This window comes from Arthrobacter sp. SPG23 (assembly GCF_000876655.1).
Lineage (GTDB): Bacteria > Actinomycetota > Actinomycetes > Actinomycetales > Micrococcaceae > Arthrobacter.
Map to the genome: position 1 here is coordinate 115,070 of NZ_JYCN01000009.1, position 113,057 is coordinate 228,126.

106 protein-coding genes and 1 pseudogene (2 of these 107 running past the window's edge) are annotated in these 113,057 nt (G+C 65.9%); 65 read left to right on the forward strand and 42 right to left on the reverse strand.

Annotated features, from left to right (window positions below; all coding sequences use genetic code 11):
* On the forward strand, positions 1–211 hold the 3' portion of the coding sequence (locus tag TV39_RS03865) for a Gfo/Idh/MocA family oxidoreductase (protein WP_043478608.1). It extends 824 nt beyond the left edge of the window; only the last 211 of its 1,035 coding nucleotides appear in the window; the start codon falls outside the window, past its left edge; its stop codon occupies positions 209–211.
* 98 nt (positions 212–309) lie between these two features.
* On the opposite strand, the gene iolB is transcribed toward TV39_RS03865, so the two are convergent.
* From iolB to TV39_RS03880, 3 genes are all read right to left on the reverse strand, one after another.
* Positions 310–1,212, reverse strand: coding sequence for a 5-deoxy-glucuronate isomerase (gene iolB, locus TV39_RS03870; protein WP_043478611.1), 903 nt, complete (start codon positions 1,210–1,212; stop codon positions 310–312).
* 39 nt (positions 1,213–1,251) lie between these two features.
* Entirely contained in the window at positions 1,252–1,992 is a 741-nt protein-coding gene (locus TV39_RS03875; protein ID WP_043478614.1) for a GntR family transcriptional regulator, read from the reverse strand.
* Between the two features lie 160 nt (positions 1,993–2,152).
* Positions 2,153–2,983: a gamma-glutamyl-gamma-aminobutyrate hydrolase family protein gene (locus tag TV39_RS03880; protein WP_043478616.1), complete on the reverse strand. Its 831-nt coding sequence runs from the start codon at positions 2,981–2,983 to the stop codon at positions 2,153–2,155.
* Positions 2,984–3,023: 40 nt separating this feature from the next.
* Here TV39_RS03880 and TV39_RS03885 point away from each other — a divergent pair, with 40 nt between their 5' ends.
* The 5 genes from TV39_RS03885 (at position 3,024) to TV39_RS03905 (ending at position 7,843) form a co-directional block, all read left to right on the forward strand.
* Positions 3,024–3,512: a polyketide cyclase / dehydrase and lipid transport gene (locus TV39_RS03885; protein ID WP_043478619.1), complete on the forward strand. Its 489-nt coding sequence runs from the start codon at positions 3,024–3,026 to the stop codon at positions 3,510–3,512.
* Between the two features lie 48 nt (positions 3,513–3,560).
* Positions 3,561–4,268 carry a FadR/GntR family transcriptional regulator gene (locus TV39_RS03890; RefSeq protein ID WP_043478622.1) on the forward strand — a complete coding sequence of 236 codons (708 nt, stop codon included), beginning with the start codon at positions 3,561–3,563 and terminating at the stop codon, positions 4,266–4,268.
* Positions 4,269–4,498: 230 nt separating this feature from the next.
* Positions 4,499–5,881: an MFS transporter gene (locus TV39_RS03895; RefSeq protein WP_442853479.1), complete on the forward strand. Its 1,383-nt coding sequence runs from the start codon at positions 4,499–4,501 to the stop codon at positions 5,879–5,881.
* A 38-nt stretch (positions 5,882–5,919) separates the two neighbouring features.
* Complete coding sequence (locus TV39_RS03900) at positions 5,920–6,693, forward strand: SDR family NAD(P)-dependent oxidoreductase (RefSeq protein WP_043478625.1); 774 nt, start codon at positions 5,920–5,922, stop codon at positions 6,691–6,693.
* 16 nt (positions 6,694–6,709) lie between these two features.
* On the forward strand, positions 6,710–7,843 hold the full coding sequence (locus TV39_RS03905; RefSeq protein ID WP_043478628.1) for an LOG family protein: 1,134 nt from the start codon (positions 6,710–6,712) through the stop codon (positions 7,841–7,843).
* 10 nt (positions 7,844–7,853) lie between these two features.
* Here the strand turns inward: TV39_RS03905 and TV39_RS03910 are convergent, their stop codons facing one another.
* A complete protein-coding gene (locus tag TV39_RS03910; protein WP_082049472.1) occupies positions 7,854–8,762 on the reverse strand; it encodes a matrixin family metalloprotease in 909 nt (302 codons plus the stop codon).
* Positions 8,762–9,937, reverse strand: coding sequence for a VIT1/CCC1 transporter family protein (locus TV39_RS03915; protein ID WP_043478630.1), 1,176 nt, complete (start codon positions 9,935–9,937; stop codon positions 8,762–8,764). The genes TV39_RS03910 and TV39_RS03915 overlap by 1 nt, the downstream gene beginning before the upstream one ends.
* Positions 9,938–10,241: 304 nt before the next feature.
* Here TV39_RS03915 and TV39_RS03920 point away from each other — a divergent pair, with 304 nt between their 5' ends.
* Positions 10,242–10,478 carry a hypothetical protein gene (locus TV39_RS03920; RefSeq protein WP_043478633.1) on the forward strand — a complete coding sequence of 79 codons (237 nt, stop codon included), beginning with the start codon at positions 10,242–10,244 and terminating at the stop codon, positions 10,476–10,478.
* A gap of 67 nt (positions 10,479–10,545) precedes the next feature.
* Here TV39_RS03920 and TV39_RS03925 read toward each other — a convergent pair whose 3' ends face one another.
* A complete protein-coding gene (locus TV39_RS03925; RefSeq protein WP_043478635.1) occupies positions 10,546–12,069 on the reverse strand; it encodes a sodium:solute symporter in 1,524 nt (507 codons plus the stop codon).
* 287 nt (positions 12,070–12,356) lie between these two features.
* Here TV39_RS03925 and TV39_RS03930 point away from each other — a divergent pair, with 287 nt between their 5' ends.
* Complete coding sequence (locus TV39_RS03930; protein ID WP_043478638.1) at positions 12,357–12,932, forward strand: helix-turn-helix domain-containing protein; 576 nt, start codon at positions 12,357–12,359, stop codon at positions 12,930–12,932.
* 48 nt (positions 12,933–12,980) lie between these two features.
* On the opposite strand, the gene TV39_RS03935 is transcribed toward TV39_RS03930, so the two are convergent.
* On the reverse strand, positions 12,981–14,957 hold the full coding sequence (locus TV39_RS03935; protein WP_043478640.1) for an APC family permease: 1,977 nt from the start codon (positions 14,955–14,957) through the stop codon (positions 12,981–12,983).
* Positions 14,958–15,342: 385 nt separating this feature from the next.
* Between TV39_RS03935 and TV39_RS03940 the strand changes: the two genes are divergently transcribed.
* The 6 genes from TV39_RS03940 to TV39_RS03965 all read left to right on the forward strand — a co-directional run bounded on the left by TV39_RS03940 (position 15,343) and on the right by TV39_RS03965 (position 22,763).
* On the forward strand, positions 15,343–16,761 hold the full coding sequence (locus tag TV39_RS03940; protein WP_043478643.1) for an ammonium transporter: 1,419 nt from the start codon (positions 15,343–15,345) through the stop codon (positions 16,759–16,761).
* Entirely contained in the window at positions 16,758–17,099 is a 342-nt protein-coding gene (locus TV39_RS03945) for a P-II family nitrogen regulator (protein WP_043478646.1), read from the forward strand. The genes TV39_RS03940 and TV39_RS03945 overlap by 4 nt, the downstream gene beginning before the upstream one ends.
* A 98-nt stretch (positions 17,100–17,197) precedes the next feature.
* Positions 17,198–18,286: an agmatinase gene (gene speB / locus TV39_RS03950; protein ID WP_043478649.1), complete on the forward strand. Its 1,089-nt coding sequence runs from the start codon at positions 17,198–17,200 to the stop codon at positions 18,284–18,286.
* Positions 18,283–19,941, forward strand: a complete 1,659-nt coding sequence (locus tag TV39_RS03955) for a thiamine pyrophosphate-binding protein (protein WP_043478653.1) — start codon at positions 18,283–18,285, stop codon at positions 19,939–19,941. Before speB ends, TV39_RS03955 begins: the two co-directional genes overlap by 4 nt.
* Positions 19,942–20,135: 194 nt before the next feature.
* A complete protein-coding gene (locus TV39_RS03960) occupies positions 20,136–20,615 on the forward strand; it encodes a MarR family winged helix-turn-helix transcriptional regulator (RefSeq protein WP_043478656.1) in 480 nt (159 codons plus the stop codon).
* 108 nt (positions 20,616–20,723) lie between these two features.
* Complete coding sequence (locus TV39_RS03965) at positions 20,724–22,763, forward strand: MFS transporter (protein ID WP_043478659.1); 2,040 nt, start codon at positions 20,724–20,726, stop codon at positions 22,761–22,763.
* 72 nt (positions 22,764–22,835) lie between these two features.
* Here the strand turns inward: TV39_RS03965 and TV39_RS03970 are convergent, their stop codons facing one another.
* Positions 22,836–23,726 (reverse strand): class F sortase, encoded by an 891-nt coding sequence (locus TV39_RS03970; RefSeq protein ID WP_082049477.1) that lies wholly within the window; start codon positions 23,724–23,726, stop codon positions 22,836–22,838.
* Positions 23,727–23,805: 79 nt separating this feature from the next.
* Positions 23,806–24,618 carry a hypothetical protein gene (locus TV39_RS22205; RefSeq protein ID WP_052500477.1) on the reverse strand — a complete coding sequence of 271 codons (813 nt, stop codon included), beginning with the start codon at positions 24,616–24,618 and terminating at the stop codon, positions 23,806–23,808.
* A 425-nt stretch (positions 24,619–25,043) separates the two neighbouring features.
* On the opposite strand from TV39_RS22205, the gene TV39_RS03980 reads away from it, so the two are divergent.
* The 4 genes from TV39_RS03980 to TV39_RS03995 all read left to right on the forward strand — a co-directional run bounded on the left by TV39_RS03980 (position 25,044) and on the right by TV39_RS03995 (position 29,660).
* The gene (locus tag TV39_RS03980; protein WP_043478661.1) at positions 25,044–26,777 is read left to right on the forward strand and encodes an ABC transporter ATP-binding protein; all 1,734 of its coding nucleotides are present in this window, start codon (positions 25,044–25,046) and stop codon (positions 26,775–26,777) included.
* Positions 26,774–28,816 carry an ABC transporter ATP-binding protein gene (locus TV39_RS03985; protein ID WP_043478664.1) on the forward strand — a complete coding sequence of 681 codons (2,043 nt, stop codon included), beginning with the start codon at positions 26,774–26,776 and terminating at the stop codon, positions 28,814–28,816. The genes TV39_RS03980 and TV39_RS03985 overlap by 4 nt, the downstream gene beginning before the upstream one ends.
* Positions 28,817–28,869: 53 nt before the next feature.
* Positions 28,870–29,286, forward strand: coding sequence for an acyl-CoA thioesterase (locus tag TV39_RS03990; RefSeq protein WP_043478667.1), 417 nt, complete (start codon positions 28,870–28,872; stop codon positions 29,284–29,286).
* A gap of 131 nt (positions 29,287–29,417) precedes the next feature.
* A complete protein-coding gene (locus TV39_RS03995; RefSeq protein ID WP_043478670.1) occupies positions 29,418–29,660 on the forward strand; it encodes a membrane protein in 243 nt (80 codons plus the stop codon).
* Positions 29,661–29,687: 27 nt separating this feature from the next.
* Here the strand turns inward: TV39_RS03995 and TV39_RS04000 are convergent, their stop codons facing one another.
* Positions 29,688–29,963: a PspC domain-containing protein gene (locus TV39_RS04000; RefSeq protein ID WP_043478673.1), complete on the reverse strand. Its 276-nt coding sequence runs from the start codon at positions 29,961–29,963 to the stop codon at positions 29,688–29,690.
* A gap of 133 nt (positions 29,964–30,096) precedes the next feature.
* Between TV39_RS04000 and TV39_RS04005 the strand changes: the two genes are divergently transcribed.
* Both TV39_RS04005 and TV39_RS04010 read left to right on the forward strand, forming a co-directional pair.
* The gene (locus TV39_RS04005) at positions 30,097–32,328 is read left to right on the forward strand and encodes an McrB family protein (protein WP_043478676.1); all 2,232 of its coding nucleotides are present in this window, start codon (positions 30,097–30,099) and stop codon (positions 32,326–32,328) included.
* A gap of 37 nt (positions 32,329–32,365) precedes the next feature.
* Positions 32,366–33,622 (forward strand): McrC family protein, encoded by a 1,257-nt coding sequence (locus TV39_RS04010; protein WP_235347275.1) that lies wholly within the window; start codon positions 32,366–32,368, stop codon positions 33,620–33,622.
* Here the strand turns inward: TV39_RS04010 and TV39_RS04015 are convergent.
* Positions 33,612–33,905: a hypothetical protein gene (locus tag TV39_RS04015; protein ID WP_043478678.1), complete on the reverse strand. Its 294-nt coding sequence runs from the start codon at positions 33,903–33,905 to the stop codon at positions 33,612–33,614. The genes TV39_RS04010 and TV39_RS04015 overlap by 11 nt on opposite strands.
* A 122-nt stretch (positions 33,906–34,027) precedes the next feature.
* Here TV39_RS04015 and TV39_RS04020 point away from each other — a divergent pair, with 122 nt between their 5' ends.
* Positions 34,028–34,663 carry a TetR/AcrR family transcriptional regulator gene (locus tag TV39_RS04020; protein ID WP_082049479.1) on the forward strand — a complete coding sequence of 212 codons (636 nt, stop codon included), beginning with the start codon at positions 34,028–34,030 and terminating at the stop codon, positions 34,661–34,663.
* On the opposite strand, the gene TV39_RS04025 is transcribed toward TV39_RS04020, so the two are convergent.
* Positions 34,660–36,327: a PAS domain-containing sensor histidine kinase gene (locus TV39_RS04025; protein WP_043478680.1), complete on the reverse strand. Its 1,668-nt coding sequence runs from the start codon at positions 36,325–36,327 to the stop codon at positions 34,660–34,662. The genes TV39_RS04020 and TV39_RS04025 overlap by 4 nt on opposite strands.
* A 101-nt stretch (positions 36,328–36,428) precedes the next feature.
* Between TV39_RS04025 and TV39_RS04030 the strand changes: the two genes are divergently transcribed.
* Entirely contained in the window at positions 36,429–37,184 is a 756-nt protein-coding gene (locus tag TV39_RS04030; protein WP_200890943.1) for a response regulator transcription factor, read from the forward strand.
* A 54-nt stretch (positions 37,185–37,238) separates the two neighbouring features.
* Here TV39_RS04030 and TV39_RS04035 read toward each other — a convergent pair whose 3' ends face one another.
* Positions 37,239–37,640, reverse strand: a complete 402-nt coding sequence (locus tag TV39_RS04035) for an Hpt domain-containing protein (RefSeq protein WP_043478682.1) — start codon at positions 37,638–37,640, stop codon at positions 37,239–37,241.
* Between the two features lie 278 nt (positions 37,641–37,918).
* Between TV39_RS04035 and TV39_RS04040 the strand changes: the two genes are divergently transcribed.
* The gene (locus TV39_RS04040; protein ID WP_043479121.1) at positions 37,919–39,103 is read left to right on the forward strand and encodes a glycoside hydrolase family 26 protein; all 1,185 of its coding nucleotides are present in this window, start codon (positions 37,919–37,921) and stop codon (positions 39,101–39,103) included.
* Between the two features lie 12 nt (positions 39,104–39,115).
* Here the strand turns inward: TV39_RS04040 and TV39_RS04045 are convergent, their stop codons facing one another.
* From TV39_RS04045 to bioB, 4 genes are all read right to left on the reverse strand, one after another.
* Positions 39,116–39,535: a very short patch repair endonuclease gene (locus tag TV39_RS04045; RefSeq protein WP_043478684.1), complete on the reverse strand. Its 420-nt coding sequence runs from the start codon at positions 39,533–39,535 to the stop codon at positions 39,116–39,118.
* A gap of 76 nt (positions 39,536–39,611) precedes the next feature.
* Entirely contained in the window at positions 39,612–40,046 is a 435-nt protein-coding gene (locus TV39_RS04050) for a pyridoxamine 5'-phosphate oxidase family protein (RefSeq protein ID WP_043478686.1), read from the reverse strand.
* A 40-nt stretch (positions 40,047–40,086) separates the two neighbouring features.
* Positions 40,087–40,326 carry a biotin synthase auxiliary protein BsaP gene (bsaP, locus tag TV39_RS22815; protein WP_082049481.1) on the reverse strand — a complete coding sequence of 80 codons (240 nt, stop codon included), beginning with the start codon at positions 40,324–40,326 and terminating at the stop codon, positions 40,087–40,089.
* Positions 40,323–41,369 carry a biotin synthase BioB gene (gene bioB, locus TV39_RS04055; protein ID WP_043478689.1) on the reverse strand — a complete coding sequence of 349 codons (1,047 nt, stop codon included), beginning with the start codon at positions 41,367–41,369 and terminating at the stop codon, positions 40,323–40,325. The genes bsaP and bioB overlap by 4 nt, the downstream gene beginning before the upstream one ends.
* Positions 41,370–41,658: 289 nt before the next feature.
* On the opposite strand from bioB, the gene TV39_RS21940 reads away from it, so the two are divergent.
* Entirely contained in the window at positions 41,659–42,315 is a 657-nt protein-coding gene (locus tag TV39_RS21940) for a DUF6318 family protein (protein WP_144406304.1), read from the forward strand.
* A gap of 162 nt (positions 42,316–42,477) precedes the next feature.
* Positions 42,478–43,233: a PKD domain-containing protein gene (locus TV39_RS04065; protein ID WP_235347264.1), complete on the forward strand. Its 756-nt coding sequence runs from the start codon at positions 42,478–42,480 to the stop codon at positions 43,231–43,233.
* A gap of 58 nt (positions 43,234–43,291) precedes the next feature.
* Here TV39_RS04065 and TV39_RS04070 read toward each other — a convergent pair whose 3' ends face one another.
* A complete protein-coding gene (locus TV39_RS04070) occupies positions 43,292–44,590 on the reverse strand; it encodes a helix-turn-helix domain-containing protein (RefSeq protein WP_043478692.1) in 1,299 nt (432 codons plus the stop codon).
* Between the two features lie 193 nt (positions 44,591–44,783).
* On the opposite strand from TV39_RS04070, the gene TV39_RS04075 reads away from it, so the two are divergent.
* The 12 genes and pseudogenes from TV39_RS04075 to TV39_RS04125 all read left to right on the forward strand — a co-directional run bounded on the left by TV39_RS04075 (position 44,784) and on the right by TV39_RS04125 (position 57,575).
* A complete protein-coding gene (locus TV39_RS04075; protein ID WP_043478695.1) occupies positions 44,784–46,574 on the forward strand; it encodes an NAD(P)/FAD-dependent oxidoreductase in 1,791 nt (596 codons plus the stop codon).
* 134 nt (positions 46,575–46,708) lie between these two features.
* Positions 46,709–47,764, forward strand: coding sequence for a 2,3-butanediol dehydrogenase (locus tag TV39_RS04080; RefSeq protein WP_043479126.1), 1,056 nt, complete (start codon positions 46,709–46,711; stop codon positions 47,762–47,764).
* A gap of 82 nt (positions 47,765–47,846) precedes the next feature.
* Positions 47,847–48,927 (forward strand): annotated as a pseudogene (locus tag TV39_RS04085) (alkene reductase).
* Between the two features lie 142 nt (positions 48,928–49,069).
* Complete coding sequence (locus TV39_RS04090; RefSeq protein WP_043478698.1) at positions 49,070–49,777, forward strand: GntR family transcriptional regulator; 708 nt, start codon at positions 49,070–49,072, stop codon at positions 49,775–49,777.
* A gap of 163 nt (positions 49,778–49,940) precedes the next feature.
* Positions 49,941–50,945: a sugar phosphate isomerase/epimerase family protein gene (locus TV39_RS04095; protein ID WP_043478701.1), complete on the forward strand. Its 1,005-nt coding sequence runs from the start codon at positions 49,941–49,943 to the stop codon at positions 50,943–50,945.
* A 77-nt stretch (positions 50,946–51,022) separates the two neighbouring features.
* Positions 51,023–52,801, forward strand: coding sequence for a dihydroxyacetone kinase subunit DhaL (dhaL, locus tag TV39_RS04100; protein WP_043478704.1), 1,779 nt, complete (start codon positions 51,023–51,025; stop codon positions 52,799–52,801).
* Positions 52,798–53,292, forward strand: a complete 495-nt coding sequence (locus tag TV39_RS04105; protein ID WP_043478707.1) for a ribose-5-phosphate isomerase — start codon at positions 52,798–52,800, stop codon at positions 53,290–53,292. The genes dhaL and TV39_RS04105 overlap by 4 nt, the downstream gene beginning before the upstream one ends.
* Positions 53,293–53,294: 2 nt before the next feature.
* Entirely contained in the window at positions 53,295–54,287 is a 993-nt protein-coding gene (locus tag TV39_RS04110; RefSeq protein WP_043478710.1) for a 3-hydroxyacyl-CoA dehydrogenase family protein, read from the forward strand.
* Positions 54,288–54,321: 34 nt separating this feature from the next.
* On the forward strand, positions 54,322–55,089 hold the full coding sequence (locus TV39_RS04115; RefSeq protein WP_043478713.1) for an SDR family NAD(P)-dependent oxidoreductase: 768 nt from the start codon (positions 54,322–54,324) through the stop codon (positions 55,087–55,089).
* A gap of 12 nt (positions 55,090–55,101) precedes the next feature.
* On the forward strand, positions 55,102–55,233 hold the full coding sequence (locus TV39_RS22690; RefSeq protein ID WP_268747721.1) for a hypothetical protein: 132 nt from the start codon (positions 55,102–55,104) through the stop codon (positions 55,231–55,233).
* 53 nt (positions 55,234–55,286) lie between these two features.
* Positions 55,287–56,636: an MFS transporter gene (locus tag TV39_RS04120; protein WP_043478716.1), complete on the forward strand. Its 1,350-nt coding sequence runs from the start codon at positions 55,287–55,289 to the stop codon at positions 56,634–56,636.
* A gap of 48 nt (positions 56,637–56,684) precedes the next feature.
* Positions 56,685–57,575 (forward strand): triose-phosphate isomerase family protein, encoded by an 891-nt coding sequence (locus TV39_RS04125; RefSeq protein WP_082049483.1) that lies wholly within the window; start codon positions 56,685–56,687, stop codon positions 57,573–57,575.
* On the opposite strand, the gene TV39_RS04130 is transcribed toward TV39_RS04125, so the two are convergent.
* Positions 57,541–61,269 carry a TM0106 family RecB-like putative nuclease gene (locus TV39_RS04130; protein ID WP_043478720.1) on the reverse strand — a complete coding sequence of 1,243 codons (3,729 nt, stop codon included), beginning with the start codon at positions 61,267–61,269 and terminating at the stop codon, positions 57,541–57,543. The genes TV39_RS04125 and TV39_RS04130 overlap by 35 nt on opposite strands.
* A 185-nt stretch (positions 61,270–61,454) precedes the next feature.
* Here TV39_RS04130 and TV39_RS04135 point away from each other — a divergent pair, with 185 nt between their 5' ends.
* The 6 genes from TV39_RS04135 to TV39_RS04160 all read left to right on the forward strand — a co-directional run bounded on the left by TV39_RS04135 (position 61,455) and on the right by TV39_RS04160 (position 66,489).
* Complete coding sequence (locus TV39_RS04135; protein WP_043478722.1) at positions 61,455–62,069, forward strand: SOUL family heme-binding protein; 615 nt, start codon at positions 61,455–61,457, stop codon at positions 62,067–62,069.
* Positions 62,050–62,544 carry a nucleoside deaminase gene (locus tag TV39_RS04140; RefSeq protein WP_043478725.1) on the forward strand — a complete coding sequence of 165 codons (495 nt, stop codon included), beginning with the start codon at positions 62,050–62,052 and terminating at the stop codon, positions 62,542–62,544. Before TV39_RS04135 ends, TV39_RS04140 begins: the two co-directional genes overlap by 20 nt.
* 197 nt (positions 62,545–62,741) lie before the next feature.
* On the forward strand, positions 62,742–64,061 hold the full coding sequence (gene hisD / locus TV39_RS04145; RefSeq protein ID WP_043478728.1) for a histidinol dehydrogenase: 1,320 nt from the start codon (positions 62,742–62,744) through the stop codon (positions 64,059–64,061).
* A 29-nt stretch (positions 64,062–64,090) separates the two neighbouring features.
* Positions 64,091–64,903 (forward strand): ABC transporter substrate-binding protein, encoded by an 813-nt coding sequence (locus tag TV39_RS04150; RefSeq protein WP_043478730.1) that lies wholly within the window; start codon positions 64,091–64,093, stop codon positions 64,901–64,903.
* An 88-nt stretch (positions 64,904–64,991) separates the two neighbouring features.
* A complete protein-coding gene (locus TV39_RS04155; RefSeq protein ID WP_043478732.1) occupies positions 64,992–65,645 on the forward strand; it encodes an amino acid ABC transporter permease in 654 nt (217 codons plus the stop codon).
* A complete protein-coding gene (locus TV39_RS04160) occupies positions 65,638–66,489 on the forward strand; it encodes an ATP-binding cassette domain-containing protein (protein WP_144406305.1) in 852 nt (283 codons plus the stop codon). Before TV39_RS04155 ends, TV39_RS04160 begins: the two co-directional genes overlap by 8 nt.
* Before the next feature lie 21 nt (positions 66,490–66,510).
* On the opposite strand, the gene TV39_RS04165 is transcribed toward TV39_RS04160, so the two are convergent.
* A complete protein-coding gene (locus TV39_RS04165) occupies positions 66,511–66,807 on the reverse strand; it encodes a hypothetical protein (protein ID WP_043478734.1) in 297 nt (98 codons plus the stop codon).
* Positions 66,808–66,949: 142 nt separating this feature from the next.
* Between TV39_RS04165 and TV39_RS04170 the strand changes: the two genes are divergently transcribed.
* Positions 66,950–69,475 carry a Tex family protein gene (locus TV39_RS04170; protein ID WP_043478736.1) on the forward strand — a complete coding sequence of 842 codons (2,526 nt, stop codon included), beginning with the start codon at positions 66,950–66,952 and terminating at the stop codon, positions 69,473–69,475.
* Between the two features lie 61 nt (positions 69,476–69,536).
* Entirely contained in the window at positions 69,537–71,372 is a 1,836-nt protein-coding gene (locus tag TV39_RS04175; RefSeq protein ID WP_043479132.1) for a gamma-glutamyltransferase family protein, read from the forward strand.
* A gap of 38 nt (positions 71,373–71,410) precedes the next feature.
* On the opposite strand, the gene TV39_RS04180 is transcribed toward TV39_RS04175, so the two are convergent.
* Entirely contained in the window at positions 71,411–71,755 is a 345-nt protein-coding gene (locus tag TV39_RS04180; RefSeq protein ID WP_043478738.1) for a cupin domain-containing protein, read from the reverse strand.
* Between the two features lie 421 nt (positions 71,756–72,176).
* Between TV39_RS04180 and TV39_RS04185 the strand changes: the two genes are divergently transcribed.
* A complete protein-coding gene (locus tag TV39_RS04185) occupies positions 72,177–72,791 on the forward strand; it encodes a hypothetical protein (protein WP_144406306.1) in 615 nt (204 codons plus the stop codon).
* Between the two features lie 121 nt (positions 72,792–72,912).
* Here TV39_RS04185 and TV39_RS04190 read toward each other — a convergent pair whose 3' ends face one another.
* The 5 genes from TV39_RS04190 to TV39_RS04210 all read right to left on the reverse strand — a co-directional run bounded on the left by TV39_RS04190 (position 72,913) and on the right by TV39_RS04210 (position 76,833).
* On the reverse strand, positions 72,913–73,590 hold the full coding sequence (locus TV39_RS04190; protein WP_043479135.1) for a YqjF family protein: 678 nt from the start codon (positions 73,588–73,590) through the stop codon (positions 72,913–72,915).
* A gap of 77 nt (positions 73,591–73,667) precedes the next feature.
* Entirely contained in the window at positions 73,668–74,447 is a 780-nt protein-coding gene (locus TV39_RS04195) for an isocitrate lyase/PEP mutase family protein (protein WP_043478743.1), read from the reverse strand.
* Between the two features lie 41 nt (positions 74,448–74,488).
* Complete coding sequence (locus TV39_RS04200; protein WP_043478746.1) at positions 74,489–74,896, reverse strand: DUF1622 domain-containing protein; 408 nt, start codon at positions 74,894–74,896, stop codon at positions 74,489–74,491.
* Positions 74,897–74,939: 43 nt separating this feature from the next.
* Entirely contained in the window at positions 74,940–75,872 is a 933-nt protein-coding gene (locus tag TV39_RS04205; protein WP_043478749.1) for an SDR family oxidoreductase, read from the reverse strand.
* A 55-nt stretch (positions 75,873–75,927) separates the two neighbouring features.
* Positions 75,928–76,833, reverse strand: a complete 906-nt coding sequence (locus TV39_RS04210) for an MSMEG_6728 family protein (RefSeq protein WP_043478752.1) — start codon at positions 76,831–76,833, stop codon at positions 75,928–75,930.
* Positions 76,834–77,061: 228 nt separating this feature from the next.
* Between TV39_RS04210 and TV39_RS04215 the strand changes: the two genes are divergently transcribed.
* On the forward strand, positions 77,062–77,649 hold the full coding sequence (locus tag TV39_RS04215; RefSeq protein ID WP_043478755.1) for a hypothetical protein: 588 nt from the start codon (positions 77,062–77,064) through the stop codon (positions 77,647–77,649).
* Positions 77,650–77,736: 87 nt separating this feature from the next.
* Here the strand turns inward: TV39_RS04215 and TV39_RS04220 are convergent, their stop codons facing one another.
* On the reverse strand, positions 77,737–78,432 hold the full coding sequence (locus tag TV39_RS04220) for a LysM peptidoglycan-binding domain-containing protein (RefSeq protein WP_144406307.1): 696 nt from the start codon (positions 78,430–78,432) through the stop codon (positions 77,737–77,739).
* 260 nt (positions 78,433–78,692) lie between these two features.
* Positions 78,693–81,308 (reverse strand): excinuclease ABC subunit UvrA, encoded by a 2,616-nt coding sequence (locus TV39_RS04225; protein ID WP_043478760.1) that lies wholly within the window; start codon positions 81,306–81,308, stop codon positions 78,693–78,695.
* 48 nt (positions 81,309–81,356) lie between these two features.
* Between TV39_RS04225 and TV39_RS04230 the strand changes: the two genes are divergently transcribed.
* Positions 81,357–82,493: an adenosine deaminase gene (locus TV39_RS04230; protein ID WP_235347265.1), complete on the forward strand. Its 1,137-nt coding sequence runs from the start codon at positions 81,357–81,359 to the stop codon at positions 82,491–82,493.
* A gap of 211 nt (positions 82,494–82,704) precedes the next feature.
* Here TV39_RS04230 and TV39_RS04235 read toward each other — a convergent pair whose 3' ends face one another.
* Entirely contained in the window at positions 82,705–83,679 is a 975-nt protein-coding gene (locus TV39_RS04235) for an aldo/keto reductase (protein ID WP_043478763.1), read from the reverse strand.
* Between the two features lie 314 nt (positions 83,680–83,993).
* Between TV39_RS04235 and TV39_RS04240 the strand changes: the two genes are divergently transcribed.
* Together TV39_RS04240 and TV39_RS04245 are read left to right on the forward strand one after the other, a co-directional pair.
* Positions 83,994–84,863 (forward strand): pullulanase X25 domain-containing protein, encoded by an 870-nt coding sequence (locus TV39_RS04240; protein ID WP_043478766.1) that lies wholly within the window; start codon positions 83,994–83,996, stop codon positions 84,861–84,863.
* Between the two features lie 150 nt (positions 84,864–85,013).
* Positions 85,014–85,808 carry an alpha/beta fold hydrolase gene (locus TV39_RS04245; RefSeq protein WP_043478768.1) on the forward strand — a complete coding sequence of 265 codons (795 nt, stop codon included), beginning with the start codon at positions 85,014–85,016 and terminating at the stop codon, positions 85,806–85,808.
* Positions 85,809–86,133: 325 nt separating this feature from the next.
* On the opposite strand, the gene TV39_RS04250 is transcribed toward TV39_RS04245, so the two are convergent.
* A complete protein-coding gene (locus tag TV39_RS04250) occupies positions 86,134–88,023 on the reverse strand; it encodes an alpha-glucosidase (RefSeq protein WP_082049485.1) in 1,890 nt (629 codons plus the stop codon).
* An 87-nt stretch (positions 88,024–88,110) separates the two neighbouring features.
* Positions 88,111–89,343 (reverse strand): mechanosensitive ion channel family protein, encoded by a 1,233-nt coding sequence (locus tag TV39_RS04255; RefSeq protein ID WP_235347266.1) that lies wholly within the window; start codon positions 89,341–89,343, stop codon positions 88,111–88,113.
* 160 nt (positions 89,344–89,503) lie between these two features.
* On the opposite strand from TV39_RS04255, the gene TV39_RS22210 reads away from it, so the two are divergent.
* Positions 89,504–90,244, forward strand: a complete 741-nt coding sequence (locus TV39_RS22210; protein ID WP_043478771.1) for a hypothetical protein — start codon at positions 89,504–89,506, stop codon at positions 90,242–90,244.
* A gap of 1,291 nt (positions 90,245–91,535) precedes the next feature.
* Here the strand turns inward: TV39_RS22210 and TV39_RS04270 are convergent.
* The gene (locus tag TV39_RS04270) at positions 91,536–92,804 is read right to left on the reverse strand and encodes an IS110 family transposase (protein ID WP_043478776.1); all 1,269 of its coding nucleotides are present in this window, start codon (positions 92,802–92,804) and stop codon (positions 91,536–91,538) included.
* Positions 92,805–93,361: 557 nt separating this feature from the next.
* Here TV39_RS04270 and TV39_RS04275 point away from each other — a divergent pair.
* The 3 genes from TV39_RS04275 (at position 93,362) to TV39_RS04285 (ending at position 95,383) form a co-directional block, all read left to right on the forward strand.
* Entirely contained in the window at positions 93,362–94,009 is a 648-nt protein-coding gene (locus TV39_RS04275; protein ID WP_235347267.1) for a hypothetical protein, read from the forward strand.
* Between the two features lie 120 nt (positions 94,010–94,129).
* A complete protein-coding gene (locus tag TV39_RS04280) occupies positions 94,130–95,014 on the forward strand; it encodes a hypothetical protein (RefSeq protein ID WP_144406308.1) in 885 nt (294 codons plus the stop codon).
* A 63-nt stretch (positions 95,015–95,077) separates the two neighbouring features.
* Positions 95,078–95,383 carry an acylphosphatase gene (locus TV39_RS04285; protein ID WP_043478783.1) on the forward strand — a complete coding sequence of 102 codons (306 nt, stop codon included), beginning with the start codon at positions 95,078–95,080 and terminating at the stop codon, positions 95,381–95,383.
* A 33-nt stretch (positions 95,384–95,416) separates the two neighbouring features.
* Here TV39_RS04285 and TV39_RS04290 read toward each other — a convergent pair whose 3' ends face one another.
* Together TV39_RS04290 and TV39_RS04295 are read right to left on the reverse strand one after the other, a co-directional pair.
* The gene (locus tag TV39_RS04290; RefSeq protein ID WP_043478786.1) at positions 95,417–96,613 is read right to left on the reverse strand and encodes a TerC family protein; all 1,197 of its coding nucleotides are present in this window, start codon (positions 96,611–96,613) and stop codon (positions 95,417–95,419) included.
* A gap of 102 nt (positions 96,614–96,715) precedes the next feature.
* The gene (locus tag TV39_RS04295; protein WP_043478789.1) at positions 96,716–97,075 is read right to left on the reverse strand and encodes a DUF6457 domain-containing protein; all 360 of its coding nucleotides are present in this window, start codon (positions 97,073–97,075) and stop codon (positions 96,716–96,718) included.
* A gap of 77 nt (positions 97,076–97,152) precedes the next feature.
* Here TV39_RS04295 and TV39_RS04300 point away from each other — a divergent pair, with 77 nt between their 5' ends.
* Positions 97,153–97,506, forward strand: coding sequence for a GNAT family N-acetyltransferase (locus TV39_RS04300; protein ID WP_043478792.1), 354 nt, complete (start codon positions 97,153–97,155; stop codon positions 97,504–97,506).
* Here TV39_RS04300 and TV39_RS04305 read toward each other — a convergent pair.
* On the reverse strand, positions 97,472–99,049 hold the full coding sequence (locus tag TV39_RS04305) for an HNH endonuclease signature motif containing protein (RefSeq protein WP_082049487.1): 1,578 nt from the start codon (positions 99,047–99,049) through the stop codon (positions 97,472–97,474). The two genes, TV39_RS04300 and TV39_RS04305, sit on opposite strands and share 35 nt — an antisense overlap.
* Before the next feature lie 178 nt (positions 99,050–99,227).
* Between TV39_RS04305 and TV39_RS04310 the strand changes: the two genes are divergently transcribed.
* The 6 genes from TV39_RS04310 (at position 99,228) to TV39_RS04335 (ending at position 104,057) form a co-directional block, all read left to right on the forward strand.
* Positions 99,228–99,746, forward strand: a complete 519-nt coding sequence (locus TV39_RS04310; protein ID WP_043478795.1) for a DUF3592 domain-containing protein — start codon at positions 99,228–99,230, stop codon at positions 99,744–99,746.
* A 9-nt stretch (positions 99,747–99,755) separates the two neighbouring features.
* Positions 99,756–100,256 (forward strand): GNAT family N-acetyltransferase, encoded by a 501-nt coding sequence (locus TV39_RS04315; RefSeq protein WP_043479146.1) that lies wholly within the window; start codon positions 99,756–99,758, stop codon positions 100,254–100,256.
* Positions 100,257–100,355: 99 nt separating this feature from the next.
* On the forward strand, positions 100,356–101,384 hold the full coding sequence (locus TV39_RS04320) for a hypothetical protein (RefSeq protein WP_043478798.1): 1,029 nt from the start codon (positions 100,356–100,358) through the stop codon (positions 101,382–101,384).
* Between the two features lie 105 nt (positions 101,385–101,489).
* Positions 101,490–101,849: a cupin domain-containing protein gene (locus tag TV39_RS04325; protein WP_043478802.1), complete on the forward strand. Its 360-nt coding sequence runs from the start codon at positions 101,490–101,492 to the stop codon at positions 101,847–101,849.
* A 167-nt stretch (positions 101,850–102,016) separates the two neighbouring features.
* Positions 102,017–103,375 carry an MFS transporter gene (locus TV39_RS04330; protein WP_043478805.1) on the forward strand — a complete coding sequence of 453 codons (1,359 nt, stop codon included), beginning with the start codon at positions 102,017–102,019 and terminating at the stop codon, positions 103,373–103,375.
* A 268-nt stretch (positions 103,376–103,643) separates the two neighbouring features.
* Positions 103,644–104,057: an ester cyclase gene (locus tag TV39_RS04335; RefSeq protein ID WP_043478808.1), complete on the forward strand. Its 414-nt coding sequence runs from the start codon at positions 103,644–103,646 to the stop codon at positions 104,055–104,057.
* A 94-nt stretch (positions 104,058–104,151) separates the two neighbouring features.
* Here the strand turns inward: TV39_RS04335 and TV39_RS04340 are convergent, their stop codons facing one another.
* Both TV39_RS04340 and TV39_RS04345 read right to left on the reverse strand, forming a co-directional pair.
* Positions 104,152–105,402 carry an MFS transporter gene (locus tag TV39_RS04340; RefSeq protein ID WP_442853480.1) on the reverse strand — a complete coding sequence of 417 codons (1,251 nt, stop codon included), beginning with the start codon at positions 105,400–105,402 and terminating at the stop codon, positions 104,152–104,154.
* A gap of 160 nt (positions 105,403–105,562) precedes the next feature.
* Positions 105,563–106,369 carry a helix-turn-helix transcriptional regulator gene (locus tag TV39_RS04345; RefSeq protein ID WP_043478811.1) on the reverse strand — a complete coding sequence of 269 codons (807 nt, stop codon included), beginning with the start codon at positions 106,367–106,369 and terminating at the stop codon, positions 105,563–105,565.
* Between the two features lie 69 nt (positions 106,370–106,438).
* Between TV39_RS04345 and TV39_RS04350 the strand changes: the two genes are divergently transcribed.
* Both TV39_RS04350 and TV39_RS04355 read left to right on the forward strand, forming a co-directional pair.
* Complete coding sequence (locus TV39_RS04350; RefSeq protein ID WP_043478814.1) at positions 106,439–106,951, forward strand: VOC family protein; 513 nt, start codon at positions 106,439–106,441, stop codon at positions 106,949–106,951.
* Positions 106,952–107,106: 155 nt separating this feature from the next.
* Positions 107,107–107,427, forward strand: a complete 321-nt coding sequence (locus tag TV39_RS04355; RefSeq protein ID WP_043478817.1) for a GYD domain-containing protein — start codon at positions 107,107–107,109, stop codon at positions 107,425–107,427.
* A 73-nt stretch (positions 107,428–107,500) separates the two neighbouring features.
* Here the strand turns inward: TV39_RS04355 and TV39_RS04360 are convergent, their stop codons facing one another.
* The 3 genes from TV39_RS04360 to TV39_RS04370 all read right to left on the reverse strand — a co-directional run bounded on the left by TV39_RS04360 (position 107,501) and on the right by TV39_RS04370 (position 109,376).
* The gene (locus TV39_RS04360; RefSeq protein ID WP_043478820.1) at positions 107,501–108,253 is read right to left on the reverse strand and encodes an ArsR/SmtB family transcription factor; all 753 of its coding nucleotides are present in this window, start codon (positions 108,251–108,253) and stop codon (positions 107,501–107,503) included.
* 160 nt (positions 108,254–108,413) lie between these two features.
* On the reverse strand, positions 108,414–108,926 hold the full coding sequence (locus TV39_RS04365) for a DinB family protein (protein ID WP_043478823.1): 513 nt from the start codon (positions 108,924–108,926) through the stop codon (positions 108,414–108,416).
* Between the two features lie 126 nt (positions 108,927–109,052).
* The gene (locus TV39_RS04370; RefSeq protein ID WP_043478826.1) at positions 109,053–109,376 is read right to left on the reverse strand and encodes a hypothetical protein; all 324 of its coding nucleotides are present in this window, start codon (positions 109,374–109,376) and stop codon (positions 109,053–109,055) included.
* A gap of 89 nt (positions 109,377–109,465) precedes the next feature.
* Here TV39_RS04370 and TV39_RS04375 point away from each other — a divergent pair, with 89 nt between their 5' ends.
* Together TV39_RS04375 and TV39_RS04380 are read left to right on the forward strand one after the other, a co-directional pair.
* Positions 109,466–109,966: a mycothiol transferase gene (locus tag TV39_RS04375; protein ID WP_043478829.1), complete on the forward strand. Its 501-nt coding sequence runs from the start codon at positions 109,466–109,468 to the stop codon at positions 109,964–109,966.
* A gap of 20 nt (positions 109,967–109,986) precedes the next feature.
* Positions 109,987–110,856 carry a class II glutamine amidotransferase gene (locus tag TV39_RS04380; protein ID WP_043478832.1) on the forward strand — a complete coding sequence of 290 codons (870 nt, stop codon included), beginning with the start codon at positions 109,987–109,989 and terminating at the stop codon, positions 110,854–110,856.
* Between the two features lie 33 nt (positions 110,857–110,889).
* On the opposite strand, the gene TV39_RS04385 is transcribed toward TV39_RS04380, so the two are convergent.
* Both TV39_RS04385 and TV39_RS04390 read right to left on the reverse strand, forming a co-directional pair.
* Positions 110,890–111,342 carry an SRPBCC family protein gene (locus tag TV39_RS04385; RefSeq protein WP_043478835.1) on the reverse strand — a complete coding sequence of 151 codons (453 nt, stop codon included), beginning with the start codon at positions 111,340–111,342 and terminating at the stop codon, positions 110,890–110,892.
* Positions 111,343–111,418: 76 nt separating this feature from the next.
* Positions 111,419–113,057, reverse strand: partial view of a PucR family transcriptional regulator gene (locus TV39_RS04390; protein ID WP_082049491.1) — the 3' portion only. 11 nt of this gene lie beyond the right edge of the window; the window shows 1,639 of its 1,650 coding nt (coding positions 12–1,650); the start codon falls outside the window, past its right edge — the gene reads right to left on this strand; the stop codon is at positions 111,419–111,421.

Sequence of the window (113,057 nt, forward strand, 5' to 3'; positions counted from 1 at the left end):
CCCGGCGGGCGAGCCGCACAAGACCTTCGCGGAACGCTTCGACCAGGCGTACCGCTCCGAGATGGCAGCCTTCGTGGAGCTGATCCTGGGCCGCCGGGAGAACCCGTGCACCCCGGAGGACGCCGTGGCCGCATCCCGGGTGGCGGACGCCGCCCAGGAATCGCTGGCAACGGGCGTCCCGGTCCGCGTGGCCCAGAAAGTGCCCCGCTGACCCCGGCGGCGCTGGTCCCGGCGGCGCTGGCCCATAGCGCCCAGCGGCAACGAAGAAGCCCCTGACCGGCTGAACCGGTCGGGGGCTTCTTTTCGTCTCTAGGCGGTGAAGGGCAGCCGCGGGTCCACGTCCTTGCCCTCCCAGGTCTGGCGGATCCAGCCGTGGTGCGGGTCATCGCTGATGAGCCACTCACGGACGGGACCGGGGCCGGCCATCACGTTCAGGTAGTACAGGTCGTATCCCGGGGCGGCCATTGCCGGGCCATGCCAGCCGTAAGGCACCAGGACGACGTCGCCGGTGCGGACCTCAGCCGAGACGTCGATGGGCCGCTCGTCGGAGGCGTATACGCGCTGGTAGCCGATGGCATCGCCTTGCACGCCTGAGCCGGCGGCCGGACCGTCCGGCGCTACGCGGGTCTCGAAGTAGTAGATTTCCTCGAGGTTGGTTTCGCCGTCCTTTTCCTCGTCATGCTTGTGCGGGGGATACGAGGACCAGTTGCCGGCCGGAGTGATGACTTCGCAGACGATGAAGCGGTCGGCCTCCAGCGCGGCCGGGGTACCGAAGTTGTGGACCTGCCGCGAGCAGTTGCCGGCACCCCGCAGTTCCACGGGAGTCTCGGCGGCGGTCACGAGCCGGGTCGGGTAGGACGTCTTCGCGGGAGCCGTTGCAACCGCCACCCTGCCGCCGTCCGCAGAACTGATGGTGACAGCCTTCTCCGTCCCGGAGTACAGCACATCACTGGGGCCGTGGAAAACGCTGGCCCGGCCGGCCAGCCGGAAGTCTTCGCCGTCCACCGTGGCGGTGAAGGAACCGCTGAGCGGAACCACGATCCGTTCCTCGCCGGCGGCGGGGAGTTCGACGGCGGCGCCCGCCGGCAGCGTCGCGACTTTGAGCCCGGTGTGGGCCCAGCCGTCCACGTCAAGGGCGGAATCGGACGTTCCCAGCGAGATGTCCCAGCTGCCGTCGGCGGCGGAACCCAGCGGATATACCCAGTTGGCCATAGATTTATTCTTTCGTTTAAGTGCTTGCTGCCGCAGCGCCTAGCGCTGGACGAGGGTCATTTCAAAGCTGTAGGAGTCGGCGCGGTAGACGTGGTGGCCGGTCTCCACCATGCGTCCCGTGTCGTCCACAGCGGTGCGTTCCATGGTCACCAGTGCCAGGCCAGGCTCGGTCTCCAGGAGCGGCGCCTGGTAGTCATTGGCCACCATGGCTCCGATGCGCTGCGAGGCCAGCCGGAAGTTCACGCCGCCGTTGCGCAGGATTGCGTACAGGCCCTGGGCGGCCAGTTGGGCCTCGTCGATGGGGGTGATGTCGTCGCGGACCCAGTTTTCCATCAGGGCCAGCGGCTTGCCGCCCACCTTGCGCAACCGGGTGAAGTGGTAGACCTTGGCGCCGGCGGGAAGCTGGAGGGCTTCACGCGTGGGGGCATCGGCTTCGATATGGGAGAAGCTGAGCACCTCGGTGGTGGGCTTGCTCCCGTTATTGGTGAGGTCGTCGTAGAGGCTCGAAAGTTCCAACGGCCTCCGGACCTGGCTGGACACAACCTGCGTGCCCACCCCGCGCTTGCGCACCAGGAGCCCGGAACGCACCAGCTCGTCCATGGCCTTGCGCATGGTGGGCCGGGACAGGTTGAGCTGGGCCGCAAGGTCGATCTCGTTGTCCAGCCGGCTGCCCGGGGGAAGCAGCCCGGTGTGGATGGCCGACTCGATGCCCTGGACCACCTGGTGGTAGAGGGGCACCGGTGAAGAGCGGTCGATGCTGAGATTTAGTTGATTCGCCACTGAGCGCTCCCTTGTGCTCCGCGACCTCCGAGGGTACCGGATGGCCCGCGTATGTCAGCGTATGTTCTCTTGATAGGACATACTGCCTTTTTGACGATAATAGCAGGCTGCTTTCCGGTGGCCAAGGTCCGGCAACCGGATGCCGCAAGGGGCTCAGTCGCTACGCGCTCGCCGCGGCTGCCGCTGTAGGCCGCCCGCTGCGGCACACCTCCACGAACTCCCGGAAGGGTGCGACGCGTTCCCCGGCCGGGAGCTCCAGGACTTCGGGATGCCACTGAACGGATGCCACCCAGCGTGAAGGATCCTCCAGCGCTTCCACGGTGCCGTCGCCGGCGACGGCCGTTACGATCAGCCCGTCCGCAACGCGCGCCACCGCCTGGTGGTGTCCGGAGGCGATCTTCACCGTCAGGCCGTCCGCCCCGCCCTGCCGGTTGTAAAGACGTCCCACCTTGGAAGCGGGGAGGATGTCCACGTCGTGCCAGGCCCAGGGTCCCGGCGCCGCTTCATCGGCACCGTTCATCGCGGCATCGCCCGGCGCGGGCTCGTGGTGCGTCACCGGCCCGGCAGCCATGTCCTGCACCAGGGTTCCGCCGTAGAGGACGTTGAGGAGCTGGTGTCCTCGGCAGATACCCAGCAGCGGCAGGCCCTCGTCCAGGCTTCCGCGCGCGACGGCCAGGTCCAGTTCGTCCTGTGCCGGGTTGACGTCGTAGCATGCGGCGCCCTGCTTTTCGCCGTAAAGTCCCGGGTCCAGGTCCCCGCCGCCGGGGAGTACGACGCCGTCAAGCCCCTTGAGCGTTTCGGCCAGCCCGCCGTCGTCGGAATCTGCCGTCAGCAGTACCGGCTCCCCGCCGCCGCCGCGGACCAGCTCCACGATGTACCCGAACAGTTCATTGGCTTCCCCGACCCGGGGGTCGGTACCCCGGGAGCTGCTGAGCCGGACCGGGATTCCGATCCGGGGGCGGCCGGCCGGGTGCAGGGGAGGAATGCGCATGACTTATTCTGCAACAGCCCGAAACGGTTAGGCTTGCCGGATGAACAACAGATACCTTGTGTCCCGCCAGCGCTTCATCGAGGCCGGCCCCGAGGTTATTTTCGAGGTCCTGGCCACGCCTGCACTGCACAGCGTGATTGACGGGTCGGAGACTGTGAAGGCCGCCCAGCCTCGCGGTCCGGAGCGGCTGTCTGCCGGCGCCAGGTTCGGCATGGAAATGAACATGCTGGTTGACTACAAGATCCTCAATACGGTCTGTGAGTTCGAAGAAGGCCGGCGCATCGCCTGGCGGCATTTCTTTGGCCACGTGTGGCGCTATGTGCTGGAACCGTCCACCGACGCCCGCGGCGTCCCGGGCACGCTGGTCACCGAGCAATGGGATGCCCGGCGGGTCCGCGGAAAGTCCTTCCTTCGGCTGGCCGGCTACCTGCGCCGCCACCCCGCCAATCTGGAGGCCACCCTGGCGAAGCTGGACCAGTATGTCGCCGGCTCGGGCCAGGATGCTGATCCGGGTCGCGTTCGACAGTAATGTTGAAGGCACCCGCAGCGGCGGGTAAGACTGAAGGCAGGAGCCGGGATGGGCCGCAGGACACTCGTTGACGACCTCGTCGACGGCCTGCTCGACGACATCCTTGACGGCAAGCTGAAGCCGCACGATGCCATTCCCCCCGAAGCGGATATTGCCAAGGCCTACGATGTCAGCAGGCTCACCGTACGCGAGGCGCTCAAGGCGCTGCGGGCGCAGAACATCCTCTACGTCAAGGCCGGCCGCGGAACGTTCGTCAATCCCTCGGACAACTGGACCGGGCTGGACGCGATCTTCAAGGCCGCCTCGCACGGAAACGCGGCAGACCAGGTCTCCGTGGGGCTGATCGAGATGCGCCGCATGGTGGAAACGGGTGCGGCCTCCCTGGCTGCCAAGCGGCACACCCCCGAGCACGCCGAGCAGATGCGGGAGTGCATCACGGCAATGAAGCGTTTCCATGAGTCCGGTGACCTGGACCGCTTTGTCGAGGCGGACATCGCATTCCATGACGCAGTGCTGAAGGCCTCGGGCAACCCGTTTGTCCGGGCCCTGTTCGCGCAGCTGGGCCAGCTGCTCTACATGACCAGGCGGGAGACCTCGGCCGTGCCCGAAATCCAGGTCCACGCCATCGAGTACCACCAGAAGGTCATGGACAGCATCCTCAGCGGGGACGCCGAACTGTCCCGGCGAACCATGGACGAACACATGGAGCAGACGTACCGCGACTACGAACGGTACGTGCACCGCTCCGAACCCTGACAACCGCGCAGCCCGCGCCGGTATCCGGCCCGACATGTGCAATCGCACCCCGCGGCGGCTGCGCGGCGCGGGGCTTGACGTAACCCAGATCACGCTCCTATGATTTTCCTCATGTTCTTCCGTCAGATGTCAGACATCAGACTCAGCTGGTAGTCCGACGGAATCACCCCCCAACATCTCCTAAGGATCGCGTCGCCGTCCAGGTGCCGCCTCCGTCAGACAGAAGGTCGATGATGACTTCACTCTCCATGCAGTCCACCGGACTCGGCGAGCTCGGCGAACGCACGCTCCGCAAGGTCCGCCGCCGCGTGATGCCGCTGATCGTCCTGCTCTACTTCGTTGCCTACCTTGACCGCAATAACGTGGGCTTCGCCAAACTCACCATGAGCGAGGACATCGGCCTCAGCGCTGCTGCCTACGGCCTCGGTGCCGGCATCTTCTTCCTCGGCTACGCCCTGCTCGAAGTGCCGAGCAACGCCGGAATGTACCGCTTCGGTGCACGCAAGTGGCTTGCCCGGATCCTTATCACCTGGGGCATCTTCGCCACCGCCATGGCGCTGGTCAACGGGGAAAGCACCTACTACATCATCCGCTTCCTGCTGGGTGCAGCCGAGGCAGGGTTCTTCCCCGCCATCCTCTTCTACCTGACGCTGTGGTTCCCGGCCGCGCAGCGCGTCACCGTCCTGGGCATCTTCATCCTGGCCCAGCCGGTATCCAACGCGCTCGGCGCCCCGGTGTCCGGGCTGCTGCTGCAGATGGACGGCATCCTGGGCCTGCAGGGCTGGCAGTGGCTCTACATCATCGAAGGCATCCCGGCCATCCTCCTGGGCCTGCTGACCCCGATCCTGATGACCGACCGCCCCCGGGACGCGAAGTGGCTCAACACCGACGAACGCGAATGGCTCGCCACCACCATGGACGCCGAACTGGCCGCCAAGTCCAAGGGCGGAAAGCACAACTTCCTGGCCGGCCTGAAGGACAAGCGCACGCTGGTCTATTCGGCGCTGTACTTCGGCCTGGTCTGCGGCATCTACGGACTTGGCCTGTGGATGCCCACCATCGTTGCAGCCCTGGGCAAGTTCTCCACCGCCGAAGTGGGATTCATCGTCTTCATTCCCTACGCCGTCGCCGCCGTCTTCGTGTACTTCTGGAGCAAGCGGGCGGACCGGACCGGAAAGCGCGCCTGGCACACCGCCGTCAGCATGGTTCTCGCCGGCATGGGCCTTCTGGCAGCCGGGTACCTGCTCCCGGTCAACCCCGTCCTGGCCCTGATTGCCCTCACGGTCTCCGCCATGGGGATCTACGGAGCCATCGCCCCGTTCCTGTCCATGCCGTCCGCGGCCCTCACCGGTGCAGCCGCTGCGTCCGGGCTGGCCCTGGTCAACTCCCTTGGAAACCTTGGCGGGTTCGTGGCACCGTACGCCGTCGGCATGCTCAAGGACGCCACAGGTAACAACCAGAGCGGCCTGCTCTTCCTGTCCTTCTGCCTGTGCGTCACTGCAGTGGCCACCTACCTCTACGCCCGCAAGCGGCCCGAAGGCGATGCCGCCCTGGATCCTGCAGTTGCCGCCGCAGCAGCCGTGAACGTGAACCCGGCCAAAGCCCGCTCCTGATCAACCGAACACCATCGAATCCTGACGAAAGACACACCATGACAATCACCTCATTCCCCGCCGAACGTACCGTTGTCCTGACCGGGGCAGCTTCCGCCCGCGGCATCGGCCGCGCCGCTGCGGACCGGATGGCCAGCGAGGGCTGGTCGATCGCCATCCTGGACATCAACGCCGAGGACGCCAAGGCCGCGGCCGCCGAGATCGGGTCCAACCGCGCCGTGAAGGCCCTGGGAGTAGGCGCCGATGTTTCAGATGCCGCTTCGGTGGACCGTGCGATCAGTGAAATCGAAGAATCGCTGCCGCCCATCGTCGCGCTCGCAAACCTGGCTGGCATCAGCTCGCCGACCCCCTTCATGGAGACAACCGTCGCGGAATGGGACAAGGTCTTCGCCATCAACATGCGCGGCACCTTCATCGTCTCGCAGCGCGTGCTCAAGGGCATGATCGAACGCAAGCTCGGGCGGATTGTGAGCATCTCCTCGATTTCCGCCCAGCGTGGCGGCGGCACCTATTCCAAAGTTGCCTACAGCGCTTCCAAGGCCGGAATCATCGGCTTCACCCGTGCTCTGGCCCGCGAAGTGGGCGAGTTCGGCGTCACTGTCAACGCGATCGCACCGGGCCCCATCGACACCGACATCATGGGCGGCACCCTGACCGAGGAGCGCAAGGCCCAGATGTCAGAGGGCATCATGATGGGACGGGTGGGAACCCGCGAGGAAGTCGCCGCCCTGATCTCCTTCCTGCTCGGGCAGGATTCCGGCTACATCACCGCCGCTACCTATGACATCAACGGAGGACTGCAGGTCAGCTGACAACTAGGCTGGCTCCATGAACGCCGCGCACAGCCTGAGTCCCAGCCCCAGAACCCTTGAGGTTGAAAGCCTGGACAGCTTTGACCGGCTGGTAAACACTGGCGTCCGCAGCATGCAGGGCTGGCACGCGCAGTCCCTGGACCTCCGCGGCCGCACCGCTCCGCTCGAAGCCATGGACCCGCAGGGGGCCATCTTCCTGGGCTGCACGTTCGATGACGGTGTGGAGGACTCGCTGCGGAGCCGGGGGGCGTTGATCTTCCCCAAGCTGGACACTGTGCCCTTCAATCCCTACCGGGGCCAGCTGTATTCACCGCAGGAGCTCTACTTCGGTCCGCCGGGCGGCCGGTACGAATCAACGCTGGACGCCCGGATCTACCAGTGGAGCATCCGGCCGGGCCAGCGGCACCGGCTGGACGCCACACTCGCAGCGGCCCTGCATGACCACTCGATCGGTGACGCCCTTGATGAGCTGACACGCTCCGAAGTGTGCCGGGGCCGTCCGATGGTGGGCGTGATGGGCGGCCACACGGCGCGGCGCGGAACGCCGGCCTTCGAGGAGGCGGCCCTCGCCGGGCGGCTTCTCGCCAGGAGCGGACGGGTGGTGGCCACCGGCGGCGGTCCGGGCGCCATGGAAGCCGCCAACATGGGCGCCTACCTCAGCGAACTGCCGGACCCGGACTTCCACGCGGCGTTGGCGCAGCTGGAAGCCGTGCCGGGGTTCCGGCCCTCGGTGTCCGCCTGGGCGCGGGCGGCGGCGGCCGTCGTCGAACGCTATCCGGACGGGACGCCGTCGCTGGGGGTTCCCACGTGGTTCTACGGCCACGAGCCGCCCAACTATTTCGCGACCCACATCGCAAAGTACTTCGCCAACGCCATCAGGGAAGCGATCCTGCTGGAGCTGTGCGACGGCGGTGTGATCTTCCTGCCGGGATCGGCGGGCACCCTGCAGGAAATTTTCCAGGACGCCTGTGAGAACTACTACGGCGCTTCCGAAACCATCACGCCCATGGTCCTCGTGGGCAGCGAACACTGGCAGCGACGCTATCCTGCCTGGCCGTTGCTGCAGAGCCTGGCCTCGGGCAACGCGATGGCGGACAGGATCTTTCTGGTGGACACCGTGGACGAAGCCCTCGACATCGTGGCGGGCTAGCCGAGGCGGGCTAAAGGTCCTTGCGGCAGCCGGTCCTGCCCAGCTGGTAGAGACCGTTGAGGTCTCCGGCGGCGAGGCCGTCCGGAGCGCCGATTTCCGGGTACATGAGCTGCCGCGGGTCATCGACGTGTTCCAGCCCCATCACGTGGGACAGCTCGTGGAGGATCACGGCCGTGGCGTAGGCGGAGCCCTGCGGCCGTTCGAGTTCGCCGGCTATCTGCGGGGCATCGAGGTCCAGGCTGCCGGTCACGAAGGTCTTCGGGCCGCCGTCGAAACTGTAATGGGTGCTGCCCCCGGTGCCGATGACCTGCCCCTTCAGCTTCGGGGCGGCCTCCGGTGTGGTCCAGGCGATGAGGAGCGGCGCCCAGCGTTCGCCGTACGTTTCGGGCTGGTAGGGGTCGCGTTCCTCGGCCGGCGCTTCGGCGGTGGGCCCATCGTTGATGAACCGGATACCTGTGGCGCGCGAGATGGTGCCTATGGCGTCTTCTACCAGGTTCTCCGCACCCGCGGGCGCCAGCCCGGCGTTGACGACGTAGTGCAGCGGACGGCAGGGCGAATAGCCCACGGGCGTCCCGTCGTCGTTCGTGGCCAGGAACTTGAAGGAATCACTGGCTGCGGGCGGTTCCTCCGCTGTTCCCAGCGGCGAGTCCGCTTCCTCGAGCCCCGGGGGAGGCGCGTCCGCGCTGACATCCTTCGCGACGACCCCCGGCTGCTGCTCCGCGGCCTGTCCGTCGGGGACAGTGCTGTTGCGGAACTGGAAGAGCCCCACAAAGCGGGGATCCCCGTAAAACAGGCCGGCGGCCGTGAAAGCTGCCGCTGCGATCACAGCGGTGAGTGCCGCTGTGCGGAGAATCCGGACCGGCGTGCTCAGCCGGCCCGCGTGCCGCGGGCGGCGTTGCCGCGGTTGCGGACCCTCCACTAGCCCACCACCGCGCCGAATGCCATCCCGAGGAGGTAGGTGACGGCGGCTGCGCCCATGCCGATGGCCAGCTGCCGGAAACCGCGGCTGGTGGGGGAGGTCCCGGACAACAGGCCGACGACGCCGCCCGTCAGCAGGAGCGCCATGCCCACCAGCACGGCGGAAACCGCAAGCGCCGCCACGCCCGTCATGCCGAGGACGAACGGGATGATCGGGATGATGGCGCCGGAGGCGAAGAAACAGAAGCTCGATGCCGCAGCGCTCCAGGCGGTACCCACGGCTTCGTGCTGGTCCTCTGCGTCGGGCAGTTCGGGCTGCAGTGACAGGCTGGGATCGCAGTCGCAGTCCAGCAGGCCCGTCCGTTCCGCCACGCGGTGTTCGGCGGCTTCCCGGGACATGCCGCGGGCCAGGTACACAAGCAGCAGCTCGTTGTGCTCAAGGTCCAGCCGCGGGGCGGCGGTCAGGGTGATCTGGGTGGGCCGCGTTGCCGCCAGCAGTTCCCGCTGTGAGCGGACGGAGATGAACTCGCCGGCACCCATGGACAGAGCGCCCGCTAGGAGTCCGGCCACGCCGCTCAGGAGCACCACCTGGCTGCCGACGCCGGACGCGGCCATGCCCATCACCAGGGAAAGATTGCTGACTAGTCCGTCATTCGCGCCGAACACGGCTGCCCGGAAGGATCCTGCCAGCCGGTTCCGGCCGCGGGTGGCGAGGCCGCGGACCACTTCCTCGTGGATTTGTTCGTCGGCAACCATCGCGGGCGTGGACGGGTCTGAAGCATAGGGGGAGCGGCCCTCGGCGCGCTGCGCCAGGGCCAGGACGAACACGGAACCGAAATGCCGGGCCAGGAATCCCAGCAGCTGGCTCCGGAGGGACGCCTGCCGGGGCTTCCCGGCGTGATCGCCGAGGAGCTGGAGCCAGTGGGCTTCGTGGCGGCCCTCGGCCTCGGCCAGGGCCAGAAGGATGTCCCGCTCCTCGCCGCTGCGGTTCTGGGCCAGCTCTCGGTAGACGCGGGCCTCGGCCCGTTCATCCGCGAGGTACTGGCGCCACCGCTTGATGTCGGCCGGGCTGGGGGTGGTCTCCGCGGCGGTACCTTCGGGTTCTACGGGGGCGCCTGCTGCCGGGTTGTCGGCGGGAAGGGCATGGTGATGGTCAGATTTAGCGTGCTGAGACACGGACACTCCTGGGCTAGATGGGGCATGGTTTCGGCCCCATTGCAGCTCCAGCGTACCGCGGATTTACGCGGATTTTCGGCCGGTATTCCTCACCCGGAAGTTTAGGCAGCCCTCAAATGGAGCCCCAAAACGGTGGTACCGGACGGGGTTTTTGCGGCTCGGCGGCGGGGTTGGGCGGCGTTGGATTGCTGCGGCTATTGGGCGGCTATTGACCGCGACGTATGCCGGTGCTGTGATGATTGCCAGGGCAGGTGCTTCCGTAGCCCCACCCCTGGCCGCATAACCAGACACGGAGGTTTGCACCATGGACACCAACGGATCACACCCCACCCACCCGGAGCGGGACACCATCGAATCCGATCCCGCCTACGACTTTGCGGAGGACGCGCCCATCGACGACGCAGCAGAGACCGAGGAAGAGGAACTGTTCGAAGAGGCCGGAAGGCTTGTGCCCCTGGGCGAGGAGGATTTCCTCGGCGACGAGAAACCGGTGGTGCCCCTGGGCGGGGAAGAATTCCTTGAGCCGGAGGAAGACGAGTAGTTAAACGCCCGACGGCGGTGCCTCCCGCGCAGGGGAGGCACCGCCGTCGGGCGCTCTGTTGCCGGTGCTAGTTGGCCAGGGCCGGGACCGGCTCTTCCTCGGGGACGTTGCCCGCCACCCGCTCCTGCCAGTGCTGCATGACCCGGGGGTCGGTGGGCGTGGTGGCCAGGGACACCACGATGTATACGAGCCCCGACGCCAGCAGGCCGTAATAGATCGGCTCATTGGCGTAGATGCCGTCCAGCGGCGCCGCGGCATTGATCTCCAGGTAGATCATGGTGCCCAGCGTGACCACCGTGCCCACCGCCATGGACGCTGCCGCGGCCGCCCCGGTGCCGCGCTTCCAGACGAGCCCGCCAAGGATCGCGACCAGGAGTCCGCCCACCAGGATGTCGTAGGCGATGGTCAGTGCAGCCACGACGTCCTTGGTGACGATGGCGATGAGGATGGCCACGATGCCCAGGCCAAGGACCCACATGCGGTTTGCCCTGACGTCGTGCTCCGGGTTGTCGGTGTCATTGGTGTTGATGTCCTTGCCGAACCAGCTGGCCACGAACGGCAGGACGTCGGCGCGGGCTACTGTTGCGGCTGCGATCAGTGCACCGGACGCGGTGGACATCATGGCCGCAACTGCTGCTGCGAGCACCAGGCCGCCGATGCCGACGGGCAACAGGTTCTGGGCCACCTCGGCGTAGACAACGTCCTTGCCCTCGGTGGCGACGTCGATCTCCGGAAGGGCCACCCTCGCGCCCAGGCCGATCAGTGCGCCTGCTGCGCCGTAGAGGATGCAGTACACGCCGGCCGTTGCGCCGCCCCAGCGCGCTACGGTGGGGGTCTTGGCGGTGAACACCCGCTGCCAGATGTCCTGGCCGATCAGCAGGCCAAGGGTATAGACCACGAAGTAGGTGATGATGGTCTGGACGCCGATGCCGTCGATCTGGAAGAAGCTGTCCTCCACGCGGCTCCGGATTCCGTCCAGGCCGCCCGCTGCGTTGAGCGTGAAGGGCAGCATGAGCAGGAAGATTCCCACCGTCTTGATCACGAACTGGACCTGGTCAGCGAGGGTGATGGACCACATGCCGCCGATGGTGGAGTACACCAGGACGATTGCGCCGCCGATGGCGATGGCCAGTGACCGGTCCCAGCCGAACAGCACCACGAAGATCGTGGCGTAGGCGCTGGTGGAGGTGGCGCACAGCATGAGGGTGTAGGCCAGCATCACGATGCCGGAGGTCTGGGTGGCGCGGCTGCCGTAGCGGAGCGTGAGCATCTGGGACACGGTGTAGATCTTCAGCTTTTGGATGGTGCCGGCAAAGAGCAGGCTCAGCAGCAGAACTCCGGCGCCGATGGCCACCACCAGCCACATGCCGGAGATACCGAACTTGTAGCCAAGGCCCACGCCGCCCACCGTCGAGGCGCCGCCGAGGACCACGGCCGCCATGGTCCCGGTATAGAGGAAGGGGCCAAGCCTCCGGCCGGCCACCAGGAAGTCGCTGTTGTTCTTGGTGCGGGATTTGCCCCACCAGCCGAAGGCCAGCATGGCGATCAGGTACACCACCACAATGGCGATGTTGACGAAGTTTGCGTCCATGTTGATGGGCTCCTTGGAGCGTAGTGGCAGCAGGGCCGGACGTCGCAGGAGGCCGCATAGGCCCCGCCGGAATTCACCTGCCAAAGAGCGGGGATGCAGGGGTGGATCCCTGATGATGACGAGCTGATTGTCTAATAGACAACACTTGTTGCCAAAAGGGTATGTTGTGATCCGCGTAACAGTCAAGGTGCATTGACACCAAGGCCTGTTCCGGCGTCACAAGGTAGGTATCCCGCTAGTATGGCTCCAGCGATGGGGCCGTGCGGCCGGCTGCGAAAGGTTCGTAAATGAAGGCTCTACCAGTTGAACCGAGCAACATTCCGGTTGCCATCGGTTCGCGCATCCGCGCTGCCCGCCAGTCACAGCGGCTCACCATCGAGCAGGTCGCCGACGCCACGGGCCTCACCAAGGGGTTCCTCAGCCGGGTGGAACGTGACCTGACGTCGCCGTCCGTGGCTTCGCTCGTGACCCTCTGCCAGGTGCTGTCGATCTCCATCGGCGACCTTTTTGCCGCCCCTGAAACGCACCTCACCAAGAAGGACGAGGGGCCCCGGATTTCGCTGGGCGGCGAAGGCATCATCGAACGGCTGCTCACCGCCCGCTCCGAGCGCCGCGTCCAGATCATCCAGGCCGTGATCGAACCGCGCGGCCGCGGCGAATCCGAACTCTACGCCGTGGACTGCGATGTCGACGTCCTGCATGTGATCAAGGGCAGCATCCGGCTGATCCTGACCAACGAGGAATACGAGCTGGGCACCGGGGACACTGTGACGTTCCCCGGCCGGGAGCCCCACACCTGGATCAACCCCACGGACGACGCCGTCGAGGTCCTCTGGGTGCTGGTCCCCGCCGCCAGCCGCTGACTCCGCGGGCCGGCTGACTCCGCGGGGGGGCGGCTACCTCGGCGGGGCCTAGCCTACGTGCACCCAGGGCCGGCGGGTGATGTCCGGTTCGGCTTCGCGCAGCACCTCACGGGTCACGGGGGCGATCTCACCCTCGCCGAACAACAGGAACCGTGTCAGGTTGGTGAGCGGGTTTCCCTCGGTCCAGCGGAAGTAGATGTGCGGCATCAGGCCCGTGACATCGCGGAGGTGGAGCAGGACGGCCGCCAGCGTGTTGGGCACGTTGTTGCTGTGGATCTCCAAGATGCGGAAGCCGTGCCGGACCTTTCCGGTGACCATGAGCTCCTGTTCGAAGTCTGAACTGTCGTCCACCAGGATCTCGATGAAGATCGCGTCGCTGTCCGCGGGCAGGTGGTTGGCCAGCTGGGCATGCTCCAGCTTGGCCCGGTACCGCGCCGCGCTGAGGTGCTTCGGTTCGTGGGCAATGAGCCGGATGGGTCCCTCTTCGCTGGCGGCCATGAATTCCAGGGCCCGTTCGTCCAGCCGGATGTGGGTGGCGCGAAGTTCGAACGACCGCCGGACGCGGGAAGCGAAGCTGACCGCCACGATCCCGAGGATGAACAGCGCCGCGATCTTCAGCCCGTCGGGGCGCTCCACCACGTTCGCCACTGTGGTGTAGAGGAAGACGACGGCGATCGCACCGAAGGCGACCGTCCAGCCGCGTTGGTGCCGGCGCCGGGCAGACAATGTGACGGCGATGGACGCGGAGGTCATCAGCACCAGCACGCCGGTGGCGTACGCGCCGCCCTGTGCTTCGACGTTGGCGTCGAAAACCACCGTGATGAGGAAGGCGACTGCGGTGAACACCAGAACCAGCGGCCTGACGGCCCGGGTCCAGGCGGGCGCCATGCCAAAGCGCGGAAGGTAGCGCGGCACCAGGTTGAGGAGGCCGGCCATCGCGGACGCCCCGGCGAACCAGAGGATGGCGATGGTGCTGAGGTCGTACACGGTGCCGAAGCCGTCGCCCAGGTACTGGTGTGCCAGGAAGGCCAGCGCGCGGCCGTTGGCCTTGCCTCCCGGCTGGAACTCGGCTGCCGGGATCAGGAACGTGGTGATGAAGCTGGACGCGATGAGGAACGCGCTCATGATCACGGCGGCAGTGGTCAGAAGCTTGTGCGCGCCGCGGATCCGGCCCTCGGGCTTTGCCTCAGTGTCGTCCGGGCTGCCCTGGATCTGGGGCATGACGGCGACTCCCGTTTCGAAACCGGAAAGGCCCAGGGCGAGCTTGGGGAAGACCAGCAAGGCGATACCGATCATCACCAGCGGGTTGCCGTGCTGCTGGTTGAGGGCGGCCCACCAGTCAGTAACCACGTGGGCTTCGCTGAACACATGCGCGATGCCCACCAGCACCACCACCGCATTGAGCAGCAGGAACACCGCCACCAGGACAACGGCCATGTTGATGGCTTCCTTGAAGCCGCGGAGGAACACGATGCCCAGGCCCGCAATCAATGCCAGCGTAATGGCCACCTCCTGGCCGTGCAGGAACTCCGGAGCGAACGGGTTTTCGATGGCGTGCGCGCTGGCATCCGCGGCCGAGAGGGTGATGGTGATCATGAAGTCCGTGGCGGCGAATCCCAGGAGCGCCAGGACGAACAGCTTGCCGCCCCACCGTGGCAGGAGCCGTTCCAGCATGGCGATGGAGCCTTCGCCGCGGGGGCTCTCCGAGGCCACCCTGCGGTACACCGGAAGGGCGCCGAGGAGCGTCACTGCCACCAGGACCACGGTGGCCAGCGGGGAGACCATCCCGGCGGCGAGGGCGGCAATGGCCGGCTGGTAGCCAAGCGTGGAGAAGTAGTCGACGCCGGTCAGGCACATGACCTTCCACCACGGCTGGGGCGTATGGTCCGCCTGCGGCTGGCCGTGCGGCCCCTGGCGTTTGCCGGATCCTTCGGGCATGCCCTCCAGCAGCCAGCTTCGCAGCCGGTGGGGCTTGCGGTTGAACCGGTCCGAGGGGTCGGCCGGCGGCCTGGTGAGCGTGGTCACGATATCCTTTCACGCAGCGCGCCTTCGGCCGTTGGCGGTCCGGGGTACTGCTCCTGATTGGAGCGTAGGCCCGGGAAAGCCCGTGGGACGTCCGCCTTAACGAAACCTTTACGGCCGCTGTGACGGTCGTCACGGCATGGTGAGATGTACGTCACATTGTGGAAACCTGCCGGAAACCTGGAATTCATGCCCGGACCCGCCGTTTAACCTCCCCGAAAAACATTGCGGCAACGGCGGAAACACCCCGGTTGTAGCGTCGGATTCGGGGAACGACCAGCTGGCGAGTTCCAGCAGGCCGTCGATTTTTAACAGCTGTCCCGTCGTTTTGAATGGTCTCGCCGTAGCCGGCGCCCAGGAGCGCCACTTCTCGAGGAAGGCTCCCGAAATGAACATCTCTGTACTCAATGTGGGAATGGCGGTGGATCCCACAGCGCTCGATCCCGGCGCCACGGCCTGGATGCTGGCGGCTTCCGCCCTGGTCCTGCTGATGACCCCCGGCCTGGCCTTCTTCTACGGGGGCCTGGTGCGGATGAAATCCGTCCTGAACATCATGATGATGAGCTTCGGCGCCATGGGTGTTGTTGCCGTGGTCTGGGCGCTGTGGGGCTACGGGCTGGCCTTCGGGCCCGACACCATGGCCGGGCTCGTCGGGGATCCGTTTGCCAACCCCGGGCTGAGCGGACTGGCCAGCAGCATCGGTGGCAAAGCGCCGGGGCTCCCGGATATGGTGTTCATCGGGTTCCAGGCCACCTTCGCCATTATCACCGTCGCGCTGATCAGCGGGGCCGTGGCCGAGCGGGTCAGGTTCGGGCCGTGGCTGCTTTTCGCCGCCCTGTGGGTCACCCTGGTCTACGCCCCGATCGCCCACTGGGTCTGGGGCGGCGGACTCTTCGGTGCCACGGGCATCGTGGGCAGCAAAATCTCCGCGCTCGACTTCGCCGGCGGAACGGTGGTCCACATGAACGCCGGCATCGCCGGACTGATGCTCGCCGTCGTGCTCGGAAAACGCCTTGGATTCATGAAGGATCCCAACATCCGCCCGCACAACCTCCCGTTCGTGATGCTCGGTGCAGGGCTTCTCTGGTTCGGCTGGTTCGGCTTCAACGCCGGCTCTGAGCTCGCCGCCGATGCCATCGCCGGGCTGGCCTGGACCAACACCCTGCTGGCCACCAGCGCGGCACTCCTCGGCTGGCTGCTCGTCGAGCGGCTCCGCGACGGCCACGCCACCTCCCTCGGTGCCGCGTCGGGGGCCGTGGCGGGCCTGGTTGCCGTCACCCCTGCCTGCGGCTTCGTTGACCCCGTTGGGGCAATCCTGATCGGGGCCGTGGCCGGCGCGGTGTGTGCGCTCGCGGTGGGCCTCAAGTTCCGGATCGGCCTCGACGACTCCCTTGACGTGGTGGCCGTGCACTTTGTCGGCGGACTCTGGGGAACGCTCTCGCTGGGATTCTTCGCCGTTCCCTCCGCCAAGACCGAGGGCGGGCTCTTCTACGGCGGGGGCCTGACGCAATTCTGGCCCCAGATCCTCACCGCGCTCATCGTCACGGCCTGGAGCGCCATCATGACCACGCTGATCGGGTACGCCATCCACAAGACGATGGGCATGCGGGTGTCCGAAGCCAACGAGCGGTCCGGCATCGACGTCACCGAGCATGCCGAAACCGCATACGAACTACTGATGGTGGGCGGAACCTTCCACCCCGGCGAACACCACGGCAAGCCAGGGCCGGCAGACGCTCCTGCAGCGGAAATCCCCGCGGACGCAACGGAGCAGAACCAGGCTGAGCGGGGCAGGGTGCGGACGTGAAACTCATTACGGCCATCGTCCGGCCGGAAAAGATCGAGACGGTCCGGGCCGCCCTGGAGGGGTTCGGGGTCAACGGCATGACCGTGAGCCAGGCAAGCGGCTACGGCCAGCAGCGCGGCCATGTGGAGGTCTATCGCGGAACCGAATACAACTCGGACCTCCTGCCGAAGGTGCGCGTGGAGGTGCTGGTTACTGAAGAGGCCATGGACGGCGTGATGGCGGCCATCGAAGCCGGTGCCAACACCGGGCGCTTCGGTGACGGCAAGATCTGGACAATCTCCGTTTCCGACGCTGTTCGGGTGCGCACAGGGGAGAGGGGGCCGTCCGCCATCGACTGAGCAGCGGCTGGATTGGTAAACACTTGATGCACATCAGGAAACTGAAGTGTATGATAGGTGTCACACTACCGATCCATCCTCGAAGGAGAGGCGTTCCTTTGGAAGAGCTGCGCATCGAGGCCAACGGCAACCTTGGCCCTATCGATTCATCCCGTATTCCCCGCTATGCAGGGGCCGCGACCTATGCCCGCCTGCCGCGGCTGGACCAGGTGGCCAAGGCGGACATCACGGTGGTGGGAGTGCCCTTCGATTCCGGCGTTTCCTACCGCCCTGGTGCCCGTTTCGGCGCCAACCATGTTCGCGAGGCGAGCCGGCTGCTCCGCCCCTACAACCCCGCGTGGGATGTCAGTCCGTTCGAAAACGTCCAGGTCGCGGACGCCGGGGACATGGCCGTCAACCCGTTCAACATCAATGAGGCCATCGAAACCATCCAGCAGAATGCCCTCGACCTCACCGCCGGCGGCAGCAAGCTGGTGACCCTCGGCGGCGACCACACCATTGCGCTGCCGCTGCTGCGGGCCGCTGCAGAGCGCGCCGGTGAGCCGGTGGCCATGCTGCACTTCGATGCCCACCTGGACACCTGGGACACCTACTTCGGCGCCGAATACACCCACGGAACCCCGTTCCGGCGCGCCGTCGAGGAAGGCATCCTGGACACTGAAGCCATCAGCCACATCGGCACGCGCGGCCCCCTCTACGGCAAGAAGGACCTCGACGACGACCACCGCTTCGGCTTCGGCATCGTCACCTCCGCGGACGTTTACTACCAGGGCGTCCTGGAAACGGTGGCCAAGGTCCGCGACCGCATCGGCAACCGCCCGCTGTACATCTCCGTCGACATCGACGTCCTGGATCCCGCGCACGCGCCGGGCACCGGCACGCCGGAAGCCGGCGGCATCACCAGCCGGGAGCTGCTGGAGATCATCCGCGGCTTCCGCGGCATGAACCTCGTGGGCGCGGACATCGTGGAAGTCGCTCCGGCCTACGACCACGCTGAAATCACCGGCGTCGCGGCCAGCCATGTAGCGTACGAACTTGTCACCCTCATGGCGGACTCCGCTGTCGAGGGCAGCAGGTTCGGTGCCCCGAACGGCTACGCCGCGCAGGCCCTGGGGCAGGAAGCCCGGCGCCAGGCAGGATTCGCCGCGAGCACTCCCCAGCGCGTCGAAACCGGCGTCTCCCCGTGACTGGCGTCCGCAACGGCGGGGACCTCGTCGTCGAGACCCTCGAAGCGCTGGGCGCGAAAACGGTCTTCGGCATTCCGGGCCAGCACGCCCTCGGCCTGTTTGACGCGATGGGCCGCGGAAACCTGCACTTCGTGTCCTCCCGGGTGGAAAACAACTCGGCATTTGCCGCCGACGGATATTCGCGCGCCACGGGTGAGGTTGGCGTGTTGTTCCTGTCCACCGGTCCGGGCGCTCTGACGTCACTGGCCGGGTTGCAGGAAGCATATGCCACGGGTGTGCCCATGGTGGTAGTGGCCAGCCAGATTCCGCTGGACGGCCTCGGTGCCCGCCGCAAGGGCATGCTGCACCAGCTTGATGACCAGAAGGCCTCGGCCGCGAACGTCACCAAGAGCCAGCGCCTGATCCAGCACGCCTCCGGGATCCCGTCGGCCATCCAGGATGCCTGGACCGAGGCGATTTCCTCGCCGCAGGGGCCCGTCTGGCTGGAGATCCCGCAGAACGTGCTGCTGGATCCCATCATGGTCCCGCCGGTGGAGGACGCCCTCGCCGAAGCGGCGGACAACCCGCCGCGGGTGGAGCTTGTTCGCGAGGCCGTGAAATGGCTGTCGACGGCGGAACGTCCCGCCATTATTGCCGGCGGCGGCACGCGCCGCGGCCGGGCCGAAAAGTCGCTGCTGTCCATCGCGGAAAAGCTTCGGGCGCCGGTGATCTGCACGCCCGGCGGTAACGGCGCGTTCCCGTGGAACCATGAGCTCTCGCTGCAGTCCTGGATCGAGGACAGGTACATGACGGACCTGCTCGAGGACGCGGACGTGCTGATCGTCATCGGGTCCTCGCTGGGCGAAGTCACGTCCAACTACTTCACGTTCGAACCGCGCGGCCGGATCATCCAGATCGACGCCGAACCCCGGGTCCTGGAGTCCAACCGGCCCGGCCTGGGCATCCGCGCCGACGCCGGCCAGGCCCTCGCCGCGCTGGACGCTGCCCTGACGGTTGAGATTGTCGAAACCAGGGCCGACTGGCACGGCAGCACCCCGGAAGCGCTGGTCAAGGAGTCCCTGGCCAAGGTCGCGGCGAGGCTGGAGTCCCAGGACCTCGGCAAGGAACTGAGGTTCATGGCGGACATCCGCGACGCCGTACCCGCGGACATGCAGACCTTCTGGGACATGACCATTTCCGCGTACTGGGCCTGGAGCTGCTGGGATGCCCGCGAAGGGCAATTCCACTCCGCCCAGGGTGCCGGCGGCCTTGGTTTCGGCTTCCCCGCAGCCATCGGCGGGGCGGTGGGGCTGGGGACCGCAGGCAAACACGGACGTGTCCTGGCGGTTTCCGGTGACGGTTCCGCCATGTATTCCATCTCCGAACTGGCCACCGCAAAGCAGCACAATGTGCCGGTCACCTGGCTGATCGTGGACGACGGCGGGTACGGCATCCTGCGCGAGTACATGGTGGGCGCGTTCGGCAAGGCCACTGCCACCGAACTGGGCCGCCCCGACTTCGTCAAACTCGCCGAAGCCTTCGGCGTCCCGGCCGTCCGGGTGGCACCGGAGGACGTGGGGGACGCCCTGAAGGCGGGCTTCGCCGCAGACGGACCGAACGTCGTCGTCGTCGAAACCCTGCTGAAGATGTTCGGCCCCACCCACCTGGACGTCTAACGGCCCCGTCAGCACACCCCGCCACATAGCGCGAACGGACACTTGAGGCCCCATTTCCACTCGGATTTGGGGCCTCAAGTGTCCGTTCGCGCTTGGCGTTTAAGGGTCTGAGTGCCCGGCCGCTTGTTCCTTAGTTTCCCAAAGCAACCATTTCATTATATAGTTGCCTTGGGCAAGCAAAGGGGTTATCAAGCATGGCAGTTGCACCAGAAACCGCGGCCGATCTGGTCTACCAGATCTTCGACCTCCAGCGGGCGGTCCGCTGCGTCGCCGTCGCAAGCATGCGGGGGCAGGAAACCGGCGTGGCGCTGCAAGGCGTCCTGCGGTTCGTGGGGGAGGGGGAGTCCAGGGCCACGCACCTCGCCGCGAGGCTGGGTGTCAGTGCTCCCGTCCTGAGCCGGCATATTGCGGACCTTGAAGAGCACGGGCTTGTGGTCCGGCGCCCTGATCCGGAGGACGGGCGGGCGCAGTTGGTGGCGCTGTCCGAGGCCGGGGCGGCCAAGCTGCGCGCGATAGAACAGCAGCGCACGGCAACGCTGCAGGGCTACCTGCAGGACTGGAGCCAGGTCGACGCCGAAGAGACCGCGATCATCCTCAAAAAACTTGCTGGATCCCTCAGGGACTCAGCCCGGGCAAAGACGGCCGGATCCACCGAAATCATTCCTCACGCTTAGGAGCTGCACATGGCAAGCCACGCCACAGCCACCGGTCCGTCCCGGGCCCCGTCACCGTCGTCACAACCGTCATCCAGGCAGCCGCATTCACCGGCGCCGCAAGCTGCGATGAGCCACCGCCAGATCATGGAGGCCCTCACCGGCCTGCTGGCCGCGTTCTTCACCGCGATCATCAGCAGCACCATCGTGGCCAACGCACTGCCCACCATCATGTCCGAGCTCAAGGGCACGCAGACAGACTTTGCCTGGGTGATCACCGCAGCACTCCTGGCCAACGCCGCCACCACGCCGATCTGGGGCAAGCTCGCCGACCTCTTCGACAAGAAGCTCCTGGTCCAGCTGAGCATTGTGATTTTCGTTGCCGGCTCCGTCATGGCGGGCCTGTCCGAAACGATCCCGCTGCTGCTGACCGCCCGCGTTATCCAGGGTGTCGCCATGGGCGGACTCACGGCGCTGGCGCAGGCCATCATCGGCTCCATCATTCCGCCCCGCGACCGCGGCAAGTACTCCGGTTACATGGGCGGCGTGATGGCCGTGGGCACCGCCGGGGGACCGCTCCTCGGTGGATTCATCGTGGACAGCCCGCTCGGCTGGCGCTGGACCTTCTTCGTCTGCGTCCCGTTGGCCGTCATTGCACTCATCCTGCTGCAGATCACGCTGAAGCTTCCCCACGTCAAGCGCCACGCGAAGATCGACTGGCTGGGCTCCATCCTCCTCACCGCGGGCGTCAGCCTGCTGCTGATCTGGGTGTCCTTTGCCGGCAACCCGGAGTACTACGACTGGTGGTCCTGGCAGACGGCCGCGATGGTGGGCGGCGGCGTGCTGCTCCTGGCCCTCCTCGTGGTGGTGGAGTCCAAGGTGGAGCAGCCCATCATCCCGCTCAAGATCGTCAGCGAACGCACCACGGCCCTTGCCATCCTGGCTTCCGTTGCGGTGGGCGTCGGCATGTTCGGGTCCTCAGCATTCCTGGGCCAGTACTTCCAGGTTGCCCGCGGCGCCACCCCCACCGAAGCCGGCCTCCTGACGCTGCCCATGATCGCCGGCAACCTCCTCGGGTCGGTCCTGTCGGGCCAGTTGATCAGCCGCACCGGCAAGTGGAAGCGCTACCTGATCGCGGGCTCCATCCTGTTGATCGGCGGCCTGGGTCTGGCCGGAACCATCGACCACACCACCGAGCTCTGGCTGACCGGCCTCTACACCGCGGTCCTGGGCCTCGGGCTCGGGCTGCTGATGCAGAACCTCGTGCTGGCAGTGCAGAACACCGTCCGGGCCTCCGACATCGGGACCGCCAGTGCCTCCGTGGCGTTCTTCCGTTCAGTGGGCGGCGCGATCGGCGTATCCGTACTTGGCGCCGTGCTGGCCAACCGCGTCAAGGAACTTGCCACCGAAGGGCTCGCCGCGGCCGGGATTCCGGTCACCGGCGGATCCGCGGGAGCCAGCATGGACCTCCAGGACATGCCCGCCCCGATCCGGGACATCATGCGGGCGGCCTACGGCGACGCGACAGCCGAGATCTTCCTGATCTCCGCAGTCATCGGCATCATCGCCCTTGTGGCCATCCTTTTCATCAAGGAACAGCCGCTGCGCCGCACAGTTGATATCGTGCCCGCCGCATCCGGGAACGGCGCCGAGCCCACGAACGGCGCCGAACCCACGAACGGCGCCGAGCCCACGAGCGACGCCACTGTCACCGCCGGCGGCTCCGGCAGTGTGGACCTTGACCGGGAGTTCATTGAGGTCCTGAGCAGGCAGCGCGCCCACGAGTCACGCTTCCCGGACGCGGCACGGCAGGACCGGGACATCCCCGGCGACCACGACGGCAGCCGCGGCGGCGACGCCGAAGCAAATGCGCGGGAGGGTTACCGGGTTCGTGCCCGGACCATGGTGGCTGACCCGCGGCCCGAAGCGGCCGACGTCGTGCCCGTCCTGCTGCGGACCCAGCAATTGCTGGCGGAGCAGCAGCTCCAGCTGGCAGAGGCGTTGCGTGCCGTCCACGAGCAGTCGGCGGAACAGCGGGAAATCGCTGCCGAACAGGCACGCATCAGCGAGCAGCTCACCACCCTGCGGCGCCAGCTCGCCAAGGAGCGGAAGCTGCAGCGCGCGGCGGCCGACTACATCGCAACGCATGGACGGCACCGGAGCGAGTAACCACGGGAAACGTTTAAACACAAAACGTACGACGGCGAGGGCGGCTGAGTGCCGCCCTCGCCCTCGCCGTCGTCAGGGCTCCGGGACCGGAGAGGCCACCACCACCACGTTCTTCCCCCAGGGATCTTCGGTGTAGCAGCTGATGAGGACCAGGCGGTTGGGAACGCCGGTCCAGATCGGGCTGTCCTTCAGGCTCGATTTCACGTAGGTGTCCACGGAATCCACCCGGTAACGCATGGTTCCGGTGGCTGTGGTGGCTTCGAAAACATCCCCCGGGACGCTCGCGGCGCTGAGCCGGTTGAACGGAGCATCGCGCCCCTCCCAGCTGTGGCCGAGGATATAGGTGGTGTTGGTGGACCCGGCGCCGGGAACGCCGAAGCTCGTAACCCAGTAGCCGTCCACGGTGATCGGCGGCACGATTGCCTGTGATTCCAGTTCCTCCGGCGTGGGCGTGAGCGGATGGATGGTGACGTCCAGCCCGGCGGCCGGATAAACGATCCTGGTGGGGGCGGCGGCGGCCGGGTAGTTCGGAATTTTCTGTGGCGCTTGCTGTGCGGCGGGCGCAACAGCCTTGGAACCGTAGCCGCCCTCCGCCGCCGAGCCCTTGCCGCTCCAGGCGAAGGTATCGGGCGGGATGGCAGAGCCAGGGGAAGCGGGGGTGGCCGCCCGTGAATACGGGGCAGCTTCCAGGTGGAGTCCGGTCCCTCCGGAGGGGTGCCCGGAAGATACGATTCCCGGCAGGAACGTCAAAGCGAAGAAGGCGACGACGCCGGCGAGCAGCAACAGCCGATCACCGCGGTTGAGAGACAGGCGCTGCAAGAACGGCAATTTCCGCGCAAGGCGCTGGAGCCAGGGCTGGTCGGAGGCGCCGTCCTGGCGGGGGCGGGGCTCGCCCGCTTCCGGTGCTGCGCTCCGGCTGCCGAGGGGCGGCACGGCCGCGGGCTTGTGGCCGGGGAAGGTCATCGGAACTCCTCCGTAGGATGTGGTGTGGACGGGCACCGCACCGTGATGGCGGATGCCCGTCCTCGCCGCGGGACGGACCTTACTTGGATCCGGGTGCATCCTGCAGGCGTCCCCGCTGCCTCAGGGCAATCAGCCCCGTTGCCCCCAGGAGCGCCGCCAGGCCGCCGAACCAGGCCGGCATTCCGGTCCCTGGCTGGCTTCCGGCCGCCGTCTGGGCGTTGAAGCCCCGGTTGACCACAGGTACTACTGCGGCCGCCGCGCCGACTGGTGCCGCTGCGGCTCCTGCTCCCGCTCCCGCAGGAGTCTGTGCCGGCGGAGTAACGGCCGGTGGAGTCACCGCAGGCGGTACCACTGCCGGGGGAGTTACCTCCGGCGGAGTGACGACCGGCGGGACGACCACCGGGGGTTTTTCTTCCTCTTCTTTCTCTTCTTCTGCGACGCAACCACCGGCCGGGACCGGGTAGATGTCGGCGCGGCCGTTGTGTCCGTCCTTGTGGCCGTTCCACCAGGCCTTTTCCGGAATGGTGATCACAACGTACGGGTTCTTTTCAGATCCCGTGGCGTGGCAGATGGTGATCTTGTCCGGGCCGTGGCCCCAATCGTCATCATCATCCTTGCCGCCACCGCCTCCGCCGTGTCCTTCTCCACTGGGACAGCCGGACGCCGGTGCCGGAATCATGTCGCCCTCATGCGAGGCATGGCCGCCATTGCCGTTCACCGCATTTTCGCTGACCGTGATGTGAACGTACGGGTTCGATTCCGAGCCCGTGGCGTGGCAAATGCTGACTTTCTTGTCGCCGTGATCGCCCTTGTCGCCGCCGGCATTAGCCGGAGCTGTGACGCCTACTAATGCAATGCCTGCGATTCCGGCAGTTGCGAGGATTCTCTTCATGGGATTCTCCATCTGGATCATTGGGGACTGACCAGACTGCGGGAACGGGAGGCACACGGAGGAGCCGTCCGTTGTTCGTAGATGCCCAGATCACCTGCGACTCTCCTGCAGAGTTGTCAACTAACTGACCTCTTCACGCTAGGCCCCGGACACTGGAGTAGTCGCGAGTAGCCGGTACTTGACTGGGTACCCGTTTTTCACAGCCGGGCCCCTTGGAACCGAGGGGCAACACCCGTTTCACCCGTAACAAGGGACACGTGGGGAGCTTTTTTTCCCCAAGGGCGCTACGCCGTTCGGATGATATTTGCGGGGCGTTGTTTCGCACAGGCAACGGATTTCGTAGAGTGGGAAGGCTGAGAGTGTCAGCCCCTGCTGGTATTACTTTCCTGCACTCACTTCGCGCTCTTCCCAAAGGACTCCCGGGCATGCTTGTCACCCTCATACGGCGCTACTCCAAGCCGTATTTGCCGTATATCGCGGCAGTCATTCTTTTCCAGCTGGCATCAACCATCGCGGCCCTCTACCTTCCCAGCCTGAACGCACAAATCATCGACGAGGGAGTCTCCCGCGGAGACACCGACTACATCTGGAGAACGGGCGGGCTCATGCTTGGGGTCGCGCTGGTCCAGGTAGCCACCGCCGTCGCCGGCGTGTACTTCGGTTCCAAGGCTGCCATGGCGTTTGGCCGGGACCTGCGGCGCGGCGTCTTCCGCAAGGTGACAAGCTTTTCCGCCAAGGACGTCAATGTGTTCGGCGCACCCACGCTGATCACGCGTGGCACCAACGATGTCCAGCAGGTGCAAATGCTCGTGCTGATGGGGCTGAACTTCATGGTGGCCACGCCCATCATGTGCATCGGCGGCATCGTCATGGCGTTGCGCGAGGACCTGAGCCTGTCCTGGCTGGTGTGGGTTTCCGTTCCGGTGCTGATTGCGGTGGTGGGATACCTCGTGGTCCGGCTCATGCCGCTTTTCCGCTCGATGCAGACAAAAATCGACCGCATCAACGGCATCCTCCGCGAGCAGATCATCGGCATCCGCGTGGTCCGCGCCTTCGTCCGCGAACCGCACGAGTCCCAGCGTTTTGGCGACGCGAACCGCGAACTCACCGACGTCTCCCTGAAGATTGGCGCACTGTTCGTCCTGATGTTCCCCGCCATCGGCATGATCCTCCACGTCTCCACGGCCGCCGTGCTGTGGTTCGGCGGCCAGCGCGTGGATGCCGGGGAGATGCAGGTGGGCTCCCTCACCGCCTTCCTGCAGTACCTGCTGCAGATCCTCATGGCGGTCATGATGGGGACGTTCATGGCCATGATGATTCCGCGGGCCTCAGTCTGTGCGGACCGCATTGGTGAGGTGCTCGACGTCGAGCCCTCCATCCACGAACCGGCGGCGCCGGTGGCGCCCGCCCAGCGGACCGGACGCGTGGAGTACCGCAACGTCTCATTCGCCTACCCGGGGGCCGAAGAACCTGTCCTGAGCAACATCAGCTTCACCGCCGAGCCCGGCCAGACCGTGGCCATCGTCGGGTCAACCGGCGCCGGCAAGACCAGCCTGCTGTCACTGCTGCCGCGGCTTTACGACGTCGCGTCCGGTGAGGTCCTGCTCGACGGCGTTTCCATCACCGACCTCGAACGCTCCGAAATCACCGGCCGGGTGGCCATGGTGCCGCAGCGGCCCTACCTCTTCTCCGGGACCATCGAGCACAACCTGCGCTTCGGCAAGACGGAGGCCACGGACCAGGAACTGTGGGATGCCCTCACGGTGGCCCAGGCGGCTGACTTCGTCCGGGAAAAGAAGAACGGTCTCGGTTCCCGGATCGCCCAGGGCGGCACCAACGTGTCGGGCGGCCAGCGCCAGCGCCTGTGCATCGCCAGGGCCCTGGTAACCCGGCCCAAGGTGTACCTGTTCGATGACTCCTTCTCGGCGTTGGACGTCGCAACGGATGCCAGGCTGCGCCGTGCGCTCAAGGCAAAGACCGCGGATGCCACGGTCATCATCGTGGGTCAGCGGGTGTCCACGATTGCCGACGCCGACCAGATCCTGGTGCTGGACAACGGCAGGATCGTGGACCGGGGAACACACGAGGAACTGCTGCTGAGTTCCACCACCTACCAGGAAATCGTCGAGTCGCAGCTGACCGCGGAGGAAGTGGCATGAGCACCAACGAAAGACTCGCCGCCGGCCAGGAACCGGTTCCCGCGGAAGACGACGACTTCTACGAAGAGGAGTACAAGCCCACGGAGGCCGACGGCGACATGTTCGGCGGGGCGCCCGCGAAGAAGGCGGAGCATTTCTGGCCGTCCGCCAAGCGCCTGATGGGTTTGCTGAAGCCCGAGTCAGCCGGTATTGCCGTTGTGCTGGCCATGGTGACAGTCGCCGTCGTCCTCAACGTCATCGCCCCCAAGATCCTGGGGCAGGCCATGGACGTCATCTTCGGGGGAGTGGTGGGAAAGCAGCTGCCCGCCGGCGTCAGCAAGGACCAGTTCGTTGCCGGGCTGCGGGCCCAGGGTGAGAACAACTTCGCGGACATGATCGCCAAGATGGAACTCGTTCCGGGTGTCGGAATCGACTTCCAGAAGTTGTCGTTCCTCATCAGCGTGGTGCTGGTGATGTACTTCGTGGCGAACATTTTCACCTGGCTGCAGGGCTACGTCCTGAACGTGCTGGTGATGCGCGTTGTCCGGAAATTGCGTGACGATACCGAGAAAAAGCTCAACCGGCTGCCGTTGAACTACTTCGACACCCGCCAGCGCGGCGACACGCTCTCCCGTGTCACCAACGACGTCGACAACATCCAGCAGGCGCTGCAGCAGGCCTTCGCGCAGCTGCTCAGTTCCGCGCTGACAGTGATCGGCATCGTGATCATGATGTTCATCGTGTCGTGGCAGCTGGCCCTGATCGCCCTGGTAGCCCTCCCGCTGTCCGGCGTGGCCGCCGGCATCATCGGCTCGCGAAGCCAGAAGCTGTTTGCCGCGCAATGGAAAAATACCGGCCAGCTCAACGGCCAGATCGAGGAATCATTCTCCGGCCACGACCTCGTGCGCGTCTTCGGCCGTGACGCGGACATGCTGGAACGCTTCGACGAACGGAACGAAGCCCTCTACAAGGCCAGCTTCGGAGCCCAGTTCGTCTCCGGCATGATCATGCCGGTCATGCAGTTCCTCTCCTACCTCAGCTACGTGGGCATCGCAGTGGTGGGCGGGTTGCGGGTGGCTTCCGGCGGCATGAGCCTGGGCGATGCCACCGCCTTCATCCAGTACTCCCGCGAATTCACGCAGCCGCTGGGACAGATGGCGGGCATGGCCAACATGCTGCAGTCCGGCGTTGCCTCGGCGGAGCGTGTCTTCGAATTCCTGGACGCGGAGGAACAGGATGCCGAAACTGCCACCGAGCACCTGCCCGCCAAGACCGACGGCCACGTGGAGTTCAAGCATGTGACCTTCAGCTATTCGGCGGACAAGCCCCTGATCGAGGACCTTTCCTTCACCGCCGAGCCGGGGCATACCGTGGCGATCGTCGGCCCCACCGGCGCAGGCAAGACCACGCTGGTCAACCTGGTGATGCGGTTCTACGAACTCACGTCGGGAAGCATCACGCTGGACGGCGTGGACATCACGCACCTGAGCCGTTCCGAACTGCGGGCCAAGGTGGGCATGGTCCTGCAGGACGCCTGGCTGTTCGGCGGCAGCATCTACGACAACATCAAATATGGAAACCTCAACGCCACCGAGGACCAGGTCATGGAGGCGGCCCGGGCCACGTTCGTGGACCGCTTCGTCCGGGCACTGCCGGAGGGCTACAACACGGTCATCGATGAGGAAGGCAATAACGTCAGCGCTGGCGAGAAGCAGCTCATCACCATCGCACGGGCTTTTGTGGCCAACCCCTCCCTGCTCATCCTGGACGAGGCCACCAGTTCGGTGGACACGCGCACGGAAGTCCTGGTCCAGAAGGCCATGGCGGCCCTGCGGACGGACCGCACCAGCTTTGTGATTGCGCACCGGCTCTCCACCATCCGCGACGCCGACACCATCCTGGTGATGGAAGCCGGACGGATCGTGGAACAGGGCAACCACCACGACCTGCTGGAAAACAAGGGCGCCTACTACCGGCTGTACATGTCCCAGTTTGCGGGCGAGGACGCGGAGGCGGCCCTGGCTGATGCGGCGGACGACTCGACGGCGGTGCGAAGCTGAGCGCCGCCGGCCGGACCGTGCCAAGCGGGCGGCGCATCGAGGTCCTGGTACCCATGCGCTGGGGAGACATGGACGCCTACGGCCACATCAACAACGTGCAGATCGTGCGGATCCTGGAGGAAGCGCGCATCGCGGCCTTCGGACCGCCCCGCGGGGCCGGCCTTCCCGGGGTCGAGCCGCAGGTGTCCCTCTTCAACGACGTTGAAGAAGGCACCATGGCCTTGGTGGTGGAGCACAAGATCCGCTACGTCAGGACGCTCGAATACCGGAACGTCCCGGCCGTGGTGCAGTTGTGGATCGGCGCCGTCAAAGGCGCCAGCTTCGACATCCACTACTTGTTGCAGGACCCCGTCACCCGGGAAGACTGCGTGAAGGCCACCACCCACCTGGCGTTCGTGGACGAGGCCACCGGCCGGGTACTTCGCCTGACCCCGGAACAGAAGGAGCGGCTGGCCCCGTTCACGGCCTGAGCCCAAAGCCCCTACCCCGGGCACGGCTGCGTCCCTAGTATCGTCACTACATGATCGCCCGTATGTAGCACCAAACGGCAGTCATCAACCGAACCACTCCAGCGCACCAACGGAATCAGGGAGCATCAGCCATGGCCACTAAGAAAAAGAAGAAGTCCTGGAAGGAAATGCCGCCGCTCGCACGGTTTGGGACGGTGGTGGCAGCTGCCGTGCAGCTTTCCCTCCTGATCGCAGCCCAGCGCGACATTTCCCGACGGCCCGCCGAGCAGATCCGCGGCAGCAAGGCGATGTGGCGCGCTGTCACGCTGATCAACTTCGTCGGCCCGGGAAGCTACTTCGCATTCGGGCGCAAGAACCTGCCCGCCGCCCGCTAGCCGCCGGCTGAAACGGCGCCGCCGCCGCTAGCCATCGTTGGATTCGTTGCTCAGCCAGGATTCGAGGTAGATGCGGTTGGTGGTGCTGTCCGGCAGCAGGATCCAGGCCCAGATGTAGAACGTGAGGGCCGGGCCGGGCACCAGGGCCAGGACCAGGAAGACGATCCTGGCCGCATTGGGGTCCACGCCCAGCTTCGCGGCTATTCCGCCGCACACACCGCCGAGCAACCTGTCCGGTCCGCGGCTGAGCCCCGTTCCCCGGATGGCCGTGAACATCTTCCGGGTCAGGTCTTGAAAAGTCATGGCACGCTCCTTTGTGCCGCCAGCCTATGGCCGTTCCTTCCCCGTTGATAGGGCCAAAAGCCATCTGGCAGGACAGGGCGGAGTGCCGTTCGCGTGGTGCTGCCGTTCAGGTTAAGCCTGTAAATTTGAAGGCATGACCCCCACCGCGAAGCCTGCCATGACCCGCGCCCCCGGAATCTCCAAGGAGATCGAGGATGCGGCGTGGTTTGTCCTGGGGGCCGGCCTGCAGGGCAAGCCGTCAGCGCTGGACGGACGGACCCAGACGTGGACCACCTCAGCTGCCGCGGAGCTGCTGGAACGGCTGGAGCGGGGCGTCGCGGACTCCAAAGCGCCGATGATGACCAACCTCCGGCAGAACCTTTCGGACGCCTCCCGCGCAGCGAAGCAACTGGCTGTTGAACTGTTGTTCCTCCAGTCCCTGCCGCTGGCCCACGAAGTCAAGTCGCTGAAGGTCAAGCGTGCCCGGGTGGCCGAGGCGGCCTCGTGGCTGGAACCGCCGCTGGAACTGCCGGACGAGCTGTACAAAGGCATGACGGACCACGGCGTCATCCGCGACCGCACCGCCGAATTCAACTGGACCATCTGGGACCACCTGAGGTGGCTGTGCCGTTTCGTGCAGCACGTTGACCAGCAGTCCACGAATGCGGTGACCAAGGCGTTGAAGGATCCCCTCGCGTTCCACCAGCTCGCCTCGGCTACACCCGATGACCAGCCGGCGATTCGCCGCAGCATCGAATACCTGGCCTGGCCGAGCTACTTCGAACCGGTGGTGGCTGACGTGGAGCGGCAGGAAATCAGGGACGCGTTCGCTTCCCTCGTGGGCGGCGCGAAGGGCGACAGCGAAGCGGAAATCACCGCCGATATCCACCGCATCCGCCTCTACCTCGACAAGCAGGCCGGCCAGCGCATCGACTGGTATGCCCGCCAGCTGGTGAGCCAGTGGCGCAAGGTGGGGGACCCGGGCCGCCGCGCCTGGCTCCTGCGCACCCACCACGACGTCAAGGACCTCCTGGCCGCGTGGCTCGGGGAGGAGAAGGTGACGCTCGATGTCGAGCATCTGCGCCTCCTGGACGCCGGAGTCACCGCGGGCGTCGTGCAGCACGCAGTGGACGAAGACTACAAGCACCTGGGCTACGTGGAGCGCGAGGACAACAAGACGGCCGTTTTTGCCTTCCTCACGGTGATGAAGCCGGGAGACCTGGTCCTGTACCAGCACGCGGGCGCCGTCCGCCTGGGCGGGGTCCTGGGGGAGCCGGAGCACAACGAGGACAACCGCCGGATGCGCCGCAAGGTCCGCTGGTTCGATGACGCGCACAGCATGGCGGACCTGCCGCGCCACGTCCAGCGCCAGCTCACCACGCCGGGGGTCATCGTGGATGTCACCCGGGTGGTGCAGGCGCTGCAGGCGCTGCTGCCCGCCGAAGCGGAAGCGGAGGCCGACGACGCCGCCGAGCCGGCCGCCGTCGTCGAACCGGTTCCGGAGGGGTTCCGTCCGCTGACGGAGGAGTTCGCGGCGTCCCTGCACATGGACCTGGAACCGCTGCAGGAAATCGCCGAACTCCTGGAGGAGAACCGGCAGCTGGTGCTCTACGGCCCGCCCGGAACGGGCAAAACCTACCTCGCCAAGCATCTGGCGGCCCACCTTGCCGGGGACAGCACCGACGAACGCGTCAAGCTGGTGCAGTTCCACCCGTCGTACGCCTACGAGGACTTCTTCGAGGGCTTCCGGCCGGACAAGACCGACGAGGGGCAGGTGTCCTTCAAACTGGTGGCCGGCCCGCTGCGCCGCCTTGCGGAAGAAGCGGCCAAGCCCGGCAACGAAAACAAGCCCTACTTCCTGATCATCGATGAGATGAACCGCGCCAACCTGGCCAAGGTGTTCGGTGAGCTGTACTTCCTGCTGGAGTACCGGGACGATCGCATTTACCTCCAGTACAGCCCCAACGAGCCGTTCACGCTCCCGGACAACCTGTACATCATCGGCACCATGAACACCGCGGACCGCTCGATCGCCATGATGGACGCCGCCATCCGCCGCCGTTTCTCCTTCATCGAGCTGCACCCCAAGACCGAGCCGGTGAAGGGTTCCCTGCTCCGCTTCCTGCAGGCCCGGAACCTGGACACCACCCCTGCCCTCCTCCTGGACGCCCTGAATGACGCGATCGACGAATGGGACCGCGACCTGATGATCGGGCCGTCCTACTTCATGAAGAAGGCAGCCCAGACTCCCTCGGGCCTCCGCCGGATCTGGAAATACGAGCTCATGCCGCTCCTGGAAGAGCATTATCACGGCCAGCTGAACCGGGCCCAGCTGCAGGAGCGCTTCGGGCTGGAGCAGCTGCTGGGCCGCCTTGCGTCCCGCTAACGGATTGCTGCCCGCTGACAGACGGGCGCCCGTGGCCGTGCCGCCGCGGCCGGCGCGGCCGCCCTCCAGCGCCCGCACGGCCGCACGCCACATCGTCCTGGACGAGCTGTCCGGCGGCGTGGTGGACAAGCTCGACGCAGCGAGTGCAGCGTTCGTGAACGCCAGCGGGCTGGCCAAAGCCTCGCCCATGGGCATGGGCCTGTTCAGGATTGAGCCGGTGGGCATGGTGGGTTCGGTGCGGACGCCCACGGTGCAGCTGGAAGTGCGGCCCAAGGACCGCCTGGGCCTCAGCCGGCTGCTGTTCCTCCTCAGCTATGCCGGAAACCAGGGCTTCCGCGACGACCCGGTGGCTGCCGTCGAGGACTCGGATTTGTGGAGTGCACTGGCCGAATCCCTGGCCCAGCTGGCGGACCGGGCGCTAAGCCGCGGAGTCCTGCAGGGATACCTCACCGTAGATGAGTCACTGCGGACGGTGAAAGGCCGCATCCGGATCTCGGACCAGATCTCGCGCCGGCCCGGAATGCTTGTGCCGCTGGAAGTCTCCTATGACGAATTCACCGAAGACATCGCCGAGAACCGCATCCTGCGGGCCGCCCTGGAGCGCATGGCCCGGGTTCCGCGCGTTCGGCCGGACGTGCAGAGCCGCCTGCGGCTGCTGTTGGGAAAGCTCGACGCCGTCACCCGCCTTCAGCCCGGGGCGCCGCTGCCGCCGTGGCAGGCCACCAGGATGAACACCCGGTACCACGCGGTGCTCCGCCTCTCCGAAGTGATCCTGCGCAACGCCTCAGCCGAAGCGGGTGACGGAAAGCAGCAGACGGCGTCGTTCGTGGTGGACATGGGGCAGGTCTTCGAGGATTTTGTGGGCACTGCCCTCCGCGAAGCCATGGCTGCCCATCCCGGGGAAATGCGGCTGCAGTACAACGCGCTGCTGAACGAAGCCGTCCGCGATTCCGACCGGCTCACGGTGAATCCGGACGCAGTGCACCTGCTCGGCGGCCGTCCCGTGGTGGTCTACGACACGAAGTACCGGGCGGCGACGGACCAGGGCGCGTCCCTGTCCGCGGACCACTTTCAGATGCTGGCCTACTGCACGGCCCTACGCGTCCCCACCGCCTGGCTGGTGTACGCAGGCGCGGGGGAAATGAAGCTCCGCCGCATCCTCAACACGGACATCGACGTGGTGGAGTACCCGCTTGATCTGTCCCTGCCGCCGTCGGACATCCTGGCAGCTGTTGCTGACCTGGCACAGCAGTCCTGGGGCGAAGTGGTGCGGCAGGCAGCGCTCAATCAATGACTGCGGGCGCGGAGCGGCCCGGCAATGACATGAGGTGCATAAGCAAAGCCCTCTCAGGGTTGCCTCGGTTCTTGTTGAGGCAACGGCGCAGCTGATTGCGGATTTCCGACCCGTCCGGATTGGTGTCCGTCAGGATCGCATCGATGATTTCCCACGCCTGGTGGCGAATCGGCTCAAGATTCACGCGCCCGCGTACGGGCCCCCCAACGGCATGGATCCCGGACCTCGCCTGCCGCGAGCCGCCCTGGCGGGCCCCCACGGCTGACAACGTTTTCTTCGGCATCTCCTACCCTCCTGTGGCACAAGCGCTCTGGCTCAAACGCCTGGGATTGCGACCGACCGGAATGAAGAGAATTTTATCCCAGACAGACAAGTCTGTCTTCCCCTTGCGCTAGACTATTTGCAATGAACCCCACGCCAAACCACGCAGTGATTCAGCCTGCACCGGTCCAGCCTGCCCTGGATTGCGAGGTTGCAATCACTGGCGCGGACGCGAGGCAGCGGATCGTTGATACGGCCTACGGACTTTTCGCCCGCCGCGGGATCCGCGACGTGGGCGTCAACGAACTGATCAGCCGCGCCGGCGTGGCCAAGGCGACGTTCTACCGGCACTTCGCCTCGAAGGATGAGCTGGTGCTTGCCTTCCTCGAGCAACGCGACCGCCAGTGGACCGTGGACATGATCGTTGCCGACGCGCGCCGCCGCGGCGGAACACCTGCCGAGCAGTTGCTGGCCATCTTCGACGTGTTTGGCGACTGGTTCCGCCGCGACGACTTTGAGGCGTGCTCCTTCATCAACATCCTCCTGGAAATGGGCGCGACCCATCCGCTGGGGCGGGCAAGCATCGACTACCTCGCCCGGATCCGCGGCCACATCCAGCAGCTGGCCGAGGAAGCGGGGCTGCGGGACGCCGAGGATTTCTCCCGTTCATGGCACATCCTCATGAAGGGATCCATCATTTCCGCTGCCGAGGGTGATGCCGACGCCGCCAAGCGCGCGCAGGCGATGGCCCGGACATTGATTGAGCAGTACGAACCCTAGACGGGCACCCTGATGGTGAAGGTGGTTCCCTCTCCCGGCGCACTGCGAAGCTGAATGCTTCCGCCGTGGGCTTCAACAATGGCCTTGCTGATGGACAGGCCCAGCCCTACGCCCGGGATGGACGTGTTCCGCACGTTGCCGGTCCGGAAAAACTTCGTAAACACCTCCGCTTGATCCTTGTCGCTCATGCCCATTCCCGTATCGCTCACCCGGCAGACCAGGTCGGACCCCTCAGAGTCCAGCGACACTACAACGTCGCCCCCATCGGGCGAGTATTTGATGGCGTTGGACACGAGATTATCCAGCACCTGCGACATGCGCCCCGAATCCACGTGGGCCTCCAAGCATGCGGGAGCGTCCGCACGGAGCCTTACTTTTGCGGCGGCGGCACGGGGCAGCGCGGCGCTGATGCTGGCCCGGACAAGTTCGGCCACGTTCACAGCCTGCGGGCTGACAATAAGCTGCCCGCTCCGGCTGGCCAGCAGGTCAGACACCAGCCCGAGCAGCCGCTCGGAGTTACGACGGATGATCAGGAGCGCTTCGCGGCGGGGGTCGCTCAAGCCGTCATAGTCGTCCAGGAGCAGCTCCACGTAGCCGAGGATCGACGTCAGCGGTGTGCGGAACTCGTGCGAAACGTTAGCCAGGAAATCGTCTTTTGCCGCCAAGGCATTCACCAGGTCCGTGACGTCGCTAAAGACGATCACCGAGCCGGCGAAGGAGCCATCCTGGTCCCGCATCGCACGTGCGCTGGTGGTGATGGCGCGCTGTTCGCTGCCGCTGCCAAGCCAGACCAAATTGTCCGTGAAGCTTTCGCCCCTCACGGCGCGGCGGACCGGCCGCTGTTCGACCGGTACTGTGGTGGTCCGGTCGGCTTGGAATACCAGGAGCTGGGATTCGTTGGGGTCGGCGTTGCCCGCAGGGCTGGCCAGCCGGTGGTTTTCCCGCTGTTTCCGGTTCATGAGGATGTCGTGCCCGTCCGCGTCCACTGCCAGGACGCCCAAGTGCACCGTTTCCAGCACGGAATTCAGCAGTTCCTCCTGCCGCTTGCTCTCTTTGAGGGTTACCCGCAGTTGAGCGTCCTTTTCTTCCAGGTCCCGTTGTTGCCGGACCATGCTGAGCGTCAGCACGCTGACTGAGACGCCGATCCCCAGCATCATCACCGGCAGCAGGAGTGAGCGCGCCAGGTCCGGGCCCGTGACGTTCCCGTGAAGGAACAACGGCACCCAGATGATGGCCAGGGGAGCCACGAAGGACGCCACCAGGGAAGCGCGGGGGTACAGCCCCGAGGCGCACAGCCAGATGACGGGAAAGACGGCCAGCAGGCTGATGCCGGTCAGGCCCTCCTGCCCGCCCTCCCTGCCCAGTGCGATCGAGACGAAGTCAAGGACGGGAACCACCAGGAAGCTGGCGAACGGCAGCCGGTGCCATGGAATGAGGTAGCACAGCGCCAGGATCAGGACCTGCGTGGCCAGGAAAGCGATGAACAGGGGATTCCCCAGCGTCCCCGGGAAAAACATGAGCATCAGCACGGCGGTGAGCGCTGCGGTGATGGATAGCGGCATCTGGCTCAAGGTGACGCGTCCCCGCAGGGAATACTCGTGGAACGGCCGGCGGAAGAAGAGTATCCGACCGGACTTGATGTCCCAGGTGACGTTGCCACTCATGGCCGGGTGACGATCGACGTGCGGTTTACTGGACGCATACCCCCACGATATCGGGCGAGCGCTATACTTCTGACGGTATCGAGCGGACTGAGGGGGCTGCGATGAGTGAATCACGTGTGGGTCTGGTTATCGAGGACGATCACGACATCCGTGAACTGGTTCGGGTGGTGCTGGTCCAGGCCGGGTTCGACGTCCAGGTCGCGAGCAGCGGGGCCGCCGGCGTCGTCGCGGCCAAGGAACTCAATCCGGCAGTCATCACCCTGGACTTGGGCCTCCCGGACATCGACGGCTTTGAAGTGGCGCGCCAGATCAGGGAGTTCTCCGACGCGTACATCGTTATGCTGACGGCCCGCGCCGAAGAACTGGATACCCTCATCGGACTGGAATCCGGTGCGGACGACTACCTGACCAAGCCCTTCCGTCCCCGGGAACTGCGTGCGCGCGTCGCCGCCATGATGCGGCGTCCGCGTTCGACGTCGGACTCCGCCGCCGGTGGCAAGGCACCTGCCGTGGCAGCCGCCGCCGGAAGGACGCTGACCCACAACGGGCTCGAGTTCAGCTACGACGCGCGGACCGTGAGTGTGGACGGACGCGAACTGCACCTGACCCGCACCGAATTCGATCTGCTGCACGCGCTCCTGGAGGCGGGGAGGATGGTGCGGACCAAATCCGAACTGGTGAGGCGGCTGCGCGACGAACCGTACGACGTCGGGGGCTACATCTCAGAAGCGGACGAGCGGTCCGTTGAAGTGCACATGGGAAACCTCCGCAAGAAGCTGGGCGACAGCCCGCAGAACCCGCGCTGGCTGCAGACTGTGCGCGGGGTGGGTTACCGGTTGGCGCCTGCCGAGCGCTAATTCCGGGCTCGGGGCATTGCTTCCGGGTGCGGGTCCGGCGTTCTGGCGCCGGATTCAGGCCGCTGCCGCCGCCGAGAGGCCGGCCACGGTCTGATCGGTGCACGCATCCATGCTTTCCAGGAGCGCGAGCTGAAGGCGGGGCGGTTGCTCGGCCACGGTTTCCGGGTGGGACTCCAAGTGCTTCAGGATGGTTTCGAGCTCATCCGCGAGCCTGCTTAGGTACGCCGCGCCCACCATCATGCTGGAGGTCTTCACGCTGAGGACGGCATCCATGGCCGCATCCAGGTCCATTGCTTCCACCGCGTGGCGGAGCCGGTCCAGCCGCCGCGGAAGTTGCTGGATGTAGCTGTTCACAAATACGGTGCAGTACTCGGCGTCGGGCTCAAGTTCACAGCGGAGTGTTTGGAGCACGGAGGGGTCAACGTACGGCTGGCTGACGCCATCCTGTCCATCCATTGGACACCCCTTCCCTTGGCGCTGCACAACCGGGATAACGGGTGCGGCCACAACCTTGCCTCTTTTACAGTAGGGCTCCGGCGGACACGGAATGCGGTTTCCCGGAAAATTTGCGCCAATCTTGATCGGACTGGCCCGCCTGGGCTTTAGGGTCGGGACAAGTGTCTGCCGGCACCGAACTGACCCGTGGCGTTTCGAGCCACCAGCCGATTGCGGGGACCGCTGTGTTCAGGATCGTGGGTAACCTTGTTACTGGCCTGCTTGTGGGACTGGGTGTGATGTTAGCTGCCGTCCAGCCTGTGCAGGCTGCGCCCGCCGCGGCTGTCGCGGCGGCCCAGGTCTACCTCAACCCGACTGCGGGGCCGGTAGGTTCGGCGGTGACAGTCAGCGGAACAGGGTTCAAGGTTTCCACGACGGGAACCGTGATTGTGGGCTCCTCCACCTTCTCCTTCAAGACGGCGGCAAGCGGAGCGTTCAGTACCTCGATCACCATTCCGGCTGCAGCCACCGGACCGCTGACCATCACGGCCAAAACGTCCTCGGTCAAAGCGTCATCCGTTTTCACGGTGACTACTTCCGCTCCCGCCCTCCCTCCCGTCAGCACGTCGGCGCTCCGCTTCGGGGTGGCCACGGCGGGAGGTCCCCTGGCCAGTGCCGAACTGGATGAGGTCTCACAGCTTGCCGGTGAAAGCCCGTCAAGTGTGCTCTTCTACAAGGACTTCCGGCAGGCGCCGCCCATCACCGAGATGAACGCCGTGCGAGCCCGCGGCGCCGTCCCGCTGGTCACCTGGGAGCCGTGGGCATGGGGCGGCGGGCTTACGCAGCCTGCCTACGCCCTGGACCGGATCACCGCCGGCGACTTTGATGCCTACATCACGCAGTGGGGCCAGGCGCTGGCGTCCTGGGGCCAGCCCGTCCAGCTGAGGTTCGCGCATGAGATGAACGGCAACTGGTATCCGTGGGCGGAGGGCGTGAACGGCAACCAGTCCGGCGATTACGTGCAGGCTTGGCGGCACGTGCACGACGTCGTGACAGCCACCGGTGCCAGCAACGTGACCTGGGTATGGAGCCCGAATGTTCCGTACTTTGGTTCCACCGAGCTTGCCGGGCTGTTCCCGGGCGCCAGCTACGTGGACGTTGTGGCCCTCGACGGATACAACTGGGGCACCTCGGCGTCGTGGAGCAGCTGGATGTCGCCGCAGGACCTTTTCGCGCCCGGGATAGCCCAGCTGCGGGCACTCGCGCCCGGGGTTCCCATCCTGATCGCCGAGACCGCTTCCGCCGAGGCGGGCGGTTCCAAGGCGCAATGGAATACCGACCTGGTGAGCTACCTGGCAGCCCAGCCGGACGTGGTGGGCTTCGTCTGGTTCCATCTGCAGAAGGAAACCGACTGGCGCATCAACAGCAGTGAAGCGTCCGCTACGGCGTTCAACGCCGCGTTGGCCGCCCGCCGGGCGTCGTAGTCCGGCACGCCTTCAGGCGAGGAACTGCTCCAGCTGCTCCTCCAAGGCGGAGACGTCCTTGAGCTCGCACTCCCAGACGGTGAGCACCTTCCACCCTGAAGCTTCCAGGCGCCGGCGCTGTTCGGCGTCGCGGTTTCTGGTCCGCGTCCGCTTTGCATCCCAGAACTCTGCGTTCGCTTTGGGGGCGTGCTGGCCCGCCTTGCAGTCGTGGAAATGCCAGAAGCAGCCGTTGACGAAGATGACCTTGTGCCGTCCGGCGAACACCAGATCAGGGTTACCGGGGAGTTTGCCGCCTCGCGCGCTGCCGTGCAGACGGTAGCGGTAGCCCTTCGCGTGCAAGAGGCTCCGTACCAGCAGTTCCGGCTTCGTGTTCTTGCCCCGGATCCTGGACATGTTCCAGCTGCGCCGTTCGGGAGTCAGCTGGTCAGCCATGGCTTAAGTCTAGGCGGCCACCATTGCACGCGGCCGGCCGCGGCGGGTGTCCGCAGCGGCCGGCCCGGCTGCAATCCTAGATTTCCCGCTCCGGATGTTCCCCAAACTGGAAGTGCCGTCCGCTGACCGAAACCGGCTCGATCTCAACGTAGAAGTCCTTCAGCGTGGGAACCCAGGGCTTCAGGCCGAGCGACTCCGCTGCGGCGATGTCCGCAGACTGGTCGAGGACCCGCGCTGTTCCGCGAAGCACTACGGACCAGGCCTCGTCGGACATGATGCCGTCCGTCTCAAAGAGGACTTTCGCGTTGATCGTCAGCTCAGCAAGCTTGTTGCCCGGAGCTGTCCGGAGATAGAGCTTCCGGCCGCTCACGGCGTAGTTGACCGGGAAGATGTCCGGTTCGCCGGCCACGGTCACTACCAGCCGGCCGTGTTTGGTGCCCTCTATGAGCTTCCACGACTGGTCATCGTCAAGGTTGAGAATGGGATTGCCGTCTGCGTGTGTGAACATCATGTGCCTATTGTTCAGCCGGCGGCAGGCATTGGCCAGTGACTTAAGGACGTATTCTCGTGTCGGTGGTGCCGTGACGTGAGCATTCCGCGGTCCAACCCAGTGGCGTGACCTGCACTTTCATGCGGCGCCGGCAGGCGGCGCAGTACCGCGGTGGCTCCATCGCGAGCCGCTCGCCGCAGCGGCGGTGAGCGGACGACGTCGGGCCGGCGCCGCCGTCGGACGGCTCGCCGCAGTGGCCGCAAAACGCGGCGGTGGTTGAGTCTGTTGAAACCCCGGTCATAGTGTTTTCTGGAGTTCCTTGATGGGCATGTTCAGCTCGACAAGGAGGTTGAGGTCGGCGGTGGCGGGGCGGCCCAGGGTGGTGAGGTAGTTGCCGACGATGACGGCGTTGATGCCTCCGAGGAGTCCTTCGCGGGTGCCGAGGTCGCCGAGGGTGAGTTCGCGGCCGCCGGCGTAGCGGAGCACGGTGCGGGGCATGGCGAGGCGGAAGGCGGCGATGGCGCGGAGGGCGTCTTTGCCGTCCATGATGCCTTGGTTTTCGAGCGGTGTGCCGGGGCGGGGGTTGAGGAAGTTCAGCGGGACTTCGTGGGGTTCCAGGGCGGCGAGCTGGGCGGCGAGTTCGGCGCGCTGTTCCAGGGTCTCGCCCATGCCGATCAGGGCGCCGCAGCACAGTTCCATGCCCGCGGCCTTGACCATGTTGCAGGTGTCCAGGCGTTCTTCGTAGCTGTGGGTGGTGACCACTTCGGGGAAGTAGCTGCGGGCGGTTTCGAGGTTGTGGTTGTAGCGGTGCACGCCCCAGTCTTTGAGCTGGTCCACCTGGCGCTGGGTGAGCATGCCCAGGGAGCAGGCGATGTTGATGTCCACGGCCTCGTTGATGCGGTCGATCGCGAACTTGATCTGGTTCATGAGTTTGATGTCGGGGCCGCGGACGGCGGCGACGATGCAGAATTCGGTGGCTCCGGTGGCGGCGGTTTCCTTGGCGGCTTTGACGAGTTCGGGGATGTCGAGCCAGACGCCTCTTACCGGGCTGTCAAAGAGGCCGGACTGGCTGCAGAAGTGGCAGTCTTCGGGGCAGCCGCCGGTCTTGATGGAGATGATGCCTTCGACTTCGACGTCCTCGCCGCAGTGCTTGAGGCGGACTTCGTGGGCCAGTTGGAGGGCTGCGGGAAGGGCGTTGTCCGGGAGGCGGAGGATCTCCTCGAGCTGGGACTGCGTCAGGCCGATGCCGTCCTCGAGGACCTGCTGGCGGGCGGTTTCAAGGATCGCGTGGCTGGACTCATTTGTTGTTTCGTCGCTTGCGGGGACATTTGCCTGAATCGTCATCGATGGGTCCTTATCGCGGGAACGTCTGGTCTCCACCGACGCTAGTTTGGCTTTTGGCTGGCGTTTTTGTGGGTTGTCGACAAAGAGCAGGCGTTGAGTTTGGGAAGCCAAAGTAATTCGCAATGGTGCCCGCATGACTTTCCTGTCCGATGCCCTGGGTGATAAACCGGAGAGAGTACCTGTGGATAACTTTGAGCACCAAAGTGTGACCTCAGTTACCCTTTAACCATCGTCCGGAGTTATTGCGGGCGGCTCGGACGTCTTGAAACTATCGGGGGAATAGCTGCCCATGACATCTCGTACTTTGTTTTTCGCGCGGTTGCGCTATTCGGCCGCTGCTGTTTTCGCCGCCTCTGCTCTGACGCTCACTGCGTGCAACGGGGGCGCCACCCCGCCGGGAAATGACAGCACGTCGGCGCCGGCATCAGCGTCGGTTACGGCCACGCCGAGCCCCACGCCGACGCCAACCGCCGCCTACAAGCCAGCCGACTCCAAGGGCAAAGCGGAGAATGTTCCCGTTCCGGTGTTGCCTGAGGCTGCCAAAGCGGAGACGAAGGAGGGGCTGGAGGCCTTCGCTAAGTATTGGTATTCCTTACTGAATTACGCATTCGAAACTGGCGACTTGGAACCCGTCAAAGCAGTCACGGGAACGCCGTGCGCGATGTGCGACAAGATTTTTCCGGGGATCGTCAAATGGAACGCTGAAGGAAGGTGGGTCTCGGGTGCGAGCATCACCGTTCACGCGGTTCAGACAAACTTCGTGAAAACAGGACCGGGAGAATATCAGGTAGCCGTTCAATCTCAGCAGAGAGCAGGCACTCTCCATAATGCCGACGGCAGCATTGGCCAAACGGTGACCGAGTCCCAAATGCTGGGTGACATTATGGTGGCAAAGTACGACGGGGGATTCTGGCGGGCACTCAACGTTGACAGATTAGGTGGGTAATTCGTGGCCGCTTGGGGGAGGCTTTCGATCTTGGGTGTCTTCTGCGTATGCGTTCTGTCGGTCTCGGCCGGAGTAGTACAGGCGGCCGAGGGCGATTCCGATCTTTCGTGGTCTGGTCCCGGTATTGGCGTGTGGCGGTACGACCCCGGTATCGGGGGGTGGGTGGACAGCCCTCAGTCGCCTCCCGAAGACCCGAATACTTACAAGGTTGAGTATCTTTGCCTGGACGAAGATCAGAACAATTTCGATGTCGCCTGCCTCGCAGGTGCCGTGAAGTGTACAGCAGGCGAGGACGGCCGGCCTGTTCGTTGGTTTTCCTCCTTGAAGGCGTTCCAACCCCCGATCTGGACTCAGATACGGCCTGATCGTTGCGTCTATTCTGAGAAACCAGTGGACGTGATGGAGCAAATCGCTCAGCAAATCCAGAGTAAGTTCGAGCAGTTGCCAGTGTTGGCCGGCGACTCGGTGGCGCAACCAAGCCCCCATACGCTTCGAGGTGCGGAGACTAATTTCTACGCTGTTGCCGTGGAACAATCTTTCACCGTTGACATGCTCGGCCAGAGCGTCTCCATTGTGGCGAAACCCGTGCAATATCGTTGGGCTTACGGAGACGGAAGCTCCTTCGGGCCGACGACTGTGATGGGTGGTCCGCTGCCGCAGGACCGGTGGGGTGAAAAGACCCGCACCAGCCACGTCTACACCCAGACCGGCGATTTCCAGGTGGTGCTCACCACCCACTTCCAAGGAACGTACTCCGTCAACAACGGGCCGCCGCTGCCCATTCCGGGCCAAGGCCAGTTCAGTTCACCACCCCAGACCATCAGTGTCTGGCGCTCGATCACCCGCAACTACGCTGACGACTGCATCAAGAACCCGCAAGGCCAAGGCTGCCCGGGAGCCGCGCCGCCAGCCCCATAACGCGGGGCGGCACCGCAGGCCTCACTGCCCAGCCCAGTCCCGCCACCGCCGGCCGCGGTCAGGACTTCAGTTCGCGGTCGACCCGTTCCATCCGCGCACGGACCAGTTGAAAGCGCGGATCGCCCGGTCCGATGAGGCTGGCTATTGCTGCGGCTGCTTCGACGTCCGATGCGCCCATGTCGCTCGCACACCACCGCATGATGAGCTGGGCGTCCGCGCTGGAGCGGACCGAGGCCCCCACAGCTTCATTGAGCTCGTCCCGCATCAGCTCGACGGTCAGGTTAACAGAACGGTTGAGCAGCTTGGCGGGGTAGGCGGCCAGTGCTTCCCGCGTCCTTCCGGCCCGCAAATGGCCGGCGACCACGGATGCGTCGGTGGTTACGCGGATGGCCGGTGAGAAGCGGTAAGGGTTGGGCTCCACCACGTTGCCCAGGATGCCGCGGATCCGGTGCATCTCGGTCCGGATGGCCGTGGCGGCGCCGTCTTCGCCGTGAATCCGATACGCGAGTTCATCGGCGCTCCACCCCTGGGTCCGGGACGCCAGCAGCGCCAAAATCTCAGCTCGGCGCAGGGTCAGCGGAAGGCGGGAACCGCCGTCGAGCTCGGCGCTCGGCTTGTCACCCAGCAAGCTCAGCGTCAGCGACGTACGCACGCCGCCGGTCTGCTGCGTCGAGACTGCAGGCGCGTCAGCAGACTTCAACAGTTCCTCCGCCAGCCGCACCCCGCAGCGCACCATGCGCAGGCTGTCCGGTGTCACCGATTCGAAGGGGCCGGAAACATCGAGCACTCCCACCACTTCGCCTGAGTACGGATCGCGGATGGGCGCCGCCGTGCAGGCCCAGTCGTGATGCGTGCGCACCAGGTGTTCGGCGGAGAACAACTGTGCGGGTGCTCCGGTCATGAGGGCCTCGCTGATGGCATTGGTCCCGACGCCGGATTCGGACCAGTCGGCGCCTTCCACAAACTCCAAGGAATCGGCCAGCCTCAGCGCCTGCCGGCTGCCCACCCGCCACAGCACCTCGCCCTGTTGGTCGGTGACAATCAATAGGTGGCGGCCCGAGGCGGACTCGTCCGCGAGCAACTGGGACAAGGCCGGAATCACGGTGGCCAGGCGGTGCCCCGCGCTGAGCGAGCGTGCCTCGGATACCTCGTGCCGGTGAACAGGCCTGTGCTGATCAGGGTTAATGCCCAGTGCCAGCGAACGCTGCCAGGACTTGATCAGCTCCGGCGAAATGGAAGGATCCGGGCTGCCCGCAATCGTGGCTTCGTGGGCTTTGCGCAGTGTGCGCGCATACTCTGCCGGTGCCGTGAACCTGAGGTCGCGAAGTTGGGTGATCGCGCCGGTGCCGGTCCGCATCAGCAATCTCCCAACTCGTCATCGAATCGTTCACGGGCCGCTCGCTGACGGCTGATCGCCGGGAGCTTCTCCCCGGAAGGGCGCCGTGTCACTCGATTGTAACCCCCGGCGTCTTTTACTTGTGATGCGGGTCACGGACGGTCATCGCGAGGCAGCCGGAAGCAGCCCACCGTAAGCAACGAAAAGAGGAATCATGCCTGAGACACCAAACGGCGTCGTGGAGGCCTGGCTGGCGCAGTTCGAAGAGGCGCTGCGCAGTAGGGACACCGACGCCGCATTGCAGCTGTTCGACGATGAACCGTACTGGCGGGACTTCGTATCCTTCACCTGGAACCTCAAGACGCTCGAGGGCAAAGAAGCCATCAAGCGCATGCTGGACGCCACGCTCGCGGATGTGCAACCCGGCAACTGGGCGCTCGCCGAGGATGCCACCGGAGACGCCGCGAACACCGAAGCCTGGGTGGACTTCGAAACCGCCCAGGCGCGGGGCTATGCCCACCTGCGCCTCCGCAACGGCAAATGCTGGACCCTGCTCACCACCATGCAGGAGCTCAAGGGATTCGAGGAGAAAAAGGGCCCCAATCGTGAGACGGGCGTGGCGCACCGCATCGAGAAAGGCCGCAAATCGTGGCTGGAACTCAAGGAGGAGCAGGAAGCCCGGCTGGGATACGAAGACCAGCCTTACACCGTGATCATCGGCGGCGGCCAGGGCGGTATCGGGCTGGGCGCGCGGCTGCGCCGGCTCGGGGTCCCCACGATCATCATTGAGAAGAACGAAAAGCCCGGAGACTCGTGGCGGAACCGCTACAAGTCACTCCACCTGCACGATCCCGTCTGGTACGACCACCTGCCGTACATGAAATTCCCCGACGACTGGCCCGTCTTCGCCGCCAAGGACAAGATCGGCGACTGGCTGGAGCACTACACCCGGATCATGGAGCTCAATTACTGGTCCAAGACCGAGTGCACCAACGCCCGCTTCGACGAGGCGTCCCAGGAATGGATCGTGCAGGTAATGCGCGACGGCGAACCGGTCACCCTCCGGCCCAAACAGCTCGTCTTCGCGCTCGGCGTCTCCGGTTACCCGAATGTTCCAACGTTCGACGGCGCCGAGTCCTTCTTGGGGCAGCAGTACCACTCGTCCAAGCACCCGGGCGGCGGAGACTGGACAGGGAAGAAGGCAGTGGTGATCGGGTCCAACAACTCGGCCCACGATATCTGTGCCGACCTTTGGGAACACGGGGCGGACGTCACCATGGTCCAGCGGTCTTCCACGCACATTGCCCGGAGCGAGTCGCTTATGGACCTTGCGCTCGGGGACCTGTACTCGGAGAAGGCCCTGGCCAACGGTGTCACCACCGAGAAAGCCGACCTCCTGTTCGCCTCCCTGCCATACCGGATCCTGCCGGAAGCCCAGATCCCCGTCTACGAAGAGATGGCCAGGCGCGATGCCGGGTTCTACTCCCAGCTTGAGGCCGCAGGCTTTGACCTGGACTTCGGGGTGGACGGCTCAGGCCTGTTCCTCAAGTACCTGAGGCGCGGCTCCGGCTACTACATCGACGTCGGCGCGTCCCAGCTGATCATTGACGGACGGGTCAAGCTCGCGAACGGGCAGGTCACCAAGATCACCGGCAACGCGGTGGTCATGGACAGCGGAGCCGAGCTCGAGGCCGATGTCATCATCTATGCCACCGGCTACGGGTCCATGAACGGCTGGCTGGCCGACCTGGTCTCGCCCGAGGTGGCGGACGCCGTCGGCAAATGCTGGGGCTTCGGCTCGGACACGCCCAAGGACCCTGGGCCGTGGGAGGGGGAGCTGCGCAACATGTGGAAGCCCACGAACGTGGAGAATCTCTGGATTCATGGCGGCAACCTGCACCAGAGCCGCCACTACTCCAACTATCTGGCGCTGCAGCTCAAAGCACGGATGGAGGGGCTGCCCACGCCCGTCTACGAGCTCCAACCCACCCACCACAAGCGCTGACCCAGCAAGGCCGTGACAATCACACTCCCGGGCACCACACTGAGGGTGACGGCCACCTGCTGTGACACTCCAACGACATGCCGTGGATGCGCCTGACCGGTGCATCCACGGCCCGTAATGCGAAGGAAAACACCATGAAAGCAGCACGTTTCCACGCCCGAGAGGATCTCCGGATCGAAGACGTTCCGGAGCCGGAGCTGCGCCCCGGAGCCGTGAAGATCGCGGTTGCCTGGTGCGGGATCTGCGGCACGGACCTCCACGAGTTCCTGGAGGGGCCCATCTTCACCCCGCCGCCCGGACATCCCCACGTGCTGTCGCACGAGGAGGCCCCGGTCACCCTGGGACATGAGTTCTCCGGGACTGTTGAGGAACTGGGTGAGGGGGTCACGGGGCTCTCCGTCGGAGACAGTGTGGTGGTGGAGCCCTACTTCGTCTGTGACGAATGCGGTCCGTGCCGGGCGGGCAACTACAACCTGTGCACCAAGTTGGGCTTCATCGGGCTGGCCGGCGGCGGCGGGGGACTGAGCGAAAAGATCGTGGTCGACACTCGCTGGGTCCACCCCGTCGGCGACATTCCGCTCGACGAAGCCGCGCTCATCGAACCGCTCGCGGTGGCCTATCACGCCGTCGGCCGGAGCGACGTCAAAGCCGGGGACGTCGCCGTCGTCGGCGGTGCAGGTCCCATCGGGCTGCTTACGGCGGCTGTTTTGAAAGGGCTGGGCGTCACCACCGTGGTGACCGAACTGTCCGCCGCGCGCAAGGAGAAAGCCACGTCGTCCGGCGTCGCCGACCATGTCCTCGACCCCAGCGCAGTCGACGTCAAAGCGCGGGTGCTGGAACTGACCGGGGGAGCGGGCGCGGACGCGGCGTTCGAATGCGCCGGCGTGAACGCCGTCCTGGACACCATGCTCGACGTCGTCAAGCCCGCCGGGGTGGTGGTCAACGTGTCTATCTGGGGCCGGCCGGCCACCGTGGACATGCAGAAGATCGTCCTCAAGGAAATCGACCTTCGCGGAACGATTGCCTACCGGGGCGACCATGCGGCCGCCATCAAACTCGTCCAGGACGGGAAGGTCGACCTCAAGCCCTTCATCACCGGACGGATCGCCTTGGACGACCTGGTGGACAAAGGCTTCGACACCCTGATTCACCACAACGACACGGCGGTGAAGATCATCGTCCACCCGTAGTGATCCGAGTCTCAGCAGGAATAGTTGCATGCGCCTCGCAGTTGGCACCTCTGGACCCAATCCGCTGTGAAAGGAACTGCACATGCTGTTTTCCCCGTTGACCCTCGGAGGGCTTGAACTGCCCAACCGCCTGGTCATGGCCCCGCTGACCCGTCTCCGCTCGGGCGAGGAGGGCGTACCTGCCCCGATCGTTGCGGAGCACTACCGCCAGCGCGCTTCGCTTGGCCTGATCGTCAGCGAGGGCACGTACCCGAGCCCGGCCGGGCGCTCGTACCCCGGGCCAGCCCGGCATCGTCACCCCGGAACAGATTGCCGGCTGGAAGAAGGTCACGGACGCTGTGCATGCCGAAGGCGGCCGGATCTTTGCGCAAATCATGCACGGGGGCCGGGTTTCGCACGAGGACATCAACGGCGGCCGCCAGGTGGTCGCGCCGAGCGCCATCGCCGTCGAGGCTGAGACCCGCACGTACAAGGGCAAGCAGGCCCACCCCGTCCCGCACGCCCTGACCACCGACGAACTGCCCGGCATCCGCCAGGAAATCGTGCAGGGATCGCTAAACGCGATCGCCGCAGGGTTCGACGGCGTGGAGCTGCACTCCGCCAACGGTTACCTGCTGCACGAATTCCTTGCGCCGTCGTCGAACCAGCGTGATGACATCTACGGCGGCTCACCGGAGAACCGGGCGCGTTTCGTCATCGAGACAGTGAAGGCTGTGGTGGAGGCCGTCGGCGCGGACCGCGTGGGCATCCGGATCTCGCCCGCGCACAACGTCCAGGGAGCCCTCGAAACGGATGCCGCAGACGTCCGCGAGACCTATGGCCTGCTGGTGGATGCGATCGCGCCGCTTAACCTCGCCTACCTGAGCATCCTGCACAAGGAACCCACCAGCGAGCTGGTCCAGGACCTCCGTGCGCGGTTCAACGGCACCTTCCTCGTCAACACGGGGTTCGGCGTCATCACCACCCGCGAGGAAGCCATTTCACTGGTGGCCGACGGCCACGCAGACGCCGTGGTGGTGGGCCGTCCGGCCATCGCCAACCCCGACCTCGTCCGCCGCTGGCGCGAAGGCCTCCCGGTCAATGAGCCGGACCAGGCCACGTTCTATGCCGACGGCGCAGAAGGCTACACGGACTACCCGTTCTACGAGGAGTCCGCGAACTAGCCACTTCCGGGTACTGGACCCGGGGCTCCATAGGCCACGCAAACAGGCGGGCGCAACTCGATTGCGCCCGCCTGTTCTGTGTTCCCACTTGATTGTGACCGGCGAAATCCGCCCCTGCCTGCCAGCCCTATAGGATCTGAACATGCAGCGTCCGTCCCAGATCAACAGTCCCGGCAGCCGCAAAGGCAAGCCCGTGAGCCGCCAAGTGCTGGCCGACCACGTCTATGAGGAACTGCTGGAATCGCTGATGGACGGCCGGCTCGAACCTGGCGCCACCGTCAGTATCGACGGAACAGCGCGGGATCTCGACGTTTCGCCCACCCCGGTCCGCGAAGCCCTCGCCCGGCTGGAACACACAGGCATGGTCCGCCGGGTTGCGCTCAAGGGCTACCGAGTGGCCCCGGTCTTCACCCGTGAGGACTTCGCCGAACTCATGGAGGCCCGGCTCGCCATTGAGCCGGTAAATGCCCGCCTCGCCTGCGGCCGGCTGACCCCGGAGCGGCTTGCCCAGCTGGAGCAGGCCGTGACCGACTTGAGGACCGCGCCGCGGGGACCGTCATTCGCTGAATACCGCGACTACCTCGAAGCCGACGAACGGTTCCACCGGCTCATCGCAGAACAAACCGGAAACCAGTTCATGGTGGCAGCGTATGCCGCACTCGGTGGCCAGGTTCAGCGCTTCCGGCTGTTCGGCGGCGTGGGCATCACGGATGCCGAGAACGCCATCGCCGAACACCAGGCCGTCCTGGATGCGATGGCTTCCGGGGACCCCGAGACGGCTGCCGCGGCCATGGCTGACCACGTCCGGAAAGTCCGCGGCCGCGCTATCGCCGACGCCCCGGAGGGCTAAGCCCAACCCACTGAAGTGACTGGCAGTTAATGTCGTGACAGCGCCTTTTCACGACATCTACTGCTAGCTAGTTGGGCTGACACTACCCAAAGTGTGACCTTGACAACTCCTTGTCGATAGTAAATCCTATAGGAAACAGGATTCGCACCAAGGAGTGAACACCATGGCCTACACAGCCGAGAACTGGCCCATTACTGCGGCCCTGCTTCAGTTCCCGGGCACCGACGCCCAGGGAACCCACATCAACGACGCCGACGCTTCGGCCTGGGCTGAGGTCTTCACCGAGGTGAAGGAAGCCGGGTTCGCGCACGCGGACCTCACCGACAGCTGGGTCCGCCCCGGCGATCTCAGCAAAGAGCGCCTCGCCGAGTTCAAGCAGACAGCGGACACTGTGGGCATCGGCGTCCCAGTCATCTCCGCCATCCGCCGCAGCGTCATCGAAGAAGGCAACTGGGAAGCCAATCTGGCCTACAGCCACCGCACCATCGACGCCGCCGCCGAACTGGGCTGCGAAGTGGTCTCCTTCGGCCTCCACCAAGCCATCACCCCGGAACAGCAGAAACAGCTCTGGTTCTGGACGGTCGAGGGGTACAAGGACCCGGCCGGCAACAAGGAAGCCTGGGGCAACGCCGTCAGCCGCCTCCGCGAACTGGGCCGGCACGCAGCCGAAGTAGGCGTGCTGCTCTCCCTGGAAATGTATGAGGACACCTACCTCGGCACCGCGGATTCCTCCGTGCAGCTGGTCCAGGACATCGGCCTCGCGAACGTTGGCCTCAACCCGGACCTCGGCAACCTGATCCGGCTCCACCGCCCCATCGAGGACTGGCGCGAGATGGTGGCCAAGACAATGCCGTACTCCAACTACTGGCACATGAAGAACTACATCCGGGACGAGGACACGGCCCGCGGCATGTACGTCACCATGCCTGCTCCGATGGAAAGCGGCCTCATCAACTACCGCGAGGCCTTCAAGCTGGCACTGTCCGTTGGTTTCCAGGGCATCCTCTGCACCGAGCACTACGGCGGCGACGGCCTGAGCGTGACGGCCAGCAACCAGGACTACCTGCGCCGCCACGTCCTGCCCAAGACGGACGGCTACGCCCTCGGGCAGAGCCAGGTGGCGCAGGGACGCCAGCAGCCCGCCGCCGTCGAACTCGCCGGTGTGTAACGAAGCCGGCGCCGGCTGACACAAGCCGGCCACCAACCCAACACCGCATTTCCCAACACGGATTCAATGAGGAAACCATGACCCAGATCTTCGACAACCCCGCTGATTTCGCGGATGAGGCACTGGACGGCTTTGTGGCAGCCAACCGCGGGTACGTTGCCCGGGTGGACGGCGGCGTGGTCCGCTCCACCGAGGTGCCAGCCGGCCAGGTGGCCCTGGTGGTGGGCGGCGGCTCCGGCCACTACCCGGCCTTCGCCGGCCTGGTGGGACCGGGCCTCGCCGCCGGATCCGCCTGCGGCAACATGTTCGCATCCCCGGCGGCCGGCCAGGTCTACCGGGTGGCCAAGGCCGCCAACGCCGGGGGAGGCGTGCTGCTGAGCTACGGCAACTACGCCGGCGACGTGCTGCACTTCGGCCAGGCCCAGCTGCGGCTCAACGCCGAAGGCATCGAAACCCGCACCGTCCTGGTCACGGACGACATCGCCAGCGCGCCGCTGGACGAGATCGAGAAGCGCCGCGGCATCGCCGGGGACCTCACGGTCTTCAAAGTCGCCGGCGCCGCAGCCGAGGCGGGGCTGGACCTCGACGCCGTCGAGCGCCTGGCCATCCGCACTAACTACCGCACCCGTTCCCTGGGCGTGGCCTTTGACGGCTGCACGCTCCCGGGAGCGGACGCGCCGCTGTTCCACGTTCCCGCCGGGCAGATGTCACTCGGCCTTGGCATCCATGGTGAACCGGGCATCTCCGAACACCCCATGCCCACCGCCTCCGAACTCGCCGAACTGCTGGTCTCCAGGCTCCTGGCGGACAAGCCCGACGACGCCGGGAACCGCGTGGTGGCCATCGTCAACGGCCTGGGCACGGTCAAATACGACGAGCTGTTCCTGCTCTTCGGCAAGATCGAAAAGCTCCTCACCGCGGCCGGCCTGACCGTGGTGGAACCGGAATGCGGCGAGCTGGTCACCAGCCTGGACATGTCCGGGCTCTCCCTCACCCTGCTGTGGCTGGACGACGAACTGGAACAGTTCTGGGCAGCCCCGGCAGACACCCCCGCTTTCCGCAAGGGAAACCTGGCCCCGCGGGCCAGCCGGGAGCTGGCCGGACCGGAGGACGCCGTGGCCGGTGAAGCGGAAAACACGACGCCGGCAGCAGCTGGGCTGGGCCGGCTGGCAGCCGCCGTGCTCGCCCAGGTGCAGGGTGTCGTCGTCGAGCATGAAGAGGAACTGGGCAACCTGGACGCCATCGCGGGCGACGGTGACCACGGCATCGGCATGCGCCGCGGCGTGGACGCGGCATCCGCGGCAGCACAGGAAACCTCGGCAGCCGGGGCGTCGGTGGAACGCGTCCTTACTGCGGCAGGGGAGGCGTGGAGCGAACGCGCCGGCGGAACGTCCGGGGCGTTGTGGGGATCCGCGGTGATCGCAGCAGGCCTGGCCCTCGGCAACAAGGACTCCTACCGCGGCGAGGACGCGGCCGCCGCCGTCACCGCCTTCGTCGACGCCATCACCGAACTCGGCAAGGCCGAACCGGGGGACAAGACCATGGTGGACGCGCTGCTTCCCTTCCGGGACGCCTTCCTCACCGCGTTCGACGGCGGCACGCCGGTACGCGGGGCACTCGCCTCAGCATCGGCTGCTGCACAGGAGGCCGCTGAGACCACCGCTTCGCTCCGGCCGCTCAAGGGCAGGGCGCGTCCGCTCGCCGAAAAGAGCCTGGGCCATCCCGATCCCGGCGCGGTGTCCTTCGGGCTGATAGCCGCCCGGATTTCTAACTATCTCGATTCTGAACTGATCGATTCCGACCTGACGGATTCACCACTGGCCGCCTCCGCGGCCGGAAATGGAGCACACGCATGAGCGCAAACCAAGGTGCTGCAGCAGCCTGGCGCATTGTCATCGGCAACGATGAAGCGGGCGTCGAATATAAGGAGGCGCTGAAGGCGCTGCTCGAAGCGGACAGCCGCGTCGCGTCCGTCGTGGACGTGGGCGTCGGGGCGAACGACTCGACCGCGTACCCGCACGTCGCCGTCGACGCCGCCCGCAAAGTGGCCGCCGGCGAGGCCGACCGCGCCCTGCTGATCTGCGGCACCGGGCTGGGCGTGGCCATCGCGGCCAACAAGGTTCCCGGGATCCGCGCAGTCACGGCCCACGACGGCTACTCCGTGGAACGCTCCGTCCTGAGCAACAACGCCCAGGTCCTCACCATGGGCCAGCGCGTGATCGGCCTGGAACTGGCCAAGAAACTGGTGGGCGAATGGCTCGACTACCGTTTCGACGACACTTCATCCTCCGCCGCCAAGGTGGACGCCATCTGCTCCTACGAGCCCGAATACACGAAGGCAGTCTGATCATGACCGAAACAGCTAGCACCCCCACCGCGGCGGCACTGAACAGCGCCCGGAAGATCGCCGTCGTCGGCTCCGGCTACATGGGCGGCGGAATTGCGCAGGTCCTGGCGCTCGGCGGCGCCCGCGTGGCACTCGCCGACGTGTCCGCCGAAGTGGCGCAGAGCAACTACGACCGCCTCCTCGCGGAATCAGACCAGTTCGTGGCCGACGGCCTGTTCCCCGCCGGGTCCACAGAGATCCTGAAGCAGAACCTCTGGGCCGCCAAGGACATCGAGGAAGCCGTGGCTGACGCGGACTTCATCGAGGAAGCCGTCCCCGAGGTCATCGCCATCAAGCACCAGACCCTGGCCCGCATCAGCGCCGCCGCCCGGCCCGGCGCTATCATCGGCTCCAACACCTCCACCATCTCCATCGCGGAACTGTCCGAGCCGGTCACCAACCCGGAGCGGTTCCTGGGCGTGCACTTCTCCAACCCCTCGCCCTTCATCCCCGGTGTCGAGATCATTCCCCACGCCGGGACCTCGGCGGCCACGGTGGGTGCGGTCCGCGACCTGGTCCACGCCGCCGGCAAGCAGACCGCCGTCGTCAAGGACGTCACCGGCTTTGTGCTCAACCGCCTCCAGTACGCCCTCTTCCACGAGGCAGCGCAGCTGGTGGAGCAGGGCATCGCGACGGCGGACGACGTGGACACCCTGGTCCGCACCACGTTCGGCTTCCGGCTGCCGTTCTTCGGCCCGTTTGCCATTGCGGACATGGCCGGGCTGGATGTCTACAACTTCTGCTACAAGTCCCTGCAGACCGACTTCCCGGAGCGGTTCGCCACCCCGAAGATCCTCAGTGACCTGGTGGAGGCCGGAAAGCTGGGCACCAAGACCGGCGCCGGCTTCCTCAACGTTCCGGCCGAGCGCACCCCCGAGCTGATCGCCTACCGCAACAAGGCCTACGTCGCCATGCAGCAGCTGCTCGAGGACCTCGGCCCCGCACCGATCAGCTGATCTCCCGTCACTCTTCACCTTTCCAGGAGCAACCATGAGCATTTTCCCCGCAGAACGCACGGCAATAGTCACCGGCGCCGTCTCCGAGCGCGGCATCGGCCGGGCCACCGCCAACTACCTGGCCGCGCAGGGCTGGAACATCGGCATCATCGACCTCGACGACGCCTTGTGCAAGGCCACAGCCAAGGAACTGGCCGCCCAGTACGGTGTCCAGGCCTTCGGCGTCGGCGCCAACGTGGCCGATGAAGCCTCCGTCCGCGCCGCGATCGACGAGATCGAAGCGGAGCTGCCGCAGATCGTGGCACTGGCCAACGTGGCCGGCGTCAGTTCACCCGTTCCGTACCTGGAACTGGACGCGGCCGAATGGGACCGCGTGCTGAACATCAACCTCAACGGCGTCCACTACGCCACCCGCCGCGTAGCCGAATCCATGGTCAAGAACCGGATCGGGCGCATCGTCAACATCTCCTCCGTGTCCGCCCAGCGCGGCGGCGGCACGTTCTCCAAGACGCCGTACTCGGTGGCGAAGGCCGGCGTCATCGGCCTGACCCGCGCCACCGCCCGTGAACTGGGGGAATACGACATCACCGTCAACGCCATCTCCCCGGGGCCCATCGACACCGACATCATGGGCGGCACGCTCAGCGAGGAGCGCAAAGACGAACTCACCAAGGACCTGGTGGTCAACCGGGTCGGATCCACGCGCGACATCGCAGCAGCCATCGCCTTCCTCATCAGCGAGGACGCCGGATACATCTCCGGCCAGACGCTGAATGTGGATGGCGGACTCTACATGCACTAGGGAAGGCCAGCCATGGCACAGCACAAACCAGTACCATCCCAGGCCACGGGGCTCAGGTCCTGGAGCCGCGAACGCCGGATCTACCTCGCAGTGGGCATCCTTGCCTGCCTCGCCGGGATCATGATCATCGCGTTCTCCCGCTAGGACCCGAAGCACCCACCTTCGTTCGCAACTGATTTACTCAAAGAGGAGTTTTGATGTCCCTAACAGCAACGTCCACCAAGGAGCTCCTGGATTCGCCGGTCCTCAAATCGGCGATTTCCAAGGCCTCGTTCCGGCTGATGCCGATGCTCGTCATCCTGTATGTCGTGGCTTTCCTGGACCGCACCAACGTGGGCTTCGCCGAGGCGGCGCTCGGTGTGGACCGCGGAGTCACCGCCGGGGCCTACGCCCTTGGCGCCGGTATCTTCTTCATCGGCTACGCCCTGTTCGAAATTCCCAGCAACCTGCTCCTGACCAAGTTCGGTGCCAAGGTGTGGCTGGCCCGCATCGCCATCACCTGGGGCATCGTGTCCGCGTGCTTCGCCTTTGTCCAGGGCGAGACGTCCTTCATCATCCTGCGCTTCCTGCTGGGTGTCACCGAAGCGGGACTGTTCCCGGGCGTCATCATGTTCCTGGCGGCCTGGTTCCCGAACAAGGTCCGCGTGAAGATGTTCGCCATCTTCTACCTGGCGCAGCCGTTTTCCCAGATGATGGGCGCACCGCTGTCCGGCTGGCTGATCAACATCGGCGACCAGGTTCCCGGCGTGGCCGGCTGGCAGGTCATGTTCTTCGTCGAAGGCATGCTCGCAGTCCTGGCCGGCGTCGCCGCGTACTTCTTCCTGATCAACAGCCCGCAGGACGCCAAGTTCCTGAACCCGGGCGAAAAGAAGGCGCTCCTGGATGTCATGGCGCTGGAGGACACCGTCAAGGAAGAAACCGGCCCGCGCGGGGTGCTCGCCGCCATGAAGAACCGCAAGGTCTGGTACTTCACGGTCATCTACTTCTGCCTCCAGGTGGCGGTGTACGGCGTGACCTTCTACCTGCCGCAGCAGGTGGCGCAGCTGACCGGCCAGAAAGTGGGCTTCGCCGTAGGCCTGCTGGCCGCCATCCCGTGGTTCTTCGGCATCTTCGCCTGCTACTTCATCGGCAAGGCGGCCAACACCATCGTCCGCCGCCGGGTATGGGGCACCGGGCTGTTCATCTCCACCGGGCTCTGCATCTTCGGCTCGGCCTGGGCCGGCGCCAACCACATACCTGCACTGGGCATCATCTTCATCACCCTGGCCGTGTGCAGCTTCCTGTCGATCGGGCCCATCGCCTGGTCCTACCCGACGGCGTTCCTCACCGGAACGGCAGCCGCCGCAGGCATCGGCCTGATCAACTCGCTGGGCAACCTGGGCGGCTTCGTGGCCCCGATCCTGCGCACCACGGTCAACCAGGCCACGGCGTCCGACACCGGAACCATGGGCGTCTACGCCCTCGGTGTCCTGCCGTTCCTGGCGGCCGCCATGATGTTCGCGACCAAGAGGTTCCAGAACAAGGCGGACGAACTGCTCGAGAAGTAAGTCCTTACCCGCCACCAGTAGGAATACAGCAGCAAGAAAGCAACACACATGCAGCACGCTTCAGCCAGCCAGGCCACGCCCACAGTCACTGACAGTGCTATTGACTCCGTCACGTATGTCGGCGTCAGTACCAAGATGTACCTGGGCTACCGGGACACCCTGGACTGGCTGGAGCGGCTGCGGCACGAAGTGGACTCCCGTCCGGCCCTCGCGGCCGGGCGGGTGGTCCCGTTTGTGATCCCGTCCTTCCCGGTGCTTCCCGCGGCCACCGCTCTTCTTGCCGGTTCGCCACTGCTGCTCGGCGCGCAGAACTGCGGCTGGGCCGCGGGCCCGTGGACCGGCGAAGTGGCACCGTCCATGCTCGCCGAGCTCGGCGTCCGCCTGGTAGAGATCGGCCACGCCGAACGCCGCGCCCACTTTGGCGAAAACGACTCCATGGTGGCGCTCAAGGTCCGGGCCGCGGACGACGCCGGGCTGACGCCCCTGCTGTGCGTCGGCGAGGACTCCGTTAGGGAAGAATCAGCCGGCGACGCGGGCGCAGCCGCCCGGGACGCCGCCGGCTTCGTGTACCGGCAGATCGAGGCCGCCGTCGGGGGCGAGTGGGAACTGGCCTCGCGCCTCATCATCGCGTACGAGCCCGTGTGGGCCATCGGCGCCGCCGAGCCGGCGGACCCCAACTACGTGTCCGGCGTCGTGAATCACCTCCGTGCGCTGCTCGCGGCGCACGAGCTTCAGGAGCTCCCGGTCATCTACGGCGGTTCAGCCAAGCCCGGTTTGTTGCCCAGGCTCGGTGGCGTCTCCGGATTGTTCCTGGGCCGCTTCGCGCACGACGCCGGGAACTTCGGCGCAGTTCTGGACGAGGCATTGCTGGACGAGGCACAGCTGAAGTCTGGCTCGGCTGTTTCTAGCGTGCCACCGACCGCTGGCACAGTCCGATAAAACCGCCCAACTGTTCGAGGCCCTCCGGATGGGTGGGCAGGTAGTTGGTCAGTTCCGGTGCCCGTACCACCACGGCGCGCCACTTGCCGCGGGATACCGCCACGTTGATCCGGTTCCGGGAGAGCAGGAACTCCATTCCCCGCGGAGCCTCGGCCACCGCCGAACAGGCCATGGACACAATCACCACGGCGGCCTCCTGGCCCTGGAACTTGTCCACCGTGCCCACGCGGACCGATGCGTGCCCGGCGGCGTCGAGGGCGTCCCGGATCAGGTTCACCTGCGCGTTGTATGCAGCCACCACCAGGACATCTTCCGGCCCGAGTGGCCGGCCGCCGGCTTCATCGTGCCACGCCAGGCCCAGGTGCCTCCCGACCTGGTGCACCACTTCGGCGGCTTCCTCCGGGGAGGACGTGATGTTGCCGCTGTGGGCAACCATCACGGTTTCGATGCCGGCAGGGACGCCCTCCAGGGACCGCAGATCCGCCGCGCTGGCAGACTGCAGCCTGCCCTCGTAGGAGAGCTCCGAAACGGCGGCACACAGCGGCGACGCCATGCGCCAGCTGTCAGCAAGGAAGTAGCCGAGCTCCGGCGGCAGCGTGGCATGGCCCGCAGAGATCCAGCCCAGCGCGGACTCGTTGACCGGCTGCGGGTGGGTGCCCTGGCTGACCTGGGGGAGCTGCTGCGGATCGCCGAGCAGCAGCAGCCGCGGGCTTGCCTGGGCAACGGCCAGGGTGTTGGCCAGCGAGAACTGCCCGGCCTCGTCGATCACCAGCAGGTCCAAGGACCCGGCGGGCACGGTGGAACCGGTCATGGTCCAGGCGGTGCCGCCCACCAGGGCGCCGCCCGGAGAACTGAGCAGCCGGTCCACGTCGGCGGCAGCGCGGTGGTGCCACGGCAGGGTGCCGTCGTGCTTGACGTCCTTGGCGACCCTCCTTGGGTCCACTCCCGCTTTTTCGACGGCGGTGCAGAGCAGGTTCTCCACCACCGCGTGCGACTGCGCAACGACGCCCACTTTCCAGCCCCGGGACACGAGCCGTCCAATGACATGTGAACCGACATGGGTTTTGCCGGTGCCCGGCGGTCCTTGGACGGCCAGGTACGAATGGTCGAGGGCCTCTACTGCCGCCGTGATCGCGTCGATGAAGCGGTCCGGTCCGCCCGCCGGTGCGGGGAGCGGGGTGCCGGTCAGCAGCCGCGGCGGAACCCGGCGCACCAGGTCCAATGCCGGATGCTTCCGGAAGGCAGGCCCTCCCGGAGTCTCCGCCAAAGTGTCCGGAAGGCCGGCGGCGACCTGGCCGGCCAGCACGGCCAGCGCCTCCTCCAGACTCTTGGTGGCAACAGGCTGGTCTTCGGTGAGCGCGATGGGCAGGTTGTTATGCGGTTCGATCTTCCGGTGCAGCCGGTCCCGGATCACCACGGTATCCCTGCCGTCCTCGTGGCCGAGTTCCAGGACCTCGGTCCCGAACCACCCGTTACGGCCCGAGCCGTCGCTGCCGGTGCCCTCTAGCCCGGCAGGCAACGGACGGTCGTACATGCGGAACCACTTGCTGCCCTCGCGGAGGTCCGAGCCGGCGCTGACGGTGCCGGTCAGCTGTACCCTGCGCTCGGGGAGCCTGGTCCCGACCGTGTGCCAGTCATCGAGGATGCGGGCTTCCTCCACGAGGAAGACGTTGCGGTCCTGCTGGTGGGTATCGGGTCCGTTCTCGCAGCGGTCAAAGTGGGCCCACCAGAAAGCCTTGCGCTCGCGGCGGTGGTAGCTCACGGCCGCGTCAACCATGGCGACGGCCCGGACGTCGGCCTCCGGGCAGCCGAACTCCTTACCGGCGGCGCGGAACTCCGCTGCCCGGTCCAGGAAAGCCCTGATGGCGAGTTCGGAACGCCCGAGCGCGGCACCGCCGTCGGAATCAGGCGCCGCCCGGCTTAAATTTCCGGCAGCTCCTGGACTTCCTGCCGTCCGGCTTTCCGCAGCGCTGCCGCTGCCGCGTCCGGAGCCGCCGGAGCCGCCTGGCTGGGCGCCAGGTCCGGCCGACGCTGCAACGCCGATTCCGCGCTCGGCGGCCAGCCGCCGCAGCCATTCGCGGAGCTCCAGCGTGGAGAGGCAGTCATATTCGTTGTAGTCAGAGATGCCGGCGAGGATGGCCGCGGCCTCCTCGGCCAGGCCGGCGTCCCGCGCTTCGCAGTAATCGGCATAGGCAACCACCGAGGCGCCGGCGTCCTTCACGTCGCCGGAGCGGAGGTTGCTGCCCATGTAGAGGGGCTCGAGTTTCTTGATGCTGTACGAGTTTTCCGAGATGCGGATGCTGTTCCGCACGGTCTGGTACAGGTCCACGAGGAGCCCGTCCCGCAGCCAGGTGTCCACGGTGTCCTCTCCGGCGACGTGCATCACCGAGAGTTTGCGGAGGGCGGTCTTCTCGTAGGCGGCGTAGTGGTAGACGTGCATGTCCGGGTACCGGCGCCTCCTGTCCTCCACGTAGTCCAGGAAATCGAGGAAGGCCTGCTTTTCTGCCGCGCGGTTGTGGGCCCAGAACGGCTTGAACACGGTCCGGCCATCCGGTTCCGCCGGCGCTTCGATAACCCCGAACAGATACTCAAGGCCCCAGCTTCCGGTGGCGCTGTCCTGCCACAGCGGATCCCCTTCGAAGTCGAAGAAGATATCTCCGGGGCTCGGCGGGGGCAGTTCCGCCAAGGTGTTCTCCGGGATCACCCGGTAGCCGATGCTGTGCTGTTCGCCGTCCTTGACGTAGCTGACGGAACCTTCTGCTGTGCCCGCGTTGCTTTGCATGCGGGCCTGGTCCTGCATCCGCAGCAGGGACGGGTTGGCGCCGGGCAAAGTGGCGTCAGCCAGCTGTTTGACCGTGAAGATCCCCTGCTCGTGGAGTTTTTTCCGCTGTGCCGAGTTCATCCGCGCCACGAGGAGGAGGTCGTCCGTGGCTTTGACCTGTTCCTGGCAGTAGTCGCACCGGCCGCAGGCCATAACTCCGGGCTGGCCCCAGCCGACGGTGTCGGGCTGGTTCCGGTGGCCGGCTGTCAGGGCGAGGAACCTGTCCCGCCTCTCGCGGAAGACCGGGAGGATGTCCGCCAGCTTGTGGCTGCTCCGGACATAGTCGAAGCCGCCTTCAGCCGTTTCCACTGTTGCACCGAGGATCAGCGTGACGGCAGGATCGGGTTCGATTCCGGCGTGCAGCAGCTGGTCGCCGTAGGCGGCAAGCTGGAGCAGCGCCGTTACTTTGGCGTGGCGGGCCAGCTTGGTGTCGTACACGGCATAGTTGCCGGAGTCCTCTTTGACCAGGAAGTCCGAACGGCCGTGGAAGCGGCCGTCGAAGAAAGCCGCCTGGAACACGACATCTGCCCCGGCCCGCAGTGCGGCAATGGATTCGGCATGTTTGGCCTGCAGGGTGGCGCGGTCCATCGCGGTGGCGGCCGCGACGTCGTACACACCCCGGCCGGTGGCGGGATCCCACGGACCGAACTCATCCAGGTATTTGGCAAGGACTTTGTGTTCGTGGATGTCCCCGAGTTTCGCCGTGCGGGCCAGCATCTCGTCGGGCTCGAACTCGGCCTTGGGGGAGCGGCCCAGTTTTTCATCCAGCTTGCGCAGCAACTGGTACTCACACGTCGCCGCGATCACCAGATCGCTCGCGGAGAAGACCAGGTCCTGCCCCAGTTGCGGTACTTCCGGTTCAAGAAGAAACACTGCGCCTCGTTGCCCTAGATGTTGCGGTGCCGATTGATGTGTTGCCGTTGTCGCATTGCCGTTGTTGCCTTATTGCCAAGCTACCAAAGCGCCCTGACAATTTGGCTTCCTCCCTGCCCGGCGGCTCCGCCACTGTCCGCTGCCCTCTGGCCCAGGCATCACGGTCGGCGTAAGGTCTGAGGAACATGACTGAACAGCAGCCTTTTGACGTCGTCCAACGGTTTCCGGATTTTGAAGTGCGCCGTTACCCGGCGCACGCTGTTGCCGAAGTGAAGGTGAACGCACCCTTCGACAGTGCGGGCAACGCCGCCTTTCGGCTTCTTTTCGGGTACATCAGCGGTAACAACACCGCACGCGAGTCCGTGTCCATGACCGCCCCGGTCCTGCAGAGTCCCGCGCCATCCCGGAAACTGGCAATGACGGCGCCGGTGGTCCAGAGCGGTGCCCTTGGCGACAGCGAATTCGTTGTTGCATTCGTTCTTCCCGCCAGCATCACGGCGGCCACTGCTCCCGTTCCCAACAATCCGCAAGTGGTAATCCGGGCCGTCCCCGGCTCGGTGGCGGCCGTCCTCGGATTTTCCGGCAGAGGGACCGAAGCGGCGTTCCAGAAGCGGAACGGTGCCCTGCAGGAAGCCCTGGCGCAAGCGGGGCTCAGGCCCGTCGGAGCGCCGCGGTTCGCACGCTTTGACCCGCCCTTCAAACCCTGGTTTCTCCGGAAGAATGAAGTGGTCCAGGATATCGAGGAGTCGGCGGGACTTGCCGGCCACAGGGGAGGCCCGCATGAACAAACAACCACGTGACCACACCGCCACCGTGGCAGCCGCTTCAGCCGCTGCCACCTACGACGAAGCGGCCTTCGAAGCAGCTGTCCGGGCCGCGGAGCAGAGCCTCAGTGAAGGCGGCATCCCCATCGGGGCCGCCCTCGCGAGGGGGAGCGAGGTGATCGCCAGCGGCCACAACGAGCGGGTGCAGCACGGAGATCCCATCGCCCACGGCGAGATGGCCGCACTCCGTGCTGCCGGGCGCCAGAAGAGTTACCGGGACACCACGCTGTACACCACCCTGGCGCCGTGCGCGATGTGCACCGGCACCATCATCCAGTTCAAGATTCCACGGGTGGTGGTGGGGGAAGCCAGGACCTTCCCCGGCGAATTCGAGCTCCTGCGCTCCCGTGGTGTGGAAGTGCTGGTGCTGGACGACCAGCGCTGCGTGGACATGATGGTTGGCTTCCAGCGCGACTACCCGGAACTGTGGGCAGAGGACATCGCCGAATAGCCCTTGGCAGTCCACACGGGCTCCCGCCCTTTCATGGCGGCGGTCCAGGGCGGCGAGATGGACCGCCCTGGAACCATGCTGGGCTCGTGAGGCAAGCCTGCAGGTCTAACAACTAGGACTATTGCGCATAGCCATGTATAGGCGCATCGTAATACTCAAGGGTCTCCTGTGCATAACTCAAGAACAGGTTATTCGTGATGTGGATCGGCGACACCGACAAGGCATTTATCCGGGGTAATTTCACCGCGCTTAAGGTGCCCGAAATCGGGGGCGTCGCTGCTCAACGTATTCCGGAAGTCATCCGATCCGTTTCTGAAATGCTCGCAGACATCGAGAAGAACGGCATGGACGCCGTTCTTGAATACTCGCGGAAACTCGACGGCTGGACAGGCAACGACGTCGAGATCAGCCAGGCTGAATTGGCTCAAACCGGTGACCGGCTCCCTCCTGCACTCCGTGAAGCGCTCCGCGTCGGCGCGGACCGTACCCGCCTGTTTGCCGTCGAGCAACGAAAACACCTGACCGACTTCGAGACGGAGGTCCTGCCGGGCGTCGTGGCAGGGCAGAAGTACATCCCTGTTTCCCGCGTTGGCGCCTACCTTCCCGCCGGGCGCTTTCCCATCCTCGCAAGCGCCTTCATGACCGTGGGTGTCGCCAAGGCGGCGGGCGTTCCCAGCGTCATCGCGTGCACTCCGCCCACCAGCCCCACCGGCGGGCATCCCGCGGTACTGCACGCTGCGTACTTGGCAGGGGTGGACAGGGCATTCGCCATCGGAGGCGTGCAGGCACTGGCGGCCATGGCATTTGGACTGCTCGGTGACCAACCCGTGGACATCCTGGTCGGAGCCGGTAACGCCTACGTTACGGAGGCCAAGCGCCAGCTCTTCGGCCGGGTGGGCATCGATCTTCTCGCAGGGCCGTCCGAGGTCGCCGTAATCGCTGACGAATCCGCGGATCCGGAACTCGTTGCAGCAGACCTGCTGGGCCAGGCCGAACATGGTCCGCAGTCACCGGCATCCCTGGTGACCACCTCGGCGCCCCTGGCTGAGGAAGTCATCCGCCACATCGAAATGCAACTTGAAACCCTGGCCACCCGGGACATCGCCGGTCCGGCCTGGCGCGATTTTGGAACGGTGTACGTGGCCGATAGTCGGGAAACAGCCGTGGAAATCATGGATCTGCTGGCTCCGGAGCATCTGGAAATCCAGACCGTCGATGACAACTATTACCACGAGAACCTTAAGAACTATGGCTCCATTTTCTTGGGGTCATGGTCCACAGTGGCCTACTCGGACAAAGGCATCTCCGGCACCAATCACGTGCTGCCCACCGGTGGCGGCGCACGGTCATCGGCCGGTCTGTCCGTAGCCAGGTTCCTCAAGCCGCTGACGTTTCAACGGGTTGAGAGGGAGGCTACTCCGCAGCTGGCCCCTTACGTTTCAGAGATTTCCGCTTTCGAGGGCATGGAAGCCCACAAAGCCACGGCGACGCTCCGACTCAATCGTTTCAACCGCTAGTACCATCCCTCTCTATCAAAGGCACCAAGATGAAAAGTTCGATCAAACTGAGCAAGCGCCTCAGGGCACTGCTACCCATGGGGCTCGTGGCTGCCTTGGCGCTATCGGCGTGTGGCTCCGGTTCATCCAGCGGCGGGGGCGGCGGCGGGGAGCAGAAGACCATCACCATCGCCACGTCCAACGATGCCCCCTTCTCCTTCACCGATCAGGCAACAGGGGAACTCAAAGGGATTGACGGAGAGATGATCAACGAAATTGCAGCTAAAAAGGGATGGAAGGTGAAAGTCTTCACGTCCGAGTTCGCCACGCTGATTTCTGCTCTGTCGGCAAAGAAAGCCGACGTCATTGTGGATGCCATGTACATCACGGACGACCGCAAGAAACAAATCAATTTCACTGACCCCTGGTATACCGAGGGCGAGGCAATGGTGGTGCCGGCTGATTCCACCCTTGCTTCCCGGGACGATGTCAAAGGCAAAGTCCTCGGAGCACAGACAGGCACTGTGTTCAAAGACCTCATCGAGACCTTGGGGGGAAGCCAGGTGAAGCTCTTCGATTCCCAAGCGGCTTTGCTCGCAGCGCTTGAAAACAAGCAGGTCGACGCCGTGTTCACGGACAGTGCGGTTGTTGGGTACAGCCTGGTGCAGAAACCGAATCCGAAGTTGAAGCTTGTAACGCCCTACGAGCCGTACTACCCAGGCATTATCGGTGCCGGCGTGCGCAAGGACGATACGCAGTTGCTGAATGACCTCAATTCCGGACTGGCCGACCTGAAGAAATCACCGAAGTACCTTGAGATCCTCAAGAAGTACGGTCTGACCGAAGCCAACGCAGCCAAGTAGGTTCACGCGCAGCAGGCCGCCAGTCTGAAGGAATAACGACGCCGACAGCCGCCGGCCCATGCGTGGACCCTGAGCTAGGGATCCCCTCATGGACTTCATAAATAACACCCTCGCCGTATTCCCGGCATTACTTGTCGCTGTACCCGTTGTTGTGCAATTGGCGCTTGGAGCCATGGTGCTCGCCCTTGTTTTGGGCCTGCTGATCGCGCTGGCGCGAATCTCCAGCATCAAGATCCTTCGCGGCATCGCCACCTTCTACCTCGAGGTCATCCGCGGAACCCCGCTGCTGGTGCAGTTGGTTTACATCTTCTTCGTGCTCCCGAGCATCGGAGTCGAGATCGAGCCGGTTCCGGCCGGCATCCTGGGCCTGGGGCTGAACTATGCGGCCTATCTGTCCGAGGTGTTCCGGTCTGCCATCCTGTCGGTGGAGCACGGCCAGACCGAGGCTGCGCTATCCCTCGGATACACTCCGACCAAGACACTGTGGAAGGTCGTGATTCCCCAGTCGTTCGTTGTCTCCATGGGACCGATTGGAAACTACTTCATCGCCATGATCAAGGACACCGCCCTCACCTCGGTGATCGCAGTTACGGAAATCCTGAAGACGGCCAACATCCTCAACAGCCAGACGTTTCAAACCACGGCCATTTACACCGCCGCGGCCATCCTGTATCTCATAATCAGCCTCCCACTCTCGCGGGTCGTGGTAGTGCTTGAACGAAAGGCACGCTCCAGTGGCTGACGACACCATCATCAACGTTCGCGACGTCCACAAAACGTTCGTCTCCGAAACGAAGCGTCCGCTGTGGAGCCGACTTACTGGCCGGGCCCACGTGCAAAAACGAGTCGAAGTTCTCAAGGGGGTCGATCTAACGGTCCACCGGGGCGAAACCGTGGCCATTCTTGGCTCCAGCGGGTCGGGCAAAAGCACGCTATTACGCTGCATCAACAAACTTGAAACCATCGAGGCCGGGAGAATCTATGTCAACGGCCATCTCATCGGCTACGAGGAGAAGGACGGGGAACTGATCAGCGAAAAAGCCTCCATCACCGCGAAAAAGCGCACCGATATCGGAATGGTCTTCCAGCAGTTCAACCTGTTTCTGAACAAGACCGCGCTCGGCAACGTCATGGCGCCGCTCCGCGACGTCAAAAAAATGTCGGCCACGGCTGCCCGGGAAATCGCCATACCCACGTTGGAATTGGTGGGGCTTGGCGACAAGATGGAGAACTATCCGAGCAAACTCTCCGGCGGTCAAAAGCAACGTGTGGCCATTGCGCGGGCTCTGGCCATGGAACCCAGCGTCATGCTCTTCGACGAACCGACGTCCGCGCTGGACCCGGAGCTGGTGGGGGAGGTTCTTGCAGTGATCAAGAAAATCGCCCAGCAGGGGACAACCATGGTCATTGTCACCCATGAAATGCAGTTCGCCAGGGAAATTGCGGACCGTATCGTCGTTATGGATCAAGGTGTCATCGTCGAGCAGGGGCCGCCGGAAGCCATCTTCACCCGCCCCCAACATCCGAAGACCAAGGCTCTCCTCAGCCGGTCGGGAATGATCCCGCGGGAGTCTACCGACAGCTGACCCGAGCAGGCCGCCGCGGCGCTATAGGAACGCCTCGCGGCCCGTCCCCTCCCGCACCAGCAGTTTGCCGTCTTCGATGGACACGAGGAGGCTCTTGGGTTTGCCACTGAGTTTCAGGCCACCGGACAGGCCCCGGCTGGTCACGTCGACGCCGATGGTGGCGCCGCGCGCCGGTAGCGGGATCGCGACCTCCTCGGCTATGCCAAGCAGCGGATTCGTGGAAAGTTCGGTATCGCGCCTCGCCTGCTTGCCGTTGACGAAAACCGTGACATTGTCCTCCTCAAAGCCGCCCTGAAGGATGATGAGCAACTCCTGCATCGTGGACCGCCTCCGTAGATCGCATGGCTCCCCCAACTGCCACTACATCACTTCTTTTCCCCTGTGGATAGCCCCAGTTTTGACCGGTTCGGGGCCGGTACAGGGACGAAACAGCGGCACAGTGTCGGCCCGGTAAGGCAAAATGTTCTGGGTGAACCACATCCCGCAGCGCCCTTCCCCGTCCGCCACCAAAACCGCTGACTCCACTGCCGACCACATCGCGGCCCAGATAGCCGGCGAACTGGGCGTCAAGGCGTGGCAGGTGAAGGCCGCAGTGGAACTGCTCGACGGCGGCTCGACGGTGCCTTTCATCGCCCGGTACCGCAAGGAAGCCACCGGGACGCTGGACGACACCCAGCTCCGCGACCTCGAGGAGCGGCTCCGGTACCTGCGCGAACTGGAGGACCGCCGTCGGACGGTCCTTGAAGCGATTGCCGCGCAAGGCAAGCTGACGCCGGAACTGGAGGCCGCCGTCGTGGGCGCCGACACGAAATCCCGGCTGGAAGACATTTACCTTCCCTTCAAGACCAAACGGCGGACCAAGGCCCAGATAGCGCGTGAAGCGGGGCTCGAGCCGCTCGCCGACGCCCTGCTCAAGCGCCCGGAACTGGACCCGGAGCGCGAGGCCGCCAAATACGTGAACGCTGAAAATTCCATCGACGACGCCGCGGCAGCGCTGGCGGGCGCCCGGACCATCCTGGTGGAGCGCGTGGCACAGGACCCGGACCTCGCCGCGACGCTGCGTGAACGGCTCTGGACGCAGGGCCGCATGGTGTCCCGCGTGAAGAAGGGCCAGGAGGCCGAGGGCCAGAAGTTCAAGGACTACTTCGAGTTTTCGCAGGCGCCCTCCGGGATGCCGTCGCACCGCGTCCTGGCGCTGCTCCGCGGGGAAAAGGACGGGGTGCTGGAGCTGGACCTCGCCGAAGCTGAACCGTCCGACGACGACGCCCTGGCCGCCGCCCGCGGCCGGTATGAATCCGCTGTGGCCAGGTTCCTCGGGGTTGCGGACCGCGGCCGGCCCGCCGACCCGTGGTTGCTGGAGACAGCGCGCGTGGCGTGGCGCTCGCGCGTGCTGGCCCGGCTCACGGCCGACCTGCGGGGACGGATGTTCGCCGCGGCCGAGGACGAGGCGGTTCGGGTTTTCGCCGCCAACCTTCGCGACGTCCTGCTGGCGGCGCCGGCGGGCAACCGGGCAACGCTGGGACTCGACCCGGGACTGCGCACCGGCGTGAAGGTGGCGGTGGTGGACGGGACCGGCAAGGTGGTGGCCACGGACACTGTGTACCCGCACGCCCCGGCGCGGAAGTGGGACGAGGCCCTGGCCACGCTGGTGCGGCTGGCGCGCCAGCACGCCGTCGAACTGGTGGCGATCGGCAACGGGACGGCCTCCCGCGAGACGGACAAGCTGGCCCTTGAACTGATCAAGAAGCTGTCCGCGGAGTCAGCGGGGCAGGCCGGCGCCGGAACCCGGGCGCCGGAAAAGCTGGTGGTATCCGAAGCCGGCGCCTCGGTGTACTCGGCGTCGGCGCTGGCTGCCGCCGAGCTGCCCGGCATGGATGTTTCCCTGCGCGGTGCGGTGTCCATCGCCCGGCGCCTGCAGGATCCGCTGGCTGAGCTGGTGAAGATCGAGCCGAAATCGATCGGCGTGGGGCAGTACCAGCACGATGTCACGGCCGCCAAGCTGGACCGCAGCCTGGACGCCGTGGTGGAGGACTGCGTGAACGCCGTGGGCGTGGACGTCAACACGGCATCGCCGGCGCTGCTGAGCCGGGTGGCCGGCGTCGGACCGCTGCTGAGCGAGAACATCGTGGCGTACCGGAACGAGCACGGGCCGTTCGCCAAGCGCAGTGAGCTGAAAAAGGTGCCGCGGCTGGGTGCCAAAGCCTTCGAACAGTGCGCGGGGTTCCTGCGGATCACGGGCGGCGCGGAGCCGCTGGATGCATCCAGCGTGCACCCGGAGGCCTACCCGGTGGCACGGAAGATCCTCGCCGCCGCGGGCGGAAAGTCAGCGGGCGCCAAGTCCACTGCCGGGAGCTTCGCTTCGCTCAACCCGCAGGACTTCGTGGATGGCGCCTTCGGACTGCCCACGGTGCAGGACATCATCTCCGAACTGGAAAAGCCCGGCCGGGACCCGCGGCCGCAATTCGCGGCCGCCAAGTTCTCGGAAGGCATCGAGAAGATCTCCGACCTCCGGCCCGGGATGATCCTGGAAGGGACCGTCACCAACGTGGCCGCGTTCGGGGCGTTCGTGGACGTCGGGGTGCACCAGGACGGGCTGGTGCACGTTTCCGCGCTGGCCAACCGTTTTGTGTCCGATCCGCGCGAAGTGGTGAAGTCCGGACAGGTGGTGCGGGTAAAGGTCCTTGAAGCCGATCCGGAAAGGAAGCGCATCTCGCTCACGCTGAGGCTCGACGACGAGCCGGCATCTTCCGGCGGCCGGCCGGCGGCTGCCGGTGCCCGGCCCGCTGCTTCCGGGCGGCAGGGGAACGGCGCGCCACGGCAGGGGAACGGCGCACCCCGGCAGGGGAGTGACGGCGGCCAGGGCCGGACTAACGGCAACCAGCCGCGGAACGACCGCGCCGATGCCAAGCGGACGCCGCCGCCAAAGCCCGCGCCGGTCAACACCGCCATGGCCGAGGCACTTCGGAAGGCCGGCCTGGGCAAGTAACCGCCAATCCGGCCCGCCGGAATCCGTCCTACCGCTGCCGGCTGTGGTTACAGTGGTCCCCATGACTTTCACCCGGCCCGATCCCTTCACCACGCGCCCCACCCTGCGGGGAACCTTCGGGATGAGCGCCTCGACGCACTGGCTCGCCACCGCGGCTGCCCAGGCGGTGCTGGAACGTGGCGGGAACGCGTTCGACGCCGCCACCGCCGGGGCGTTTGTGCTCCACGTCGTCGAGCCGCACCTGAACGGGCCGGGCGGGGACATGACCGGGGTGTTCGTCACTGCCGGGGAACCAGGCAAACCGGTGGTCCTGATGGGGCAGGGGCCGGCCCCCGCCGGCGCGACGCCCGGGCACTATCGCTCGGAGGGCCTGGAACTGGTGCCTGGTTCAGGCGCCCTGGCGGCGGCGGTGCCCGCCGCCGTCGACGCCTGGCTCCTGCTGCTGCGCGATCACGGGACCTGGGAGTTGGAGGCCGTGCTCGAGTTCGCGATCGGGTACGCCCGCGACGGCCATCCGGTGCTGGGAAGGGTTGGCGCGACGATCGCAGCCGTTTCCGAGCTGTTCACCGAGCACTGGCCCACGTCCGCCGAGCTGTGGATGCCCGGGGGCAGAATCCCCGCCGAGGGGGAGCTGGTCCGGAATCCGGCCTACGCGCGGACCCTTGAACGGCTGGTGGAGGCAGGAACCGCGGAGCCCACGCGGGAAGCGCGCATCGACGCTGCACGCCGGGAATGGCGTGAAGGTTTTGTGGCAAAGGCCATGGTGCAGTCCGTGCAGACGCCGCACCGGCATTCGTCCGGGACTGACCACCGCGGCGTGCTGGAGATGGGTGACCTCGAGGGATTCGAGGCCAGCTACGAAGCCGCGGCCACTCTGGAGTTCAGGGGACACACTATCGCGAAGACGGGTCCGTGGGGCCAGGGCCCGGCGCTCCTCCAGACCCTTGCGATCCTGGACGGGTTCGCGGACGAGTACCTTGACCCGTCTACGGAACTGGGTGCGCACACCATTCTGGAGGCGCAGAAACTGGCGCTCGCCGACCGGGAGGCCTACTACGGCGACACGGATGTTCGGCTCGACTACCTGCTGTCCGCAGGGTACGCCGCGGAGCGCCGGGAACTGATCACGGAGCGGGCCTCGCATGAGTTCCGGCCCGGCCGGGTTCCTGGACACGAACCGTTTGTCCCGCCGCTGCGGACGGAGTACGAGCCGCCGCCGGTCGCGAACGACGACGACGGGCCGGGTCTTCGCGGGGGCGGCACCGGCGCCGGCGCGGGTGAGCCGACGGTGCTGGCGACCGGCGAGACGCGCGGCGACACATGCCATATCGATGTGGTGGACCGCTGGGGCAACATGATCTCGGCAACTCCGTCAGGCGGGTGGCTGCAGTCCTCCCCGGCGATTCCCGAGCTGGGTTTCTGCCTGGGAACCCGGCTGCAGATGACCTGGCTCGAACCCGGAACACCCTCCACGCTCACCCCCGGGAAGCGTCCCCGCACCACCCTGACGCCCACCCTCGTGCTGCGCAACGGCACGGCTGTTACGGCGCTGGGCTCGCCCGGCGGCGACCAGCAGGACCAATGGCAACTCCCGTACCTGCTGCGGACCATCGTGGGCGGCTACGCTCCGCAACAGGCCATCGATGCGCCGACGTTCCATACGACGTCGATGCCGGGGTCGTTCTGGCCCCGCACCTGGGAGCCCGGCGGCGCAGTGGTGGAGGGCAGACTGGGTGAGGACGTCATTGCCGGCCTGGAACGCCGTGGCCACCGGATCACGTGGGCCGGCGACTGGACGCTGGGACGGTTGTCCGCCGTCGTCCGTGATCCCCGGGCGGGTGTCCTGCAGGGCGCAGCGAACCCGCGCGGTGCGCAGGGCTACGCGGCGGGACGGTAGGGGTTAACGCCCTCACGAAGTACGGCTCGAGGCCCTCATCAGCCCTGCCTGACGATATCGACCGAGATCTCCACCGCCGGAACGGTTCCCCTGTTCTCGAGCCAGTGGGTCGTGTTCCGGTCCTCGGGCCATCCCACTCCGGGCCCGTAGTCCGTGGCGACTCCGTTTCGATGGTCAGTGATCGTTCCCTGCAGGATGTAGACGCTGCCAGGCCGGCCCACGTGGTCGTGAACCGGGCCGAAGACGCCGCCGGGCTCGATGGTCACCATTCGCGTTCGAAGTTGGAGTCCTTCCATGCCCTCGATCTCGGGGCCAAGGGCAACCGTTGAAAGTAACTCCACCGTGACGCCTTTCGTCTCAGGTGCCGCCTGTTCGTTGCCCATGGTGCTCTCTTTTCTCTACGTCCCTGCGCGTCCGGGCCTCTTGCTGGTGGTCCAAGCCTGACCGTCATCGGCCGCACCGGCTTGCGCCGCCACTGGAGCCCCGTCCCGTTCTTTCCCACAATAGATGCCTTCGCGTCCGTTGGGCTGCCCGCGACCCTTCGGTGTCCCCGAGCATGCTGAACCGCGAAACAGGGGGTTAGACTCAGGACGACGTCAGCTCCGGGGGGAACAGATGCGTTTAGCAAGATCTTGGTTTGTTGCAGCAGCCCTGGTCATTCCGTTGGCAGGATGTGAGTACAGCGGGCCGGGGGACAACGCCGCCGTCTCGCCGACTCAGGGCGGTAGCGAGCAGAAGCCATCTTTTGAGGACAACGTCGACGACGTGGCAAGGTTGCTCGAGATATCTGCGGAGGATCCTGGAATGCCGTCGGAAACGGAGCCGGCCGGGGAACTGTCGGTTGATCTCGTTCCCGGTGACTACATGGTCAAGGGCGCATGTGCCGGTGTTCACGGCCTTAAGGTCTCCATTGTTGAAGGCGAAAAGGCACCACTAACGGTGCCCTACACGTGTGACTCCGTCATGGAGCGCTTCATCCGGCACACCGGCGGGCCCATCACCATCAGTGCCACCCCGCCCATGGACAAGCCCGCCGCGGCTGGCGTCACCATCCGGCCCAATACTGATCCGCGCGCCGCAGCGCTGAAAGACATGGCGGAGTGGTTAGCGCAGCAGCTACAACCCGAAATAGCTGGACAGCACGCAGGTTCCGCAGGCTCGAACTCCCCCACCAGCATGGGTATGCCAGCAGAACCGGGCAGCTACGAAGTGCACTTCATCTGCGAAGGACCGCCCGAAGCTCAATTTTCGGTGTCCAGTTGGGCAGGGGTCGAAGTTTTGGCCCCAGTGCGCGTCCCTTGCAACGGTGACGTCTTTAAAGCGTCGGTGGAGTTGCCCACCAAGGGGGCGGACTTCAACATGGCCCCGAGTAACGGGGCCGAGAGCCGCTACGCCTTCCGGCTAGTTTCGTCCGCGTAGTTTGGCGTAGCCCGGAAGTCCGGTGCCGTGCCGGACGTAGGGGAGGCCCTAATCTACGCCCGGGGGCCTGCCAGGGGACTACGTCCCTTCGCCCGGCAGGCCAGCCCTGCCGATTGTGCGGTTAGGCGCCAAGCACCCGCGGCCGGCCAAACTGGGTCCGGACGCCGGGGGAGAACAGCACGGACTCGGGCGGACCCGCCACATCGAGTCCGGCGGCGCCGATCAACCCGTCCTCAAGGACCGTCAGCTCAGCCCGGTAGAGCGGCCAGGGCGAATGGGTGTTCGGGATGTACAGCGTGCGGCCGCGGAAGCGGGAGTGCAGCCCGAACCTGGCCGTGAGGTGGATGGACAGCGGATCCGCGGCCGCGTCGTCGAGCGCAGGAACAACCGCGAAGTCGCTCGTTGCCCCGCGCCGGAACCGCCGCACCGAATAGCCTGTTGCTGGGCTGCCGGGGTGGGCCGAACGGAAGCGGGCATGCGACCACACATACGGAATGCCGGCCGCGCGTGCGGCCAGCACCACGGCCAGCCGGTCCGCGTCCAGGCTCAGGAAGACCACGCCCCGGGTGCCGTCCGGTTCCCGCGAATACAGCCGGACGTTGATCTCGTTGAAATCCCCGAAGAACGGCACTGCGGGGCCGCGGCCGATGCCCGCCTTCTGCATGCGGAAGCCGATCAGCCCCACCCACGCCGAGCCGTCGAAAACGTCCGGCACCACCCCGGCCGGCATGAACGCTGCCGCCGCCGTTTCGGGGATGCGCCAGTGCAGGAACACCGCGTCGGTCCACCGCTGGTCCATGATCACGGGGGAGGGCAACTCCGGCGGCTCCGGCCACGGGTGTGGCAATCCCAGGCCCTGCAGCTCCGGACCGGCCACTAGTTGAGTGCCCGTGTTCCCTCGGGCAGCGCACCCCCGGCCAGGAGCCCGGCGGTGGCGTCGGCAAAGGCCGTCAGGGCCACCCGCTGGGTCCAGGGGCCATAGGAAATGCGGGCCACGCCCAGTTCCTGCAGCTTGGCCGGAGCAAGGGACCCCGGAACGTTGATGACGGACACCTTGTTCCAGCCGATGCCGTCAACCAGGGCGGCCACGGTGGGCTCGTCCAGCAGACCGGGAACGAAAACGGTGGTTGCTCCCACGTCGAGGAACGCCCGGCCGCGTTCGATGGCGTCGGCCAGCACGTCAGCGGGGTCGCGGTCCTTGCCCTTGAGGAAAGCGTCGGTGCGTGCGTTGAGGACGAAATCGATGCCTTCGGCCTGGCCTGCCTGGGCGGCGGCATCCATTTGGGCGACGGCGTCGGCCAGCGGACGCATCTGGTCCTCGATGTTGGCGCCAACGATTCCCACGCCGATCGCCTTCCGGATTGTCTCGCCCGGGTTGCTGTAGCCGGATTCGAGGTCCGCGCTGACCGGAAGGGTGGTGGATGCTGCGATGCGTCCCACGGCTTCGATCATGAGGTCCAGGGGGATGTTCTCGCCGTCCTCGTAACCCAGCGAGGCCGCAATGGAGTGGCTGGCCGTGGCCAGGGCGGCGGTACCCGGGACATCGGCGGCAACCTTTGCGGTGATGGCGTCCCAGACGTTGATGACCTGCAGGATTTCCGGTGCCTGGTGGAGGCGAAGCAGTTCGGTGGCTTTAGCGGCGTTGGTTTCAGTCATGCTGCGAGCCTAACCGAGGGGGCTGACACGGGTGAAGGCTTTCAGCCCTCCGATGATGAGCTCGACGCGCCAGCAGAGGCTACCGCGCCGGCGGGCTGTTTCTGCCAGGGCCAGCGGCCGGTGATTTCCAGCTCCAGCGAAAAGCTCAGGAAGGTCCGGATGAGCACGATGATCGCCAGCACGCCCACGCTCTCGAAGGTCGGCGTCACGGCGACCGTCCGGATGATGTCCGCTGCCACCAGGAGTTCAAGGCCGAGCAGGATGGAACGGCCCAACAGTTGCCGGTAGGAGCGGTAGACGGAAAGCGGCTCGGATCCCGGCGGCAGGCGTTTCGGCTGGAATCCCCGCAGCGCCATGGGGATGGAAACGACGGCGCCGATCACCATCACGGCGACGCCGGCAAAGTCCATGAACCTGCCTACGGTCTCGATAATGTGCTGGAAATCCACTGTTCCCCTTACAAGGCTTCGGACAAAGAAAAGTGCAGCGGCATCACGGGTGGCGGACTCCTTCGCCCGCGAGGATCGCGCGGTACCCCTCACGGAAGGTGGGGTAGGCAAACTCGAACCCGGTGCTCCTGAGGAGGGCATTGCTGCACCGTTTATTGCCGCCCCGGGACGGCTCGCCGCCCGCTCCGCCGCCGCTGGCACCACCCGGAACGTCCGACGACGGCCGCGGGAGTCCCAGCTCGTCGGCCAGGAAACGCTGGACCTCGCCGAGCTCCGCGGGATCGTTGTCCACGCCGAGGTACACGGGGCCGGGGTCGGCGGCCGTGGTGCAGAGGTGCACGATCGCCGCCGCGGCGTCGTCCCGGTGGATGCGGTTGGTGTAGCGCGGCTCCGCCGGGGCCACCGCAGCCCCTGAGCGGACCTGGTCGATCAGCCTGGTCCTCCCCGGACCGTAAATGCCGCCCAAGCGGAGCACCACTGGGCTGATCCCGGTGCCGTCCAGGCGCTGGTGCAGCAGATCCTCCGCCTCGCGGATGATGCGGCCGGAGAATCCGCCGGGTGCCGGCGTCGTGCTTTCATCCACCCAGCCGCCTTCCGCGTCGCCGTACACGGCAGTGGAGGAGACGAACAACACACGCCGAAGCGGCGACGGCAGCGCCGCGGCACCGCGCTCCCTTACCGGCACAAGTTTCGCGTCGCGCTCCAGCGCATCCAGGACGTTCGAGAGTCCGTCCACGTAGGCGGCCCGGTAGGCCTCTTCGGTGGGGGAGTCGGCCGCTACCGCGATGACGACGGCGGTGGTGTCCGCCGGGATCGGCGGCAGCGGCGGCCGGGCCAGGTCAGCCGCAACACCCTCGATGGCGGCCGGAAGCTTGCCCGGCGACCGCCGCCACCCCACCACGCGGTGGCCGGCTGCCGCGAAACGCAGCCCGGCCTCGGTACCCAGATCGCCGCAGCCGGCCATAAGAACAGTCATACGGGCCAGTCTGCCAGAGCGGCGGCGAAGCCTTGGCCAGGCCCGCGATTGACGGTTAGGGTGCCGGAACCGGGAAGAACAGCCGCGGGTCCTGCAACAGGGCGGGGTAGTCGAACGAGGAGCGTTCCACGACGTCCGTGACCTGGAAGTTCCGGGCGAAACGGCCGTCCACCGTGATGGGGCGCCCCTGGACCTTGCCGATCGCGAACGTGGCGCCGCCGTCGAACGGCACGGCGATTGCCGAGTTGCCGGGCAGGGTGCGGAAGGCCTCCTCCTGCTGCTGGCGCTTCCGAGTGGGCTTTTTCACGAGCTGCTTGGGCGGCCGCTTCTTGGGGTTCTTGGCCGGGCGCCGCGAGTCAGTGTCGGCGTACACGAACTCGTACTCGTCCGAATGGGCGGCGGCCTTCGCGGCGCGGCCAACCTCCGGCAGGCTGATGGTGTCGAGCTTGTCCGGGGCGGTGTCTCCCACCTGGGCACGCAGGATCCAGAGGCGGTCGCCCACCGGATCCTCGGGGAGGAACTCATGCCGGGGTTCAGGCCAGACGTACTCCAGGTCCGCCGGCGTTCCGGGGAACAGCTCGCTGTAAAAGCGCGGTTCCTTCTGCAGCAGCCGGGAGCGGTGGCTGAGGTGCAGGTCGGGCTCGCCGAGCCACGGCGGCATGGGGATCTTGGCGGCGTAGGCTGCGTGGTCTGCCTGCGGTGCGAATTCGAGGATCTTGGCGCGGGTGGTGTCCTCGCCGCCGCGGGCGATCCATTCATCAACCATGGCCAGGCCGTACATGGTCAGTGCGGGGACGTAGCCCATCCACATGCGGATGGCCGGGTGCGACTGCCAGCCGTACTCCGGGATCACCAGCGCACGCAGTGTCTGCAGCGCCTCGACACGCTGCTTGCCGAGCCGGACGCGGTCGAGGACCGCGGCGCTCTGCTGGAAATCTGGGTAGGGAAGGAAAGTCTGCATCCTTCAAGTGTGGAGGTGCCGCGGTCCCAGACCAAATGCCGGCGGCGGCGGCACAGCGCTGAGCTAGCGCCGGCGCAGCGGCAAACGCTGTTAGGATGTGAGCGGCCTGAGAGCAGCGCGGCGTAGTCTACTGGACCGTATGCTGAGACGGGGGAGACAACACGGTCACAATTTCACTAAGATGACCCCAACCAAATCCCGCCTCAGCCACCCTCCGGAAGACACGAAATGACACTTACCCAAGCAGTTCCGTTCACGCCGAAGTTCGGACAAATGCTGAGCCCGGAAGCCAAGGGCATCCTGGTGCTTGATGAATTCACCATCGACCCGGAAGCGGCCCGCAAGGAGCAGCACGGCTTCCGCGCCGCCCTCGGCTCAGTCGCCCTCACACTCCGGCGCATCGTTGCCCTCCGCCTGTTCATTGCGGTGGTGGCCATCGCCAACCTTCCCCTGTTCCTGCTGTCCACCGGATGGTGGATCTACGCCGTGTCCCTCGCCGTTGTCGTCGGAGTGCACGCAGCAGTTTCGTGGCTCAACGCGCATGAGCCGAAGGTGCGCCAGCGCCACTCGCTGGAGTTGCACTTGCACCGCGAACGCAGCGACAACTACCGCAAGGTGCGTGACGCGGTGAAGTTCGTGATCGATTCGCCGTCGCGCATGAACGAGCACCTCTACTTGGAGCTCCTGGCCGCAAAGCGGGTGGCCCTGCACCTGCACATCGGCACCGTGGCCCTTCTGGACACCAGCGACGACTCCGCCTGGAAAGTCCGGATCGTCCGCGAACTGCCGCAGGCGCTCTTCACGCAGGCGGCCTAAAACAACTGACTTAAGAAACAACGACGCCGGAGCTCCCCGCCAAGGGAACGCTCCGGCGTCGTTGTTTAACGCTTTGCAGCCTAAACCCTAGGCGGGCAGCTGAAGCACCTGTCCTTCAAACACCAGGTCGGGGTCCACGATGGTGTCCGTGTTGGCGTCGGCAAGGGTCTGCCAGCCGCCGGTGATGTCCAGCTTTTCGGCGACGGTGCTCAGGGTGTCGCCGGCCGCAACCGTGTAGGTTTCGCCGCTCAACGGAACCTGTGCGGCGTGGCGGGGTTCGGCCTGCACCGGAGCCACTGCGGCCGAGGCTGCCTGCACGGGTGCCTGCGCGGCCTGCACCGGTACCTCGGCGGGGGCCGGGGTGACCGGAACGCTGGGTGCGGGTGCTCCGCCGCCGCCGCTAAGGCCCAGCTGGGCAGCGCAGGCGGGCCAGGCGCCCCAGCCCTGGCTGGCCTGGACGTTCTCGGCCACGGCGATCTGCTGCTCTCGGGTGGCGTTGGCCGCCGATCCGGTGCCGCCGTACGCCGCCCAGGTGCTGTCCGTGAACTGCAGCCCGCCACTGAACCCGTTGCCGGTGTTGGTGCTCCAGTTGCCGCCGCTCTCACACTGGGCGAGTGCGTCCCAGGTGCTGGTGCTGGTTGCCGTGGGCACGGCCGCGTTGGCGGCTGTGGCGGACAGCGCGAGACCTGCCGCGGAAACGGCGGCCAGCGTCACTCCGCGGCGCGCCGCGGTGCCCACCTTGGACTTGGTCATGCGTGTGTTCATGCGAGTGGAGGTGTTCATGAAAGTGGATGCTCCTGAGGGCCACCTGCGCTCGGTCCGTCCCCGGACGTTGTCGCGCCACTGCCCGCCCCTGACGAACTAGAGGTCATGTACGGTGTCTGCCGGCCGGGCAGTAACTGGTGGTGGCAGCACCGGGCATTCGTTGTCCCGCTTGGCGGGATTACGTTCCACGCTAAGACAGTGCCGCCCCGTTATCAAATCGAAATACATACCCGGCATAACCGGCGTCCCCTCGGGGGGCGCGTGATGGCCTGCGCCGATCAGTGAGACAGCGCCGTGGCCAAGTACGGCGCCGTACGGCTAGTCGCGGAACGCGCGACGGCGGCGGGCGTCCCGGATGCCACGATCTCACCGCCGGCGTCGCCACCGGCCGGGCCGAGATCGATCACCCAGTCCGCGGCGGCCACCACGTCCATCTCGTGTTCCACCACGACGACCGTGTTGCCGGCGTCCACCAGGCCGTGCAGCTGCGCCATGAGCAGCTGGACGTCCGCAGGGTGGAGTCCTGTGGTGGGCTCGTCCAGCAGGTACAGCGTGTGGCCGCGGCGTGCCCGCTGGAGCTCCGTGGCCAGCTTGATCCGCTGGGCCTCGCCGCCCGAGAGCTCGGTGGCGGGCTGGCCCAGCCGGAGGTACCCCAGGCCCACGTCGCGCAGGGTCTGCAGGCTGCGGGCAGCGGCGGGAACGCCGGCAAGGAACTCCGCGGCGGCGTCCACGGTCATGGCCAGCACTTCGGCCACGTTCCTGCCGTCGTACGTCACCTCAAGCGTCTCCGGGTTGTAGCGCGACCCCCCGCATTCAGGGCAGGGGCCGTAGCTTCCCGGGAGGAACAGCAGCTCCACGGCCACGAACCCTTCGCCCAGGCAGGTCTCGCAGCGGCCGCCGGCCACGTTGAAGGAGAACCGTCCTGCGCCGAAACCCCGGGCGCGTGCCTGCTCGGTGGCAGCGAATTCCTTGCGCACGGCGTCGAACAGTCCGGTATACGTTGCCAGGTTGGACCGCGGCGTGCGGCCGATCGGCTTCTGGTCCACCCGCACCAGCCGGTCTATCCGCTCCATTCCGCTGGTTTCTGCGACAGCTTCGGAAACGATGAGCGGTTCTCCGGACCCGGCGTCCCCCGATTCCAGGTCTTCGGCGGTTACCGCCGCGGCGGCCGCATTCTGAGCCGCTTCCGGATGCAGCCGCGCCCCCACCACCTCGGCCAGGACCTGGCTCACCAGCGTGGACTTGCCCGAGCCCGAAACGCCCGTGACCGCGGTCAGGATGCCCAGCGGGAACTCCGCATCGAGATCGCGAAGGTTGTGCCGACTGATGCCTTTCAACCCGAGCCAGCCGTCCGCCTGCCTGACCTCAGCCTGCCCGCGCGCGCCGCCGTCGTTCTTCTTGCCGTGATTCTTCCGGCTGTCGCGATTCGCGCCGCCGCCGTCCGGGAACAGGAAGGGCCGCGTGACGGACGATTCCACCTCCGCGAGCCCGGCCACGGGGCCGCTGTACAGGATCTCGCCGCCGCCTTCGCCGGCGCGGGGCCCAACGTCAACCAGCCAGTCGGCACGACGGACCACGTCCATGTTGTGTTCCACCACGAACACCGAATTCCCGGAGGACTTGAGCGCTTCGAGCACGGCCTGCAAGGGCTCGGCGTCGGCGGGATGGAGCCCGGCGGACGGCTCGTCCAGCACGTAGACCACGCCGAACAGGCCGGAGCGCAGCTGGGTGGCGATCCGCAGGCGCTGCATTTCGCCGGGGGAGAGCGTGGGCGTTGCCCGGCCCAGGGCGAGGTAGCCCAGGCCCAGCTCCAGCAGCACGGTGATCCGCAGCAGGAGGTCACGGGTGATGGCGACCGCCACTTCGTTGGTTTCGCCCGAGGCCGCAGCCCGGCTGGCCGTCCCCGCGTCCTTGAGGTTGCTGGTGGGCCGGATGATCTCTGCGAGTTCCGCCATGGGCACGGCATTGAGCTCGGCGATGGTGCGGCCCGCGAACGTGACCGCCAGGGCCTCGGGCGTCAGGCCGCTGCCGCCGCAGCGCTCGCACGGTCCCGTTTCCATGAACCGGAGCACGCGCTGGCGCATGGTGTCGCTCTTGGAGTCGGCCAGCGTGTGGAGCACGTAGCTCTTGGCGCTCCAGAAGCGGCCCTTGTACGGTTTGGCCACCCGGTCCCGCTTCGGCGTCACCTCCACTACGGGCTGTTCCTCGGTGAAGAGGATCCAGTCGCGGTGCTTTTTGGGCAGCTTCCGCCACGGCGTGTTGACGTCGTAGCCCAGGTGGCTGAGGATGTCGCGGAGGTTCTTGCCCTGCCACGCGCCCGGCCAGGCCGCGATGGCGCCGTCGGCGATGCTCAGCGACGTGTCCGGCACCAGGGATGATTCGCTGACCGTGTGGGCAATGCCCAGTCCGTGGCAGACGGGGCAGGCGCCGGCGGCCGTGTTCGGCGAAAACGCGTCCGAGTCCAGCTGGGCCGTGCCTTCCGGATACGTGCCGGCGCGGGAGAACAGCATGCGCAGAGAGTTGGAGAGGGTGGTCACCGTACCCACGGTGGACCGGCTGCTCGGCGTACCGCGCCGCTGTTGGAGCGCGACGGCGGGAGGCAGCCCCGTGATCAGCTCCACCTTGGGGTTGTGTCCCTGCTGGATGAGGCGCCGGGCGTACGGGGCCACGGACTCGAAATAGCGGCGCTGGGCTTCCGCGTAGATGGTGCCGAAGGCGAGGGATGACTTGCCGGAACCGGAAACGCCAGTGAACGCGACGATGGCGTCCCGGGGCACGTCCACGTCCACGTTGCGCAGGTTGTTTTCCCGCGCTCCGCGCACCCGGACGAATCCGTCGGTGGGGTGGTCCGGAGTCAGGAAGGGCATATTGGAAGCCTGCTTGTTATGTTGCATTGGTTCGACTCTATCGGTGCGCGGGCGCTGCGGGCATATCCTTACCGGATGGAAACTTACGACGGCGCGCCCGGACCCGGCGGCGCGCCAGCACTCAGCGATGCTCCTGTATCCGACGCTGGACAGCCTTTGGCCGATCAGCCCCTGACTGAACAGCCCGGTGCGGCACAGCCAGACGCCGAAGAGGCCGCAACAGACCAGCCTGTCAAGCTTCTGCCGGTGGCCGAGCTGCACCTCCACATTGAGGGGACGTTGGAGCCGGAGCTGATCTTCGCCCTTGCCGAACGGAACGGCATCACACTGCCGTACGCGGACTTGGACGAGCTGCGCGCCCGCTACGAGTTCACCGACCTGCAGTCCTTCCTTGACCTGTATTACGCCAACATGGCCGTGCTGCAGACGGAGCAGGACTTCGCGGATATGACCCGCGCCTACCTTGCCCGTGCGGCGGCCGCGGGAGTGCGGCACGCCGAAATCATGATGGACCCGCAGGCCCACGTATCCCGCGGAGTCCCCTTGGGAACCTGCGTGAACGGGGTCGCCTCCGTGCTGGCCAACTCGCTGGAGGAGTTCGGGGTGTCCACCCTGCTCATCGCCGCGTTCCTGCGAGACCTGTCCGAGGAATCGGCCCTCGAAGTCCTGGAACAGCTGCTGGCCATGAACGCGCCCATCGCCGGCATCGGCCTCGACTCGGCCGAGGTGGGCAACCCCCCGGCCAAATTCGAACGGCTGTTCGCGCGGGCGAAGGAAGCAGGTCTGCACCGGATCGCGCACGCCGGCGAGGAGGGCCCGCCGTCGTACATTATCGATGCGCTGGAACTGCTGGACGTGGAGCGGATCGATCACGGCATCCGCTGCATGGAGGACCCCGACCTGGTGGAGCACCTCGTCGCGGAGCGCGTGCCGCTGACCGTATGCCCGTTGTCCAACGTGCGGCTCCGTGCCGTGGACACCCTGGCCGAGCACCCGCTGCCGGCCATGCTCGCTGCGGGACTGAACGTCAGCGTGAACTCGGACGATCCTGCGTACTTCGGCGGCTATGTGGACGACAACTTCCTGCAGCTGCAAACCGTCCTGGGGCTGTCCGAGTTCGACCGGGTGCGGCTGGCCTCCAACTCGATCCGCTCCTCGTTCGCGGACGAGGAGCGCAAAACCGAGTTGCTCGCGGAACTCGGCTACTCCTAAGTTGGCGCGGGCCTGGCGAGTGCTTGCGGGGCCGTGGAAGAAGCTGACGAAAACAACCTCGAGGTGGGCAAACCCAAGGATTGGGCCGCAGGTTTTCCCGGCGTCACCATTCCATGGGCCGGGCCGGGCCGTGCGAGGCAGCGTTCTACACCAGCGGCCGCACGTCCAATGAGGCTGCGTTCCTGTACCAGCGGCGTTGGGGCGGCCGGTCTCAGACGTCGATCGAATCCATGTGCGGGTAGCGTGCCCCCGCCGCCACCCCGGCAGGGGCCAGCTCGTCGAGCAGGGTGAGGTCCTGGTCGGAGAGTTCGACGTCGAGCGCACCGAGGTTTTCCCGTAGGCGCCCGCGTTTCTTGGTGCCGGGGATGGGGACGATGTGTTCGCCCTGCGCCAGCAGCCAGGCCAGCGCCAGCTGCGCGGGGGTGCACTCCTTCTGGTCCGCCAGTTCTTTCACCCTGTCCACCAGTTCGAGGTTCCGGGTGAAGTTCCCGCCTTGGAAACGGGGCGAGTGGCGCCGGAAATCGTCCGGCGCGAAGTCCTCGGGGGTGCGCAACTGGCCAGTCAGGAAACCCCGGCCCAGCGGGCTGTAGGGTACGAAGCCGATGCCAAGTTCCGCCAGCAAGGGAAAGACCTTCGTCTCCGGTTCCCGCTCCCAGAGGGAGTACTCCGTTTGCAGCGCAGTGATCGGATGGACTGCGTGGGCGCGCCTGATGGTGTCGGCGCTGGCCTCGGACAGGCCCAGATGGCGAACTTTGCCGGCCTGGACCAGTTCCGCCATGGCACCCACGGTGTCCTCGATGGGCACAGTTTTGTCCACGCGGTGCTGGTAATAGAGGTCGATGTGGTCCACCCCGAGGCGCTGCAGGCTCGCGTCGCAGGCGGAACGGACGTAGTCGGGCCGGCCGTTGATGCCAACCCAGGAGCCGTCCTCGCGGCGTTCATTGCCGAACTTGGTGGCAAGGACAACCTCGGACCGCCGGCCGGCTATGGCCCGTCCCACCAGTTGTTCATTGGTGAAGGGTCCGTACATGTCCGCTGTGTCCAGGAGTGTTCCGCCGGCGTCGAGGAACGCGTGGATGGTGGCCACGGATTCGTTGTCGTCGCCCGTGCCGTAAAACTCACTCATGCCCATGCAGCCGAGGCCTAGGGCAGAAACGGTCAGCGTGCCAAGAGTTCGGGTGTCCATGGTGGTCTCCTCATCGAGGGAATGTCGGACTGGCGCGGTGGCTTCACGGGAAGGTCGCCTCATTAGAGGCAGGACGCCACTATAGGCATGTCCTTTCCGGGCCCACAACGGGTGGTCCGGAATCCAGCTGGTCCGCCTGCTTGTCAACAGGCCCAAAGTCCCGTTGTTTCCGTCCCGTAGCTGAGACGCTAAGATCACTTGCGCTGCATTCGGCGTCACAGTCGGTCACGACACACGTTGTTAACGCCCATAGTCGCCTCTAGTTACAGTTCACTGGCAAAATGCTGAGTGATCACCTGCTCGAAAGGACAAATATGCCCACGGCTATTGCAGACACCACCACTGTTCGACTCAAATCAGTGCTCGACATCCTCGCAGAAAGCGTTCTGTCAGGCGAGACCCTCGGCGCGGGCGCGGTCCTGGCCCAGGCCACGGTCCGGGTACCGCTGAACGAGAAGGAAAGTGAGCTGCTCAGCGGAGGCATTCCCCGGGGACACAAGGCACTGACCACCGCCACCAGCAAGCTGGTCAAGGCCGGCTGGCTCGTCAAGGGACGCAGCGGCTGGACCATCACCGAGGACGGCCTCCGTGCCACGGTGGCCTTCCCGGATGCTGACTCCTTTGCCACCGCTCTCGCCGAGGGAACTCCGGTGCCCGCTGACATTCCGGTCCCCACGTCTCTTCCCGCCAAGGCTGCGGCTCCCAAGGCCGCACCGAAGAAGAAGGCGCCCTCCAAGGCTGCCAAGGTGGTCGAAAAGGCTGCTGAGCTGATCGAGGACGCCGTGGCGCCTGTGGCGAAGGCTGTGCGCACGCGCAAGGCCGCCGCCAAGCCGGCCAAAGCCAGCGAGGACACCCCGGCAGAAGCGCCCAGCGTGGAGTCGATCGACCAGCCGGAAGCAGTGGCCATCGCCGGTGACTTCAACGTGCTGCTGGGAGCGCCCGCGAACTGGGCGCCGCAGTACGACGAAGCGCAGATGAAGCTGGATGCAGTGGACCAGCTGTGGAAGCTCACCACGGACCTTCCGGCCGGGCACTACAGCTTCAAGATCGCGCTCAACCGCTCCTGGGATGAGAACTACGGGGCGTTCGGTGCGTTTGACGGCGCCAACCACGAACTCCACCACCCCGGCGGCCGGATCACCTTCAACTACGATCACCGGACCCGGGACATCACCCTGGTATAAGCCGCCCTTTTCCAGCGGCGCTGCTCCAAGCCGAGCTGCTCCCAGCGGCGCTGCTCCACGCAGCGCTGAAGGGTGCTCCTGTAGGCAGCTGACCCTGATCGGCCTAGAATCAGAGCCATCAGGGTCAGCTCCACAAAGGTGCGGTGCGGCATGGACACCGTTGAGATTTCAGGACTGCGAATCAGCTATCAGCGTGCGGGCCAAGGTCCTCCGCTGGTACTTCTTCACGGTGCGTACGAGGACAGCCGCGTCTGGCGTCAACAGCTGGAAGGCCTGTCCGGCGAGTTCACGGTCATTGCCTGGGATGCCCCGGGCTGCGGCCGGTCCGACGATCCTCCGCCGGACTTCTCCGGCCGTGAACTGGGCGATGCGCTCGCCGGGTTCCTCCGCGAGGTGGCGCCGCGGAAACCGCACGTCCTGGGGCTGTCCTGGGGTTCAGGCGTCGCCCTGGAGCTGTACCGGGGCCACCCGAACATGGCGGCCTCCCTGCTGCTGGTTTCGGCCTACGCAGGCTGGGCCGGCTCGCTGCCGCCGGAGGAAGTCGAGCGCCGGTATGCGCAGATACTCGCGGAGCTGGACCAGCCGCCGGAACAGTTCATCCCCGTCTGGTTGCCCACGTTGTTCACGGAGCGCCCGGATCCCGCCGTCGTCGCAGAGACGAGCGCCATCATGGCCGACTTCCATCCCGCAGGCATGCGGGCCATGCTGAGCGCCAGCGGTCATGCCGATTACCGTGACGTACTTCCCACCATCAGTGTCCCCACGCTGCTGCTCTACGGGGCAGAAGACGTGCGGTCGCCGCTGGCGGTGGCACAGGAAATGCTCCGCCAGATTCCCGGTTCGCAGCTCGTGGTGATTCCCGGCGTCGGGCATTTAGTCGCAGCCGAAACGCCGGAGGCGTTCAACACCGAAGTGCGCCGGTTCCTGCACAGCATCGGCGACTAACCACGCATCGGCTAATCACGCATCGGCGATAAGCGCGGCCGTGAGCCGAATTTCAGAACCGTGTGGGGTCCGGGTTCGGTGCGGGTGGCACCGGTGGCATGGGTCCCGGGTCCGGAATCGGCAGCGGACCGGGCGTCGGGGATGGTTCCGGTCCCGGATGCGGCGGCCGGGGCTCCGTGGGGTCCGGTCTGCTGGGCGGGAACGGGTTGTCCGGGTCGGGCGGTCCGGTGGGTCCCGGTTCCGGCGGGAACGGATCCGGCTCGGGAAGCGGCGGAATAGTCATGATGCTCTCCTTGCTTGGCTGGCGTGCTTGGCTGGTGTTTGGTCAGGTGTTGTGTTGCCGGCGGAAGACCTTCAACTCCCAGGGGCGCAGGGGAATCGCAGTATGCGTCCCGGCCCCGTCGGACGGATAGTTGCCCAGGATCAGCTCAGCCGGGTAGTGGCCCAGCTCCGGCTCATCCGCGCCGGCTTCGGCATCGCCCCAGCCGCCGCCGTCGAGCTCCACGGTGCGGTCTTCGCCGGAAAAGTTGCCGAGCACCAGCAATTGGACCCCCGGCGTCGAAGCCGCATTGGCAGCCGTACCGGCAGTCGCTCCAACAGCTGCCCCGGTGCCTGGCCCGGGGAGTGTCCGCCGGAAGGCGTACACGTGCTGGTCGTCGGGCAGCAGCATGGTGAAGTCGCCCTCCGCCACCACAGGTTCGGCGTGCCGAAGCGCGATGACCCGGCGGTAGAAGCTGAACACCGAGTCCGGGTTGTCCTCCTGCTCGGCGGCGTTGATGTGGCTGGTGTTCGGGTTGACGGCGATCCACGGCGATCCGGTGGTGAACCCGCCATGCCGGGTGGCGTCCCACTGCACCGGGGTGCGGGCGTTGTCCCGGTTCAGGGGCGCCAGGGCGGCCAGGACCTCGGCGTCGGTGTGGCCCAGATGGGTGGTTGCTTCCCGGTGGTGGTTGAGCACCTCGATGTCGCGGTAGTCGCTGATGGCCCCGAAGCTCATGTTGGTCATGCCCAGTTCCTCACCCTGGTACACGTACGGGGTGCCACGGTGCAGGTGCAGGATGCCGGCGAGCATCTTGGCGGAAAGCTCGCGGTACGGCCCGTCGTCACCGAAACGGGACACGGCACGGGCTTGATCGTGGTTGCCCCAGTAGAGGCTGTTCCAGCCGCGCTCGGCCAAGGCGTCCTGCCAGCGGCCCAGGGATTGCTTCAGGTCGGTAAGCCGCAGCTTCCTGGGGCGCCACTTGTTGCCGTCCTCCTGGTCCAGCGCCACGTGCTCGAACTGGAACACCATGTCCACCTCGCGCCGGGCGGGGTCGGTGAACAGGACGGCGTCCTCCACCGTGACGCCGGGCATCTCGCCTACGGTCAGCAGCGGCTTGTCCCGGCCGGCGAAAACCTCCAGGTGCATTTCGTGCAGGAACTCGTGGATCCGGGGCCCGGACATGAAGTGCGGGCTGCCGTCGCCAAACAGCATGCCGTCGCCCTTCGGCCCGTCCGGCAGGGCCGTGTCCTTGGAGATGAAGTTGATGACATCCATCCGGAAGCCGTCCACACCGCGGTCCAGCCACCAGTTCATCATGTCGTAGACGGCGGCGCGGACTTCCGGGTTTTCCCAGTTCAGGTCCGGCTGCTTCCTGGAGAACAGGTGGAGGTAGTACTCGCCGGTGGCCTGGTCGAACTCCCAGGCCGGGCCGGAGAACGCGGAGCCCCAGTTGTTGGGTTCTGCGCCGGCGCCGCCCACGGGACTTTGCCGGGGCGGCCGCCACCAGTACCAGTCACGCTTGGGATTGTCCTTGGAGGACCGTGATTCCACGAACCACGGGTGCTCGTCCGAAGTGTGGTTTACCACCAGGTCCATCACCAGTTTCATGCCCCGCGCATGCAGCCCGTCGGTCAGTTGCTGCAGGTCGGCGAGGCTGCCGAAGAGGGGGTCCACGTCGCGGTAGTTGCTGATGTCGTAGCCGTTGTCGTCCTGCGGGGAGGTGTAGATGGGGGAGAGCCAGACGACGTCGACCCCCAGCTTCTGCAGGTAGTCCAGCTTGCTGATGATGCCCGGAAGGTCGCCGATGCCGTCCCCGTTGGAGTCCGCGAAGCTGCGCGGATAGATCTGGTAGACCACCGCTTTATGGAACCAGCCGGGTTCCGTGGCCGCCTCGTCGTCGTCCGCCGCATCACTGACAGGGGGTTCCGTTGCGGGGTCCGCGTGGGTGGTCATGGCCTGGTCTCCTCAGTTGCTTGCGGCTGGTCTGATGGTGGGGCTCGGTTTGATTATTGTTCAGATCGGGCGGGCAGGAAAGGGCTGCTAGTTCCGTGCCGAGAGGGTCTTGTCGCGGTCCTCGAAGACTTCCTCGCCGGGACCGGTGAACGCGCGGGACCGCTCGATGGCTTCGACGGAGCCGGTGAAGAGCTGGGAATCCTGCGGGTCGGAGTGCTGACGGGCCTGCAGCGGCGCCGGCTCCCGGGAATCCACGGCCGGCTGCCGGGAAATCTCACGGGAAGGAGCGGGCGGGACGGGTTCCCAGCGGACGTGCGGCAGCGACTCCGGGTGGCCCTGCTGCAGGAAGGTCACCATGGCTTCGCGGATGAGGCAGCGCAGGTCGAAAAGGGCGGCGCTGTCTGCCGCGCTCACCAGGATCCGCACCCGGACGTAGCCGTTGGTGGCATCCGTGATCTGCAGGATTCCCACGCGACTGTCCCACAGTTCCGTTCCGTCCAGCACCGTGCGCAGTTCGGCACGCATGTCCTCGATGGGAGCGCGCCAGTCGAGGTCGAACTCGACGGTACCCATCACCTCGGACTGGCGGCGGGTCCAGTTCTCGAACGGCGTGGTGGTGAAGTACGTGGAGGGCAGGATGAGCCTTCGGTCGTCCCAGATGTGGACCACCACGTAGGTCAGGGTGATCTCCTCGATCCGGCCCCACTCTTTCTGGACCACTACGACGTCATCCACCCGGATGGCGTCGGTGAAGGCGAGCTGCATGCCGGCGAACACGTTCACCAGCGACGTCTGGGCGGCCAGGCCGGCCACGATTGAGATCACGCCGGCGGAGGCAAGCAGCCCGGCGCCGAGGGCCTGGATGGCGGGGAAGGTCAGCATCACGCTGCCGAGGGCCAGCACCACGATGAGCGCCACGCCGATCCGGCGGGCCAGGATCATCTGCGTCCGCAGGCGCCGGGCACGGCGGTTGTCGGCCACGTCCACGCTGTAGCGGCTGAGGACCAGTGCCTCCACGATCAGCAGCACCGCGACCGCGAGCCAGGCCAGGGAGCCCATGAGGGCGATCAGCAGGAGATGGTCGACGGCGGACCGCCACCCGCCGTCGTCCGTTGTCAGCACCAGCGCCACGCGGACGCCGATCAGGCAGAGGGCCATACGCAACGGAAGCCGCGCCACCCGGGAGGTGGCCTGGAGTTCGGGGCGGCGGCGGTTGAGCCGGAGGACCGTCTTGCGGATCAGCCAGGAGAGGACCAGGCCGGCCGCTACTGCGAGCGCCATGGCCAGGAAGGGCATTGCAGGGGTGAGGAATTCTTGCATTGGTTAAGCTCTATCAAGCTTCCGGGAACCGCTGAAATCCAGCGGGCCGTCGGCGTGCCGGTAACATTTGGACATCGATTGGATTTATTGCTTTGGCGGAGCCGGGCAGCAGTCCACAATTGAGGAATTATTCGCGGTCTCATGAAATTCAGGAGAACAGATGCACCGCTCAGCACCCTCGGCCATCGCAGTCTCGGGGGCCCTATGCCTCGCGTTCCTGCTGGTAGCCTGCGGACCGCCGGCCTCGTCACCGTCGACGAGTTCCCCGGACGCCACCGCCACCTCCACCTCCACAGCTTCGGCCACCGTGACCACGTCGGCCTCGTCCAGCGCCACACCGTCCGCCTCCGCGTCTTCGAATCCCGAAGCGGGCTGGAAGTCCTACACCACCGCCGACGGGCTGACCTTTGATTATCCGGAGGAGTGGAAGATCACCGACGCGGCCGGGGAAGCAGCTGCGGGCGGCGTGTTCGTGAAGATTACCAACGCCAACGGCAAGAACCTGGCGTCACTCCGGACGAACATGGTCACGGGCTCCGAGTGCACGGTGAAACAGCCGTTCGGCGTCTATGAGTCGCAGCCCCTGCCGGCACTGGAACAGAACGGCACCGTGCCCCGGTACACCTTCGAGACCCGGACGGATACGGCCGCCACGGATCCCAAGCTTATGACCGTGTTCGCGTACGGCATCACGACGGCGCCCGAACCCACCGGAACGGAAGCGTGCCCCATCTTCCACTTCTTCAACTGGCCGCCCAGCGGTGCCACGTTCGGGGGCGCGTACGACCCCTTCGACACCACCCCCGGCAATGAGATGCATGTGGACACGCCAGAGGTGTACATGGGCACCCAGGAGTACAAGAACATCAAGAAGATGATCACCTCGCTGCGGCCCGCCTAGCTACAGAGGGCCCCACGGCGAACGTTGCGCACCGCGGACAATCCGCGGTGCGCAACGATGCTCCTATAGCGGTCAAACCCGTCGTTCCGCTCAATTTCCTACAGTCCATGCTCGGCGACGGTGTGAGGTTGTCAATTCTCGTAACGAAGCAATTACAAAATTGTTAAGGCGGGAAAATAGTCCATCGATTAGGCATATGGTCGAGGTCCGATTCATTACTCATGGGGGAGAAAGATCTATCAGAGCCGAATCAGAAGAGCGAGCATTGTCCTGGCCACATGCGCAGCGCTACTACTGGGAGGGAGCGGCGCCAACGCGGTCCCACAACTGGCCACTAGTAACGCAACTTCGCAGGAGTCCAGGAGTACAAACGCTAATCCGAAAAATGATGCAATCGTGCGAGCGGTTGACGAAGCATTTCGAGGCGAAAACAGTGGGTTGGAAGCGTTGTTGAACGGGCCTCAGTCGGCAGCCGTTCAGCAGGAGTTGAGACGTCGCCTCGAAGAGCGAGGCGACTTCCAGAGGGTAGAAGTGCCTGGACCAACTGAGGGTTCAGATCTGACTCTGATGGCAACAGGCGAGTACGACAACTACTGCACCGGATACAACGGTGTGACGATGGGGTGGTACGGAAAAGAGATTCTCGCCTGTCACGGCTGGCTAGATTCATACATTTCCGGACGGCATGTCGCCCACTATAGCCCCGACTTGATTCCCCGGGGATACCCTGTTTCAGTCGGCTGTGCCTACGCCGCATTTGGAGTCATTATGTCCCTGACCATGCCCTTGGGATCCATCGGATGGGCTGCTTATGGCAGTGGCCTGCTGTTTGCGGGAGGTGGCATTGTTATCTCCTGTGGATAAGAAAATCGAGTCGACTCCGTGGTCTGTCATTTTGATTACTCAACTTCTGGGCGTAGTTGGGCTAGGCGCGTTGCTCATTCGTCTTCAAGCCGAGTGGTACGACTTCCTCTTGGTCGGGCTATTCATCGTCTACGAGATCCTTGTGATCCGCGCGCTTGTGCGCCGGGCCTCGTCGTCAGCGTCGCCAACGAATAACCCCTTGTAACCATCGGGCAGCACTTCTGGAGGCCGGGCTGAACCTGCAGCCCGGCCTCCAACTGCATCTCCTTGCGCAGAGTTCTGCTAAATCGCTTCCCACGCACCGATGTCATGTGTGTCGCCGGGACAGCCCACTGGTCCATACGACCTTTCTGGGCTTGATGTTTTGACATGCCGGCAGCGCCGGCGAGGCGAGGCCGGCGCAAAGGCTTGCTGTCCAGCAGAGCCCTTACGACGCCAGGCTTCTTTCGACTTCGCCGCCAGCTTCCCTGGTGTGTAGATGGGCTACCGTTTGCTCGGTGAGCCATTGGCGGTAGGTCGCAGCCAGGTCGTCATTTCGGATGTGCCCGCGTTCCAGACGCGAAATGATTGACACCCATTGACCAATTTCCTGGGCTACGGTCGTGATGGTGATTCCGAGATCGGTCCGCATGCGTCGGAGGTCTGAGTTGTTAGGTGCCGGCCGGGGGTTGGTGATCTGGCGGTAGATTTCGCGGGCTGCGTAGCGTTTGAGGCAGCGCATGATTTCGCGTTTGCTCTTGCCCTCGGACGTACGTTTGGTTACGTAGTCCTTGGTGCGCTGACACGAGGCCATGCGGACCAGGACTACTTGATGCAAGGCGTTATTGGCGCTGCGGTCGCCGCCTCTACTGAGTCGGTGACGCGTTGTCTTGCCTGATGAGGCTGGTACCGGGGCGACCCCGACGAGCGAGGCGAATTGGGCTTCGTTCCCCAGACGGTCCGGGTTGTCCCCGAAGGTGATCAACAGCTGGCTGGCTACTTCGGTCCCGACTCCTGGAAGATCGCAAAGCATTGGAGCGTAGCTGTCCAGGATTTCCTTGAGAGCCGCGTCAGCAGCCTCGATTTCTATTCCCAGAGCCTGACACCGGGAGGCCAACGCTTTCAGCGTCAGCAGGGTCACGTACTCGGGGTCAGCCAGATGTCCTGAAGGTCTCGTGCGCTGCAGCGCAGTAATCAGCGCGGGGGTGGCCAGAGCCCGGTATTTCGCCCGAATTTTGTCCGGCGCCGAAACGAGGAGCGCCTTGATTTGGTTGATGGCTGCGGTGCGGGCCTTGATCGCTGATGCGCGCCCGGAACGTAGGATCCGCAGGCATTCGACTGGGCCGTCCTTGGCCTTCGGGATTGCCTTCGTCCATCCCTCGAGTACAGACTTGGCGGCCTGGTAGGCATCCAGCGGGTCGGACTTCCCCTTGAGCCGGCGGGCGGCCCGGTTCGGGCGGTTCACCTCCAGCACGGTGATCCCTTCACTCCGCAGAGTTCTGGCCAGCTCGGCGCCGTAAGATCCTGTTCCTTCGACCCCGACGGCTATGACTGTGCCGTAGGAGGTGATGAACTCGATGATTTTCCGGTATCCCGATCCCACGGCTAGGAATTCCCTGTCCGCGAGGGGTTTACCGTGTTCATTGATGACGGCTACGTGGTGTGTGTCGGCGTGGGTGTCGATACCCGCAATGACTATTGTTGGTTCGCTTGCCAAGATGGAAATGCCCCTCAGTCGCGTCGAATGCTGATTGATCGGGCGCGGGCCAGGTGGGCAGACAAAACGGTAATGGGACTGGTCGTATCAGGCTCCTATGAGGTCATGTCCGCCTGGCTCGACACCCCTTTTAACGGACCTTGAGCCGGCGGACAGATCGTCGGGAAGACAGTGCCGCCTGGTACGTCAAGTTTTGGCTGGGTCACGCCGGCTCAAGGACTGTTCCAGTATTACCGTTTTGGCGGCGAATTTACCCCGCCCCGCGCGAGCCGCTGTCCGCAGGCCCACAATTGATCCCTAAGCTGTATGAGGAGGATTGCATGCGCCGACCAATGACGCCCGGCTGTGGATCGTCCGGGCCGCCACGTTCCCTTGCAGCAGCTTCTGCGGGGGCCTGCCTCGCGGTGCTCCTGGCAGCTTGCGGGCCGCCGCCCGCTCCGCGGAACCCGGGGTCCGCCGCGGCACCCCAACCAAGCGCTTCGGCCGGCGCAACATCGAGCGGAACAGCGGACGCAACAGCCGGCGGAACCGCCCCTGCTTCGGCCAATGGAACCGCCTTGCCGCCAAGCACGACGGCGGGCGTACCGCCGGCGGAACCGGCGCCGTCGGGCACGTCCCCCAGCCGGCTGCCGTCACCCACGGCGTCCGGCTGGAAGACGTTCACGACGTCGGACCGTCAGCTGACGTTCGATCATCCGGGCGACTGGACCATCAAGGATCCAACCGGAAAATCGCCGCTCGGCGGAGAGTTCGTGGAGGTGCTGAACGCAGCAGGGAAGTCGATGGCCGTCCTCGAGACCAGGATCGTGACCGGCTCGGAGTGCGTGCAGAAGTATCCGTTTGCGGTGCTGGACTCCGAACCCATGACGGCCCTGGCTGAGAAGGGTGTGCCGGACGAAAACGCCCCACGGTTCATGTTCGAGACGAGGGGAGATGCCTCGGCGCCCGCCCGGACGGCCGAAACCATCGCGGCCTACGGCATCACCATGATCCCGGAGGAGGTGGGGACGCTGGCGTGCCCCATCTTCCTGCTGTTCAGGTGGCCGCCCAGCGGTGCGATGTTCGGGGCAGGGTACGACCCGGCGAACAACACCACGCCCGGCGAACCGGCGCTTCCCTACTGGGAGAAGGCGAAGCTGTATGTGGAGACGGGCGAGTACCGGAACATCCGGCGGATGATCGCCTCACTGCGGCCCGCGCGGTAGCCGCCAGCTGCCTGTGCGGGGGCTCCTTGACTGGCCCCGTGCGCCCGAGCAGACTCGAATGAGGACTCGGTTCTATCAGTAGTCGGGGTTCTGATGCACGCACTGGGGAAGCAATGGCCTGTGAGCGGTGCGAAGACTATGGCATCCGCCCTGGGTACGCTGTGCGTGGCCGTGTTCCTGACCCTGGGTGCAGTGCTGGGACTGGGCGCCTGCACGCCGGGCCCTCATGCGGAGCCGACATCCACGGGCACCACCTTGCGGCCCACATCCGGGAGTGAACCGACCCCAATCGTTGAGGAGCCCACGGACTGGAAACCTGGAGCGGGTCCCGGCCCTTTCCCGACGGTGCGTGCCACCCCGACCAAAACGCAGCCCTCTGAGGGCGAAGCGTCAACGCCTCCGCCGCTTCCCACCTCAACTGCCTTCGAACGGGCCAGGCGGGCCAAGGAAATCCTGGAAACCTGCGTCCGGGGCGAGCTGACCTTCCGGCCGCCGTCCCCGATGCGCCAGGGGGAGACCCGGGAGTTCGTCCTGCATGTCACGTTGGGCGACCCCGGCGCAGGCCACGAGAAGAACATCCCCGGACCCAATCCGGTGCAGACCCGTGCGCCGATTGTGTGCGAGGAGATGCGGGCGGATCTCTCCGGAGCGGGCATGACCATTGAACGGGCCGGAAATCCGAGCGGCGAGATGCTGGTGCCGGAACAGGGCGTCGCGGAGTGGCGCTGGTGGGTCACGCCGAAGGATCCGGGACGGAAAACCATGACCCTGCAGCTGTTTGCCACCGCCGAGGACGGGCCGGACCTGAGCCTGGAGACGTTCCGGGAGGACATCCAGGTGGAGATCGAACTGGTTTACGTGCTGAACGCGCTGGTGAAGGACTGGGCGCAGCCGCTGGGTTTGACCATCCCGGTGCTGATAGGTGCACTTGGCGCCCTCCTCGTGTGGTCGCGCTCCAAGCGCCGCAAAGCCAAGCATGCCGCCAACACAACGCCGCCGGGCTGAGCCAGGCGCTGAGCCTGTGCGGTGGGGGAGCGAAACCTCCGGTCACGGCACTACATTGGAACCATGGCTCATGCTGCAGATCAGGACGCGGGGCCGGAGGTCCGCTTGCGGGCACGCGTCGAAGGCGTGGTCCAGGCGGTCGGGTTCCGGTACTGGACCGTGCGGAAGGCTGAGGAACTCTCGCTGACCGGAACGGTGAGGAACGACGACGACGGCACGGTCGCCGTCGTCGTCGAAGGTCCCCAGGCGGTGGTGCTGGAGTTCCGCCGCTGGCTGAGGTCCGAGGACGCGCCGGGGCGCGTGGACCACGTGGAGGAGTCGGTGTCGCCGGCGACGGGGGAGTTCAGCGGCTTCGACGTGGTGTACTGAGCCGGACTCCGGCGGTTAAGCCGGCGGCCGACCTTACGTGAGGCCTTCCCGTTGCAAGGCTTCGTCGTGCTCGGCGTGGGCCTGCTTGAGCAGGTCCATGAACTCGGTCTCGTCCCGGATGAGCCGCTTGTACTTCTCGGGGAGCTTCCTGAGCTCGGCTTCCTCACGGACCATCTTGTTGAAGATCTCCTCGCGTTCGGCAATGCCCGTCTCGTAGTTCAGGTCCACGTATTCGGTGGCGTGCCGCTTGGCGCCGGAGACCATGTTCTTCGCCTTGCCCTTGGGGCTGTAGATCGAGGCAAGCACCGTGACCACCAGGACGCCGATAATCACGGTCAGAGAGAGGCCTGTGCTGATCTCGACGACGGTCACGTGTTCGCCGCCGTTGATGAACGGCAGGTTGTTTTCGTGCAGCGCGTGGAGGATCAGCTTGACGCCGATGAAGCCGAGGATCGCTGCCAGGCCGTAGGCAAGGTAAATGAGGCGGTCCAGTAGTTCGTCGATGAGGAAGAACAGTTGGCGCAGGCCCATGAGCGAGAACGCCGTGGCGGTGAAAACCACGAAGACGTTCTGGGTCAGGCCGAAGATTGCAGGGATGGAGTCGAGGGCAAACAGGATGTCCGTGCCGCCGATGGCCACCATCACCAGGAGCATGGGGGTGAGGACTCGTTTGCCGTTTTCCACGGTGAAGAGCTTGTCGCCGTCGTAGTGCTGGGACGCGGGGAGGAACTTCCTGGCGAGCCTGACCACCAGACCCTCGGAGTCGTCGTCGTGCGAATCGGGTTTGAGAAGGTTGCCGGCGGTGACCAGCAGGATGAGGCCGAAGATGTAGAACACCCAGGCGAAGCTGTTGATCAGGGCGGCGCCCAGGAAGATGAAGCCGGTGCGCGCGATCAGCGAGAAGACGATGCCGAACAGGAGTACTTTTTGCTGGTCGGCACGCGGAACCTTGAAGCTGGCCATGATGATCAGGAACACGAAGAGGTTGTCCACGGACAGGGCCTTCTCGGTGACGTAGCCGGCGAAGTATTCCGTGCCCATGGTGGGGCCGCCAAAAACCAGGACGCCGATGCCGAACAACAGGGCGATGCCTACGTAGATCGCTGACCACGTGGCCGACTCCCTGAGCTTGGGGGAGTGCGCCTTGCGGACGTGGAAGAAGAAGTCGAAGGCCAGCAGGCCCACAATGCCGATAATGGTCAGAATCCATACGTATAAGGGGACCTGCATGCTGCGTGCCTTCCGGTCGGTGGGGGTGATATCAACCCTACCGGGCGGTTGTTGCAGGGCGGTGTCAGCTATTGGGCAATGTCAGCTACTGACCGGTGTGAGTTACTGGGCGGTGTCGGCCCAGCCTTTGCTGGACGGTCCGCCGTCGGCTCCGTCCTCGCACAGCCGGAAGGCCACGGCCGCGGCCTGGGCGACCGAGGCGGCGGAAGCTTCCTTGGGCGCCGCCCCTCCGGCGGCATTGCTTGTGGTTCCCGCGCTTCGAGTTCCGGCGGCGAGACCCGCCGCATAGCCCACCATCAGCGCCGTGATTGGCGCCGCTGCGTGGGTGACCGACCGTGCGGATTCACCGGCCAGGTCAAGGATCAGTTCACGGTCGAAGTCGAGGTCCAGGAGCTGCAGCGCCTGGGCCAGCCGGTGGCTCCACTGGTCCAGGATCTGTGCTTCGACGTCGTTGGCGGCCATGTTCTCTCCTCAGTCAGAAATAACGGCAGATGCCTCGAGGTTAGGCTGTAGCGAGAGCCGCTATCAAGGAGATCCCGATGACTGATGTAACCATCCGCCACAACCCGGACCGCGAGCGCTTTGAAGTTGTGGTTGCCGGCAACGTGATCGGCAAGGCCGCGTACAAAACGTACGACGCCGGCGACTCACCGCAACGGATTTTCTACCACACGGTGATTAACGAGGAATACGGCGGCCAGGGGCTTGCGGGCAAGCTCGCCACCGTTGCCCTTGATGAAACCGTCGCCGCTGGGCTGGGCATTGTGCCGGTATGCCCGTACATCAAGAAGTTCCTCACCAAGCACCCGGAGTATGCCACCGCCACCGTAGCGACGACGCCGGCCCACCTCGAGTTCCTCAGCTCGGCGCTGGCGGCCCGCGCCCGGACATAGCTGGCGCGGAGCTGTGCCTGGCTTGGCCGGCGGCGGGACGCGTTGCCAGCGTGAGTGAAGGCGTAGTCAAGCCGCGCAGCCAGGCAGCGATCCACGACTCCCAGTCCGGGAACGGGTCGACGGGCAGGTCTGTATCGGGACCGTAGTTCGCGCCGGGGGTGTGCTCCGCCGTCTCAGCAGTTTGCACCACGTCGGGTGGCCAGTGGTTGGCAGGTGGCATCCAAGGTGGTTCCCAGTCATGCTGTTCGCCGGGGTAGCGGCGTCCTGAGGGTGATTCCCAGCCGGGTGGCGCGTCGTGGGTGGCGTTGATCGGTTTCCAGCCGGTGGTGTGCCGGAGGCGGTGGTGTTTGCGGCATGGCTGGCCGAGGTTGGAGACTCCGGTGGTGCCGCCTTCGTGCCAGGGCGTGATGTGATCTGCTTCAGTGTCCAGGGACTGGTTGTTGCATCCGGGAAACGGACATTTGCCGTCCCGGAGGCGAAGCCATTGGCGCATGGCCGTTGAAATGCGGTAGCTGGCGCGTTGGATTTCCAGCGGTGCCCCGGTGCGGGGGTCGGTCAGGACGCGATGGAAAGAGGTGGCGCCGTCTGCGATGAGCCGGCGGGCCATGCTGGGCGGGATGGGCCCGTAGCCATCCAGGTGGGCAGGTTCTTCCGTGGCGCCCAAGAGCGACAGCACAGGCACTGTGACCAAGACTTGCGCCTTGGGCGACGGGACGCCGTCAGCGACGCCGCCGAGTAGCCAGGCGGCGGCGGTGTCGGCCCGGAGTTGGGAAAGGTTTCGGGGTTCGGCCGGGTTTTGGAGGTCCCTGGCTGCGGCAGTGGCGCGGTTCCAAATGGATGCGGCAGTGTCCGCGGGCAAATAGGCGGAGAGCCAGGCCATGCCGTCGCGGTCCGGGATGTATTCCAGGCGCCGGTCCTGGGCGCTGGTCCTGTGGCGCTGTTCGATGCTGACTGGGTGGTGGCGTTCCCGCCAGATGCGTGCTTTGGCGCGGAAGCGGGAGGGCACGAGGTCCCCGGGTGGGCAGCCCCGGGCCGGGTTCACAGCATCGGGGTCCAGGAAATGCGCTTCCAGCGTGGCGGCTGCGGCGGGGGTCAGGCCGGTGGTTTCGTCGACGAGGACCCGGGCGTGCTGCCAGGAGATGGTCCCGGCCTCCAGAGCAGTAAGCGTCAGTGGCAGTGCCGAAGTGAGTTGCCGGGCTTCCTCGAGGAAGGCTCCTGCCGTTCTTTCGGTGACGGTCAGGGCACAGGCCAATTCGGCCACCAGGCCCATTTCGGCGGCGCACTGCTCCTGGGGCGACGCGGCCGGGGATGCCATGGCCCGGGACGCCGCGGCGAACGTGTCAGCCAGCCGGACCTTGAAGGCGGCGGTTCGAGCTTCGATGCGACCCACCTCGGTGAAGGCATCCAGGCAGTCGTCGGCAAGCTGCCGTAGGGGATCCGAATCCGGCGCTCCGGCGAGCCGTGAACTATCGCACAGGCGGTGCAGCGCAGCAACGGAGGCCGTTATGGCGTTGAGTGCCTCGGATACTGCGGTGCTTTGCATATAAACAGTCTGGTGGGAGGGTCTGACATTTAACGCTGCCCGCAGCGCCCACCGCACCGAAGCGCCGCCGTCGTGCGTTGTATTCCGGTTCCGCACACCGTTTCGCTCCGAACTGGGCAAGCCGAACTGGCCAAGGCGCCCGGCTGCCCGCAGGTCAGCCGTGGGGCAGAATGGGGGCGTGACCTCACCGAACGTAACCGTAAACCGCAAGCCGAAAATGAAGCAGTGGGGGCTGACGAGCCTGGTGGTGACTGCGCTGGTCCTCTGCCTCGGCCCGGTTCTTATGGTGGTCGGCACACTCCAGATCAATGCCGACGAGGACTTGGCGCGGACCGGCGAGCAGGTCGCTGGAACCATCACCGAATTCCACGACAGATCGAACGCTTCCAAGCGCAGGATGAAAGTGGAGTTCCACTCAGCCGACGGTTCGCTGCACTACGAGTGGATCGCGGTGGACTATGAACAGCACCCCGTAGTGGGCGAGGAGGTCACGGTGGCCTACCGGGAATCCGACCCGGGCCAGGCAACGGTGCTGGGGTTTGAAAGCGACGGCGTGTATTTTCGGGGAGTCGGCACCGTCCTGACCTGTATTTTCGGGGGAATCGGAATCTTCCTTGTCGTCTCCTACCTGCTGGGCGTCCGGCAGGACCGGAAGAAGCTCGCCGAGCAGCTCAACCAAGGCAGCCACGGAGGTTAGGCTGAAATGATGGACTACCACATCCGTCAGGCCACTCCCGAGGATGCTGAGGCCGTGGTACGTATGCACACTTTGGCGCACGAGGAGTGCTACGGGCGCCAGTTATCACCGGAATTCTTCCAGGCCCGCAGGGCGAGTATTCCCGTACGGGTTGAACAGCGCCGACAATTCCTGGCGGCCACTGACCCCCGGCTCATTGCCCTGGACGACAGCAATGAAGTGGTAGGACTGGCCGACGCGGGCCCTGGCCTCGATGCGGACGGGCCCGAACAGCTGGAGGTGTATGCGATCTACATCCTCCGACGCACGTACGGCAGCGGCCTTGGCGCCGCGCTGTTGCATGCCGCCGTCGGCGATTCACCGGCGTACCTCTGGGTGCTCGAGGACAATCCCCGGGCGCGGGCCTTTTACCTCAAACACGGCTTTCGGCCCGACGGTGAACGCAAACTGCTTCCGCCGGAGTGGGAGGAACTGCCCGTGATCCGGATGGTCCGGCCGGTCAGGACGTAGGTTAGTCCGCAGCGTCATCCGGCTCCGAGCGCAGCATGTCGCCGGGCTGGCACGCCAGCACCGGGCCACAAGCCCAACGGCCGTGGTAGCCTGCCGACGATGGCTGTGGACCCTGCCCTGCTCGACTGGCTGCTTGACTCCGACCCGGCTCTGCGCTGGCAGGTGGAGCGCGACCTTGCGGGCGCCCCGCTTGAGGAGTGGGGCGCCACCCGGGCGCGGCTTGCGACGGAAGGGTTCGCGGCGCGGCTGCTCGCGCTGCAGGATCCCGACGGGCAATGGGCGGGCGGAGCGTTCTTCCCTGGCGACTTCGACTTCCATGGCCCCGAGGCAGCCGATGACGCGGGGCAGCCGTGGACCGCAACGACGTGGACCCTCAACACTCTCCGCGACTGGGGCCTCGATGCGTCCGCGCTCGCCGGCACGGCCGAGCTCCTCGCAGCCAACAGCCGCTGGGAGTACGACAACCTGCCCTATTGGGGTGGCGAGGTGGACTGCTGCATCAACGCTTACACGCTCGCCAGCGGGGCGTGGCTCGGGGCGGATGTCGCCGGGATTGCCCAATGGTTCCTGGACCATCAAATGGCCGACGGCGGCTGGAACTGCGAGTGGGTGGAAGGCTCCGCCCGTTCGTCGTTCCATTCCACGCTCAACTCCCTGAAGGGGCTGCTGTACTACGAGGCCACGACCGGCGGAAGTGACGCGCTGCGCGCCGCACGCCGGGCCGGTGAGGAATACCTGCTGCAACGCCGGCTGCTCCGCACCCTGTCCACCGGCGAACTCGTCGGTCCGTGGGTGACGCATTTTGCTTACCCGTTCCGCTCTTTCTACAGCGCGCTCAACGCGGCGGACTACTTCCGGGAGGCGGCCCTGCACGACGGCGTCCGGCCCGACCCAGCCCTTCAGGAGGCGGCCCTGCACGACGGCGTCCTTCCCGACCCGCGACTGGCTGACGCGATGGAGGTGATACGGGCCGCCCGCCGTCCTGACGGCACCTGGCTGCAAGAGCGACGCCACCCGGGACGGGTGTGGTTCGAGATCGACGTGGGCCCCGGCGAGCCGTCGAAATGGTTGACCTTCATTGGCACCCGGGTGCTCCAGTGGTGGGACGGGACGGTCGGGGTCCCGTAGCTGCGGGCCTCAAGTGTCCGTTCGCGCCCTCCCGGACGCCGGCGGACCCGGATGCAGGACCACCGGCCTATATCGCCCGGCAGTCCTGATGGGTACCGTGGCCTCATGCAGAAGATTTCGATCGAAGCCCTTGCCCGGCAGCAGCTCGCCGCGGCGCTTGCAGCGAACAACGGGCGTGCTGCCGACACCGTTTACGGCGGGCACGAAAAGGTGCTCCGCCAGACTGTCATGGCGCTCAAGGCCGGCACGCAGTTGAGCGAGCACCAGAACCCGGGCGACGCCACGGTCTTTGTGCTCCAAGGCAGCCTCCGCCTGCGCGCCGGCGACAACTCGTGGGACGGCAGGCCGGGTGACCTGCTGATCGTCCCGGACGGCCTGCACAGCCTGGAAGCGGAGGAAGACTCCACGTTCCTGTTTACCGTGGCGAAGGGCGCGAAGGGCACGAAGGGCACGAAGCAGGACTGAGGCCGCCGCAGCCTTCTCTCGGGCCCAACTGGCTCGCACTTAACGTCGTGAAAAGCGCTTTTGGCGACGTTAAGTGCCACCCAGTTGGGGGCGCGGAGAGCGGCTCTGACGGCACGCCGTCGTAACCAAGTTCGGACACCCGCGCCGATGTAGGCAAGACTGTTTCCGTGAGCAACAAAACCCGGACAGCCCTCGCCGTTGCCGGCCTCAGCCTGGGCACGTCGTTGAACCCGCTGAACTCATCCATGATCGCCGTCGCCCTCGTGGTGCTGCGCGCGGATTTCGGGCTCGACGTCGCCACCGTCACCTGGGTGATCACCTCCTTCTACCTCACCTCTGCGGCGGGCCAGCCGCTGATGGGCCGGCTGGCGGACCGCTTCGGGCCGCGGCGCCTGTTCAGCTTCGGAATGGTCCTCGTCGCGGTTACCTGCGCGCTGGCTCCGTTCGCCCCCAACTTCGCCCTGCTCTGCGTTGCCAGGGCGCTCATGGCCCTGGGCACGGCCACCGCGTACCCGAGTGCCGTCGTCATTGTCGGCGCGCTGGACCGGACAACGAAGGTGAAGTCCACCCGGCCGCTCGGCCGGATCCAGATGGCCAACACCTCCGCGGCGGCGGTGGGCCCGGTGGTGGGCGGGCTGCTGGTGAGCCTGGTTGGCTGGCAGGCTCTGTTCCTGGTCAACGTCCCGTTGTCCCTCGCGGCACTCCTCATTGTCCGGAAATTCGCGCCGGTGGACGAGGACCGGGAACGGGGGAGCGCCTCGGAGCTGCTCCGCGATTCCGACATTCCCGGCATCCTGGGCTTCGTCGGATCGCTGACCTTGGTCATGATGGCGCTGCTGAACGTCCTGCCGGATGCACGCTGGTGGCTGCTGGCCGGGGGTACAGTGCTGGCCGCCCTTTTCGTCTGGCGTGAATTGAAGTTCAGCCCGCCGTTCCTGGACCTGCGGCTTCTCGGACGGAACCGGCCGCTGCTCCTGGTCTACCTGGGCTTTGCGGTGTTCAACGGCATCTACTATTTCGCCTTCTTCGGCCTGCCCCAGCTGCTGCAGGAAGCGGGCGGTTACGATCCCGGCGTCGTGGGTCTCCTCATGCTGCCGCTGGCAGCGATGTCCGTGATCGCGACGCCCTTCGCGGTCCGCGCGATCGACCGCTTCCGGGTGCGGCGGGTGCTGATTGCCGGGGTGCTGTTCCTGGTGGTGGCCGCGGCAGCCATGTGGCTGCTGACCGCCTCCTTCGCCATCCCGCTGGTGCTGGGGCTCACAGCACTGATGGGCATTCCGTGGAGTGTGGTGAGCATCGCGTCCAGCCAGGGCATGTACATCTCCACCCAGCCGCAGGAGCGCGGCGTGGCGGCCGGCATTTTCCAGACCTGCCGGTACCTGGGGGCAATCACGGCGACGGTGATGATCGGCATCTTCTACGGCAGCGGTGTGAACCAGGCCAACTGGGGCCTCATGGTGCTCACCATGCTGGTGCTCGGCGCAGTGGCCTTCGGCGTGACGCTGCTGTGGCGCGAACGGAAATGAGCCCTTGGGTGCAGCCCGAAACCGCCTGAACAAGCGGCCCCGTCAGGCGCGCGAAGGCTTCCAGCTGCACCCCGCTTCCTTGTTTCCACGGCTTATTGACACCCAAAATTGCCGGGAATAACCTCTGGCTTAAGAACGTCTCCTGCCCCGTTGTCGAGTAATCGGGGTCAGCTTGTGGGCCGCTTCTGCACACCCTGCGGGCACACGTTGCGGGCGGCCATGGACCGGGGGATTTCTAACTGGTCTCATTCAAACAAAGGAGCCGAAAATGGCTGAGGGAACTGGACTCCTCAGGCGGTTTTACGAAGAAGTGCTGGTGGGCGGAAATCTCGCCCTCATTGATGAATTTGTGCTGGACGACATTCAGGACCACGTGGAGCCGATGCCCGGGCAGCCGCAGGGAAAGGACGGCGTGAAGTTCTACACCAACGTCATCCGCACGGCGTTCCCCGACCTCAGCGTCACACTGGACCCGGCGTTCGCCGACGGCAACCTGGAGGCCTCCCACGTGGTGATGTCCGGAACGCACAAGGGGGAGTTCCTGGGTATTCCGGCAAGCGGCAAGAGCGTGGCGTTCAGCAACACGGACATCATCCGGATTGAAGACGGAAAAGTGGCTGAACACTGGGGATCCTCCGATACGCTGAGCCTCATGCAGCAGATCGGGGCAGCGCCCGCCTGACCGGCGCCGCCCCGCCGTTACGGCCCCGCCGTGGGTTAATGGCCGACGGCGGGAGTCACCACGTGCGGCACCGTCCCGTGGCGGTGCCGCACCCTTAGGCGCGCGCGGCCACGGCAGGTGCCTCTGTCGACGCTGCAACAGGCGCAACGTAGCCCGCCTCTTTCGGGCCGGGCGGGTAGGCGTGCCTGCGTCCGGTCACCATAATCACCAGCGCGGCGACGACAGGCACCGCAGCAGCCACCGGCACCATCAGCGGCCCCGCCGTGGTGAGGGCGGCTGCGCCATACAGCGCACCGATGGTGATTCCCAGCTGGATGGTCAGCACAGTGAGGCCGTTGGCGGCTTCCCGGTACTCCTTACCGGCACGGAGGATGGCGGACTGGTTGTAGATGCCGATCGCGCCGAAGGCTGCTCCCCACACCGCCATGAGCACCAGGGCTCCAGGGACTGTCCTCCCACCCAGGGGAAGGAGGAGGAACGCGGCGGCGATGACCGCCGTCGTCATCAGCAGTGAACGGCGCGGCCGCATGTCCACCGTGATGCCGGCGATCCAGATGCCCACCAGTCCGGAGAACCCCAGGACGGTGAGGGAGAGGGTGATGCTGTAGTCGGGCAGGCCGGCCTCGCGGAGGAACGGTGCGATGAAGGTGAACAGCGCGAAGTGCGCCATGAGCATCAGCGGCCAGGCGATGGCCACCGATTTCACGCCGGGCTGGCCAATAGCCTTCCGCAGTGACGGCCGCGGCGCGTCCGGGAGCCGCCGCACGGCGGGCAGCAGCCACATGGCCAGTCCCGCGAGGACCACGCCGGTGCCCGCCAGCAGGAGGAAGGACGCGCGCCAGCCGATCAGCGCGCCCAGCGCCGTTCCCAGCGGGGCGCCGATGGCCAGGCCCAGGCTGTTGCCGCTGAAGACGATGGCCATCGCCTTGCCCACCTTGTGGGCCGGGACAATGCGCGCCACAAAGGGCGCCATGGCCGTCCAGAGCAGGCCGTGGGCAATGCCGCCCACCAGCCTGGCGGCGAGGGCTGCGCCGAAGTCTGACACCAGGCCCACTAAGGCGTTGCTGATGGCGAACGTCAGCACAAGTGCCACCAGCAGTGTGTGCCGGGGGACGCGGGCCAGGAGCATGGCGACAGGGATCACCGTGGCCACGATGATGGCGGCGTACCCGGCGGTGAGATAGCCCGCCACGGGTTCGGACACGTTGAGGCCGGCGCTGATCTGGGGGAGCAGGCCGGAGGGCAGCAGCTCGGTGGTGATGGCGGTGAAACCGATCATCGACAACACCAGCAGGGCCCCGAAAGGCATGCGGTCGCGTGCAGAAACGGAGGTCGCGGGAGGCACGGGTGAAGAGTCCTTTTCAGGGAGTGGGGAAGGAACACGGCGCCGGTTGCCGGTGTCCTACACTCAAATTACCTGACTTATTGGACGTGAGGCAGGGTCTGTCAGAACCACCTTCGCGGAAACGTGCGGACTCCTGTGAAGGCGGAGTGTTCTCTGCGGGTCAGCCGATCCACTCGGCCTGGTCCTGGAGGACTGACCGCCGGTAGGAGCTTGGCGTGAAACCCAGTGTCCTTTGGAAGTCGTTCGTCAGATGGGCATGATCGGTATAACCGAGTTCGGCAGCGATCGCCGCGAGGTCTGCCGCCGGGTTGGTCCGGGACCGGTCAGCGGCCTCCTGCAGGCGGCGCCTTCGGATCAGCGCGGACGGGCTCAGGCCGATGTACTTCTTGGCCACCCGTTGCAGGGTTCGCGGCGATACAAACAGCCGCGCCGCAACGTCCTCAAGGCGGGTCACGTCGGTAGAGGCGCCGATAAGGTCCATCATCGCGTTGGCAAGAAGGCCCTCCTCGGAGACCTCCGGACCCTCCGCTACCAGCCAGCCGGTGAACGCCTCAACCGCGCGCTGCCGGCGTTCGTGTGGATCGGTTCCGCCCATCGTCTCCGACACGGAGGCATGAAGATCCGCGAGCGGCAGCGGCAGTTGGGCATCCCGCAGGCTCCCCGGATCATCCGTGAAACGCGGCACGAGCGCGGGACGCAGGAGGGCCCCCACCGCCCAGCCGCGGCCCGTGAGATCGCGGTGTGACCGGCGGGTCGTTGGTCCGGCGAACTCCACAAGATCCTTCTGGACCACAAGGTTGGACGTCGGGAACGCAATCACGTGCTGGCGTGACGTGCGCCCCGGCTCAATGTCCCATTCGGGGATCCAAAACCACTGCACCAGGTCCGTGATGGACTCAGGTGCGGGCACCCGGTGAAACGTGGGGAGCCGGGCCGGGTACAGGATTCCCTTGAACGAATCCACCATGGGCACTCCTATCCGGGCTGTCGCAATTCTCCAAGCCGCCGGGGCGGACCCGCGCGTACCGTGAGAGTCATGACTGATACTACAAGCCCCGAACTGACCGTGGCCGCGGACGGCAAGCACACAACATCCGGCATCCCGCACGGCTTCACGAGCCTCACGCCGTTCCTTGCGATCACCTCGGCCAAGGAGGCGATCACCTTCTACCAGGATGTTTTCGGTGCGCGCACCGTCAATGTCACCGAGATGGGCGGCATTGTGGTCCACGCCGAACTGGACTTCGGCCAGGGGCGGCTCCAGATTGGTGAGCCCAACCCCGACTATCACCTCGTGTCCGCGCCGGACGGTGAGGACGACTGCTACTCCATCGGCTTCTACTGCGCCGATGCCGACGCCCTCGTGGCGCGCGCCGAACGGTCCGGGGCCACCGTTCGGGAGCCCCTGTCCACCTTTGTGTCAGGGGACCGGTTCGCCAGCATCCGGGACCCGTACGGTGTGCGATGGTCCATCATGACCCGCGTCGAGGACCTCTCCGAAGAGGAGAGCACGCAGCGCGTCACCGACTGGGCAGCCAAGCAAGGCTGAACCCACTCAGCCCTGGTTCCGCAGCGGTGAACACTCCGTTTTCCCACAATCCCCGCCAGCAACGGACTTTCCGGCAGCTGTTGTGGGTGCACGGCGGAGAGCCTACGCTGTGCGCACGGCCCCACTCCGGGGACCGCTTCCAGCCAGGAAAGACCATGACCAAGTATCTTTTTGAAGCGAATTACGTGGGCGAGGGAATCAAGGGGCTCATGCGCGAAGGCGGTACCAAGCGGCGCGAGGCGCTGGTCCAGGCCCTCGATTCTGTTGGCGGATCGCTCGAGAGTTTCTACTACGCTTTCGGGGACACCGACGTCCTGGGCGTCTTTGATGTTCCGGACCAGGCCGGGGCAGCAGCCCTCTCGCTGATGATCAATTCCACGGGCTCCGTCAACGTGCGGCTGAAGCCGCTCATGACGCCGGAAGACATCGACGAAGCAGCCAAGAAGACACCGGCGTACCGGGCGCCCGGGCAGTAACGCGGGACTAGACCGGGAAGCATGACGGCGGCACCCGCTTTGGTGCCGCCGCGCACTTCAGGTGTTCGTCACCTCAGGTGTACATCAGCGAGCCGGGTGTGGTGAGGAGTTCGCCGGTTTCCAGCCAGGTCTTCAGGCCGGAGAGGATCATCGGCCAGCCACCGAAGAGCTGGTCGTTGGCGCCGTCGCGGAGCTGGTCGTGGGTGACCGTCAGGCGGCAGGAATCGCCCACGGGCTCGATCTCCCAGGTGACCCGGGACGTGCCTTCGGCCTTGACGTCCTCGCCCCAGAGCGCGCGCATGCTTTGGACGAGCCGGCGCGGCGGGTCCACCTCCAGGTTCTCGCCCTCGCCCAGGAGGTCCCCGGATGTGGGGTTGCCCATCTCGAACCGGGACCCCGGCGTCCAGGCCGAGGTGATGACGGATCCGAACTGATACTTGCTGCGGATCTCGCCGTCCGTGATGGCCTCCCAGAGCCGTTCCGGGGTGGTCTTGATATAGATTTCGAAGATCTTTTCCATGGGACTTTCCAATCTGGTTTTGAGGTCGCTGAGGCCAGCGGCCCATGGTTCGGCATATTTGCTCACCCAGCGGTCGTGGACCAGCCGGATGGGCACCGGATTCAGGAAGTGGAGTTTCTCGCGCCCCCGGCGGCGGGTCACCACCAGGCCGGCGTCCTCCAGGATCCTGAGGTGCTTCATCACGCCGTAGCGCGTCATCTCGAAGCGGGCCTCGAGGGCGTGGAGGGTCTGCCCGTCGTTCCGGAAGAGTTCGTCCAGGAGGTCGCGGCGGGTGGCGTCGGCCAAGGCCTTGAATACGGCGTCCACAACTCCAGAATAGGTGACTAATTGGTCACATGTCTAGGGGGTGCGGGTTAGGGACAAAGACATTAAGGGACGGCTACTGACCGCCCCTAAGATTCCGAGCGCTTCGATGTAGTGGTCCACGCGCGGGTCCCTGGTGTAGCCCATGGCTGTGTTCGTGTCCTCAGCCGGCGGTGACCTGCTCGCGCAAGATCTGCTCGCGCAGGATGTCCGCGTGCCCGCAGTGCTGGGCGAGCTCCCGGAGCATATGCAGGTACACCCAGCGCAGAGGGAGCGGGCCGCGGCGGTTGCCGCGGAGCACGTCGTCGAGCTCCAGGACCGAGGTGGCACGGAGGGAGGCTTCGCAAGCTTCGCGGTGGGCCTGCTGAACGGTTGCGATGGTGTCCCGGTCATCCAGGATGAATGACTCATCCGGGGTGGCCGGGATGCCGATCTCGGCGCGCGACCGGCAGGTGATGGCCTCGTCGAACCAGACCTTCTCCACGAAGGTGGCATGCTTCACCAGGCCCAGCAGCGTGGTCCGCGAAGGCACCAGGGAGCGCCGCGCCTGCTCCTCGGTCAGCCCGTCCAGACAGGCATTAAGCATGCTGCGGTGCTCATTGAGGAACGCCTCGAACTGGACGCGGGCCGGCTGGTTGATGACGTCTCCGGTGAAGGTGGCGGGGAGGGCAGGCATGTGTGAAGTATTGCAAGGCCGTCAAGGCGGGGCAACGGCACGGTTGCTCTCCCGGCCACCGGCCACCGGGCAGACCCGCGACCGGGCAGCCCCGCGACTGGGGAGCCCGTCTATTGGACAGCGCGGCTACTGGGCCGAGCGCCGGTGGCGCGCCAGGCGCACCAGCTGGCTGAAGGCGAAGACGAAAACGGCCTCGATCAGCACCATCAGTCCGAGCAGCAGCCACTGCCCCTGGCTGATGAACACGACGGCGCCGGTGAGGACCAGCACGGTTCCGAGGAACAAGGCATATACGGCGAACCCGAAGGCCACCTTGGCGCTCCGCACACCGGTGCGGAAGCCAAAGCCCATTGGCTGTCCGCCAGGGAGCCCCTCAACGCGGTCGGGGCCAGCGGGTTGGAGCTTGTCGAACTCTTCCCAGGGGTCCCGGTCCTGATCCTGATCGGTCATAACTCCATTATCCCGCTCATCCGGCCGCCCTATCCGCCAGCGCCGCTTCCATGCAAGCATGGGCCTCACCGAAACAGTGAGGGGACCTGATGAAATCCAATGAACTGCTGCTGGACGCCTTCGGCCGGATCCGCGAGACCGTGGAAGCAACCCTTGACGGGACGGACGACGCCGGCCTGGCCCGCCGTCCGGCGGGCACCGGAAACTCGATCGCGTGGCTGATCTGGCACCTTGGCCGGGTGGAAGACGCGCAGGTGGCCTCCGCCGCCGGCCTGGAACAGGTCTGGACCTCGCAGGGGTTTGTGGGCCGCTTCAACCTGCCGCTTCGCGAGCATGACACCGGGTACGGCCATTCCAGCAAGCAGGTCGATTCGGTGCGGGCGCCGGCGGAGTTGCTGCTCGAATACTACGACGCCGTCCACCGGCAGACAGCGGATTTCCTGCAAACCCTTGGCGACGACGACTTCGACCGCGTGGTGGACACCCGCTGGGACCCGCCGGTCACGCTCGGGGTGAGGCTGGTCAGCACCATCGCCGACTGCCTCCAGCACGTGGGTCAGGCAGCCTACGCGAAGGGCCTGAAACACTGACGGACTGAGCGGAAGCTGCCATGTGCCGACTATTCGGGCTGCACGCTGGTTCCCGGCCGGTCCGAGCCACGTTCTGGCTCCTGGACGCCCCGGACAGCCTCGCGGACCAGAGCCGGCGCGAGCCCGACGGCGCCGGCATAGGGACGTTCGACGCGGACGGCAGGCCCCGCGTTGCCAAACAGCCGCTTGCCGCGTGGGAGGACCACGCTTTCGCCCGTGAGGCGCGGGACCTGAAAAGCACCACGTTCCTGGCCCACGTGCGGTATGCCAGTACCGGCGCCCATACGATGGTCAACACCCACCCGTTCGAGCAGGACGGGCGGCTGTTTGCCCATAACGGGGCCTTCGGTGACCTCGCTAAGCTCGATCAGCGCCTGGGGGAGCTCGGCGTCGCGGACCTCGTGCTGGGCCAGACGGACAGCGAACGCCTGTTCGCACTCATCACTGCCGAGAGCCGCCGGGCCGGAGGCGACGTGGAAGAAGGCATCACCGCCGCGATCAGCTGGGTCGCTGCCGAGCTGCCGGTCTTCAGCCTGAACCTCATCGTGAGCACGGCTACGGACCTGTGGGCGCTCAGGTACCCGGCGGCCCACGAGTTGTACATTCTTCAACGGGACCCTGCCGCTGCTCCGGCTCCGGCGGCCCCTCTGGACGCGCGGAGCAACCGGATCCACTCCCGCAGCACCGAACTCGCCTACAACCCGCATGTCCTCTTCGCTACCGAACCGATGGACCATAACCCGGCGTGGCGTCCCATGGCATCCGGCGAACTGGTGCACGTCGATCCTTTCCTGGCGGTGACCGCCACTTTCCCCTTCCCGGGCGGCCCTGCGCATCCGCTCACTCTCGCGGATCTCGAACCTCACGCGGCGGCGTCCCAGAAACCTTGACCACTGATCCGCCAAACCGCGCTTGGTCCGGGACTAACCCCGGCCGCCTGCCAACGCCTGCAGTTTCTCGAGCGAATCAGTCCAGCCGCCGCGGTGCAGTTCCAGCCGTTCCTCCGTGAGGAACGGTCCCTGTGACAGCGCCAGGCGCGTGCCGTCGTCGGCCGTTTGGAGTGAAAGGTCGACGACGGTGTCCCGGTCATCCGGCGTCGGCTCCTCCCAGCGGAAGGTGTAGACGAGGCGAAAGGGAGGATCGATCTCGAGGAACTCGCCGGAGAGGTGGAACGGCTCGCCTTCCGGCGGCGCCATGCGGAACCGGTAGCGGCCGCCCTCAGCGAGGTTCAGTTCGGCTGACGGGATGGTGAAGCCGTGCGGGCCCCACCACTTCACCAGTTCGGATGGCTCGGTCAGCATCCGGAAGATTCCCTCCGGAGGAGCAGGGAGCGTGCACTCCAGGTTCAGGACCAGCCCGGCGGTTTCCGCGTTCATCGTCCCACTCTGGCATCCTGCGGACACGGAGGAAAGACGCCAGCGAAAGAAGCGGACGCCGGCGGAAGACGCGGGCCTACTGGTTGTGCCCGGCCCACAACTGCAGCCACAGGAGAAGGCGCGTTTCGGGATCATCCAGATCGATGCCGAAGAGGGCCTCCACCCGGGACAGGCGGTAGCGGACGGTGTTAACATGCACGTCCAGTGCCTTGGCGGCCTCGATCGCGTTGCCGCCGCAGCCCAGGTAGGCATAGATGGTCTCTTCGAAGGACTTCTTATGGGTTTCGTCGTACTCGGCGATCCTGAGGGCGTGGCTCCCGGGGAGGTGGCCGGACGCCGTCAGGGACGAGGCGATCTGGCGCAGCTGCAGCCGCGAGCCCAGCGACTCGTCGTCCGCCACCACGTCATCCGAGCCGGCAGCTATGCGGCCCTCGACGACGTTGCGGACCAGTTCGGACAGGACCAGTTCCGCGTTGACCCTGGACTCGGTGAGCCGGTCGATGGGGGCCGCCGTACCCAGCGCGGCGAGGACCGGGCGTGAGAGCAGCCGCCGCGCGTTCTGGACAATTTTGAGCAGCGCGCCGCGTTGAAACTGCAGGGACGAGTCAGTGCTCTGCGGCAGGACGATGTACACGATGCCGTCCGCGAGCCCGCAGACTGCTGAGGGCAGCCGGATGGCGCAGGCGGTCCGGATGGTGTCGAACAGCCGAAGGCGTGACTGCAGCGTCTCGGCCGCTATGGCGTCCGCCGGCCAGACGCTGAGTGCGGCCACCCGGATGGAAGCTGCCGAAATGCCCAGCCGGATGGCGGCCAGCTCGGCGCGCTCCGGCTCGAACAGCAGCGGCTGGACCAGGTCCATCTGGCGGGTGAGGTTGGAGACGTACGTGGTGCGCTTGTGCAGGATATGGAGCGCGGCAACATTGGCGGCTTCCCGCAGGATCCGGTCCGCGTCCTCGTTGTGGTGATCGGCGCGTTCCAGGAGCCAGAGCGATCCCAGCACGGCGCCGCCGGCCCGGATGGCGATGGCCGTACGCCGGAGCCGGGGGTCCTCGGTCGCCACATCCAGCGCGTCGCTGGCGGCATGGACGCGCCGGTAGTCCTTGTCGGTCTGCACGGAATGCGGAACGTGCAGGCGCAGGATGGAGCTTCGCCGCGTCTCGTCGATGGGCTGGTCCGGGAGGGTGGAATAGGCCAGGATCGTCTGGTCCGGATCGGCGATCGCAATGGCACCGCCAGCCTGGGCTGCCACGGTGTTGGCCAGGTCGAACAGGTCCCCGGGGCGGATGTCCACCAGGGTGCGGCCTGACTGCCGGTGCGGGACGACGGCGGCGTCCATGATCTCCGCCAGCTGGTTCCACGGCACCGGGTCGGACGCGCGGAAGAGGGCCATCCCCGTTTCCCTGGCGGCTGCCCGGAGGGCGGCATCCGGCTTCCCGTTGGTCTTGTAGACGATGGCCACGTAGCCGGCGTCGCGGAGTTCCTGGACCTTGCCCCGCAGCCGCTTGCCGGACAGCGACAGGCCGATGGCCAGGGCAACAGCGCCGGGGAATCTGGCTGGCGCGGCCGTCGAGTCGTACAGCACCGAGCCCGCGACAACCTGATGGTCATCGGCCGGCATCTCCACGACGCTGACGATTTCCGATCCGGCCGAGAGCGCCACGTCCGCGAGTGTGGGCTGGGATTGGTTCTGCGCGCCGGGGAACACCCCTGCACCG

Bases quoted from the DNA above. Each gene is read 5' to 3' on its own strand.
- TV39_RS04315 (WP_043479146.1), top strand. From the start codon at position 99,756: ATGGACTACCACATCCGTCAGGCCACTCCCGAGGATGCTGAGGCCGTG.
- TV39_RS04015 (WP_043478678.1), bottom strand. From the start codon at position 33,905: ATGCCGAAGAAAACGTTGTCAGCCGTGGGGGCCCGCCAGGGCGGCTCG.
- TV39_RS04155 (WP_043478732.1), top strand. From the start codon at position 64,992: ATGGACTTCATAAATAACACCCTCGCCGTATTCCCGGCATTACTTGTC.
- TV39_RS04300 (WP_043478792.1), top strand. From the start codon at position 97,153: ATGACTGATGTAACCATCCGCCACAACCCGGACCGCGAGCGCTTTGAA.
- TV39_RS04025 (WP_043478680.1), bottom strand. From the start codon at position 36,327: ATGAGTGGCAACGTCACCTGGGACATCAAGTCCGGTCGGATACTCTTC.
- hisD (WP_043478728.1), top strand. From the start codon at position 62,742: ATGTGGATCGGCGACACCGACAAGGCATTTATCCGGGGTAATTTCACC.
- TV39_RS04245 (WP_043478768.1), top strand. From the start codon at position 85,014: ATGGACACCGTTGAGATTTCAGGACTGCGAATCAGCTATCAGCGTGCG.
- TV39_RS03990 (WP_043478667.1), top strand. From the start codon at position 28,870: ATGCGCTGGGGAGACATGGACGCCTACGGCCACATCAACAACGTGCAG.
- dhaL (WP_043478704.1), top strand. From the start codon at position 51,023: ATGACCCAGATCTTCGACAACCCCGCTGATTTCGCGGATGAGGCACTG.
- TV39_RS03965 (WP_043478659.1), top strand. From the start codon at position 20,724: ATGAGCCACCGCCAGATCATGGAGGCCCTCACCGGCCTGCTGGCCGCG.
- TV39_RS04050 (WP_043478686.1), bottom strand. From the start codon at position 40,046: ATGATGTTCACACACGCAGACGGCAATCCCATTCTCAACCTTGACGAT.
- TV39_RS04215 (WP_043478755.1), top strand. From the start codon at position 77,062: ATGACACTTACCCAAGCAGTTCCGTTCACGCCGAAGTTCGGACAAATG.
- TV39_RS04030 (WP_200890943.1), top strand. From the start codon at position 36,429: ATGAGTGAATCACGTGTGGGTCTGGTTATCGAGGACGATCACGACATC.
- TV39_RS04045 (WP_043478684.1), bottom strand. From the start codon at position 39,535: ATGGCTGACCAGCTGACTCCCGAACGGCGCAGCTGGAACATGTCCAGG.
- TV39_RS04290 (WP_043478786.1), bottom strand. From the start codon at position 96,613: ATGCAGGTCCCCTTATACGTATGGATTCTGACCATTATCGGCATTGTG.
- TV39_RS21940 (WP_144406304.1), top strand. From the start codon at position 41,659: ATGACATCTCGTACTTTGTTTTTCGCGCGGTTGCGCTATTCGGCCGCT.
- TV39_RS03920 (WP_043478633.1), top strand. From the start codon at position 10,242: ATGGACACCAACGGATCACACCCCACCCACCCGGAGCGGGACACCATC.
- bsaP (WP_082049481.1), bottom strand. From the start codon at position 40,326: ATGACCGGGGTTTCAACAGACTCAACCACCGCCGCGTTTTGCGGCCAC.
- TV39_RS04165 (WP_043478734.1), bottom strand. From the start codon at position 66,807: ATGCAGGAGTTGCTCATCATCCTTCAGGGCGGCTTTGAGGAGGACAAT.
- TV39_RS03890 (WP_043478622.1), top strand. From the start codon at position 3,561: ATGGGCCGCAGGACACTCGTTGACGACCTCGTCGACGGCCTGCTCGAC.
- TV39_RS04365 (WP_043478823.1), bottom strand. From the start codon at position 108,926: ATGCCTGCCCTCCCCGCCACCTTCACCGGAGACGTCATCAACCAGCCG.
- TV39_RS22205 (WP_052500477.1), bottom strand. From the start codon at position 24,618: ATGAAGAGAATCCTCGCAACTGCCGGAATCGCAGGCATTGCATTAGTA.
- TV39_RS04005 (WP_043478676.1), top strand. From the start codon at position 30,097: ATGACCCCCACCGCGAAGCCTGCCATGACCCGCGCCCCCGGAATCTCC.
- TV39_RS04170 (WP_043478736.1), top strand. From the start codon at position 66,950: ATGTTCTGGGTGAACCACATCCCGCAGCGCCCTTCCCCGTCCGCCACC.
- TV39_RS04205 (WP_043478749.1), bottom strand. From the start codon at position 75,872: ATGACTGTTCTTATGGCCGGCTGCGGCGATCTGGGTACCGAGGCCGGG.
- TV39_RS04345 (WP_043478811.1), bottom strand. From the start codon at position 106,369: ATGGTGGATTCGTTCAAGGGAATCCTGTACCCGGCCCGGCTCCCCACG.
- iolB (WP_043478611.1), bottom strand. From the start codon at position 1,212: ATGGCCAACTGGGTATATCCGCTGGGTTCCGCCGCCGACGGCAGCTGG.
- TV39_RS04185 (WP_144406306.1), top strand. From the start codon at position 72,177: ATGCCGTCGGAAACGGAGCCGGCCGGGGAACTGTCGGTTGATCTCGTT.
- TV39_RS04020 (WP_082049479.1), top strand. From the start codon at position 34,028: ATGAACCCCACGCCAAACCACGCAGTGATTCAGCCTGCACCGGTCCAG.
- TV39_RS03985 (WP_043478664.1), top strand. From the start codon at position 26,774: ATGAGCACCAACGAAAGACTCGCCGCCGGCCAGGAACCGGTTCCCGCG.
- TV39_RS03885 (WP_043478619.1), top strand. From the start codon at position 3,024: ATGAACAACAGATACCTTGTGTCCCGCCAGCGCTTCATCGAGGCCGGC.
- TV39_RS22690 (WP_268747721.1), top strand. From the start codon at position 55,102: ATGGCACAGCACAAACCAGTACCATCCCAGGCCACGGGGCTCAGGTCC.
- TV39_RS03970 (WP_082049477.1), bottom strand. From the start codon at position 23,726: ATGACCTTCCCCGGCCACAAGCCCGCGGCCGTGCCGCCCCTCGGCAGC.
- TV39_RS03995 (WP_043478670.1), top strand. From the start codon at position 29,418: ATGGCCACTAAGAAAAAGAAGAAGTCCTGGAAGGAAATGCCGCCGCTC.
- TV39_RS04295 (WP_043478789.1), bottom strand. From the start codon at position 97,075: ATGGCCGCCAACGACGTCGAAGCACAGATCCTGGACCAGTGGAGCCAC.
- TV39_RS04350 (WP_043478814.1), top strand. From the start codon at position 106,439: ATGACTGATACTACAAGCCCCGAACTGACCGTGGCCGCGGACGGCAAG.
- TV39_RS04220 (WP_144406307.1), bottom strand. From the start codon at position 78,432: ATGAACACCTCCACTCGCATGAACACACGCATGACCAAGTCCAAGGTG.
- TV39_RS03880 (WP_043478616.1), bottom strand. From the start codon at position 2,983: ATGCGCATTCCTCCCCTGCACCCGGCCGGCCGCCCCCGGATCGGAATC.
- TV39_RS04035 (WP_043478682.1), bottom strand. From the start codon at position 37,640: ATGGATGGACAGGATGGCGTCAGCCAGCCGTACGTTGACCCCTCCGTG.
- TV39_RS04230 (WP_235347265.1), top strand. From the start codon at position 81,357: ATGGAAACTTACGACGGCGCGCCCGGACCCGGCGGCGCGCCAGCACTC.
- TV39_RS04380 (WP_043478832.1), top strand. From the start codon at position 109,987: ATGTGCCGACTATTCGGGCTGCACGCTGGTTCCCGGCCGGTCCGAGCC.
- TV39_RS04075 (WP_043478695.1), top strand. From the start codon at position 44,784: ATGCCTGAGACACCAAACGGCGTCGTGGAGGCCTGGCTGGCGCAGTTC.
- TV39_RS03900 (WP_043478625.1), top strand. From the start codon at position 5,920: ATGACAATCACCTCATTCCCCGCCGAACGTACCGTTGTCCTGACCGGG.
- TV39_RS04255 (WP_235347266.1), bottom strand. From the start codon at position 89,343: ATGCAAGAATTCCTCACCCCTGCAATGCCCTTCCTGGCCATGGCGCTC.
- TV39_RS03925 (WP_043478635.1), bottom strand. From the start codon at position 12,069: ATGGACGCAAACTTCGTCAACATCGCCATTGTGGTGGTGTACCTGATC.
- TV39_RS04335 (WP_043478808.1), top strand. From the start codon at position 103,644: ATGGCTGAGGGAACTGGACTCCTCAGGCGGTTTTACGAAGAAGTGCTG.
- TV39_RS04070 (WP_043478692.1), bottom strand. From the start codon at position 44,590: ATGCGGACCGGCACCGGCGCGATCACCCAACTTCGCGACCTCAGGTTC.
- TV39_RS04210 (WP_043478752.1), bottom strand. From the start codon at position 76,833: ATGCAGACTTTCCTTCCCTACCCAGATTTCCAGCAGAGCGCCGCGGTC.
- TV39_RS04195 (WP_043478743.1), bottom strand. From the start codon at position 74,447: ATGACTGAAACCAACGCCGCTAAAGCCACCGAACTGCTTCGCCTCCAC.
- TV39_RS04125 (WP_082049483.1), top strand. From the start codon at position 56,685: ATGCAGCACGCTTCAGCCAGCCAGGCCACGCCCACAGTCACTGACAGT.
- TV39_RS03895 (WP_442853479.1), top strand. From the start codon at position 4,499: ATGATGACTTCACTCTCCATGCAGTCCACCGGACTCGGCGAGCTCGGC.
- TV39_RS04305 (WP_082049487.1), bottom strand. From the start codon at position 99,049: ATGCAAAGCACCGCAGTATCCGAGGCACTCAACGCCATAACGGCCTCC.
- TV39_RS04090 (WP_043478698.1), top strand. From the start codon at position 49,070: ATGCAGCGTCCGTCCCAGATCAACAGTCCCGGCAGCCGCAAAGGCAAG.
- TV39_RS04355 (WP_043478817.1), top strand. From the start codon at position 107,107: ATGACCAAGTATCTTTTTGAAGCGAATTACGTGGGCGAGGGAATCAAG.
- TV39_RS04240 (WP_043478766.1), top strand. From the start codon at position 83,994: ATGCCCACGGCTATTGCAGACACCACCACTGTTCGACTCAAATCAGTG.
- TV39_RS04040 (WP_043479121.1), top strand. From the start codon at position 37,919: ATGTTAGCTGCCGTCCAGCCTGTGCAGGCTGCGCCCGCCGCGGCTGTC.
- TV39_RS04225 (WP_043478760.1), bottom strand. From the start codon at position 81,308: ATGCAACATAACAAGCAGGCTTCCAATATGCCCTTCCTGACTCCGGAC.
- TV39_RS04110 (WP_043478710.1), top strand. From the start codon at position 53,295: ATGACCGAAACAGCTAGCACCCCCACCGCGGCGGCACTGAACAGCGCC.
- TV39_RS22210 (WP_043478771.1), top strand. From the start codon at position 89,504: ATGCACCGCTCAGCACCCTCGGCCATCGCAGTCTCGGGGGCCCTATGC.
- TV39_RS04095 (WP_043478701.1), top strand. From the start codon at position 49,941: ATGGCCTACACAGCCGAGAACTGGCCCATTACTGCGGCCCTGCTTCAG.
- TV39_RS03980 (WP_043478661.1), top strand. From the start codon at position 25,044: ATGCTTGTCACCCTCATACGGCGCTACTCCAAGCCGTATTTGCCGTAT.
- TV39_RS04375 (WP_043478829.1), top strand. From the start codon at position 109,466: ATGAAATCCAATGAACTGCTGCTGGACGCCTTCGGCCGGATCCGCGAG.
- TV39_RS03905 (WP_043478628.1), top strand. From the start codon at position 6,710: ATGAACGCCGCGCACAGCCTGAGTCCCAGCCCCAGAACCCTTGAGGTT.
- TV39_RS04135 (WP_043478722.1), top strand. From the start codon at position 61,455: ATGACTGAACAGCAGCCTTTTGACGTCGTCCAACGGTTTCCGGATTTT.
- TV39_RS04150 (WP_043478730.1), top strand. From the start codon at position 64,091: ATGAAAAGTTCGATCAAACTGAGCAAGCGCCTCAGGGCACTGCTACCC.
- TV39_RS04140 (WP_043478725.1), top strand. From the start codon at position 62,050: ATGAACAAACAACCACGTGACCACACCGCCACCGTGGCAGCCGCTTCA.
- TV39_RS04105 (WP_043478707.1), top strand. From the start codon at position 52,798: ATGAGCGCAAACCAAGGTGCTGCAGCAGCCTGGCGCATTGTCATCGGC.
- TV39_RS03930 (WP_043478638.1), top strand. From the start codon at position 12,357: ATGAAGGCTCTACCAGTTGAACCGAGCAACATTCCGGTTGCCATCGGT.
- TV39_RS04080 (WP_043479126.1), top strand. From the start codon at position 46,709: ATGAAAGCAGCACGTTTCCACGCCCGAGAGGATCTCCGGATCGAAGAC.
- TV39_RS03960 (WP_043478656.1), top strand. From the start codon at position 20,136: ATGGCAGTTGCACCAGAAACCGCGGCCGATCTGGTCTACCAGATCTTC.
- TV39_RS04325 (WP_043478802.1), top strand. From the start codon at position 101,490: ATGCAGAAGATTTCGATCGAAGCCCTTGCCCGGCAGCAGCTCGCCGCG.
- TV39_RS04320 (WP_043478798.1), top strand. From the start codon at position 100,356: ATGGCTGTGGACCCTGCCCTGCTCGACTGGCTGCTTGACTCCGACCCG.
- TV39_RS04285 (WP_043478783.1), top strand. From the start codon at position 95,078: ATGGCTCATGCTGCAGATCAGGACGCGGGGCCGGAGGTCCGCTTGCGG.
- TV39_RS04385 (WP_043478835.1), bottom strand. From the start codon at position 111,342: ATGAACGCGGAAACCGCCGGGCTGGTCCTGAACCTGGAGTGCACGCTC.
- TV39_RS04370 (WP_043478826.1), bottom strand. From the start codon at position 109,376: ATGACCGATCAGGATCAGGACCGGGACCCCTGGGAAGAGTTCGACAAG.
- TV39_RS04120 (WP_043478716.1), top strand. From the start codon at position 55,287: ATGTCCCTAACAGCAACGTCCACCAAGGAGCTCCTGGATTCGCCGGTC.
- TV39_RS04180 (WP_043478738.1), bottom strand. From the start codon at position 71,755: ATGGGCAACGAACAGGCGGCACCTGAGACGAAAGGCGTCACGGTGGAG.
- TV39_RS04115 (WP_043478713.1), top strand. From the start codon at position 54,322: ATGAGCATTTTCCCCGCAGAACGCACGGCAATAGTCACCGGCGCCGTC.
- TV39_RS04235 (WP_043478763.1), bottom strand. From the start codon at position 83,679: ATGGACACCCGAACTCTTGGCACGCTGACCGTTTCTGCCCTAGGCCTC.
- TV39_RS04190 (WP_043479135.1), bottom strand. From the start codon at position 73,590: ATGGACCAGCGGTGGACCGACGCGGTGTTCCTGCACTGGCGCATCCCC.
- TV39_RS04250 (WP_082049485.1), bottom strand. From the start codon at position 88,023: ATGACCACCCACGCGGACCCCGCAACGGAACCCCCTGTCAGTGATGCG.
- bioB (WP_043478689.1), bottom strand. From the start codon at position 41,369: ATGACGATTCAGGCAAATGTCCCCGCAAGCGACGAAACAACAAATGAG.
- TV39_RS04000 (WP_043478673.1), bottom strand. From the start codon at position 29,963: ATGACTTTTCAAGACCTGACCCGGAAGATGTTCACGGCCATCCGGGGA.
- TV39_RS04175 (WP_043479132.1), top strand. From the start codon at position 69,537: ATGACTTTCACCCGGCCCGATCCCTTCACCACGCGCCCCACCCTGCGG.
- TV39_RS03940 (WP_043478643.1), top strand. From the start codon at position 15,343: ATGAACATCTCTGTACTCAATGTGGGAATGGCGGTGGATCCCACAGCG.